Origin of the sequence: Aliiglaciecola lipolytica E3 (genome assembly GCF_000314975.1) — a bacterium.
GTDB classification, from domain to species: domain Bacteria; phylum Pseudomonadota; class Gammaproteobacteria; order Enterobacterales; family Alteromonadaceae; genus Aliiglaciecola; species Aliiglaciecola lipolytica.
Genome location: NZ_BAEN01000041.1, coordinates 115344 through 230686, shown reverse-complemented (window position 1 = coordinate 230686; position 115343 = coordinate 115344). Strand labels below are relative to the sequence as shown.

Here is a 115343-nt window from a genome sequence, read left to right as displayed (position 1 = left end):
CCGCATTTTCAAGCGCAACAGCGACACTTATCTGCGGATCATCAAATGGAGCAAATCCAACATACATTGCATTATCACGGTGTTTTTCAGCCAGCTTTTCTGCATCGTATTTTGCATCCTGAGCGATTGATACAACTTGAGCTGTTCCAGTTTTACCAGCAGGTGAGTACGCCACATCGACAAAAGCAGCTCTGGCCGTGCCATGAGGTTCATGAATTACGCCATACATTGACGACAAGACTAAATTCCAATTCTCAATATTTTTTACTGGGATTGGCTGTAATTCTTTTAATGGATCTAATACCGTTTCCCCATTAATCATTTGTCCTCGTAAGACTTGTGGCACAATTCTTCGTCCTTTATTGATTAATGTATTTATCGATTTGGCTAATTGCAGGGGGGTTGCTGTCCAATAACTTTGGCCTATTCCCACCGATATGGTATCGCCGATATACCAAGGTTCATTGTAACGGGCTTTCTTCCAACCTCGACTGGGCATATTGCCGTCTGATTCTTCGTAAATATCTATACCTGTGTAATCACCGAAGCCGAATTCAGTCATGCTTTCATTGATACGGTCAATTCCGAGGTGGTAGGCAAGATCGTAGAAGAAGAAATCACAAGACACTTCTACTGATTTTTTCACATCAACCCAACCGTGCCCCCAGGGTATCCAATCACGCCAGACGTGGCTTACATTTTTTAGCTGGTAACGCCCATTATCAAATAGGCGCGTTTCGCTATCGATCACGCCTTCCTCTAAACCGGCTAAGGCGAGGTGAGGTTTTACGGTGGAAGCTGGCGGATATTGGCCTTGGGTTGCGCGGTTAATTAGTGGTCTATCAGTGGATTGCAGCAACTTAGAATAGCGTTTACTGCTAATGCCGTGCACAAAATAATTTGGATCGTAGCTAGGATTACTGTACAGAGCTAATACGCCACCTGTTTTTGCATCTAGCGCGACTACTGAACCTCGCGTATCTGCTAATACACTTTGAATCTCTAACTGCATTTTCACATCTAGGTTAAGCACCAGATCTTTACCCGGTTTAGGCGGCTGAAAATTAAGCGTGCGAATTATTCTACCTTTACTATTAATTTCAACTTCTTGATATCCCACTTCACCGTGCAGTAGTTCTTCGTGGTATTTTTCGATTCCAAGCTTGCCTATGTCGTGTGTTGCAGCGTAATTGGCTTCTTGTCCAGCTTCATTTAACTTTTGCAAATCTTTCTTATTAATTCTAGCTACATAACCAAGTGCGTGAGTTAATGCACTACCAAATGGATAGTGGCGTGCTAATCTGGCTTCAATAGAAACGCCGGGGAACTTGTGTTGGCTAGCTGAAAACAAGGCAACATCTGTATTGCTAAGTCGATTCCGAAGCGACACTGGCTTAAAGCGACGCACTCTTTGCATATTGGTTTTGAAGTCAGCTATTTCATCTTCTTCAATATTTAATAAGGTAGTGAGTTCAGCTAATGTGCTATCTAAATCATCGATTTCTTCAGGAATGAGCTCTAACGAAAATACTGGACGATTTTCCGCTAACAATATGCCATTACGATCATAAATTAGACCCCGGTTCGGTGCCACAGGTAAGACTTTAATTCTATTGCCATTAGATCGCGTTTGATAGTCGTCGAATTTTGAGACTTGAAGGTAATATAGATTACTAATAATTAGTATCATCATCACACAAACCAGCAACATGGCAATAAAGCTACGTCTGGCAAATAGATTTGCTTCCGCTGAATGGTCTTTAATGGTGACTCGTTTAATCGCCAAAACTATTCTCGATGATATGGATGATTTGCGTTAACTGACCAAGCTCGATACAGGCTTTCTGCTACGATTATTCTGACCAAAGGGTGAGGGAGCGTCAGCGCAGACAATGACCATTTTTGTTCACTGGCTTGAATGCATTCAGGGGCAAGTCCTTCTGGCCCTCCTATCAATAGACTGATATCTCGCCCATCCATTTGCCATGCGGCTAAGTGTTGGGCTAAATCAGGTGTAGTTAATGCTTTTCCGGTCACTTCAAGGGTCACAATTTTATTACCTTTGGGTACGGCATTTAAGGTAAGTTCCCCTTCTTTTTGCAAAATACGTTTGATATCCGCATTTTTGCCGCGCTTTCCTGCTGGTATTTCAGTTAAAGATAAAACCAAATCACCGCTAAAACGGCGTTCATATTCACGGTAACCTGTTTCAACCCAAGCAGGCATTTTGGTGCCAACCGCAACTAATTGAATACGCATTTTAACTAGTATCCTAAATATCGCTTTGTCGCTATGCCCAAAGTTTTTCTAACTGATAAAAATCGCGAGTTTGATCTTGCATAACGTGAACAACAATCTCACCAAGGTCAACTAGTACCCATTCGCCTTCGGCTTGCCCTTCAACGCTAAGAGGAGGGTGACCAGCTTGTTTGGTTTCGTAAACTACGTTTTGAGCAATTGAAGCTACATGTCTTTTAGAGTTTCCTGAACACACCAGCATGGTGTCGGTAACGGTTGACTTGCCTTTCACATCGATATCTACAATATCACGTGCTTTTAGATCTTCAATTTTGTCGATCACAAACTTTTTAAATTCGTCGCTATCCAATGGTGTTCCTCGTAAATCGTATGGTCGAAATGAATTGTATCAGAAATTGTTGCAAACTAGCATAGGCACGTAATGCAGTAATTTCATGTTGATTATTGGTTATGCGTAACCAAGTTTTGCTATTCTAATGGTATAGGGCTTAAATCAAAGGGTATAAATAGTAAACATAAATGACATAATTCTACATAAGGACGCAGTACATTGGATTGTTTAATACGTTGATCTAAACTTTGCAACTTAACTTGAATATTATCTAGTACGGATTGATTAATTCGTTGTAATGCACTGGTGTAAAAGCGTTGTCGATTTTTCCAAATTCGGTGTTGATTCCAGTTGATAGCTTTTCCCGCAAGGGTATCTGACAATAATAGGCTAAGAATTTGCCACTCCCTTGTCAACGCCCAACAAATTATCGTGGGTTCAACGCCTTCAGCCTCTAGGCGATAAAGCATCTTTATCATTTTAGTCGCGTCACCAGACAGCATAACATCAACTAATTGAAATACGTTAAAACGTGATTGGTCTACAACTGCTTCAATAATTTGTTCGTCAGTCACATTGCCATCAGGATACAACAGCAATAATTTGTCGATTTCTTGTTTTGCGGCTAATAAGTTTCCTTCGCAAAAATCACTTAACAGTTTAATGGATTCAGGCCCGGTTCTTACACCTGTTTCTTGCATGTAACCCGCCACCCATTGTTGCAATTGTGCTCCTTCCAGCGCAAAACAGGGGACATAAACGCCAAGCTTGTCTAAGGCTTTAAACCACTTAGCATTTTGAACATCACGTCCGATTTTTTGTCCATGCAGCAATATAATCGTGTCTGCATGTGCATTGTCAGCTAGTTCACATAATATTTTGCTACCCTCAGTTCCAGGCTTTCCAGTGGGTAATTCCAGTTCTATAAACTGTTTGGAACTAAACAAGGATAAAGTTTGAGTCGCTTCTACTAAGCTGCTCCATTGAAACTGATTATCGACAGTAAGTTGTTGACGTTCGTCAAAGCCTTGTTGCAAAGCTTGCTTACGAATGGATTCAATACTCAACATTTTTTGTAAAGGTTCGTCACCAAATACCAAGTAAAAGCTGTTGGAATGTTGTTTTACATGTTGCGCCAGCCGATTAGGATAAACTTGCATTAAACTTCCCGATCATCCAGGCTAGGTAACATCCTTACTATTCGATCGGCAGCTTGTTTGCGTAGTTCCTTTAACACCAGTTCAAGTTCTCTGGATTTTGCTAGGATTGCATCCGGATCATCTTGATATTCACGTGTCACATCAAACTCTACCATTTGTGCTTCTTTACCCGGAAAAATAACTTGAAAACGAATCGTTAATACTAATTCGTATTCGGCTACCTGACCGGTATTGAACAGAGATAGCAGTCGTCGTTCGAGAGTGTCCGGATACAAAAATATCGCAATTGTACTATCTTTTTGCGCGACTGGAATGTTATCCACATAGGGTATTTGATATATATCAAAATATTCTTTCACTGCGCGCTTAAGTGGCGAATATTGCTGTGCCCCGGATAGATATACCTGTTCTATTCCATTTGGTAGCGGTTGAGCGCTGCGCAATTTAAAGCCACAAGCATTCAACCCTAGCGTTACCATTAATAGAATACAAAGTCGCAATGAAAGTTTAGTCATAGGCTTAGTTTGCTACTATGTTGACAAGTTTACCTGGCACATAAATTACTTTTCGGACGGTTTTACCATCAGTAAATTGAGCCACATTAGGTTGTTCTAGTGCTAAGTGTTTTACCTCACTTTCTGGCAGATCAGCGGCCACCGTCATTTTGGCACGTACCTTTCCGTTTACTTGCACTATGATAAGTTTTTCATCTTCAACTAATGCGGCTTTATCAGCCACTGGCCATTGTTCAAACGCAATGTCACAAGCATGACCAAACTGTTGCCACAACTCATGACAAATATGCGGTGTGATTGGATTCAACATAAGAACCATGGCTTGTAACCCTTCATCGAGAAGTGCACGGTCTTGTTGACTTTGTTGCTCCGCTTTTTGTAAATGGTTGAGAAGCTCCATTATTGCTGCAATAGCAGTGTTGAAGGTTTGTCGACGACCAAGGTCATCACTGACTTTCTCGATGGTTTTATGAATGTGTCGACGTAACGCTTTTTGATCAGCATTTAAACTAGCGACATCTAAGGTTTCCACAGCACCTAAGGTTAAATGATCTTGTACTAACTTCCAAAAGCGACGCAAAAACCGATTGGAACCATCAACACCTGAATCTATCCATTCAAGCGTTTGCTCCGGTGGCGCTGCAAACATGGTGAATAAACGAATTGTATCTGCACCATATATATCGATGACTTGTTGAGGGTCTATTCCATTGTTTTTTGACTTAGACATTTTTGTCATTCCGCCAAATTCAACTTCTTTTCCATCACTTTTTAAGACGGCTTTCACAACCCGTCCTTTATCATCTTTTTCAGTTTCAACATCTGCTGGGGAATACCAGTGTTTTTTACCTTTCTCATCTTCACGATAAAATGAGTCTGCTAGCACCATTCCCTGACAAAGTAATTTTTTATAAGGTTCGCTAGATTCCACCAAGCCTTCATCACGTAAAAGTTTATGAAAGAATCGAGAATAAAGTAAATGTAATATTGCATGTTCAATACCACCAACGTATTGGTCTACAGGTAGCCAATAGTTTGCTTGGGTCGGGTCTAACATAGCAGAATTATCTTGAGCGCTTGTATAACGTGCGTAATACCAAGACGATTCCATAAACGTATCAAAGGTATCAGTCTCACGTAATGCAGGCTGACCTTGGTATTCGGTTTTAGCCCAATCTGGGTCGGCTTTAATTGGAGAAACGACTCCATTCATTACCACATCTTCAGGTAGTACAACTGGCAGACGATCTTCAGGTACTGGTACAGATTCGCCATTTTCAAGGTTAAGCATTGGGATAGGAGAGCCCCAATAGCGTTGTCTTGATACGCCCCAATCGCGCAATCGATAATTAACTTTACGTTTGCCCTTTTGCTGGGTTTCTAGCTCTTGGCTAATTTGTTCAAAGGCCTGTTCCGAGGTTAGTCCGTTAAACTGCCCAGAATTGATTAGAATGCCTTTTTCGGTAAACGCGGCTTCATTTAAGTTACATTCATAACCACTGCCTTCAACAGGTTCAATTACTTGGGTTATATTTAACTTATATTTGCTCGCGAACTCAAAATCTCGCTGGTCGTGACCTGGCACTGCCATTACTGCGCCTGAACCATAATCCATAAGCACAAAGTTAGCTGCCCAAACCGGTATTTTGATACCTGATATTGGATGTACAGCATATAATCCCGTGGCACAGCCCTTTTTCTCCATCGTCGCCATATCAGCTTCAGCCACTTTGGTATTTTTACACTCTTCAATGAATGCAGCTAATTCAGGGTTGCTATGAGCCGCCGCAAGCGCGATAGGGTGAGAAGCTGCCACGCCGACATAAGTGACACCCAACAACGTGTCAGGTCTAGTGGTATAAACTTCAAAATTCTCAATATTATCGATTGGCTGAGCAAGATTGAATTTAATCTCGACACCTTCGGAACGGCCAATCCAGTTCTTTTGCATGGTGCGAACTTGTTCAGGCCAATCATCTAACTGTTCCAAGTCTTGTAATAGCTCTTCAGCATAATCTGTAATTTTTATGAACCATTGGGGGATTTCTTTTTGTTCAACCAATGCACCTGAGCGCCAGCCACGGCCATCAATGACTTGTTCATTTGCTAGTACTGTGTGATCAACAGGATCCCAATTTACGGTTGCATTCTTTTTGTAAACTAAGCCTTTTTCGTACAGTCGTGTAAAGAACCATTGCTCCCAACGATAATAGTCCTGCTTACAGGTCGCTAATTCACGATTCCAATCATAACCAAACCCAAGGGATTTTAATTGCTGTTTCATGTAATCGATATTGGAATATGTCCATTTGGCAGGCGCAGTATTGTTGTTAATCGCGGCATTCTCAGCGGGTAATCCAAATGCATCCCAGCCCATAGGTTGTAACACGTTTTTACCTTGCATACGCTGAAAGCGGCTAACAACATCACCAATAGTATAGTTTCTGACATGACCCATATGTAAACGGCCACTTGGATACGGAAACATCGACAGGCAATAGAACTTTTCTTTATCGGCATCTACCTCGGCGCGGAAAATGTCATTTTGTTCCCAATAAGTTTGTACCTTAGATTCGATTTTTTGCGGGTCGTATTGATTCTCAGCCATTAACAAGATGTTCCAAAAATAGGTTGTTTATTTATTAAAAGAAGCGTAAATCGCTTCAAAAAGTTATTCCTTCAAGAATACCTTAGCTAGCCGTATGCAAACAACCCGAAATACCGTTTTACGCAATTAAAATCGATAAGGGTGACTATAAAATAAGCGAATCGTAAATTCCTAACGTGTTTGTTAGTTGACAGCATTGTCCATAAAGGTTTCACTGTGGCCAAATCAACTTCAAAATAGTCATATGCAGCAACATATATCACTTAATGTCGAACAATTAAAAGCGATTCCAAGCAGACGTTTAATTAACCAAGCCTTGCGCGACGACAATGCTTTGCAAGCCACGTTTATAGGCCAACAGCGCGCAAGAGATGCGTTGTCATTTGGGTTAGGTATACAAGCTAAAGGCTATAATTTGTATGTTATGGGTGAACATGCCACAGGACGCTATACCTTGGTGCATGAATATATCGCCAAATCAGTAGATAAAGTACCTACTCCAGATGAGTGGTGTTATATCAACAATTTTGAAGAAGAAAGAGAACCCTTTGTTTTACGATTGAAGCCCGGGGAGAGCAAACTTTTACATAAAGATATAGAAGGATTAATAGATGAATTGTTGGATACGTTTCCAGCGGCTTATGACAATCCGGGTTATCAACGTAAAAAAGCCGCTATCGCCAGAGAGTTTGATCAACGTTATGATTTAGCTATAGATAAAGTAGAGCAACATGCGCAATCGCAAAATGTTGCTTTGTATGAAGACAACGGAACAATCAGTTTTTCGCCTATTGTAAATGGTAAACCAATTACCGACGCTGACTTTAGTAAATTGGATGATCAACAACGCCAACATTACTATCAATTGATTGATAACCTTGAAGATTATTTAAGTGAAGCTTTATTAGAATTGCCTAAATGGAAGCGTCACTCATCAGAGCAATTACGTAAATTAAAACGTGATACCGCGGAACAGGGCATTAAGCCACTTCTCAAAGATTTAGAGCACAAGTACGCAAACGACCTAGCCATTTTAAAATTTTTCAAGCAACTGAAATCACATTTAGTTGATACGATTGTGGAATTGTTAGCAGGCGATCAAAAAGACGATAAACAAGATGAATACGACAAAAGAGACGTATTAGAAGAACAGTATTTACCAAATATTCTAGTTTCCCATCAAATCAACGCTGGTGCGCCAGTGGTATACGAACCTAATCCTACTCATCAAAATTTATTTGGAAAAATAGAGTACACCAATGTTCAAGGCTCTATGTATACCAGTTACCGAATGATACGCAGTGGAGCTTTACATAAAGCGAATGGCGGTTATTTGTTACTTGATGCTGATAAAATGATTGACCAACCGTTTGTCTGGGAATCATTAAAGTTGGCTCTGAAATTTGGCCAATTAAAAATGGAGTTGCCACAACTTGATGTGGGAATGGTGAATTCCATGACGCTGATCCCCCAACAAATACCGTTAACAGTGAAAGTCGTATTGTTAGGTTCGCGGGATCTCTATTATTTACTTCAAGATTATGACGAAGAGTTCGATGAATTGTTTCGTGTGTTAGTAGATTTCGACCACGAGATTCCACTGAATAAACACACCTTGTATGATTTTGTAGGTCGCGTAAGAAATCATGTGATGTCTCTTGGATTAACTAGTATTTCAGATAAAGCCATGCATCGGCTTGTAGAATATAGTTTGCGTTTAGCTGAACACCAAGAAAACCTATCGGCGCGTTTTTCTGACGTAATTGAACTCATTAATGAAGCTAACTATTTTTGTTGTTTAGAAAATCTGACTGAAATTCAAGTCAGTCACATCGAAACGGCATTAAAAGCTAAGACAGATAGAACGGGCAGGGTAAGTCAGGCTTTACTGGAAGATATTAAGCAAGGTCAAATATTAATTGCCACACAAGGTACTGCAATAGGACAAGTAAATGGACTGACAGTACTCGAAGTGGGAGATAGCGTATTTGGTACCCCCGCGCGGATTACCTCAACTGTGTATGCCGGTGCCAATGGGGTAGTCGATATTGAACGGGAAGTTGAATTAGGGCAGCCTATCCATTCCAAAGGCGTTATGCTGTTAACTGGATATCTAGGTAATAAATATGCGCAATATTTTCCGCTAACCTTGTCGGCAAATATTGCCTTAGAACAATCTTATGGGCATATCGATGGCGATAGCGCTTCATTAGGTGAACTAGTCGCATTAATTTCTGCATTGACAGAAGTTCCCGCCAGACAGGATTTAGCGATTACCGGTTCAATAAATCAATACGGTGAAGTGCAAGCGATTGGTGGAGTAAATGAAAAAATTGAAGGTTTCTTCAAACTCTGTCAACACCGTGGTTTAAACGGGACTCAAGGTGTTATTATTCCACAATCAAATCACATTAATTTGATGCTTAACAGTGAAGTAATAGAAGCAGTTAAAAAAGGTGTTTTTCATATCTATACGGTGGAGAATGTAGACCAAGCATTATCCATTTTAACGGGTAAAGATGCGGGTGAACTAAATTCCAAGGGACGATACCCTAAGGGAACTATGAATTATTTAGCGGTTAATCGTTTATATAACATTGCCTCGATTGTGAATGGCGCAGACGACGATTAATACAGATTAAAAAGAGAAATAACATGACAATTAGTAAAGACAAAGTAGTGCAATTCCATTATCGAATAAATGATCTTGATGGCAACGAATTAGAAAGTAGTTTTGGACAGGATCCTGCTGCTTATCTTCATGGGCATAATAATATGATGGTCGGCATTGAAAAATCCTTGGAAGGGAAAACAACGGGGGACGAATTTAGCATTGAGTTACCTCCTGAAGAGACCTTTGGTGAATTAGTCAAAAATGCAGAACAGCGAGTTTCCGTCAAACATTTACAAGGCGCTAAAAAGTGGAAACCTGGTATGACTGCAGTTGTGCAAACCGAAAAAGGCGCTATGGAAGTGACTATTGTTAAAATGGGCAAGTTTATGGCAACGGTCGATACTAACCACCCATTAGCAGGCAGAACTCTCAAGTTTGATTTGAAAGTTGAAGATGTACGAGATGCAAGCCAAGAGGAATTGTCTCACGGTCATGCTCATGGGGTAGGTGGCCACCATCACTAGCAAATAGACAATCGGCGTTGATTGGCCCAATTAATAAAAAATCGTTTAAATAATTGATGGTTTACGTTTGTATGCGCTATCTTTAATCAAAGCCAATGATTTCAAGTGGTTTAAATATTATTTGAACGGCAATAATCGCATCGCAGTATGAATGCATTTTCTTAATTTAAACTAAGGAAAATTAACATGATACCAGTGGATGGCGATTTCATTTTAAAGATTGCTCCGCGTTTCTCTGGCGACAAAGCCGAAGCTCAAATGCGCATTGTGAGTGATATTTCAGCAATATTTGCTCCTACTTTAGCGAGTTATCAAATCAACACTCCTTTACGCATCGCTCATTTTATGGGGCAAGTTACCCATGAATGTGCGGGTTTTCGTACCACTGAAGAATTTGCTTCTGGCGCTGCCTACGAAGGTCGGGCTGATCTAGGAAACGATCAGCCTGGAGATGGAAAACGCTACAAAGGACGAGGTTTATTGCAATTGACCGGACGAGCTAATTACCGAAAATACGGTAAAATGTTAAATTTACCATTAGAAGATGATCCTCAAATAGCCGCTGATCCCGCCATTTCGTTGAAAATCGCCTGTGAGTACTGGAAATCAAGGGATATTAATGCGGCAGCTGACATGAATGATTTAATTCGTGTGACTAAATTAGTAAACGGTGGTCGCCGCGGTTTAGAAGATAGACGTAAATATTTTCAAAAAGCGAAAATGGCCTTAGCGGGAATTGAAGGTATTCGTATTGCTCTTGAACAAGGTGAACAAACGGTTGTCCTTCGTCGAGGTTCATTTGGCGAAAAGGTAGGGGAATTACAGTCATTGCTGGTTGCAAAAGGTTTTGTGTTATCGATTGATGAAGATTTCGGATCTGCTACTGAGGGCGCTGTCAGCACGTTCCAGAAAAATAATGGTATATCACCTGATGGCATTGTCGGCAATGAAACGTGGAAAAAATTACGCGCATAGTTTCTATCTCAAAATTAAGGTTTATTTTTAAGCTCAGGGTTGGATGAGCAAGGCATAAACTTCGCCTAAAATATATTCTCTTGATGTTGAGTTTATGCTTTGTCGCGGAACAAATATTCATTATCAGAAATTTCTACTCGTTTTCTGATGTTCTTAATAATGTCAAATTAGGTAGGTGTTAAAGACGGTTTCGACGTGTTATATCGATAGACTCTGTTACGCCCATTTTCTTTGGAATCATAAAGAGCGGTATCAGCTCCTGCAAATAATCGTTCTAAACTATAACCGCATAATGACGCATCGGACACACCGAAACTCGCGGTAATTTTAAATTTGTGTTCCGTCTCACCAGTGTCGATTCTTTCAATTGCTACGCGACAAATTTCGGCAACTTTGACCGCTTCATCAACGCTACAGCCCGGAAGGATTATGCCAAATTCCTCGCCCCCCATTCGTCCTATAAGATCGATAGATCGGCATACCGTTTTTGCTTCTAGTACTGATTTTCGCAAAGCCCAATCACCAGTTTGGTGACCGTAGGTATCGTTAACTTTTTTAAAGTGATCTAAATCAAACAGCACAAAACTCACAGGCTGCTTTTGTTGTTGTGCTTGCTCAATGATACGTTGAGCTCTGTCATTAAAGTAATGGCGATTACTAATGCCGGTTAACTCGTCTGTTTCGGCAAGTTTACGTAGTTTCGTTTGGATTTTTCTACTGCGATATAGCCATAAGAAAAGTAAAATAAGCAACGTGATTGCGAGTGTTAAGGCTAGTCTGTTATTTCGCGATTGTTCATCTGCTAATTCCGCTTGGGTGCGCAGAAGTGCATTTTGTTTATCTAAAATAACAATCGTATTATCTTTCTCTATTTTTTCGTATTTCGCTTGTTGAAACGATAAGCTACGGGTTTTTTTATCATCCAGATAGGCTTTCTCTGCCTCATTATATAACTTTAAATAACTGATTGTTTGTGGATAATCACCTTGCGCTTCGGTCGCTTTGTACAGGACTTCAAGTGACTTAACCAATGCGATCGACATACCGAAGTTTTGAATTGTATTGTAGGCCTTGAGTCCATATGATTTGGCTAAATCTGGTTGGTCTAACAATAAATAGTTTTTACCAATAAGTGCATAAAAAACGCCTATGATTGGCGGGTATTGACTGGCGAGGGTATCTTTTTCTGCGTCTTGCAATAAATTAAGAGATTCTGTAATTCGCCCTTCATTCGTTAACGACTCCGCCATCGTCGCAATAATGATACTAGCCACTAATACTTCGTTATGTTTTTTACAAAACTCAATACTTTGTTTTGCATATTGGTAATCTGATAAGATTTTTACCAATTCAAATTCTGCTTCAACTTTGACATGTCGCGCAAAACACTGAGTACGATTCGAAACATCTCTTTCGAGTAGTTGTTTAGCGACATTTAAACCCAGGCTAAATTGTTGAGCCTGATTGTAAAATATAGCGACGACTAAATAACTGCTTTCTAATGCCGTTTCATCTTGAACTTTTTCACGTAAATCAAAAAGGCGATTAATCGCTTTAGCTCCAAGGTAAAAATCGCGTTTAACTGCGTAATTATTTACCAAAGAGCTAAGTGCACGTAACTTAAAAGTATCTGAAGCATTACTATTTTCAATACTTTGATAAAGCGCTATTGCTTCATCTACCTTTCCTGTAAAGGTTAATTGATAACCTTTTAAAAGGTTATAAAGATGCATTTGCTGTGGAGTGAGAGTTTCGTCACTTTGCTCAATTTCAGTGATTAAAGCTTCAAAACCACTAAAATCAGAGCTGCGTATTTTATCCGCTCTATCTAGTAAAGAGGATACGTCTGCTAAAGACGGAAAGGTTAATAGAATACTGGCAACGAAACCAACTACAACGGCAGCAAAACGCATTATCAATTCTCTTTCGGAGCATCTTCCTGTTCTTCAGAATCGTCATCTTCTTCTGGCTCGTCGTCTTTCGCAGGCACTAATGCACACCAAAACTTACCTTGTTTGCTTCGCATCTCTTCAATGTCTTTTTTAGCTTTGAGTGCCAGAGGGTGTTGCTCTTGATCGAGCAATTCTCGTTTAAAATCAGGATTTATTGCTAGTTGTTCTAATAATTGTAATGCGGACATAGTTTTACCTTTTTTATGTTTTAGAGTGCTTGAAACTATTTAATTATTTTAACCGCTCTATTATTAAACACTTGCGCTACCTGTGGAAAGAACAATCCTGTTTTTTTCTTAATTTTATTGCTATTTCTCAAGCTTTTGCATCTTAATGCGCATATTTTGGTCAATAATTTTTGAGCTTGCTGGGGGAATAACTAGAGTTGAAAAGTGTTCAACGTGAATTTCGGATAATTGGTTTAGGGGAAACCATGAAATTCGAGCTGTTTCTGTAGGTAGCATTGGCGACTCATAAATCGCAACTTCATGATTTGAAGGATAATATTCAATGAGTAATTCTTGTAGTAATTTACGGCTTGCCTTGTCTGTAGCATATTTTGACATACTAAGATCACCGACGAAACCAAGCTGCCATAAGATTAGATAGGCAGTATCATCCACGTGTCTTTGATACAACATAAACTGGCTTGCCTCAGTATGAACTGCACCAAACCGACCTGGATCTATACCCATATCAGCGTACAAACAATCTTCTGCTGAAATGCCCGGTTCCATATGGCCGTGATAACCTTTTGATTTGGCAAGTTCTATAACTTTATGTCCAGCCCAAGCAAAAACCCCGGGATGACCGTAAAATGCAGCGACTACTTTTTTACCACTCTCTACTTCGTTTAACATAGCCTCAACCATTTCTTGATAACTGATTCGGCGATCTTTTCCTTCAGCATAAAATTTTTGCAGGCTATGACTATTAGAATTCATAGAGTCAATCCAGGCTTCAGTCATACCGTCAGTAGCACTCATGAAAACAATATCAGCTTGTTCGATAAATTGACGCGACAGAGGTGCTATGTGAGACCCTAAAATCATGCCTAAACCGACACATACTATGCTGCCTTTAGATTGTTGAGTCTTAATTTCCGACAAACTGAAAATCCTTGTTGTGATTGAAAAAATCGGTGCGTGTAATTTCACAGCGTCTTTGTTTAGGTTGCCGTGAGACAGGCTCAATTGAAAAATGCAGTTTTTCAACAATTTTGCCACTCGCAATGTTATCTGCTTGATAAAATGCGTGTACTGACTCTAGCTTTAGCGTTCGGAAGCCATAATTTAGCATCGCAGTGACTGATTCAGTTGCCACTTTTTTGCCAAAAGCTTCGGGCCGCAATAGTATCCCAAATTCTGCGCATTTTTGATTGCGTTGTTTCTTGCTCGCCATAAAACCCTGTATACCCATTGTTTCACCTGAACAAGCGCATTCTATTCGCCAAAATTCACAAGGGCGTGTTTGTTGTTGCTTCAAAATGTCGAACAACAAGTTTTTTGCTTGGGTGTGGTTCAGTTTAGGCATCACTTTTTCCATCACCAAATCACTGCAATAAAGCTCATAAATTAAATTGAGGTCAAATTCACATAAGGTAACAAAGTTAAATCTTTCACTGTGATATTCCGTGTTGCCTGTGTTATCCATTTCTTATTTGTTACCTAAATGACTAAGTTCAAAAATTACAAAATATGTTTGTGCTGCATAAAGTGTTGTTTTAGCGTTTGCTTATCCTGATGTTGTTTATCAGTCATCAAATGCGGACAAAAGTGTTTGTTGGCAAATTCAATTGTGCCTGTCTCACCTGCGCTACGGTTGAAGATCGTAAAATAATTATTTAATAAAGGTAACCCTAAAATGGCCTGATTAGGCCAATCCGGTAAAGAAGTAATTTTAAAAGATATTTGGTTTTTTTTAGGCGCATGGGTTTGCCAGTACGTGCTCGCACTTAACTTGAGTTCAGCGGTATTTCCAAGCTCGTTTTCTAAAACAATAATCAGATCTGGCCAACTATCAAGGTTGACCAAATCAAGTGGAATACCAATTTCTTTGCCGGTAAAAGTTTCGTAGGTTGACAAAAGGTGCTTAAAATCAGTGTTGTGAGTACTAAATTGCGCTAACAACTGATTAAACACTGATTGTGGAAATACCATAGCGGATGCTCCGCTATCTACAATCCCATTAGATATATAACTTTTTACATGTTTAGCTTCTAATTTGGGAAAGGGGATTTGAGTTTGCCCAGAAAGTCCTATGGATAAGACATTAACGTTGTAATATTTATCATGCACAACTTTCACTGTTTGGAAGTCGTTCTTGTGCATATGTGAATGTAATTTTGGGTTTCCCACCACGAGAATACCGGTATTTAATGGGTGATGAGCCAGGGCATTGTCATCCTGCTCAGGATCTCCCCTATAAATACTGGAACGATGTACAACAAATGCGAATTGATTGGCAACTAAATTATGTTTTTCCAACTCATCAAAATAGGGCGTGATATGATGTTTGGGTGAGGTAAATAAGATGTCATCGAGATCGCTAATATTTTTTTCAAATACTGCTGCAGGCCAAGGGTACGTGCTGGCTGGCTGTATATTGAGCTGATTTAAATAATGTTGTATATCGTGAGCTAAATTTAGTTCACTGTAAGCCAATCCTAAAATGCCATCGGCTAACATAAAGGTATTTTTATCTAAGCTTTGTTCTATCGCTAAATGTACTTCTGGTAATCTAACGTTATCGTTTTCGTGACCTAGGATGACAGCATGTTTAACCACTGGCCCAATCCAACTTCCCATACCATACGCCACTCTTTGCGCAATAGTTGTTGGTATGGGTTGAAGGTGTTCGATATGAGCAGCATCAACAACTAAAGTGCTACTGCCAGTATCTAAGATTAAATTGAGTGGACTTGCTACACCTTCTAAGAGAATTTGAGCAGTGAAGTCGCCATTACCATAAAGATTTGAAATAGGTACTAATAACGACCTTGTCATAGGCTATTTTTTGTCGTGGCTTAAATTAAGAAAACTGAGGAAAAACAAGCGAATTATACTTTTGGTATACTTATTTTTTTCTCGTCACTTTGGCGATACATGATTAATGTATGTCCAATGACTTGCAACTTAATGGCTGCAGTTTCACGGATAATCGCATCCATTATGAGTTGTTTTTCTTCACGGTCATCAGAAGGCACTTTGACTTTTATTAATTCGTGAAACGTCAAGGCATTTTCGATTTCTGCTAATACACCTTCGGTTAATCCGTTATTTCCTAACTGAATAACCGGTTTTAAAGGATGGGCGAGGCCTTTCAAGTATTGTTTCTGTTTGTTAGATAACTTCATTTAGATTAATTCTTACAATTTTATTGATATTTAATGGTTGAAAACCGGTATTCTAACGCCATCTTGCTTTTATACCTAATAAGAAACTGCATACATTGCAAAAAATACCGATTTAATAAGTAGAAAAATATGCTGTTAAGGGCATAGTGACTGCTAATGAGAGTACACCAATTAAATGCAAGTGAAGTTGGATATTAGTCTTTAATGTTAGTATTTAAAACCATTTGAGGTTTTTGTGGTCAAAATGTTTCACATTGATAGTTTCGTTAATTTCGTGAAAGTGTTTAAGCAGATATTTAATGTTGCAATAACCAGTAACTAGAATCTAAACAAGCGAGCACTAACGAGGTATATCTGGTAGCAGCGGATTATAAACTGTAGTACCCTTTAGGGACTGCTAACCGGGCAAAATACTTTATTGATTAATTAGCAATCTAATTAAGCATGTGCCTACATACAGAATTTTACTTTTAGAGGTTAAAAGCGTTGAGCGATATGGCAAAAAATTTAATCTTATGGCTGGTCATCGCCGTTGTGCTGATGTCCGTGTTTAACAGTTTCTCGCCGGGTGAAGCAAACAAGGCGAAAATCGATTACACGACGTTTGTACGTAATGTTGATCAGAAATCTGTGCGACAGGCCACGATAGATAGGCAAACAGGTGAAATTACTGGAGTTACTACCAGTGGTGACGCGTTTTCAACCTATATTCCTTACCACGATGACCAGTTGATGTCTGACTTAATCAGTAACGGTGTTGCTGTAGAAGGAAAGCCACCAGAGAAGCCTTCATTCTTATCTCAGATTTTTATCTCTTGGTTCCCAATGTTACTGCTTATTGGTGTGTGGATATTTTTCATGCGTCAAATGCAAGGCGGTGGTGGTCGCGGAGCAATGTCATTTGGAAAAAGTAAAGCGCGTTTATTAGGTGAAGACCAAATTAAAACCACATTTGCAGATGTGGCGGGTTGTGATGAAGCCAAAGAAGACGTTTCTGAGCTAGTCGATTTCCTAAGGGACCCGTCTAAATTCCAAAAATTAGGCGGTAAAATTCCTAAAGGTGTTTTGATGGTTGGTCCTCCTGGAACTGGTAAAACACTTCTGGCCAAGGCGATTGCTGGTGAAGCTAAAGTTCCTTTCTTTACTATATCCGGTTCTGACTTCGTTGAAATGTTTGTAGGTGTCGGTGCGTCTCGCGTACGTGACATGTTTGAACAAGCTAAAAAATCTGCCCCTTGTATCATTTTCATCGATGAAATTGATGCCGTTGGTCGCCAACGTGGTGCTGGTTTAGGTGGCGGTCACGATGAACGCGAACAAACTCTGAATCAAATGTTAGTTGAAATGGACGGTTTTGAAGGCCACGAAGGTATTATCGTGATAGCTGCGACTAACCGACCAGACGTACTGGACCCAGCGTTATTACGTCCTGGACGTTTCGACCGTCAAGTCGTCGTTGGTTTACCAGATATTCGCGGACGTGAGCAAATTCTTAAAGTACATATGCGCAAAGTTCCTATTGGAGACAACGTAGAAGCGTCAGTTATCGCGCGAGGAACGCCTGGATTTTCCGGTGCTGACTTAGCTAATTTGGTGAATGAAGCCGCGTTATTTGCAGCACGCTCAAACAAACGTGTTGTTTCAATGGAAGAGTTTGATAAAGCCAAAGACAAGATCATGATGGGCGCTGAGCGTAAGACCATGGTAATGTCTGAGGAAGAAAAAACCAACACTGCTTACCATGAAGCAGGGCATGCGATTGTGGGACGTGTTGTGCCTGAGCACGACCCAGTCTACAAAGTCTCTATTATCCCTCGTGGTCGCGCGTTGGGTGTGACTATGTATTTGCCCGAACAAGACAAATACAGTCATAGTAAGCAACACCTTGAAAGTATGATTTCCAGCTTGTTCGGTGGACGTATTGCTGAGGCGCTTACTTTGGGTGAAGAAGGGGTAACTACTGGAGCCTCTAATGATATTGAACGTGCGACAGATATCGCTCGTAAGATGGTAACTCAGTGGGGTCTGTCTACTAAGATGGGACCAATGCTTTACTCAGAAGAGGAAGGTGAAGTTTTCTTAGGACGTAGTATGTCCAAAGCAAAACATATGTCTGACGATACTGCGCGTGCCATCGATGCTGAAATTAAATCAATCATTGACCGCAATTATGAAAGAGCAGAAAAAATCTTAAATGAACATATGGATATATTGCATGCTATGAAAGATGCTTTAATGAAATATGAAACCATTGATGCTAAGCAGATCGATGATTTGATGGCTAGACGTCCTGTTAGACCGCCGGCGGACTGGGAAAGTCGAGATCCAGGTTCTGATGACAAGCCAACTGGTGGCGCAACGGTGAGTCCGGATGAGGATAAAAGTACTCCTCCACCAACTGTTGGGAAGCCGGGCGACATAACTAGTTAAGTTGTTTTTAAATCGCATGGGGTCGATTCGGACACGTTCTGAATCGACCTTTTTTCGTATTGTCACATCCATTCTTCAGTTTTATAAAACACCTTATGCAGTTTAAAGATAAATACATTGATTTAAATACACCCAGAGTTATGGGAATTCTAAATGTTACGCCAGATTCATTTTCTGATGGCGGTAGGTTTTTGGGTAGAGAAAATGCTCTGAAACAAGCAGAAGCGATGATCCTTGAAGGTGCTGATTTTATTGATGTGGGTGGTGAGTCTACTCGGCCCGGTGCAGAAGACGTATCATTACAACAAGAATTAGATCGGACTATTCCGGTAATAGAAGCGATTGCTACAAATTTTGATGTGGTTATTTCAATAGATACCAGTAAGCCTGAAGTAATGCAGCAAGCGGTGAGTGCTGGTGCAGGATTAATTAACGACATCCGTGCATTAGGTGAGAGTGGGGCTCTCAGTGCAGCAACATCTTCTGGGGCTGCCGTGTGTTTAATGCATATGCAAGGTCAACCTAAAACGATGCAAGCAGCACCTCAGTATCGAGATGTAGTAAAAGATGTATACACTTTTTTAGATACAAAAACGCAGCAATGCATGCAAGCAGGTATCCCTAAATCTCAAATAATTATTGATCCCGGATTCGGATTCGGAAAAACATTACCGCATAATTATCAATTACTTGATAGACTTGAAGAACTGAACAATTTAGGATTTCCAATGTTGATCGGCGTTTCCCGAAAATCAATGCTGGGACATCTATTAAATCGAGACGTTGACCAACGTTTAGCTGGTAGTATTGCCGCTGCCACAATCGCGTTAACCAAAGGTGCATCTATATTGCGAGTGCACGATGTTAAACAGACAGCTGATGCAGTAAAAGTCGTGTCAGCGCTGAGTGCTTATAAGGATTAAATTAATGGGCTCTAGAAAGTATTTTGGTACAGATGGTATTCGTGGAAAAGTGGGTGAAAGTGTTATTAACCCTGAATTCGTCATGAAATTAGGCTGGGCAGCAGGCAAAGTATTAGCAGGTCAGGGAACTAACAAAGTACTAATAGGAAAAGATACTCGCATTTCTGGCTATATGCTGGAGTCGTGTTTAGAAGCAGGATTGTCAGCAGCGGGTATAAATATTGGTTTGCTCGGTCCCATGCCAACTCCCGCTATTGCGTACTTAACCAAAACCTTTCGCTCTGAAGCGGGCATTGTTATCAGTGCATCGCATAATCCGTTTTACGATAATGGTATCAAGTTTTTCTCATCTAAAGGCTATAAATTGGATGATGAAATAGAACTACAAATCGAAAAGCAAATGGAAAAACCTATGGTGTGTGTTGCATCAGATAAGTTAGGTAAGGCTTATCGAATTGAAGATGCCGCTGGCCGCTATATTGAATTCTGCAAAGGTAACTTCCCATCCGATCTAAATCTTAAAGGCTTAAAAATCGTTGTTGATTGCGCTCATGGTGCGACTTATCACATTGCACCTAATGTCCTTGAAGAACTTGGCGCAGATGTCATTGAAATAGGCACAGCACCTGATGGACTTAACATCAACAAAGGTGTTGGCGCTACTTCCATGAAAGCTATTCAAGAAAGTGTGTTAGAACATAAAGCCGATTTAGGGTTTGCATTAGACGGCGATGGCGACAGAATCATGATGGTGGACCACAAAGGAAACGTGATAGACGGTGATCAACTGATTTATATCATTGCTCGTGATTCGTTGAAGTCAGGTCGTTTAAATGGTGGTGTTGTCGGTACACTAATGAGTAATTTAGGTTTAGAAATTGCGCTTAATAAACTCGGAGTCGCTTTTCTTCGCAGTAACGTGGGCGACCGCTATGTAATGGAGTTATTGCAGGAACGTGGATGGGCAATTGGTGGCGAAAACTCTGGCCATGTATTAAATTTAAACGTTACATCTACTGGCGATGGCATACTAGCTGGCTTACAAGTGATTACAGCTATGTTGAGGTCGCAAATGACCCTGCATGAATTATGTCAAGGTATGGACATGTTCCCTCAAACTTTAGTTAATGTTAGATTTGAGGAAGGTGAAAACCCACTTGAAAATGTCAAAGTAAAAGAAGCGGTTATCGAAGCAGAGACTAAACTAGGTAAAACAGGAAGAGTGCTATTGCGTAAAAGTGGTACTGAGCCACTTATCCGGGTAATGGTTGAAGCTGAAAAACAGGAAGATTCGACTAATTGGGCTGAATTTATCGCTGATGCAGTGCGTAAATTAACCAAATAGTTATTTAGCAACATAAATTAACGTTAGCCCACTTGTATATTTCATTGGGGTTAGTTAATATCTCGCCCGCTTTTTCGCCGGGCTAAGGAAGTTTAAAGTGCAGAATAAACGTCGTCCGCTGGTTGCTGGGAATTGGAAAATGAATGGCAGTGTTGAACTTGCCAAGCAAATGATTGATACCCTCGACAGTAGCAACATACAAAATGTAGATGTTTTGGTTTGTCCTCCTTTTCCATTTTTGAGTGAGTTTAACGGTTTTAGTGGTTCTGTAGGCGCACAAAATCTTAGCGAGTTCAATGCTGGCGCTCATACGGGTGAAGTCTCGGCAACAATGCTCAAATCATTGAAATGTGATTTTGTGTTAGTTGGGCACTCCGAAAGACGCACAGATAACGGCGAAAGTGATGCTTTAGTGGCTAAAAAAGTTAGTGTGGCTTTAGAACAAGGCTTGACGCCCATATTATGTGTAGGTGAGCCGGAAGCAGTACGAGAAAGTGGTGAGTTTTTTAATCACATACAGGCCCAAATCGATGCAGTAGTTGATCAGATTGGGATTGCTAAATTTGATAATATTGTGGTTGCCTATGAACCCGTGTGGGCAATAGGAACCGGAAAAACTGCGAGCCCTCTACAAGCTCAGCAAGTACATGAATTTATTCGCCAGTACTTAGCTGAATTAGATGCAGAAGTCGCTCAAGGTTTACGAATTTTATATGGCGGCAGTGTAAAAGCGGCCAATGCCAATGAATTGTTTTCACAACCCGACGTTGATGGTGGGTTGATAGGTGGTGCCAGCTTGGAACCACAGGAATTTTTAAATATTTGCTTAGCAGCAAAAGGTTAGAGACATAACATGACGTATTTTTACGAGATTTTGATAGTAGTTTATTTGGTAGTTGCTTTGATGTTGATTGGTATGGTGCTAATTCAACAAGGTAAAGGTGCCGATATGGGCGCATCGTTTGGTGGCGGTGGTTCAAATACTGTTTTTGGTTCAACAGGGTCAGGCAATTTTATGACACGTACCACAGCAATATTAGCTACGTTATTCTTCGCAATCAGCTTAATTCTTGGTAATCAAACGGCTGACAAAAGCCAAGCAGTAGATGAGTTTGATAGTTTAGGTGTAGTAGAGCAACCTGTTGATTCTGATATTCCTAACGAAGAAAATAATCAGCAATCTAACGAAATTCCAAACTAGTTAACAAGTTAAATTTTTGCGGATGTGGTGGAATTGGTAGACACGCAGCCTTGAGGGGGCTGTGGCTTCGGCCGTGAGAGTTCGAGTCTCTCCATCCGCACCAATTAGAAAAAGGGCTATCACCTACGGTGACAGCCCTTTTTTATTGGTTTTCACATATCTATCATTCGATAATGATGAAACGTATGAGCTACTGTTAGATATTTTTGTTTACAAAATCTATTGTCGCTTTTAGGGCTTGAAGTCGAGTAGGGCCATGAGACAAATAATGATCTTCTCCACTCAATTCTATTTTTTGAACGTTTTTACCCGCGTCTTTTAAGGCTCTATACATAGTGATTGATTGTATTTACTATTTCCAATATTGTTGTAGACCATGGATGTTGACAGTTCAAAATCACCTCGAAGACCTGGGATGTTTGTATCTGCTGAGACATTTGAAAGCAAATTATCATTGGCAATGAATTTAAATTCGCATGGTTTGAATTTGGAAACGTGGATGGTAACTATTTTTCTTGAATTTACGGGTAAGCCAGTGACGGTAACTGCTTCTAGAACGACCGAGGAATAGGCAATTTTCTCACCGATTAGCGAGTTAGTCATTTTCCGTTTATAAGGATTTATTTATTATCGTTCTATAGTTGTGGTGGCAGTGACAGTAAAGGTGACTAAAAGCAAAGTGAATATACTAAACGTTTTCAATTTATGTCCTTAAAATGGATCCTATTAGAAGTTTTACGCCAACTTAAAATTAACAACTGCTGTAATAATAGGTTATTTGCTCAGTACAGCATTGCCGTAGAATTTAATTTGGTTCAACAATGTTGCGAACAGCAGCTTCTGCGTGTTTGATATTGGTAATTACGACCAAAAAGCTATTGTTTTTGTCAGAGAGTTGAAACGTCATGTCTTTGTACTTCCAAATAGCGTTGCTATCTTGCACACTTGGTTGACCATACTTTTCAGTGAAAATGGTCTTAATTTGATTTATTTCTGCCTTTTTATCTAGTGGCTTTTTACGTAACAAGATGACGCCAACCAACTTATTAGCAGAAATAACAGGCTGCGCATTCACTTTGAAATCACCTAGTGTTCTGACTAATCCACTTTTGATAATTATTGCGTATTCACCAAACGGTGTTCTATCTGCATCCGTCAAAGATAACTTTTCATTAACCAGTTTTTCTGATTCTCCCCAAGTAATGCCTTCCCAGCCGGCGTTAATGTCCTGACCCTTATCATAAGCAGGTACGCAGCCAAAGATTAACGACAAACTCAATAAAACAATTACGCTTTTAAAACTTCTAAAAACCCGCATTTTTCATCCCACTGTTTAAAGCGTATTATATTTAAGCGACATGGTGTGCATAAAAATATAATACGCTGTTTTGTATTTTTTTAGCGTTAAAATTAGACTGTTTTCTACTTGAAGTAAATGATTAAACCTTAGCTAATGCTTGGCTAACGTCTGCAATAATGTCATCAATATGCTCGATTCCCACAGAGATACGTACTAAATCCGTACTTACCCCAGCGGCTTTAAGTTCATCTTCATTCAATTGGCGATGAGTTGTTGAAGCAGGATGACATGCCAACGATTTTGCATCTCCAATATTGACTAAACGAAGTATCATATTTAGTGCATCAATAAACTTGGTGCCTGCTTCAATGCCACCAGTAATGCCAAAACTTAACACACCTGAAGCCTTACCTGAGGTGATATTTTGACAGTTTTGGTGGTGAGGACTGTCTGGCAGTGCAGCATAGTTCACCCATTCTACTTTGTCATGTTGGAGCAAATAAGCAGCAAGCTTTTCAGCATTTTCACAATGCCTGTCCATGCGCAGGCCAAGCGTTTCTAATCCTTGGAGTATTTGAAAAGCATTCATTGGCGAAATGGCTGCACCAGTATTTCTAAGTGGTCCGACGCGACAGCGACCTATATAGGCAGCTTCACCTAACGCTTCAGTATAAATCACCCCATGATAGGAGGGATCAGGCTCATTCAATATGGCAAAACGATGTTTATTTTTGACCCAGTCAAACTTGCCTGAGTCGACAATCACACCACCTACAGAAGTTCCATGTCCACCAATATATTTGGTTAGCGAGTGCACAACAATGTGGGCGCCCAATTCAAATGGCCTGCACAAATAAGGCGTCGCCACTGTGTTATCAACAATTAGGGGAACACCATGTTTGTTTGCTATTTCTGCTAAGCGTTTAATATCAACCACGTTTCCTGCAGGGTTACCGATTGATTCACAGAAAATCGCTTTGGTTTTTACGTCAATTGAGCTCTCGAAAAGATCAAAATCATCGAAAGAGACCATCCGAGTTTCGATACCTTGGCGTGGTAAAGCGTGGGCGAAGAGGTTGTAAGTACCACCGTATAATTGACTGGTACTGACTATGTTATCACCAGACTCACATATGCATTGAATGGCGTAAGTGATAGCAGCCATACCTGATGATACACACACTGCACCAATTCCACCTTCCATTGCAGCCACGCGTTTTTCAAGCACGTCAGTTGTCGGATTCATAATACGCGTGTAGATATTTCCAGCAACCTTTAGGTCAAATAGATCAGCACCATGTTGTGTGTCATCAAATGTGTAAGAGGTTGTTTGATAAATAGGGACTGCCGCTGCTTTTGTTGTCGCTTCTGATTGATATCCTTCGTGTAATGCTATCGACTCTAACTTCATGATTAATCCTTAAAAGAGTAGGGGAGTTGGGTTACAAATATGGAGAAAATTAAGCATAGTGAAGGATTTGAAATCAGTAAAATCGATTTAGTTATTAGTCATTCAATTCTATTAAATGACATGGGTTGACGTCGTATTTTAGTGATTTCAAATTAGGTAATTAGGAAATATTAAAACGATTTTCCGATGAATAGCCTGAACACATTATCTTTAGCGGCGCTCGATACTCCAGCTAAATAGCTAACTGAGTAGGAAAATCCTTCAATTTTTCCTGACATTGATGGACCAATTTGATGGCTTTCTTGGTTTGCGCTTCCAAAATCTCCAATTTTACCTAGCTGATTAAAGGAGTCGAGGCTGAAAGTAAGGTTTTTACTTGATTTATAAGCTAAGCCTGTCCGTGATTCCAAATAGGTACCTGATGCAGGATTGTCTCCACCAATGTCTCTACTGAATGAAAGAACTTGAGTAAGAGACCATTCTGGAGCAAATGACCATCTATTCGTCCACTTAAAGGAAAATCCTTCACTTCGATGTGCTTTGCGTGCCTTTAAATCAAAACGTACAGCACTGTCCCAGATTCCGTCTTCTTTATGTTGAAACTGCCACAACAAATCAGCTGAAATAGAATCAAATTCAAAGCTGCCGGTGGTATCTCTTACTTGTCCAACTACCCGCAGACGGACATCATCACTAACAGATTTTTGAACATTCATTCTAACGACTAGTTGCTCTCTTTCGCCATTATCACTTGGCGTATAAGCAGTACGAAATTGGTACGATTGGTCATTTGGTTTTACGATTGGTCCGGTGACACCGCTCGTGTTGTTCGCATGAGTTTTGGCACTGATGCAAAGTACAGTTAACACTGCAATGACTAACTTTGATTGCTTAATTAATAGCATTGTTACACTTTTGTGACGTTTTTATTACTAAAGTGGAGTGTAATATATATTTCTAATTGCGCCAAAGTTAAATTGAAATTGTGCGTTAAAGTGTCTGCACTTTTCAGTCTGTAATCCATTTACCATTTATTTTCTGCGCAATGGGCTAAGTACTTTATGTTTAGGCAGCGTGAAAAGACTAAAAATATCGGAAAACCGCAATAAACTGTGGATTAAATATAAATTTCACTGTCGGTTTGTTCTTCATCTGGCTATACTATGCGCCGCATTTAAAAGCGATATAGAAAATATTAAAAAGGATAAATAGTGACTCCTATTACGAAAACTTTTCAGTATGGTCAACATACTGTTACTTTAGAAACGGGCGTTATCGCTCGTCAGGCAACTGCCGCTGTTATGGCTAGCATGGACGATACTTCTGTATTGGTAAGTGTAGTTGGTAAAAAAGATGTCAAGGCAGACCAGGATTTCTTTCCATTAACGGTTAATTATCAAGAAAAAGCCTACGCAGCCGGTAAAATACCAGGTGGTTTTTTCAAACGTGAAGGTCGTCCTTCCGAGAGCGAAACTCTTATTGCGCGCTTGATCGACCGTCCAATTCGTCCATTGTTTCCTGATGGATTCATGAATGAAGTTCAAATCATCATTACAGTTGTTTCTGCTAATCCAGAAATTCCTACCGATATCATCTCTTTAATTGGTACCTCTGCGGCGTTGGCTATTTCAGGCATTCCATTTAATGGTCCTGTTGGCGCTGCGCGTGTAGGCTACAAAGAAGGTGAATATATTCTTAATACCCTCACATCTGAACTTGAAACCAGTGAGTTAGATCTTGTTGTTGCTGGTACTGAAAGTGCAGTATTGATGGTTGAATCTGAAGCTAGCATATTATCTGAAGAAGTGATGCTTGGTGCCGTTATGTATGGTCATGAGCAAAGCCAAGCTGTGGTAAATGCAGTGAGAGAATTCGCAGCAGACGTAGCTACTCCTAGTTGGGACTGGCAAGCCGTTGCAGAAAATACTGCGCTTAAAGCAAAAGTGAAAGAGTTAGCCGAAGCTGGCATGACAGAAGCTTATCAGATTTCTGATAAAATGGTTCGTAAAGATGCCGTTGTTGCTGTGACTGAAAAAGCAGTCGCTGCAATATTAGAAGCTGATCCTGAGCAGGACGCAAAAGAAGTATCCGAGATGCTTCACGACTTAGAAAGTGATGTAGTGCGTTCACGTATCTTAGCTGGTGAGCCGCGTATCGATGGTCGCGAACCTGATATGATCCGTGCTTTACACGTAAATACCGGTATTCTACCAAGAACTCACGGTTCTGCTTTGTTTACACGTGGTGAAACACAAGCGTTGGTAGCTGCCACTTTAGGTACCGAGCGTGATGCACAAATGATTGACGAGCTTGGCGGAATGGCAAGCAGCCGTTTCATGTTGCACTACAACTTCCCTCCATATTGTGTTGGTGAAACTGGTTTTGTTGGTTCTCCAAAACGCCGTGAAATCGGCCACGGCCGTTTGGCTAAGCGTGGTATTCAAGCGGTTATGCCTACAGAAGCAGAGTTCCCGTACGTAGTACGTGTTGTTTCAGAGATTACTGAATCAAATGGTTCGTCTTCAATGGCGTCAGTTTGTGGTACTTCTTTGGCATTGATGGACGCGGGTGTACCTATCAAGGCATCAGTTGCAGGTATTGCAATGGGCTTGGTGAAGAGTGACGAGAACTTTGTTGTCCTATCTGACATCTTAGGTGATGAAGATCATCTTGGTGACATGGACTTTAAAGTTGCTGGAACTACACAAGGTATTACTGCACTTCAAATGGATATCAAAATCGAAGGTATCACTAAAGAGATCATGCAAAAAGCCCTTAAGCAAGCGAAAGAAGCACGCTTACATATACTGGGTGTAATGGATGAAGCGCTTGGTGGTCACCGCGATGAAATGTCTGAGTTTGCGCCGCGTATCTACACGTTAAAAATCGATCAGGATAAAATCCGTGACGTAATTGGTAAAGGTGGTGCAATGATCCGCGCTATTACCGAAGAGTCGGATACCAATATCGAAATTGAAGATGACGGTACAATTAAAATATTTGCAACTGAATTAGCAAAAGCTGAAATTGCTATTGCTAAAATAGAGCAGGTGACCGCTGAAGTTGAAGCTGGTAAAACCTACCACGGTAAAGTAACTCGCATCGTTGATTTTGGTGCGTTTGTTGAAGTACTTCCTGGTAAAGAAGGTTTGGTTCATATTTCACAAATCGCGCATGAGCGTGTGAATAAGACTTCTGATTATCTTTCTGAAGGTCAAATGGTAGACGTAAAAGTGATGGAAATTGACCGTCAAAATCGCGTTCGTTTGAGTATCAAAGAGTTATTAGAAAAGCCGGAAGCTGAAGCACCGTCAGAAGAGTAATCTTCATTAAATAGAAAATGTCAAAAAGGGGCTTTTGCTCCTTTTTTGTTTTTTAAACTTTGAATTTTAAGGAATTAACCATGGACCAAAAAACTGAAATAGAAATTCAGGCTGCAACTTTTAGAAGGTTGTTAAAACATTTAGATGATAACAAAGATGTGCAAAATATTGACTTAATGATTTTGGCTGACTTTTGTCGTAATTGTTTAGGAAAATGGTATAAAGCGGCGGCGGAAGAAAAAGGCGTAGAACTTGATTACGAGCAAGCCAGAGAAAAAATTTATGGTATGCCTTATGCGCAGTGGAAAGAAAAGTATCAAGCCAAGGCAACACCTGAACAAATCGCTGCATATGAACAAAGGCAAGCCCAAAAAGGTGGCTGCAACTAATTTAAATAGAGTTAATTGCGGATAACCTTGCTAACAGCTAAAGTTATTACAATTTATCACGTTACGCGTTTTTATTTCACAAAGTGATCAAATAATACGTTAGTACCGAAAAAATATGTTTGATGAAGGTAACTGTGGAGTAGTCATGATCCCTGATAATCAAGTGTTAGACCAGTTGTACAAAAACGCTAGAATTGATCAATTAGACAAACCTCACATTTTTCCGCAAGATGTCACCGACAATATCAATCAGACACTTTCATCAGATTCGCTGCATTTTCGACGCAAAGTTGTCGGGCATTCGTATTTAGGCCAAGAAATTACACAGTTGACTATTGGACATGGTGATCGCGCCATATTATTTTGGTCTCAGATGCATGGTGATGAGCCTACTGCTACAGCTGCGCTTATCGATTTGATACATTTTTTAAAACAAAATATAGCTGAAGCTTGGTTGCAAGATATTTTAAGCAAAGTGACGTTGCATATTGTACCTATGTTAAATCCAGATGGGGCTGCTAAGCAAACCAGAGAAAATGCACAAGGCATAGATATAAATCGTGATGCAGCGGCTTTGCAAACGCCTGAGGGAAGAGTACTCAAATCGTTATTTGACGAACTAAAGCCTGAATTTGCGTTTAATCTGCACGACCAATCTAAGTATTATCGAATTGAACATTCTTTAAAGCCGGTAGAAATGGCGTTTCTTGCTCCCGCCGGTGATTTACATGAAAGTATGCCTCCACACCGTTGCAATGCCATGAAATTAATTGGTGCTGTGTTATCGGATATGGCAGAAGAACTTTTTGGAAAAGTCGCAAAATATAGCGATGGTTATTCTGAACGTGCATTTGGCGATTTAGCCACAAGCCTTGGTATTGCATGTGTTCTGATTGAATCCGGTAGCGCATTTAATGATGAGAACCGTCAGCAAGCAAGGCGCTTCAACTTTTTTTGTTTGCTTCATGGGATGAATCATATTGCGCAAAGTAGTTATTCTGAAGTAGGGGAGTTTGCTTATAATTCATTGCCATTGAATGTTGAAAATGGATTAGCGGATTTATTGATAAAAGGATTGAATGTTGAAACCGCTAACGCAAACTATTGTCTAGATATTGCGATCAATAAACAAACAAACAAAACAGCGTTAATCTCAGAGCTAGGCGATCTTCGTCAATTAGGCGGCTTTGAAGTATTAAATGCCCATAATTATAGTTATTGTCCTGGTAACACATTCGAAGTTGTTGAACCCATTGACTTAAATCAGGAAACGTATATTTCTCTATTAAAAAGCGGATATTGTCGTTTTGGTGGTGATATATCGTTGATAAATCGATTAATAGATTGGCCTGTGATTAAGGGAATAGGAGAGCCTGAACCTGCGAAGTTTAAGCAATTAGGTATATCACCAACTTGGTTAATGTTATTTGATGGAGAAGTTAAAGCTGCGGTTTTAGAAGGAACTTTGATAACTTTAAATTAAACTTGCCGTTTAATGTTCAAACACTACAAATCACAAACTCTTACATCAAATAATCGATTTAGGAGGCATTTGTCTATAAATGCGATAAGCTATCTGAGTTATTCAATAGAGTAGGGATTAAAATGAAAAAGCTAATTGGAATATGTTTGATTTTAACTGGGATGATACCCACTATTGTGAATGCCGATTCTCAGCTAGATGTGTTGGAATCAAAAAACATATTTGATATTGAGTATGCCGCGGATTTAACTATTAACCCTGACGGAGATACAATCTATTTTGTCCGTCATTATATGGATATTCAAACTGACCGGAAGCTTGGAAATATTTGGTCAGTTAATACTAAATCTAAAAACATGCTTCCTGTTACCACCGGAGATCATCTCGACTTTAATCCAATTTTATCTCCTGATGGCAACAAGCTGGCTTTTATTTCCACTCGTACTGGAAAACCACAAATTTATATGACGTGGTTAACTACTGGGAAAACCGCAAAGTTAACTAACCTGACTTCTTCGCCCAGCGGATTGAGCTGGTCTCCAGACGGTAAACACATTGCATTTAGCATGTTTGTCGAAGGAAAGCCCAATAATCCTGTTAGTCTCTCAGGAAAGCCTAGCGGAGCTAAATGGGCAGAGTCTGCGGTGTTTATTGACGATGTGTACTATCGATTCGATGGCGGTGGGTATAGCGTCCCTGGAAGCACTGAGTTGTTTGTTTTATCTGCCGATGGAGGTACACCAAGACAACTTACTAACGACAAATTTGATAATAGTGGTAATTTAAGTTGGAGTAAGCAAAGTGATGTTATCTATTTTGCCGCTAACCGTTCAGAAAACCGTGATTTTGCGCCGCTAAACTCTGATATTTTCGCCATTTCAGTGGCAACTGGAGACATTACCCAAATAACCGATAGGGACGGTCCTGATGCTAGTCCTATTGTATCACCCGATGGTAAGTATATAGCTTATATAGGGTTTGATGATAAACGCAAAAATTACGCAAACGCAAATGTCTATGTAAAACAATTGTCTAATGCTGAAACAGTATTCGTATCAGAAGGGTTAGATCGCAGTATCGACGCAATCGCTTGGGATAAAAATGGCCGGAATCTGTATATTCAATATGATGATATGGGTAAAACAGTACTTGCCCTGCAATCGGCAAGAACGGTTGACAAACGCACGATACTTTCTGATAAATTAGGTGGTCAATCGTATGGCCGCCCGTATACAGGTGCTGAATTTGCTGTCAGTGATAGCGGTAAAGTCGCAATTACTTTTTCTAATCCACAAAGACCCGCAGATGTCGGGTTAGTCGAAAAAAATACAACCACACAGCTAACTTATTTAAATGACGACGCTTTAGGCCACAAATCATTAGCTAATATCGAAGAGATCTGGTTTAAATCCAGTGCTGATGGGCAAGATATTCAGGGGTGGATAGCGTATCCGCCAGGATTTGATAAAAGCAAAAAATACCCACTAGTATTGGAAATTCATGGAGGTCCTGTTACAGCTTATGGCCCACACTTTTCTATGGAGATACAATTGTATGCAGCTGCGGGTAATGTAGTCTTATATGTAAATCCACGTGGAAGTTCAAGTTATGGACAAGAGTTTGCACATAGCATCGATAAAAATTATCCGAGCCAAGATTATGATGATTTAATGTCAGGTGTTGATGCAGTTATTGAAAAGGGATTTGTTGATACCCAGCAATTATTTGTTACTGGTGGCTCAGGCGGTGGGACCTTGGCAGCTTGGATTGTCGGACATACTCAAAGATTTGCAGCAGCTGTTGTCGCTAAGCCTGTCATCAATTGGTACAGTTTTGTGTTGACTGCCGATTTTTACCCGTACTTTTACCAGTATTGGTTCAATGGTAAACCATGGGATAATTTAGAAGAGTATATGCGATATTCTCCGATATCGTATGTCGGTAATGTCACTACACCCACCATGTTACTGACAGGGGAGTCTGATCATAGAACGCCTATATCTGAATCTGAGCAATTTTATCAAGCGTTAAAAATTCAAGGTGTTGAAAGCGCAATGGTCAGAATTCCCGGGGCATCACACAGTATTTATCGTAAGCCAAGTAATTTGATGGCTAAAGTGGATTATATTTTATGGTGGTTTGATCAGCATAAACCGAAAAATGAAGGTGATAATTAAGCGCTATGTTGCTATTGATAATTTACGTTGTTATTGCCCTTGGGTTTTCTTTCCTTTGCTCTGTGGCAGAAGCGGTCATATTAAGTATTTCTTCGGCTTATATTTCTGTGTCGATGAATAAAGGTGAAAAGTCAGGGCTGATTTTGCATGATCTTACGGCCGATATTAACAAACCATTAGCCGCGATATTAACGTTAAATACTATCGCTCATACTATGGGAGCGGCAGGCGCCGGCGCGCAAGCTGCGGTGGTATTTGGGGATGCATATCTAGGTGCGGCTTCAGCAATTTTAACCTTATTAATTTTGGTATTCTCCGAGATCATCCCAAAAACGTTGGGGGCAACCTATTGGCGTCAACTTGCGCCAGTGACTGCGTATTTTTTAAAGTATTTAGTTTGGGTACTTTACCCGTTTGTACAAATGGCAAATGCCTTAACCAGTAAATTTACCGAAGAGAGCCCATTAAAAGGGTTAAGTCGCGGGGAATTACACGCGATGACTGAATTGTCGAAACACGAAGGCTTACTGGAACATCAAGAAGCGAATATTTTACAGAGCTTATTGAGTCTGGATAATCTCAAAGTGAGAGATGCCATGACCCACAGAACGGTGGTTTTTAAAGTATCTGAAAATCTCACGGTCGAAACTTTCTACCATAAATATGCCAGTGAAGTTTATTCACGCATACCGGTTTTTGAAGATGATGAGCCTGAAAAGATAAGTGGTTTTGTGCTTAAGTCCGATTTAATACTTGCGCAAGCACGCGGTAATGGAGATAAGCCATTAGCCGCTTATCGTAAAGACATGGTGACATTACTAAGCAGCACCAATCTATCAGAAACCTTTCCATATTTTTTACAGTCTAGATCACATATGCTGCTGGTAGTGGATGAATACGGCGGAATGGAAGGCATATTAACCTTAGAAGATTTGCTTGAAAGTCTTTTAGGTTTTGAAATAGTCGACGAAAAAGATAAACACGTCAGTATGAAAAAAGTCGCCAGACTCATGTGGAAAAGGCGTGAGCGTGAATTGTTCAACCAACAGCAAGAATAATAAAGTAGAGAATATGTCACAGTTGTTAATCTGTAAAAATGTTAGTAAAACCTATCAAGAAAATGAATCTAAAGTACAAGTGCTTGATAATATTAATTTTACTGTTGGTCGTGCAGAACAAATAGCTATTTTAGGAAGCTCGGGCTCTGGAAAAAGTACGTTATTGCATATATTGGGGGCTTTAGATTCTCCAACGTCAGGTAACGTTTTTTTTAAGCAGCAAGATATATTTGCCTTTAACGAAAAGCAGCAGGCTGATTTTCGAAATAAATGTTTAGGTTTTGTATATCAGTTTCACCATCTGTTGCCCGAGTTCAGTGCGTTAGAAAACGTCGCAATGCCATTACTAATCGGCAAAACTAAATCCGATTTAGCTAAACACCGTGCAGAGGAAATTCTTAAACGTGTGGGATTGTCGCATCGATTGAGTCATAAGCCCGCCAAAATGTCTGGAGGTGAACGCCAACGAGCAGCAATAGCTCGCGCACTGGTCACCCAACCTGATTTAGTCTTAGCCGATGAACCAACCGGTAATTTAGACCATAAAACAGGTCAAAGTATTTATCAGTTATTAAATGAATTGCGAGAGCAAATCTCCACCAGCTTTATTGTGGTTACTCACGACATTGAACTTGCTGCCAAGTTAGATAGAACGCTAAATATTACAGATGGGAAGTTGATCGAGCAGGGCACAGTGCTATGAAATTAGTTGCACAACTTGCTTGGCGGTTTCGTTCAGGAAAACGTCAAAATGGTTTTATTTCCTTTATTTCCGCTTCCTCAACTGTAGGCATTGCACTTGGGTGTACTGTGTTAATTTTGCTGCTATCGGTAATGAATGGCTTTGAACGTGAGCTTAAAAATCAGTTGCTGAGTTTTATTCCCCACGGTGAAATTTATGCTTACGAAGGTTCAGGTTTACAAGATTGGCAAACGCATTTAAAAAGATTATCGACAGATTCACGGATCACATCTGTTGAACCCTATGTTAAAGCTTCGGGGCTTTTACAAAAGGGCAATAAAATGAAGGCGATTCCCGAGTTAGTCGGAATTGACCTTAACTATGTCGCTAAAAACAAATTAATTCAAAAAGTGGGTGCAACTGAATGGCAGACCTTTGCCTCTGATGAAGATGCAATATTGTTGGGTCGTTCTATCATGCAACAGCTCGAATTGTCGGTTGGTGACAAAGTACAGTTATTGTTACCTCAAATATCCGATGATTTATCATTTTCAGCTCCTAAAACAGTTTGGCTGAATGTGGCGGGTGAAATCGCAATAGGTGGTGAACTGGACGCACAGATTGGCTTCATGCATATCGCACTTGCTGCTAACACATTAGGCACACAAACTGGCGCGCAAGGCCTACGATTTCGCTTTGAAGATCCGTTTATTGCAAACAGTGCAATGCGTGAGTTTGGCTTTTCTTTTTCACAGCATGTTTTTATGTCTGATTGGACGCGCACACAGGGGCATTTGTACCAGGATATCCAGCTTGTTAGGGCTGTGGTTTACGTTGCTCTGAGCCTTGTTATTGGTGTAGCGTGTTTTAATATTATTTCAACTTTAGTGATGGCCGTTAGTGAAAAAAGAGCTGAAATAGCAATGTTAAAAACGATGGGGGCTAGAGATCGACTCATCATTCAAGTGTTCATTTTACAAGGTGCTGTAAACGGTATAATTGGTACACTGGTCGGCGTGGTATGCGGCGTTTTGTTAGCAGAGAATTTAACTGTGATAGCCTCTTTTATTGAGACTATTAGTGGTGTTAAATTTCTATCGGGAGATGTCTATTTTATTGATTTTCTTCCTTCACAATTGCGTTGGACTGAAGTGATATTCACCGCAGCTATAGCGATTTGTTTGAGCCTATTGGCTACTATTTATCCTGCATTCAAAGCGACAAAAATAAATCCGGCTGAAGCACTGGGACAACATTAACAAGAGAATTGAAAAACAGACAGTTCGTTTGGGTAAACTAAACTGTCTGTTCTTTTTATCACTGACTGGGTTTATCTGAATCGGTGGATTTGAAGTCTTTTAAATCTACGTTTTCGTATGCATCTCCTGCATTTAAATCATAGTAAACTGACTCGTCTAATTCGTTTTCACTTTTAGCTACAACACATGAAACCATACAGTCACCAGTTATATTTACTGCCGTTCTGGTCATATCTAATAATCGATCTACGCCAAGTATTAACGCTACGCCTTCAACTGGTAATCCGACTTGAACCAGTACCATGGATAACATCAGTGTTCCTACACCTGGTACACCCGCTGTTCCTATCGAAGCCAAAGTTGCTGTTAGCACGACCATCAACATATCGGATGTAGAAAGATCTATACCGTATACCTGAGCAATAAACACAGTAGCGACGCCCTGCATAATTGCCGTTCCGTCCATATTGATAGTTGAGCCTAGCGGTACAACAAAGGAAGCAACACTTTTGCCAACGCCTAATTTTTTAGTCGCCGTTTCAAGGGTAACGGGAAGCGTCGCACTGCTACTCGCGGTGCTAAATGCGAAAATAATCGCTTCGCGCATTTTTAAGAACAAAAATTTGGGATTTAAGCCAGTCAAAAGTTTGAGAATAATTGAATAATTGACTAAGAAGTGGAAAATTAGTACCGCAAAAACCAGTACAAAATAAATGGCTAGAGAGGCGATACGTCCTTCATCAATCGTTGTGAATAACTTAGCTAAAAGCGCAAATACACCATAAGGTGCCAAATTCATCAAGATGGTGACGAGCTTCATTATAACGGCGTTGAGGTCTTCAAAAAGTGCGGCGACACGTTTCCCAGCATCGCCTACCATTGCCATCGCTAAACCAAATAGCACAGCAAAAGCGATGACTTGCAGCATTTTACCTTCAGTAAACGCAAGAAACGGGTTGGAAGGAAATATGTCGATAATAACCGCGGCTAGTGTAGGAGCCTCTTTGGCTGCAAATACCGCGTCAGTAGGAATGGGAATGCCAGATCCGGGTTTTACGATTAAAGCGGCAATCATAGCAATGGTGATCGCGATGGCAGTTGTACTAATGTAAAGTAAAACCGATTTACCACCCAAACGGCCCAGTTTGCTCGGTTCAGATAAATTGGCTACTCCGCACACTAAAGACACAAAGACCAAAGGTACAATTAGCATTTTAAGGCTGTTAATAAATATCTGACCAATTACATTAAATATACCATTGACTAAAACGTCATACGTAGAAACTGTCGTACCGAATACACTAAACGCCAAATCTCCGCTATCATCAAATGACCATTTTAATAAGACACCGGTAATTATCCCGGCAACCATGCCGATAAAGATTTTAGCGGTGAGACCAAGTTTTTTTGGGGACTGAGGCATATTTATCCTAAAATTGTTATTGTTTTTGGATAGCGTAGCAAGTTTAGCTCGCCAGCAAAACTATAAAAGTGATTTAGAACGGGTACTTGAATTGAAAAACTTTAATTGTGGGAAAAAAAGCATGGCTTCGCGCTTGAAGATATTGTTCACGGGTTTAATGATTTTGTTAGTAACTGCATGTGGCGGAGGCGGCTCAGTTGAGCGTGATTCGACTGGCACGGGAACAGGTGGCGGTGGGACAACGGTGACTTATGACGTTGCGTTGTCGATTGCTGATCAAGATGGAAACGCAGTTAATCAGCTAACTGCAACCACTCCTTTGGTTGTGACGGCCACAGTGACTAGCGACGGTGGCACAGTGGCTGATCAATTAATTACCTTCAGTTTTAGTCAGGATGGTCTGGCTACATTTGATAACGATACAGGTACCGCTTTAACCAATGCAGACGGAGTCGCGACCATTGGGCTGCTAGTAGGCAATAGTTCTGGGGATGGAATAGTTTCTGGGGCGTTAGATGGCGGAGAACAAGGACAAGTTGGTTTTAGTTCATCAGGTACATCACAATCCGGAGATACCCCCGCTTCATTAGAGCTTTATACCAGTTCAACCCAATTAGCATCTTCAGGCTCAGATGAAATTGAGCTAATTGCAGTCGTTAAGAATGCACAAAATATTTTATTGTCAGGAGTTGAAGTGTCTTTTTCTGCTAATAACGGGGCTGAACTACAAATCACTCAGGGAACTTCGGCTGATGACGGAACGGCAAGAGCGGTTTTAACGAGCCGCAATAATCCAGAGAATCGGGTTATCACTGCCACGGTATCTTCTGGCTTGTTTAGTCAAACCGTGGATATTCAAATTGTTGGTACAGAAGTTAATGTTGATGGACCTTTGTCCGTGGTATTAGGCGATACAATAGATGTGACCGTCAAAGTTGCCGATTCCGATGGTACAGGTTTAGCCAATAGAGTCGTAGAGTTAACTGCATCACAAGGGGATATTGTTTCATCTACCACAACCGATACGGAAGGTCAGGCTACCATTCAATATGTTGCTACTACATCAGGGCAAAACGTGATTACGGCAAGTGCATTGAACGCGCAAGGCACGTTAACATTTACCGTGCAAGAAGATAGTTTTAGTTTTACAACGGTTCCTTCAGAAGATGTCCCACTAGGTACCGATGCAACATTAGAAATCACCTGGCTTAAAGATAATAGCGCTTATGCAGGTGGCCAGGTTACTTTGAGCAGTTCACGCGGCGTTATAGGTTCGCCCACTGCGACCACAGATGCAAACGGTGTTGCCACCTTTACGATTCAATCAAATAATGCTGGTGTTGCGTCCATAACTGCTATAGGAACTGATGATGATGGGGAAACGGTAAGCGCCAGAACGCAATTTGAATTTATTGCTACTGCTCCAAATAGTATTATTGTTGACGCTTCACCTGACTTAATTGGTCCTGATGGGCAAACTTCTACCATTTCAGCTGTTGTGCGTGATGCTAGTGGTAATTTAGTGAAAGGCAAAGTCATTAATTTTAGATTAGATGATGTAAGTGGAGGCTTAATTTCACCTAATTCTGCAACAACTGATAGCAATGGAATAGCGTCTACCGTTTATACTTCAAACGCCGTAAGCAGTGAAGATGCAGTCATTGTTTATGCGGATGTCTCCGACAATACTAGTGTAACTGACTTTACGACATTAACCGTTGGTGATAGAGCCTTTGATATTTCACTTGGTACAGGTAACTTAATTGAATCACCAGATGATTCTAGTTATTCAAAAGAGTTTTCGATATTTGTCAGTGATTCAGTTGGACGACCAGTCGCAAATGTTGCATTAACCGCATCTTTAACACCTGTTAAATACGTAAATGGTGGTGTTTATAGAAAAGGAACGTGGTTCTTTAATACGGATGTTTGGGTTTCAGTTGTATCAGCAACTTGCCCTAATGAGGATATCAATGGAAACGGTATACTTGATGCGGGAGAAGATACTAACGGAGATGGAAAATTGACTCCTGGTATTATTGGAACAGTTAGTTTTGCTGACGGTAACGACGAAACTGATGCGAATGGACAAGCTAAAATTGACGTGCGTTATCCCAGAGCCTTTGGGGCATGGGCGGATACAGAGGTAGCTGTTTTTGGACAATCTTCTGGTAGTGAAGCTTTTGAAAGTCAGTATTATCCTTTATCAGTGGCCGCTTCTGATTTAGAGAATGAATCTTCACCACCACCTAACAGTCCATTCGGTACAGGTTCATCTTGTACTGATACACTGTAAGACTCAATAAAAAGCCCTTGATAAACAAGGGCTTTTTTATTTTTAGTTAGAAAATAGTTAGTTATCGTTGGAAAGGATAAATCGACCCTAAATTTAATATTTGCGTTAATTCATCTAATGCCGTTCTGGTTTCATCTAATAAAACCGCATCTCGTAAATCATCCACACTTAGCTGATCACGATAATGTTTATTTACCCATTTATTAAGTCGCGCAAATACGGCTTCTGACATCAAGGTATGTTGGTTTACTGCTTCGAGTTCGCTTTCAGTCATGGCAACACGTAAACGCAAACACGCTGGGCCACCGCCATTTCGCATACTCTGTTTTACGTCAAAGTAATGAACTTTTTTAATGGGGGTTCCTTGACTAATCAAATCGTTTAAATAGGTAGAAACGATTTCGCTTTCTTGGCATTCAATCGGGGCAATAATCGCCATTTCACCTTCTTTTAAGGTAATTATTTGGGTATTGAATAGATAGGTCTTTACCGCTTCTTGTACAGGAACAGTTTGTGTATCAACACGAATAAAATGTAATTTATGCTCGCCAAATTTAGTTTGAATCTCAGCTAACGCGCTATCGGTATTTAAAAACGCTTGTTCGTGGTAAAAAAGCACATTTTGATTACCCACAGAAATGACATCATTGTGAAATACGCCTTGGTCAATCAGATCTGGATTTTGTTGCACGAATACAGTGGTATCATCACTTAAACCGTGTAAACGAGCGATAGCTTGGCTTGCTTCAAGGGTTTGCCTGGCGGGGAATTTTTTCGGTGCAGGTTTGCTGCTATCAAACGCATACCTACCATACACAAACATTTCAACACCGGCACGCCCATAATCTGTACAAAGACGAGTATGATTGGCAGCGCCTTCATCGCCAAAGTGTTCATTCTCAGGCAAATGCGCGTGGTGTTGGAAAAATTTATCGTTAGCAAACGTGGATTGCAGAATTCGACCCGTTACTTCAGGCTCTAAAGAGCGGTGAAATTTGTTAGTAAGGTTGGCCGGTGTAAAATGAATTCTGCCATCACTGGTATCGGCACTAGGAGATACTGTGGCGGCATTTGCAGTCCACATGCTGCTAGCGGAGCAACACGCTCTAAAAACCTCAGGAGCGCGTTTAGAGGCTTGTTCAAGAACACTTGCATCACTGCCCACAAAGCCCAGACGTCTGAGTGTATCAATATCAGGTCTTGCTTGTGGTGCTAACACACCTTGGGTCATTCCCATATCGTGTAAGGCTTTCATTTTTTGTAGACCTTGCAGTGCAGCTTGTTTTGGACTGCTAAATGCTTTTGCATTACTTAGCGAAGCGACATTACCGAATGAAAGGCCAGCATAGTTATGGGTAGGTCCTACTAAACCGTCAAAATTTACTTCTACTTGTTTCATTCAATTACCTCATCGCAGTTGTAATACACAAAAATTGATACGCAAAGTCTAACTCGTCGAAAATGAATTTTAGAAAAACCTAGCCGAAACGGGTTAGCACTGTTTACTATTGGCAGCGATTATACGTCTTTTAATGTACTTGCCAATCCACCTGTACAAAATGTGAGCTATTTTAGGGCGAGTTGAAAGAAAGAATTTAGATAAGTATTAAGAAGAACTTGTTTTCTATTCACTTTGCCGATATATGTTAAAAAAGCAATATGGGACAGGAAGTTTAACTAAACTCCTTAAAAATGGCGTGAAACCCATATAAATCAAAGGTTAATGAATAATTTATGGCAAAATCACTGGTTATTGTCGAGTCGCCAGCTAAGGCGAAAACAATAAATAAATATCTCGGCAAAAATTTTATTGTTAAATCTAGTGTTGGGCACGTTAGAGATTTACCAACGAAAGCATTAGGTCAAGTTCCGGCTAAAAAACCAGCAAAAGAGCTGAAAGAGTGGAGCGATAAAAAACGCGAAAACTACTTGCGGGAATTTGAATATCAAAAATTAGTGGATCGTATGGGAATTGATCCGCAAAACGATTGGAAGGCCCACTACGATATACTAACGGGTAAAGAAAAAGTCGTTAACGAGCTTAAAAAGCTAGCAAAAGAAGCGGATACCATCTATCTCGCAACGGATTTGGATAGAGAAGGGGAAGCGATTGCCTGGCATTTACAAGAACTGCTCGGTAGTAAAGGCAAAACTTATCAACGAGTGGTATTTAACGAAATCACCAAAAACGCGATTCAAGAAGCGTTTGCAGATCCCGGCCAACTAAATATAGCTCGCGTAAACGCTCAGCAAGCGCGCCGATTCTTAGATCGGGTTGTAGGTTTCATGGTGTCGCCTTTGCTATGGAAAAAAGTCGCCCGTGGGCTATCAGCCGGGCGTGTACAATCTGTTGCTGTGCGATTGGTTGTGGAGCGCGAACGTGAGATTAAAGCCTTTGTTCCTGAAGAATTCTGGGATATTCATGCCGATTTAAATGCCAATCAAGCAGCGCTTCGAATGTTAGTTGCTAAACATTTAGGTAGTGCGTTTAAACCGGTCAATAAAGCGCAGGCGGACACTGCACTGGAGGCACTGAAAAAAGCCGATTACGAGGTAATTAGCCGAGAATCTAAACCGACTCAAAGTAAACCATCAGCGCCATTTATTACATCGACTTTACAACAAGCCGCCAGTACACGTTTGGGCTTTGGAGTGAAGAAAACAATGATGATGGCTCAGCGTTTGTATGAAGCTGGTCACATCACATACATGCGTACCGACTCAACCAATTTGAGTCAGGATGCTGTCAATGCGTGTCGTAGTTACATTGATGATAATTTTGGTGCGAAATACTTGCCAAATAATCCCATTTCTTATGGTAGTAAAGAAGGAGCTCAAGAAGCGCATGAAGCCATTCGACCTTCAAATGTGGTTGTTAAATCTGAATCCTTGACGGAAGTGGAGCGCGATGCACAGCGCTTATACGAATTAATCTGGCGTCAATTTGTTGCGTGTCAGATGGTACCGGCAAAATACGACGCAAGTACTATCAAAGTGAAAGCGGGTGAATACGAATTAGTGGCAAAAGGCCGAGTATTGAAATTTGATGGTTGGACTCGCGTTCAAACACAGGTGAAAGGAAAAGGTGATAACGACCTTAATTTACCAGATGTTAAAGAAGGTCAGAAACTCGATCTTAAAGCACTGGATCCTAAGCAACATTTTACCAAACCGATTGCGCGCTTTAATGAAGCGTCGTTAGTCAAAGAGTTGGAGAAACGGGGTATAGGTCGTCCTTCTACTTATGCCAGTATTATTTCAACCATTCAAGATCGTGGTTATGTAAAACTAGACAATAAACGTTTCTATGCGGAAAAAATGGGTGAAATAGTCAACGATCGATTGGTTGATAATTTTACTGATTTAATCAATTTTGATTTTACTGCGAATATGGAACAGCAGTTGGATGACGTTGCTAACGGTATCCGTGATTGGAAAGACGTCCTTAATGAGTTTTACGAGGATTTTTACCAACGCTTATTAAAAGCAGAATTACCGCCTGAAGAAGGTGGAATGCGTTTAAATCAAGCTATTGAAACGGATGTGGAATGTCATCTTTGTGGTCGTCCCATGAATGTTAGAACGGCTTCGACAGGTGTGTTTTTAGGCTGTTCTGGTTATAACTTACCGCCCAAAGAACGTTGTACGGGAACGAAAAACCTTACTCCTGGTGACGAAGTTATTAAAGTTGATGATGAGGATGAATTAGAGACCGAAGTGCTCAGATCAAAACGTCGTTGCGATATCTGTGGCACGGCAATGGATAGCTACTTGGTCGATGAAACGCGTAAGTTACATGTTTGTGGTAACGCGCCAACTTGTTCTGGAACTCATGTTGAAAAAGGCACCTTTAAAATTAAAGGCTATGATGGTCCGATTATCGAATGTGATAAATGCGGTTCTAACATGGAGCTTAAAAATGGGCGATTTGGTAAATATTTTGGCTGCACAAACGAAGAGTGTAAAAATACCCGCAAGCTATTGAGAAATGGTGAAGCGGCGCCACCAAAAGAAGATCCGGTTGATTTGCCTGAGTTAGAATGTGAAAAGTCGGATGCACATTTTGTACTTAGAGATGGTGCGTCTGGTATTTTTATGGCGGCACACAATTTCCCTAAATCCCGTGAAACACGCGCGCCCATGGTGCATGAGTTAGCTAGGTTTAGAGATAGAATATCACCTAAGTTTTATTATTTAGCTGATGCTCCTGCTAAAGATCCAGATGGAAACCCAACCATGGTCAGGTTTAGTCGTAAAACTAAACAACAATATGTCACATCCGAGAATAAAGAAGGCAAAGCCACTGGCTGGTCAGCTTGGTATCAGGATGGTAAATGGGTAGTAGACGATAAGCGCAAAAAAGGTAAATAATCTAATTTGCATATTTTGTTTAACGGCAGTGATAAACTGCCGTTTTTATTTCTAAGATGAGTACAGAGTATTTTATTATGGCACTGTCACTGCAAGAGCAATTACTAAAAGCCGGTTTAACCGATAAAAACAAAGTTAAGCAGGCTAAAAAAGAAAAGCATAAACAAGTTAAGCAACAACAAAAACACAAAGTAGTCAGCAAAAATGAATCTAAAATTGCGGCTGAAAAAGCACTACAAGCGAAACAAGAAAAAGATCGAAAGTTAAATCAAGAAGCCAAAGCCTTGGCAGAATCAAAAGCCGTCGTTGCGCAAATTAAACAACTAATTGAGTTGAATAAGCAACCCAAAGATAACGGTGATATTCCGTGCAACTTTACCCATAACAATATTATCAAACGCATATATGTTAATCAGCAAACCCGTAATCGCATCAGTCAGGGAAAACTTGCGATTGTTGTTTTGGATGGCATATATGAGATTGTACCTATGCCAGTTGCGGATAAAATCAGTTTACGTGATAAAGACGCAGTTGTTTATCGAGCAGATGCAGCAGAGCAGGCAGAAGCTAAATCTACCAGCACCGCTGAAGAAGACGAATGGTATGCCGATTATGAAATTCCAGATGATCTAGTATGGTAATTTCAAATCAGTCATAAACATATATTCGCAAGGAGTTTGTTAACTTGAAAATCTGGGTAGATGCGGATGCTTGTCCCAATGTAATCAAAGATATCTTATTTAAAGCTGCACAACGAACTGGGGTGGAAATGACCTTAGTCGCCAATCAATTTGTACGGGTTCCAGCAAATAAAAATATTACATCAATTCAGGTTTCATCCGGTTTTGATGTGGCTGATGATGAAATTGTGTCGCGTTGCAACTCAGGTGATTTAGTGATTACAAGTGACATCCCATTGGCAGCTGAAGTAATTGAAAAAGGCTGTAATGCATTAAGTCCAAGGGGTGAGTTAATGGACAAAGAAAATGTGCGTTCGCGTCTTAATATTCGTGATTTTATGGATACCATGCGAGCTAGTGGTGTGAACACCGGGGGGCCCCCGGCGTTAAACCACACTGACCGCCAAAATTTTGCTAATCACTTAGATCGACTGCTAACACAGTTCCATCGCTCTTAAGTTTTGTATTTTAGTTTGTTGGCGTATTTTGTGACCTAGGTTTACGCGGTTTTTTAGGTTTCTTAGGTCTTGGCGCTTTTTTAGGCGGAGGATTGGCCGATGTTTCAGGTAATTTCTCACTTGGTTCAAAACCACTGACTTCAATTCTCGGGATTTTTTCACCGATAACGCGCTCAATATCTTTTAACAGCTTAATGTCTTCTGCAGTTACCAAAGAAATAGCATGTCCTGTTGCGCCAGCTCTCCCAGTACGTCCTATTCGATGTACGTAGTCTTCAGCGACATGGGGTAAATCGTAATTGATAACAAAGGGAAGTTGGTGGATATCTAAGCCTCTTGCAGCGATGTCGGTTGCCACTAGGACTTGAATAGCTGATGATTTAAATTCGGCTAATGCTTTAGTACGTGCGCCTTGGCTTTTATTGCCATGAATAGCGGCAGATACAATGCCACGCGCAGTTAATTGTTTAGCCAGTCGATTTGCGCCATGTTTAGTGCGACTAAACACCAACACCTGATCCATATTTTGCTGTTTGATGATATGTGTAAGTAGTCCTGACTTCTTACTTTTATCTACTGGATGGATACATTGTTCAACTTTGTCTGCAGTTTTGTTGGCTGGCGCAACAGAAATCTCTACTGGGTTATTGACAATACTTTTAGCCAGTTCTCTTATTTGCGTCGAAAATGTTGCAGAAAATAATAGATTTTGGCGACTGTTAGGTAGTAATTTGATTATACGCTTTATATCGTGAATAAAGCCCATATCCAGCATTCGATCTGCTTCATCCAGCACTAATATTTGTAAGTTATCAAATTTCACTGCTTTTTGATTATATAAATCTAATAAACGTCCCGGTGTGGCCACCAAAATGTCGACGCCTTTTCTAAGTGCCATCATTTGCGGATTTATACTAACGCCGCCGAACACAACTGTGTGCCTAATGTTCAGGTTTTTACTATAGGCTTTTACATTTTCAGAAATTTGCGCTGCTAATTCGCGGGTAGGGGTTAATACTAAGGCATTAACCTGATTCCCTTTAGGGCGAGGGTGGTGACTCAGTTTTTCTAATATGGGTAAAACAAAACCGGCTGTTTTGCCTGTGCCAGTTTGGGCCGCTGCCATAACATCTTGATTATCAAGAATGGCAGGGATCGCCTGAGCTTGTATTGGTGTCGGCTCATTGTAGCCTTTTTCGATAAGGGCATTAGCAATGTTTTGGCCTAAACCAAGGGAATTAAAGGTCATTAATGTTTCTCTTATAATTAAGTACGGATAATATTTTCGTTGTAATCACAAACAATGCTGAAACTGTGAAAATACAAATAATGTGAGCCTATGTTGCGATCTGCTTCAAAACTCTGCGATACAACGGCTAAAAAGGCAGGGAGATGCGCTCATTAAAGAGCGCATCTTGAAGAGATTTTATAGAATATCTACTAAAGCAGTAGCAAGTGCATCAACATTTTTTAAGCTGATTCCAGCAATATTCACACGACTAGAATCCACAAAATATACACTATGTTTATTTCGGATCGCTTGGACCTGTTCTGGGCTGATACAAAGATATGAAAACATACCTTTTTGCTGGGTAATAAAACTAAAATCTTTATTTGCGCCTTTTTCAGCGAGTTTAGCTGCTAGTAGTTGACGCAATGATTGCATGCGCAATCGCATTGCTTCAACTTCATTTTGCCATTCTAGTTTCAATTCTGGATCAGTTAAAACGATATCAACTAACGCACCACCATACGACGGTGGCATTGAATAAATACCTCTGGCAATTGACTGAATCTGACTTTGCATACTTTGTCTAACCGTATTGCTATTAGTCACCGCAACAGCTAAACCTACACGCTCGCGATACAATCCAAAATTCTTAGAACAAGACGCTGCAATAATTACTTCTGGCAGGTTTTCAGTTAATAAACGTACGCCATATGCATCTTCTTCCAGACCATCACCAAAGCCTTGATATGCCACGTCAACAAACGGAAGGAAACCTTGTTGTTGTGCAATTTCTAGTACGGCTTGCCATTGTTGCTTGCTTAAATCACCACCTGTAGGGTTATGACAGCATCCATGTAGCAATACGACATCACCTTTTTTAACTTGCTTAAGACAATCCGCCATTTCATCGAATTTAATACTTGCAGTGGCTTTATCAAAATAAGGATAGGTTTCTATTTTAAGGCCCGCATTACCAATTAAAGGAATATGGTTTGCCCATGTCGGATCACTCACCCAAACAGTGGTATCCGGGTTACAGCGTTTTAATAATTCAGCTAGTACACGCAATGCACCACATCCACCAGGTGCTTGCACTGCTGCCACTCTATCTTCAATTAGGGCAGGGTGACCTTTACCTAATAATAATTGCAACATACCATCGATGTAACCTTGTACACCTTGAGGGGTAATGTAGGTTTTTGATTTTTCTTGAGCCAATAGGATGTTCTGTGCTTTTGCGATAGAACTGAGAATAGGCGTATTACCATCTTCATCTTTATAAACCCCAACACCAAGATCAATTTTATTTGGATTAGGATCTTCACGATATGCGGCAGATAAACCTAAAATCGGATCGGCGGGTAATTTGGGTAACACTTCTAACACAGCAATTCCTCAATTAATAACAGGCAAAAAAGAAGCCGCTATTATGCCAGTAATCAGCGAGATTTCGAGTAATAAATAAGCTTATTAGAGGTAAAAGTTAAAACTACGCTGTTGTCGATTAATTCCTTGATTATCAAACGTATGTTCCAACCAAGTTACATGCTTGTTTTTGTTCACTAATAATAGCGTTGAAGAACGCGTTCCGTAATCCGGGGATTGTATGAAAATAGAAGAAAGCTTACGTTCCCAATCAATTGGCACCCCGGTTTTTGGCAATAATTCGTCACGTGCCTGGGTTTGATCAAGAAGTATTGCGAATAATTTATCGGTATTCAGCGCTTGCGCCTGTTGGCAATGCTCTTTTAACTTATTCACACCTTGATTAATTTTAGGCCACGGACTGTCTAAATCGGCGTTCGACAAGCCATACACCCCAGCGGTTAATTTAGCGAGTTTATCAGTGTGATTATTGTAAACCCAAAGATTGTTCCACTGACCAAACATGAGGTTGTAACCATTATATTGGTGTTTACTTTCTTGAAGTTTGGCTAAATACGATAACTGAGAATCTTGATTTGTTAAGAATTCACTTACCAGATAACCTCTTGAGGTGGCGTTAGTTAATATTTTTTGTGGATCGCGGACATTGGTTAGCGCACACAGACGGCCATTTTTATTCATACCCATCCATGTGCCGCCAGCCTCAAGATCTCTACCAGCAAGCACTTGCTCGTTATCATCCCAAAATTTTGATTGGGCTGTTTCGCGCTGATAGAACTCATCGCGATTGGCAGCAATAATTAAAGGATAATCTGGATGCTGTTCAACGGCGATGAAAAGAATACACATTACCTATTGATTACCTTCTTCAACGTCATGTTTTAAATCTTCGATTAATCCTTCAGAACGTTCAACAAATTTCTCTGTGCTTTCTGGTGAGGTCACTCTAAAAGCAGGTGTCAGTATTTTTGAAGAATAACGTGGAGACTGACTGAATTTTTGCGTGTTGAAGACGTGAGGCGCTAAAATATATATCGCAATTAATGCTGTACCAGCAATGCTGATTGAATTTCTCATACGCTTTGACTGGTGGAATGCAATAAATAAGGTGAACCACAAAAAGGTAAAAAATAATGCACCTTTGATTAATAAAATGAACCAATAAACAAATTGCACAGAACTTAAATTGAACTGCAACATAGCCTGCAAGTAATTTAATAACTCATGACTGATAAGAAACAGCCAAAGTAAATTAAACTGACTCACAATGTGCGCGTCTTTCTTGGCTAAAATAGACAGAAGTGCAAAGGAGAAAGGCCAGATACAAGCCGCTGCCGTGACCCCTAAGCTTACTTTCATGACTTGCGATACATTTACTTCAACGATGCTATTAAAGTAAAAATTAGCTGAAATTAACGCGATAAAGATCATGGCAAAAAGTACACAAAGCCGACGCATTGATAACCATTCCATCTTCTCTTCTAGTTTACTTAGCACTATCGCGGGCGCTACCGCCTGTTTATGTCTGAAAATGCGTAATCGTGTACGACCGATGGTGATAATATCATCGTATCCAATTAACGCATTTGTTCCAGATTTACCATTAACCTTAACCCCATTCAACGACTCTACATCTGCCAAAACCAGCGCTTTTGTATCTTCGTCGGCGCGAATATTAATATGGTGCGGACAAATATAGGGGTCATCTATGCGGATATCATTGTCATAGGCACGTCCAATAGAAATTTGTGCTTTATCAAAAACTTGATGATTTAAGACCTTGCCGTTTCTCGACAGTACTTCAACGACTATTGCCATGACATGGAATCCATAAATTGTTTTGAAAATTGTTTCATCGAATCTGCACTTACACCTGCTAAAGTAAAGTGGCTGATTAAACTTCCATCCGCATAATCATTGCTGGCCGAAATAAATAAAACGTCGTAAAGGTCGTTAAAATCTTTATATGCGCGTGCACATAAAATACTTTTTTGAGTTAACTCTTGTTGATTACTGACAATGTCTTGTTGACAGCGATAATTTGTCACGTCATTTTTGCCAGCTAGATTTCCTGGTCGAGTAAAGGCGATTTTTTGACTAAGAAAGTTGTGAAACTGAAACGTATTTAGTTCTTCACTTGTTAACCATTCAAATTCAATTTCAATTTCGCCAGTTTGAAGTCTGGCATTTAAGAATACAGCTTCACCGATGCGGCATCTATTTGAAACAGACAAAAACTTCACATCTTTTTCACTAGCATTAGAACCACCCCAGCACGAAATAAAGTCGGATATTTTCTCCGGAACACGGGCCTTACCTAGTTGGGAATATGTCCAAGGGGATGAAAGAATCTCAGAGATCATTTTATTTTGGTTTGCTTGCAATTGTTGTTGAATATGTGTTTTGTAATCTTCAACTTTAATTTGTTGTTGAGATTCAAATAACGCTTTAACTTTGGGGAGCGGAATTAGAAATCCGATTTGATTGCCTGCCGTTGCAACGTTAACGCCGACAATTTGCCCAAGTCCGTTAACCGCAGGTCCGCCACTCATGCCTGGGTTAATTGATCCAGTAAAGTGGATTCGTTGGTAAAAGCTATTCTTTTTTAATCCATTATAAGTACCAGGAACCACTATCATGCCTAAATCGTGAGGATTACCCAATGAGTAAATATTTGAACCTTGTAAGGGTAAGCTTTCTGCTAAATTAAACGGTAAACCACTGGTTTGTTCAGGGTCTATTTGCAGTAAAGATAGATCGTTTATAACGTCGAAATTTTTAAGCTTCAAACTTCCTGTGTTTCCACTGGCATCCATATATTGCATCCGGAATTTATCCGGAAAATATACAAAATCTGATATGACATGATAGTTAGAAATAATATCGCCGCTGTCACTCACTCTAAAACCTGAACCGATAGAAGATTTATTTCCTGATTCTTTATCAATCATTTGAATTTGATACAGTGAATTACGATACTGGCTGAAAAGGTTTTGAGCCGTTTGCTGGCTAAACACTTGTTGGCTAATTAACAAGGTTAATAATAAAATAATTCTTGGCACTAAAAATCCCATTTAATTACTGAGGATGGTTATTCGGAATTAGCTTAATTCCAGTTAATAACTTACATCAATTTACGTCATGTTTTTGATATAAAGGATTGGGGCATGAACCCTGTTTTCTCACATGTTCATAATTTTTTAAATTATGTTGGAACTGATTTATAACATGTTTCAGATCGGAATGTATGAGAACGAGCATCTTAACAATTTATCAGTGTATAATAAGGTCATATGACAAAAAATAACATTCTAATTATTTCTTTTACATGCCAGAAACATTAAAAAACCTGAAAATTTCTGCAAATATTCCCAGATTGGGTAATCGTTTTAGCCAATGGCTGGGCAAAACTGTATTAACACTGCTTGGTTGGAAATTTGAAGGCCAATTTCCTAGTCACAGTAAAATGGTGATAACCGTCGCACCGCACACATCAAATTGGGATTTTGTCATCGGTCTAGCGGTTGTTTTCGCATTGAGGTTAAAAATTTCTTTCTTCGGAAAACATAGTATTTTTATTCCACCGTTCAGAGCCTTGTTGGTTAGATGGGGGGGCATTCCTATTGAGCGTTCTCGATCCCATGGTGTGGTAAATCAAATGATTGATAAGATTAAAGATACGGATAAAATGCTTCTGGCTGTAGCTCCAGAAGGAACTCGGAGTAAAATATTTCCATGGAAGAGTGGGTTTTTACATATTGCTCAACAGGCAAATGTACCTGTATTTCTAGTTGGTTTAGACTATCAACAAAAATCCATTGTTTTAGGCCCCGTTTTTCAACCCTCTGAGGATATCTCTTTAGAAATGCTAAAAATCTATAAATTCTATGCTAAAGTGCACGCAAAATTTCCTGCCCAGGTAGCCTTTCCCGCGGAGACTTCGATTGAAAAATAAAGGTTTTACAACACGACTGGTTCACGCTGACCGAAGATTAAATAAGCCTCAAGATGGTGCTGTTCATTTTCCTACGAGTAATTCTGTGCTGTTCGAATACGAAGACGTAAACGATTTGGTAGAGGTATTTCAGGGAAAAAAATTAGGACACGTTTATTCCCGTTCCTCGTCATCGTCTAATGCGGCGCTACAGAATATTTTAGCGGATATTGAAGGCGGTATTGCGGCTGTGACTTTTGCAACAGGAATGGCTGCTATTTCGTCCATGTTACTAGCATTGCTAAAACATAATGACCATATCATTGTCAGTCAGTTTCTGTTTGGCAATACCAGCAGCTTAATGGCAACTTTATCTGATTTGGGAATTCGTGTCAGTTATGTAGATACCACAGATATTAGTGCTGTAGAGCGAGAAGTGAATAACGACACTAAACTCGTATTTACAGAAACCATTGCTAATCCAGTCACACAAGTTGCAGACTTAGCAGCATTGGGTGAGTTGTGTGAAGCAAATAAATTGTTGTTTATTATTGACAACACAATGACTCCCGGTTTTATCTTTGATGCCAAGGCTGTCAAAGCGTCTCTTACGGTGAGTTCATTAACCAAGTACATTGCAGGCCATGGTAGTGTTTTAGGTGGAGCTGTTGTTGATACGGGTTTGTTCGACTGGTCTGAATATGCAAATATTTTTGAACTCTACCGCGTTGGCGATCCGGTTAATTGGGGAATGACGCAAATACGTAAAAAAGGATTGCGTGATCTTGGCGCAACATTATCTCCTGATTCAGCTCATCAAATATCGTTGGGTCTGGAAACCATGGCGTTGCGAATCGAAAAAACGTGCAATAATGCACTCCGATTAGCCACCTATTTACAAGGCCATAGTAAAGTCGAAAACGTATATTATCCTGGCCTTGCAGACCATCCTCAACACTATATAGCAAGAGAACTTTTTGCAGGCAATTATGGTGGCGTTTTCAGTATGGATTTAGCGCCAGGACTAGATGTTCATAAATTTCTTAACTTGCTAGAAACAGTCATAATCGCGACTCACTTGGGTGACACACGAACGCTGTGTTTACCTGTAGCTTCGACTATATTTTACGAAAATGGACCACAGCAACGTGAAAAAATGGGAATCAACGACAATATGATTCGATTCTCGGTAGGAATCGAAGATATTGATGATATTGTTGCCGACTTTGAGCAGGCATTTGCTAAAATTTAAATTTATCTAGATTAATAATCTTTAAATTTCAAATGGTTAGGTTGAGAGGGTAAATTAATTTAAAAAAAGTGAAAAAAGTTGTGAACTAAAGTTTTTTTAAATTGACTAACAAATAGTTGTAAAGATGTTTTATTGCTAAAACAGTAAAACATTTCATTGTGTGTTCCAAGTGATGTGTGTTTATTGCCCCGTTTATCGGGGCTTTTTTTGACTTGCGGAAAGTTTAAGTTAGAGATTGATGGTGCTTTCAACGTCTTTCACGAATGCTTTATCCCTAGGTTTAGTCGATGATTTATACGCTTTAACTACAGCGCCATTCTTATCTACCAAATACTTATAGAAATTCCAACCTGGCTCCATACCACTTTGTTTGGCTAGTTTACGAAAAAGCGGATCGGCATTTTCACCTTTGACGTGAGTAACTTCAAACATTGGAAATTGGACACCATAGGTAAGCTCGCACAATTCAGCTGTTTTACTTTCGTCATCGAATTCCTGTTTAAAATCGTGAGATGGAAAACCCAACACTACCAATCCTTGATCCTTGTATTCGCTATACAGGGTTTCTAATCCTTCAAATTGAGGGGTATAACCACATTTACTGGCGGTGTTTACTATCAATAGCGTTTTACCTTTGTATTCGCTACACATATTCACAGTCTCTTGAGAGTTCAATTTCCGTTTCATAAATTTCAAGATATCTGGACATTCATTTGCTGAAGCAAAGAATGGGGTAAACATCAGTGCACACAATATTATTCGTTTTTTCATGGTTACTCCGAAAATGGGTGGATTAAGTTTGTTGGCAGCTAAACGTTACTATTCCCTAAAAGCAATTTTAGATCATTTGTTTACGTAAATAACGAGTTGCGCTTTAATAGCGCTTTACTTTTATTGGACTAAAACAAAAAAGCAGAGAGTCAAAAATGCAAAAAAGCTTTAAACTGCTCATTATTTCTACTGTTACTTCAGGTTTACTTGCCTGTTCAGGCATTCAAACCTCAGAATCACCCGCTATTTCAAATCAGGTTAATACTAACTCGGTTGCAACACCAGTTTATCAAACAATAAAACAAGCAGATGTATCAGTGAATACGTCTGAACATGCGTTAACACTTGAACAAATTATGGCTGATCCTGACTGGATTGGTAGGCCGCCTCAAGCTCCGTATTGGGCAATGGATGGAAAATCCTTCTTTTATTCACAAAAGAGACAAGGATCTTTTGTTAATGATCTTTTTCAGCAAACATTGAACAGTGATTCAGCCAAACAAGTCGCAATAGAAAATTATCACCAAGTTGCTTATAAAAACAAAGTTTTTAATCAACAAAGAAATATGTCAGCGTGGATTTTTAAACAAAATATATTCTTAAAAAATTTGCAAACAGGTGACATAAAACAACTCACTCGTGACTCGCAATCGGTCAGTCATCTACAGTTTTTAAAAGACGGTCGGCTAAGTTACCGTACTTACAATGCAATATATGCGATAAACACTGCTTCTGGCATGACTGAGCAACTTGTAAAATGGCAGTTTGGAGATGCGCCGAAAGCGAATGAAGAGTCTAAAGACTATATTGCACAACAGCAGTTAAATCTTATCAGTGTATTGCGTGAAAGACGTCAGCGTAATCAAGACAGATTTGATCAAAATGCGGAGGTGGACCAAAAAAATCCTACTACTGCACCACAACCAATCTATTTACCTGCTAAACATAAAACAGTGGATGCCAGCCTTTCTCCAAATGGTCGGTATTTAATTTTAGCTATTGAGAAAGATACGCCTAGCCGTGACGATAGCGATATTATGCCTAATTATGTGGTTGATAATGGACGCATTGAAGCGGAAAAAGTTCGCCGCCGCGTTGCTGACGCTAAACCAGAAAGTCAAACATTGTGGCTCATTGACTTACAACAAAATTCACAACACGAACTGTCTTATAAAACCTTACCTGGTTACAACGAAGATGTTTTAGCAAAGGTCAAAACAGAAAATGCTCAGGCGAAAGGTAAAACATATCAAAGTAACCGACTCCCCAGAGACATAGGTTTGCTTGTTGATTGGGGCTGGAGTCAAAGTGCGATTAGTTGGCAAGCTGACGGCGAACATGTGGCTATTATGTTGGAAGCGTGGGATAACAAAGATCGTTGGCTAACCACTGTCGATCTGGACAAACATACCTTAGTGACTCAAGAGCGACTCCATGATGATGCATGGGTAAACTATAATTTTAATAGCTTTGGTTGGTTAAACAACACGGCAAAATTGTATTACTTATCTGAAAAGAGTGGTTACTCTCATTTATATTTAAAAAGTTTAGATGGGCAAGCGCAGCAACTCACTCGTGGTCAGTTCGAAGTAGATGATTTAACATTAACTGCTGACGATCAATATATTTACTACCAAGCAAATGAAAAACATCCAGGTATTTATGAAATATATAGAGTTGATTTAAGCAGCGGTGACATTGATGCTTTGACCGATCTAAATGGTGTTACAGATTACGTATTAAACGACGCACAAAACACCTTACTGTTAACACACTCTAAACTTACCTCACCTCCAGAGTTGTATATTAAGCCAGCTGGTGCTTCAGAAGTAGCCAAACAAGTTACTTACACTACCAGTGACGAATTTAAAAAAATCAATTGGGTTGCTCCGGAAATCGTACCTGTTAAGTCATCCCACACAGAGCAGCCTATATTTTCTCGCTTATATATGCCGCAGAACGATAGCGGCAATGTAAAAAGACGTGCCGTCATTTTTAATCATGGGGCAGGTTATTTGCAAAACTCGCACCTAGGTTGGTCTGGTTATTTTCGTGAGTTTATGTTTCATAACCTCTTAACCCAAAAAGGTTATGTGGTTTTGGATATGGATTATCGCGCGTCTGCCGGTTATGGAAGAGATTGGCGTACTGCTATTTATCGACATATGGGGAAACCTGAAATTGAAGATTTAGTCGATGGGGTAGACTGGCTGGTTGATAACGTTAATGTGGACCGCGAGAGAATCGGTACTTACGGAGGCTCTTACGGAGGTTTTATGACGTTTATGGCGTTATTTACCCATCCTGATTTATTCCAAGCAGGTGCGGCCTTACGTCCGGTTTCGGATTGGGCCCATTATAATCACGGATATACCTCAAATATTCTTAATACTCCAGATGTAGATCCCATAGCCTATGAGCGTAGCTCTCCAATTTATTTTGCAGAAGGGCTAACAAAACCTTTGCTAATTAATGCCCCTATGGTCGATTCAAATGTATTTTTTGTTGATACTGTTCGATTAGTGCAACGGCTAATTGAGCTAGAAAAAGAAGATTTTGAAACGGCGATTTATCCGGTTGAGTCGCATGGCTTTATAGAGCCAAGCTCTTGGCTCGACGAATATCGTCGCATATTTAAATTATTTGAAGAAAATCTCTAAATTTTAAAAACATCGCATTCGCCTTATCCCTGCTTTAGGCGAATGCGCATTAAGACTAAACTTAAACCTCCCAACGCTCCGTACAGATGAGCATCAACAGCAACATTGGCTGCAATTAAGTCACTTATCATTTGATCCGCCCCGAATAGTTGTTCATATCCAATTTTGACCCAAATACCAACAAACAATAGCCATCCAAATTTAATTTTATGTTGAATATCTTTGCAAGCACCGTATACAAACAAACCATGCAAAACGCCAGACAACCCAGCATACCAAGATAGGGTAGGCGAAAAAATATAGATCCCAAAAGTGACCCAAAAACTTAACACTAAGCTATTGAAAAGATAGTTAGAAATTTTGTAATACTCGCCATGCACAACCCAAAGTAACAATACACCAGCTAAATTCAATAATAAGTGATTTGTATTGGTATGAACGAAGTTAGCCGTTATGAATTGCCACCAATGCGTTCTTGGCAATTCACTTCGCACTAAAGCTAGATATTCAGACGATAAGGGCTCAATAATCCACAACACTATACAAATCACAGCAATACATATTGGTCCTACAAATTGCTGATTTTTAATCGGAAACTTTAACAATTTAGCTACATCATTTTAAATTAAACTGCTCTCACCATAGCTAAAACTAACAATTGGCACAAGAATTCTGTGAGAACCACATTTTGTGTTGCATACCACTTAGCGGCTCGCTATCTTGAAATCATTACGAAGTGAGAAATAGAGAAAAACAGTGAAATCGACATTCATAATGGTCTGCTTTTTTTTAGTTGTTTGCTTAAACCAAGTAAACGCTAAGCAAACAATTAGAGAAGATAGAGAGCCAGAAGCCGCAACCGGCGTTAATCAAAAACAAGCCCGAGTTGCTAAAGATTATATGGTTGTAGCCGCAAACCCATATGCTTCATGGGCGGGTAAAAATATCATTAACAATGGCGGTAGTGCTATTGATGCCGCGATAGCAGTACAGGCGATGCTAACCTTAGTTGAACCTCAATCATCTGGGATTGGCGGCGGTAACTTTATTTTATATTGGGATAATAAAGCCAAAAAACTGCATACATTTGATGGAAGAGAAACGGCACCGTCTTCAGCTAATGCATACTTGTTTATGCAAGACGGAAAGCCTCTTAAGTGGCGTGATGCAGTTGTTGGAGGGCGGTCTGTTGGTGTACCAGGTGCACTAAAAGCGCTTGAGCTTGCCCATCAGCAATTTGGAAAGTTACCTTGGAATACTTTATTTACTGATGCGATTCAAACCGCAGAAGAAGGATTTACGGTATCTCCTAGATTAGAAAAGCTGCTTGCCATGCGGTTTCACCCAGGCTTGGAAGAATTTTTAACGCCAAAAACATATTTTTACCCCAATGGACAAGTGCTTAAGCAAGGCACTAATAAGACCAACATTAAGCTATCTAGGGTCTTTAAACAGATCGCTGAACATGGTGCTGATTATTTATATAAAGGTGACTTGAGTGAAAAGATTGTTAACACGGTACAGTTTTCAACAATTAATCCGGGCACACTAACAAAAACGGATTTAGCAAATTATCAATCGAAGGAGCGTGACCCTATTTGTGGTATGTATCGTAGCTACAGAATTTGTGGCATGGCACCTCCGAGTTCCGGTGGGATTAGTGTTTTACAAATTCTTAAAATGCTCGAAGGTTTCGACATTAGTAAGATGGACGCAGATTCGTTAGAGTTTACTCACTTGTTTACGCAAGCGTCAAAATTAGCCTACGCCGACCGAGACAAGTACATTGCAGACAGTGATTTCGTACAATTGCCTTTTGCAGCGTTAATCAATCAAACTTATCTTTCGGACCGAGCTGATTTGATTAAGCACAATAAAGATATGGGCTTAGCTCGTGCTGGAGAACCCTATATAAATGCCTCATTACTTGGGACTGATACTTCTTTTGAATTGCCTAACACCAGCCATGTATCAATTGTTGATAAAGAAGGTAACGCATTATCAATGACCACGAGTATAGAGTTTGCTTTTGGCTCGGGATTAATGGTCGAAGGCTTTCTGCTAAATAATCAATTAACTGATTTTTCATTACACCCCAGCCCAAATCGACGACCAGCATTAAATCGTGTTGAACCAAATAAGCGCCCACGTAGTGCCATGAGTCCGACTATGGTGTTTGACCAAGAAGGACAGTTGCTATTGGTTGTCGGTTCTCCGGGAGGTAGTCGGATTGTCAGTTACGTTGCGCAAACCATTGTTGGTGTTCTTGATTGGGGAATGGATATTCAACAAGCTATTAATTTACCCAAAATAACCAATCGAAACGACTATACAGCACTTGAGAAAGGAACATCTATTGAAAAGTGGGAAGCTAAACTGACGGAAATGGGGCATACCGTTAAAATAATTGATTTAAACAGTGGATTACACGGTATTCAATTTAAAAATGGGAAAATTATAGGTGGAGCAGATCCAAGAAGGGAAGGGGTCGCAGTAGGCGATTAATTTATCTAAAAGCCTTATTAGTTAGTTGTAGGCAAAATTAACAATGAACTTTTATGAGAATTTTAGCTCTACTTACACTCAATAAAAAGGAATGTTTATGTTTTTGAAATATAAAGTGTTTAGTGTGTTTTTTGTGGTGTTTAGCGTAGCTGGATGTATGAGTATGCCCATATCCACTATGTATAAAATGTCACAATTTTCGCCTTTTGATATGGAACCGAAAGAAGTCAGAGTGGCTGTACGTACAGATGAACAAATTCAGGTTAGAAATGGAGCTGTCAAAATTTCTATGAGCTACCGCTCCGATGGAACTAATACGCTACCTGCTATCCATGAAGAGCATAATTTTAATGTTCAAGTACAGCAAGCGGAAGATGCCGATTTGGTTGAAATTCTGCTAGATGATATTGAAGAAAATGAACGCGTTACCATTCTTAAGTTATCAGAAGGTGATGCGCAAAATATGAAAAATTTACTTCAGTTGGCGAAACAATATAAAGCCGTTGAAGCCAAAGGAACGGGCGAATTTGCAATAACCACTAACAATGATTGTTTTGAAAATATTAATAAGTTTGAGTCACTTGACGTTGATGTGTTTTTTAAAACAAGTGATCAAGAAGGATATATGTTATTCCTCGAAGATGTCGATATTATTGAACAAGCAAAAGATAATGATATCGATCTTAAGCAAACAAATAAGTGCGAATTTAATTAACTGGTAGTCGAATTTTATTCGGACTGGTTTTACCTTATTAGAGGAAAAATAGTATGTTTACAGTAAACGAGTATTTTGACGGTAATGTTACCTCAATGGCTTTTCAAACCGAGACGCTGCCTGCAACAGTTGGCGTGATGGCGCCGGGAGAATATGAATTTGGTACTAGCCAATTCGAAACGATGACAGTGGTTAACGGAGCTTTGACTGTATTGTTACCTGATCAGACAGAGTGGCAAACGTTTAAAACAGGTGAAGTGTTCACAGTAGAAGCAAACGTTAAATTTCAGGTAAAGGTGTCTGTTGATACTGCATATCTTTGTACATACGGGTAAATATCAACAAAGTTAAGTGGCTATGAAATCTACCGTAAAAAAGCTAGACGATAATACTGTAAAAGCACTCACGAAAGTGTGTGAACAAGCTAAATCGACAATTAGTGGTTTCGACTGGCTGACTCATCGTGCTGATTTCAGTAACTTTCCGAATAGTTTGGTGATTACGTGTGTTTTTTTGAACGAGCAGCAAATTGTTGATGCTAAAGCAAATCAGCACGACGCCTATCTACGTAAACTCATACAAAGCCAGTTACTTAAAGTGGGCATAGTGTTGAAGGATGTTAGGCGAAACGTATTTTTTGATAGTGAGGAAGCGTGTCAAATAGGTCATCAGGGAGATTGGGCTCGTCGTCTGTCGAGCTTTCACTAGAAAACTTGTTTACTCAATGATAGTGAGTTTCTCTGGATCAGTGGCAAACGAAAAAGCATCGTGTATATCTCTTATAATGGTTCTGCCTGTGGAAAGAGTTGGGAGTTGATCTAAAGCGAAAAACTCTGCACCACAGGTTTCCATTCCGGGCTTTTGTTCAATCGGCTCTATTGCTTCACATAAAAATATTAATTTGTAAAACTCTCGAATATCCGGATCATAGTCACCTGATGCTTTATGTCGCAATGACACCATGCGCGCACAGCTGACTAGGACATTCGCTTCTTCTTCGATTTCTTTTTTTAAATTTTGTACCGCAGAGAGGCCAACGTCTGCATAGCCGCCCGGCAGCGTCCATTTATGGTCACTTTTTTCTTGTACCAAAAGTATTTTATTATCTTTGAAAACGGCTCCTCGCACTTCTATTTGAGGTGTCACGTAACGTCGATGATAGGGAGTAACTAGGGCAGATATCTGTTCAATTGGAACCGATGCTAAATCACTCATCATTTGTTGTGCAATGTGAGATATTTCTTCAAACCTTTCACGATCAAATTCTTCGGGTGAAAATGCCAGTCCTGACTCAGCGATGGCGTGAAGACGTTTTATGTGATTGAGCCAGATTGCAGAAACAGCTTCGGTCATTTGTCTCGAATCTTTCGTTATAAATATTTGTCAGGCTGAATTCTATCCACTAACCATTCGCCATCCACACGTAACATTTCGATTACGCGTATATCTTCAACGCGTTCATCATGTAACGTACCGGTAAAAAATAAGGTGACAACAGCGGATTCAGCATATTCATTACGACCTACACTATTGCCAGTGTCAGGTTGGATTTCTACTTCATCGTACATGAGGTTAAACACGTGTCTTTGCACATTACGGTTCGTACGATAAGATTTTAGCAGCTTAGCCATTCGCTCTGAGCTCATAGCGATAGCTTTATTAAGATTGTTATCATTATAAACATGTTCGAAAAATGCGACTGCAGCATAATCAGGCGTATTTGTATCCATCATGCCATACTTACCAGCCCCTTTTTTACTCTCTGTATCACAAGCTTGCAAAATTAAGGCGAGGAAAAACAACTGTATTAAGCGTAGATATGGATTTTTATTCATGATCGGTAAACAGGTTTATTGAACACCGACATAGTCTGCGTTTTCTGATATGAAAAGTAAAGAGCAGGCTAAAAAGCCTGCTCTATAAACACACTAAATTGAAGTGAGGCTTATTGAATTTCCTCAAGGTCGGTGAATTCACCGGCAAACATTGCACTACTGAGGTAACGCTCCGTTGAACTTGGGAAAATAACCACAATCATTTTGTCCGCATTTTCTGGCTTTTCAGCTAATCGTTTTGCAGCGACCATTGCAGCACCAGTAGAAATGCCCGCTAGGATGCCTTCTTCTTTTAGGAGGCGATGCGCCATTTCAATTGCTTCATCATTACCCACTTGTTCCACTTCATCGACCATATCAAGATCAAGGTTACCTGGAATAAAACCGGCACCAATACCTTGAATTTTATGTGGACCAGGGGTTAACTCTTCACCCGCTTTGGCTTGCGTAATAACCGGAGAATCAGTAGGTTCAACCGCAACTGTTAATACGTTTTTGCCTTTGGTATTTTTAAGATAACGGCTCACACCTGTGATTGTTCCGCCTGTACCTACACCGGCTACAAAGATATCAATTTTCCCGTCTGTATCTTTCCAGATTTCTGGACCTGTGGTTTTCTCATGAATTTCTGGGTTCGCCGGATTATCGAATTGTTGTAATAAAATGTACTTTCCGGGATCCGAAGCGACTATTTCTTGTGCTTTAGCGACTGCACCCTTCATACCTTTAGGGGCTTCGGTTAATACGACATTCGCTCCCAATGCTTTGAGTAGCTTACGACGCTCTAAGCTCATGCTGCTAGGCATAGTAAGGGTTAATTTATAGCCTCTTGAGGCAGCAACGAATGCCAAAGCGATGCCTGTATTGCCGCTAGTAGGTTCAACCAATTCTTTATCTTTGGTTAAAACGCCGCGTTTTTCAGCATCCCAAATCATGTTTGCGCCAATACGACACTTAACACTAAAACTGGGGTTTCGAGATTCCATTTTAGCAAACACATTACCGCTAGAAACAACGCGATTTAATTTAACTAAAGGGGTATTACCAATAGCGAGAGAATTATCATCATAAACTTGCATACTATATCCTTGCATAGGTTCGGGTAACTTTGAGTGATACTCTTTGATGTATATTTGTTATTTGATTAAGCATATTAGGCTGTTAATGTTGCGTTTAACAAGTACTTGTTGCAAACCAATATGCTAATTTTAATAAATATTCTTAACTGTATTATGATTGTGCTCAATGATTCGTTTTCAAAGTGCTTTTAGCTATATCTTATTTACATTTTTTTATAAAGGGGTAATACATGGCATTTAGTGGTACTGGAAATTATATTGCCAGCAAAGAACTTCAATTGGCAGTGAATGCCGCTATTACGTTACAAAGACCATTGTTGATAAAAGGTGAGCCAGGAACCGGAAAAACGATGCTTGCTGAAGAGCTGGCTAGTAGTTTAGGGACTGAACTTATTCAATGGCATATAAAATCTACGACCAAAGCTCAACAAGGCTTATATGAATATGATGCGGTTTCGCGCTTGCGCGATTCACAATTGGGTGATGAAAAAGTAAAAGACATCAGCAATTACATAATTAAAGGAAAACTTTGGCAGGCATTTGACGCGGAAAAGCCACCGGTATTACTTATTGATGAAATAGATAAAGCCGATATCGAGTTCCCCAACGATTTGTTGTTAGAATTAGACAAAATGGAATTCTTTGTTTATGAAACGAAGCAAACCATAAAAGCTACAAAGCGACCTATAGTCATTATTACCTCCAATAATGAAAAAGAATTACCGGACGCATTTCTACGTCGATGTTTTTTTCACTACATCCAATTTCCTGATCAACAGCAAATGCAAGACATTGTAAATGTACATTTCCCAAATTTAAAAAAAGACTTATTAGCCCAAGCGCTTGAATCCTTTTTCGATTTAAGAGAGGTCCCAGGTTTAAAGAAAAAGCCATCGACTAGTGAGTTGATTGATTGGTTAAAGTTATTGGTCGCTGAAGATATCTCTCCGGAAGTGTTACGAAACAAAGATGGTAAAACCAGTATTCCTCCGCTTTACGGTGCGTTAATTAAAAATGAACAGGATATTCATTTGTTTGAAAAACTGGTTTTTATGGCTAGACGCTAATGTTAGTTGATTTCTTTTTCAAATTAAGAGAATACAAAGTTCCTGCTACATTAAGAGAGTTACTTGATCTGTTAAGTGCTTTAGAACAGCAGGTTATTTTTGCTGATACAGAAGATTTTTATTTTTTATCTCGTTTATGTTTGGTTAAAGATGAAAGTTATTTTGATAAATTTGATCGTGCGTTTGCTGACTATTTTGAAGGTGTGCAATCCATAGATTTATTCGGTAAAGATATCCCGGAAGAATGGTTAAAAAAACAGTTGGAACGTCATTTTACTGATGCTGAGAAAGCTGAAGTTGAGGCGATGGGCGGGTTAGATAAACTAATGGAAACCCTTAAAAAACGCCTAGAAGAACAACAAAAACGTCATCAAGGAGGCAACAAATGGGTGGGAACAGGAGGAACTTCTCCATTTGGTGCGCATGGTTACAATCCAGAAGGTATTCGTATTGGTCAGCAGGGGAATGGACAGTTTTCCGCGGTTAAAGTTTGGGATAAACGCGAATTCAAAAATTTGGCAAGTGATGTAGAACTTGGTACCCGCAATATTAAAATCGCATTACGCAAACTACGTCAATTTGCTCGCACAGGTGCTAGTGAAGAATTAGATCTCCCTACAACCATAGGCAAAACGGCGAAAAATGCTGGTTGGTTAGATATTCATATGGTTCCTGAACGACACAACGCCATTAAAGTGCTGATGTTTTTTGATGTGGGCGGTTCAATGGATGCTCATATCAAATCTTGTGAAGAATTATTCTCCGCGGTGCATACTGAGTTTAAACACCTCGAATATTTTTACTTTCACAATTGCGTATACGAAGGAGTTTGGAAAGACAATCAGCGCAGAAACAGCCAAGTTATTTCTATATTCGATATTATTCATAAGTATGGTAATGACTATAAATTAATATTTGTTGGTGATGCGACCATGGGGCCTTACGAGATTACTTATCCAGGTGGCAGTGTTGAACATTGGAATGAGGAACCCGGTTCTACTTGGTTAAAACGCCTGACCGATCACTTTCCCCACGCAATTTGGTTAAACCCGCAAATGGAAAGATATTGGAATTACTATGCATCTATTCAAATTTTAAAAGACTTAATGCAAGATAAGATGTATGCATTAACCATCGAAGGGCTGACCGAAGGTATTAAGGCGCTCACCAAAAGGTAAATAAATGGACGATAAGGGAACACCGCAGGCGCAATCAACTGCTAATCAGCAGTCACACACAAGCATTCATCAACAACGTCAAGAAACCCGAGATGTCATTACGCCATATGCGTTTGAAGTGTCACCGGATTTGTTTGGCACACCACTGGCTAGTCCCATTCGTCGCGCATTGGCGCTATCTATCGATTTAATCTTGGTGGCAATACTTTCAGGTGTTACAGGTAATGCACTGGCAATTTTTATTGCGATTTTGTTATGGGTTACCAGTCGCCGATTAAAACGTGAAAAACGCCTTCCGTCGGTCATATATTTAGTGCGAATTATTGCTGGCGTTTTAATTGTGGGTGGGTTTTTCGGATTATTTCGAAATGACACGCCAATTTGGATGGCTCAACAAAATGAACAAAGTGTCAGTGCGGGAGATGCAGTAGATGTGGTGGTGTTTACTGGAACTTACGCAGCGTTAATTAGTGTAATAGATAAACAAATTGAAAAAGGTGATTGTGCAGATAAGGAAGCGTGTTGGTCTGAGATTGGAAATGATTTTGTAGAAGACCTTGTGGAGTTACCTTTATCAAAAGATGAAAAGTTGGAAATGTTAGAAGAGTTTTTAAAGCAAAGTTTTGTTGAACTTGGTGACCAGGAACATACGCTGCTTAAAGAATCTTTATTAACAAAATTCGCCACCATGCAGAAAGAATTCGATATTCAGGCTGCAGAACAAGAGCAAGAAATACAATCCACACCTAAACAAAAATCGTTTCATGATTATAGTATTGTGAAGTTTTTTAAAGGTATTGCGGCAGATTTGGGGTTAGGGTTTGGTTGGGCAGCCGTGTATTTCACCGGCACTATGGTGTTACTACATGGACAAACAATTGGCAAAAAAATAGTTCGCATAAAAGTGATTAAACTCGATGGTAGTAGTTTAAATGTGTGGGAATCGTTTGGCCGTTATGGTGGTTATGGAGCTGGATTGGCTACTGGATTATTGGGGTTTATTCAAATTTATTGGGATCCTAATCGGCAAGCAATTCAAGATAAAATCGCTGAAACCTTAGTAATAAGATTAAAAACAAAAATATAAGCGAAGTTAAATGGCAAATACGTTGTCCGCTATTTTAAGTAAATGGTTTGAAAAAAAAGATACCTGTCAGTGGGTGTTGGCAACGATTTTTGAAACCCAAGGTTCTTCATATCGTAAGCCTGGTGCTCACATGTTAATTAATGATTTAGGGGAGTATCACGGATTATTAAGCGGTGGGTGTTTAGAGTCAGACATTATGCTGCAATCTCGCAAATGTTGGGATAATGGCCAAGGTCGTATTGTTGAATACGATATGACAGAAGAAGAAGATTTGGCGTGGAAGTTAGGTATAGGTTGTGGAGGTCTAGTTAAAATTCTCTTGCAACCCATCTCAGCTCAAAATGATTATTTAAATTTAGATAAGGTTTACAGCCGCATCAATCATAATGGCCATTGTCGATATGCTCAGGCAATTTCGAGTGGGATACCTCAAGTTGAGTTTGACGATCTATCTCGTGACGTTACGAAAAAAACACATTTGGTCGATAGAAGCGGACAACTTTATTTAGAGCAAATACTCTGTCCTCCGGTTAATTTATGTGTGTTTGGAGCAGGGGTTGATGCTCGGCCAGTGGTTAATTTTGCAGTTAACTTGGGTTGGCGAGTTACCTTGGTTGATCCTCGAACTAGTCATGGTCGACGACAATATTTTGATGGCGTGCAACAAATTATCAAACAACCGATGAAAAGCTTAGTAGAAAATGCGCATGAATTAACTTGGCTAAAGGAAACAGATGCCATCATCATTATGAGTCATAACCTCAGTATTGATGCACAGGCTGTATTATTATCGGCTAAAAGCAAGGCTAAATATGTTGGCATGTTAGGACCAATACATCGCACCCAAAGGGTATTCGTTCTGGTTGATTTGGATAGGCGTGATTATCCCATTCCGTTTGCCAACCCGATAGGACTGCGCTTAGGTGGCGAATTGCCTGAATCTATTGCGTTATCTATGGTATCGGAAGTTCATTGCTTTTTAGAGCAACAAGACGGCAATTCGATCAGTGGTATTTTATGAATATTACTTCGTTACTGTTAGCCGCAGGTGAAGGGCGTCGTTTTGGTGACGTTAAGCAATTGGCCGATATTGACGGGATGCCAATGTTAAATTATGTGATTAAGCAACATCAATTAGCAGGTATTGAAGACATTATTGTGGTACTAGGTGCTAATGCAAACAAAATAGTTGAGCAGATTGATACGTCCGTTCAAGTAGTCATTGCGAACAACTGGCGACTGGGTATGGGGGAAAGTATTCGAGTTGGTGTCGAAGCGATAAATAGCCGTGAAAAAACAGAAACTAAGCATGTTCTTCTAAGTCTAGCTGATCAAATTGAAGTGAAATCTCCACAAATAGCTAAACTATGTAGTCAGGCAGCACATGCCCCGTCAGCAATTGTGGCTGCAGAATATGCCAATAATATTGGCGTACCTGTTTGTTTTCCAACCTCGATGTTTCCCGATTTACTTAATTTAGATAGCAAGTCTGGTGCGAAGCCTGTCATTCAGGCAAACAAAGGTAAGGTGATTAGAGTTGCAATTCCCGAAGCGCAGTTTGATATAGACACGACGGAAGATTTGCGACGCTGGCAAAGTAAACTCCAAACTAATTCAGGAGAATAATGTGATTGATTTCAGTGTAAACGGCAAGCAACATCAAGTGGATGCGGAGCCAATGATGCCACTTTTATGGGTGCTTAGAGACATGTTAGGTCTTACTGGTAGCAAATATGGGTGTGGTATGGCTCAATGTGGAGCTTGTACCGTGCACATTGATGGACAACCCGTGAGAGCCTGCGTGATGCCAATTTCTGCCGTTGCGGGTAAAAAGGTAACGACCATTGAAGGACTATCAAAAGACGGTAATCATCCTATTCAGAAAGCGTGGATAGAACACAATGTTCCTCAGTGTGGTTATTGTCAATCAGGACAAATTATGAGCGCCGTAGCGTTGCTAGAGCAAAATGCCTCACCAAGCGACGAAGATATTGATAATTATATGCAAGGCAATATTTGCCGATGCGGAACTTATACGCGAATAAAAGCAGCTATAAAAAGTGTTTCTTCAGGGCCTGATCTTGCAAAAAATGTAGGAGATGATGCATGAACCATAAAATTGAAAATGTCAGTCGTCGACACTTTTTAAAAGTCTCTGGTATAGGTGCTGGTAGCTTTGTGCTAGGCAGTGCATTACCTATTGCTAAACCTGTATGGGCTGAGCAATCAAAACTTGCGGTTGAGCTAAACCTGTTTGTCAGCATTAACACGGATAACAGCGTTAATATTGTTTGTCATCGCAGTGAAATGGGACAGGGAGTACGAACTTCAATTCCTCAAGTTGTTGCCGATGAATTATGCGCAAAATGGGATTTGGTGTCGGTCGTGCAAGGGTTAGCCAATGCTGAATATGGAAGCCAAAATACCGATGGTTCTCGTTCAATACGACGTTTTTATACCACATTGAGGCAAATGGGAGCGGCAGCTAGAGCAATGCTCGAACAAGCCGCTGCCGATTTGTGGAAGGTGGATGTAAGTAGCGTTTATGCAGATGAAAGTTATATACATCATAAAAATTCTAATCGAAAAGTGAGCTTTGGCTATATTGCCGAAGCTGCTAGTAAATTAACACCACCAACCAATGAAGAATTAACTTTTAAATCTAAAAAAGATTTCAAATTAATTGGAAAGCCTATTACGGGTATTGATTTACCCAACATTGTTACAGGTAATGCCGATTTTGGCCAAGATATTAAAATGGATTCAATGCTATACGCCAGCATTGAACGCTCTAAAGTGTTAGGCGCTAAAGTTAAGTCGTTTAATGCGGATGCAGCTAAATCGGTTAATGGTGTTGTAGCAACGTTCAAAATGCCTGACCAGCCTACGCCAGTTGTGTTTCATCCTATGAATGGTGTTGCCGTTATTGCTACTAATACATGGTCAGCAATGCAAGGCCGCAAAGTACTTGATATTGAATGGGAGTTAGGCGCAAATGCCGAACATAATTCCGCTGATTATGTGACAGAATTAAAAAGTCGGATTGTCAATAAGGGTAAAGAAATCCGTGCCGAAGGAGATGCTTATGCAGATCTAGAAAAAGCGAAGCAAACCCATAGCGCGACCTATAGCATTCCTTATTTAATTCATGCTCCGATGGAGCCACCTGCAGCCACCGCGGTGTTTAAGGACGGAAAGTGTGAGATTTGGGCATGTACTCAAACTCCGCAATCCACACAAGCAAATGTGGCCAGGGCTTTGGGCATTGAAGCCGATGACGTGATTGTCAATGTGACCTTGTTGGGTGGCGGCTTCGGACGTAAATCAAAACCAGATTTTTCAGTTGAAGCGGCAATTTTGGCGAAAGAAATGCAACGACCCGTTAAGGTGGTTTGGAGTCGCGAAGATGATATTCAACAAGGCTTTTATCACGCAGTTAGTGTTCAGCATTTTGCTGCGGGTATGGACGAAAACAACCTCGTTAGTTCATGGTTACAACGTACTGCTTTTCCAAGTATTAGTTGGACCTTTACCGGCACAGTTGATGAACCGCAAGTGGGGGAATTATCTCTTGGATTCGGTGACGTACCATTTAATATTAAAAACTTGTCCTGTGAAACCCACAAGGCAACAGGGCATATTCGTATAGGTTGGATGCGCTCAGTGAGTAATATTCAACATGCATTTGCTCAAGGAAGCTTTGTGGATGAATTAGCTGCAAAAGCAAATATATCTACATATCAAATGTGGCAGCAATTACTCGGTGAAAATCGATTAGTAAATCCGAAAACGGAGAGCTTTGATTATCAAAACTATGGTGAATCATTGGATGTGTTTCCTATCGATATTAAACGCTTGAAACACGTGCTTAACGATGTCATTGAAAAATCCGGTGCTGATGGTGAGACATCAGCAAATGAAGGGTGGGGGATTAGTGTCCATCGCAGTTTTGTAACCTATTGTGCGGTTGCTACTAAAGTTAAAGTAGAAGAAAACAAAGTCACTGTGCTGGAAATGCATTCCAGTATCGATGCTGGAACTATCGTCAATCCTGACCGTGTGCGTTCTCAGCAAGAAGGTTCGATGATATTCGGTTTGTCATTAGCTTTGCTAGGTGAAATTTCTGTCAAAGATGGTGCGGTTGAGCAATCTAATTATCATGACTATCAAGTTTTGAGAATGTCTCAATGCCCTAAAATTGAAACCTATATCGTTGAATCTGATGCACCTCCTGGAGGAGTCGGCGAACCAGGTACGCCACCTGTTGCGGCGAGTTTAGCTAATGCGATATTTCATGCTAGCGGAAAGCGTATTAGGGATTTACCGATTAAAAATCATATGTCTGTTTAAAAACGGATAATATTATGTGATGGCTATCTTTTGTTTAGGCAATATGTCCATATCTCTAAGAGATGAAAACAAAGCCGTCACTTAAAACTAGCATTGTAATCACCAGTTTCTTTATTGGTTTTTTATGGTGTATCAAGTCCTATGAAATCTTATTTAATGTGGATTTATCCTGGTTAGGGGTATTTCCACATTCCAGTGGAGGATTGCTAGGTATATTTACCGCTCCGTTAGTTCATGGTTCATTAGAGCATTTATTTAACAATACTTTGTCATTGTTAATCTTGGGTTCGTTTCTTATTTATGGGTATCCAAAATCACGATGGCGTGTCATTGCTTTTGTATGGGTATTCTCAGGTTTAGGGGTTTGGCTTTTTGCTCGTGATGCCTTTCATATCGGTGCTAGTGGGTTAAGCCACGGCATATTTTTCTATTTATTCGTAGTGAGTCTATTTAGACGAGATAAAAGCTCAATTGCTATTATGATGGCGGCTTTCTTCATGTATGGCGGCATGACCATGACGATTTTTCCGCGTGAAGAAAGTATATCCTTTGAATATCACTTGTTTGGCGCGCTTGCCGGTATTGTGAGTGCGTTATTTTGGCGCAAACTTGATCCTAAACCCTCACTTAAACGCTATGAATGGGAAGATCAGCAAAACGCCGATGATCCCATAATTGGAGAGCAGTGGTTAGACTCTCACGATATTGAAGAAACCTATGATGACCAACAACGTCCGATACACATAAAAAGAGAGATAGACTAGATGTCAGATTCCATGAAAGTACTTTTCAGAGTTCGTTACGCAGAATGCGACGCACAACAAGTGGTATTCAATAGTCGATACGCGGAGTATGTGGATCTAGGTGCGACGGAGTTTATGCGTGGAGTTTTAGGGGGCTTTAATCATTTAATTGAACAAGGTTTCGACAATCAAGTGGTTAATCTTAATATTAGTTGGCAAGGACCAGCTAAATTTGATGATGTTATTGAAATGGCCATCTGGGTGTCAAAAGTTGGTACTTGTTCATATACATTGAGTTTGGAAATGCGCCATCATCTCACAAAAAAAGCAATCTGCTTAGCAGAGGTTATTTATGTAATGGTTGATGCTAAAACGTATAAAAAAGTTGAAATAAACGAGCAACTAAAACAAAAATTACTTGCAGGCGCGCCAACCCTGACGGTGAATTTAGCGGGAACTGATTGATTCAAAAATGAGTACTGGAACAAAAAACGCCGATGAATATCAATTCATCGGCGTTTATATTTCTACGTTAGAAAGTCTAGTTTAGGCTACAGAACCTGGTTTAGTGGCTGCCGCAGTTGAACTATTTGCTGTATTTGCCATGGATGCAGTTTTACCTGACACCTTTAAGCTAGGACGTTTATCAGCAGACAATGATTTAATTTCTATTTCATTAAAATCACTTTCAATAGATTTTGGTTTTGCCATCGGACTAGAGACTGGCGTTTTAACTACCTTAACTTTCGGCTTTTGCGCAGTTTTTGGTTTTACAGCAGTTTTTTGTTCTGGTGTGGTTTTGCTTTTAGCATCAGCCGTCACCTCAGCTTCTTCCACTTCTTGAACGTTAGCCACCGATTCGACTTCGGATGCTACTGCTTCAACTTTGGGTGCTACTGCTTCAACTTTGGGTGCTGCGCTTTCATTTATTACGTCACTGCTGTGACTATCAGCGTCTAGCTGAATTTCAACCTGTTCTGGTTGCGCAGGAGATACGTTGGCCGTTTTCTTGTCACTCGTATCCGCTTGCTTTTGCTCAACTTCAGAATTAGTTTGTGCGACAGTTGAATCTGTAGCTTCTTTAACTGCATCAGTTTTTTCAACATCTGCATTTGCTGATGATTCGGCTGTTGTCTCTTCAACTTTTTTCGCTCTTTTTCTTGAACGCGGTTTTGCTTTAGGCTTTTCAGCTTTTACCTCGTCAGAGGTATTAGCATCTTGCTTGGGCAATGTTTCCTGAGAATCAAACTTAAGCTCATCCTGAGCAACATCAACAACAGGAGTGTCTGTTGTATCTTGGTTTTCTTCAACAGATTCGCCTTCTTTTTTACGTTTTTGACCCGCTGCGCGAATATGTCTAGGAGAACGTCTGCTTCTGCTTCGCTCTGACTGATTTTCATCTTTATTATCTTTAGATGAATTGTCTTCTACCACTGAGTTATTTACATCAGCTTGAGCTACGTTTACCAAGTCTTCGTTCTTTTCGACGTCAACTTTCGCTTTTGGTTTGCTCGTTTTATTCACGTCTGTAGTCGTTTGTTCAACAGTCTTTTGCGTATCCGTATTTTCGCCGCGCACATTACGACGATTATCACGTCTCTTTCTGCGTTCAGCTACTTGTTCTTTCTTACGCTCTGGTTGACTTTGATTGTCTACGTTTTCTTTCGCTGCATCGTTCGTTTTCGCAGTTTGTGTTTTGTTGCGATTGTCACGACGTTGTTTTGGCTTTTGAGTACGCTTTTCACCTTGATTGTCAGCTTGTGGCTTATCATTGCGATCAGATTTATCTTGACGCTCTTTACGCTCTGTTGACCTAGGCTTACGATTTCCTGAACGATCATTGCGATTACGGCTATTTCGTTGAGGTCGTTTGTTTTGGTTCGTTTTCGGTGCTTTTTCTTTCGATTCATCTTCACTTTCAAACAAACCAGACAACCATTTAGAGAATTTGCCTAATAATGTAGGTTCAGCAGTTTTAGCAGAGGCGGGAGCCTGTTGCGGCGCTGCCATTCCTTGTAATACCGGTTGTTCTTTAGGTTTAATTTCCTGGGTTGGGTTATCTACTTCAGCTGACTGAGTATCCATTAACTCAACATTGTAACTTGCTTCTGTGACAGTATCGTCAGGACGTCTACGTGCAACGTGGTAATGCGGTGTTTGCAGGTTTGGATTAGGTATAACCAATAAAGCAACACCATGACGTTTCTCAATAGATTGAATAGAGCGTCTTTTTTCATTTAGCAAATAAGTAGCAACATTGACTGGCAATTGTGCTTCAATCTGGCCAGTATTGTCTTTAATGCTCTCTTCTTCCATTATTCGCAATACTGATAAAGCCAACGATTCAGTACCACGAATCGTACCGTGACCACTACAACGTGGACACACGATATGAGCTGATTCGCCAAGCGAAGGACGTAGTCTTTGACGCGACATTTCTAATAAGCCGAAACGCGAGATACGGCCAAGCTGTATTCTTGCGCGGTCATGTCTTACTGCTTCTTTTAAACGATTCTCAACTTCTCGTTGATGTCGAACAGGAGTCATATCAATGAAATCGATAACGACTAAACCACCTGCGTCACGCAATCTTAACTGACGTGCAATTTCATCCGCTGCTTCAAGGTTGGTATTGAATGCTGTTTCTTCAATATCGCCACCCTTTGTTGCTCTTGCTGAGTTAATGTCAATGGAGATCATCGCTTCAGTCGGATCAATCACAATAGAGCCGCCAGAAGGTAAACGTACTTCGCGTTGGAATGCAGATTCTATTTGAGTTTCGATCTGATAATGACTGAACAGTGGTACGTCGCCTTTATAAAGTTTAACTCTATTGGCAAAATCAGGTCTGACTAATTGGATATGCTGCAATGCTTTTTCATACACTTCTTGACTATCAATGAGTATCTCACCAACATCACGACGTAAATAATCGCGGATAGCTCTTACAATAACATTACTTTCTTGGTGAATAAGAAAAGGGGCTGCTTTTGTTTCAGACGCTTCTGAAATTGCATTCCAGTGACGGATTAGTACATTTAAATCATGCTCTAATTCTTCATAGGATTTACCAACACCAGCGGTTCTAACAATCAACCCCATTCCGTCAGGTAACTCTAGTTTACTTAAAGACTGTTTTAAATCTGTACGCTCGTCACCTTCGATACGACGTGAAATTCCGCCTGCACGTGGGTTGTTAGGCATTAAAACTAAATAACTTCCAGCTAAACTGATAAACGTAGTTAAGGCTGCGCCTTTTTGACCACGTTCTTCTTTATCAATTTGAATAATGACTTCTTGGCCTTCTTTTATCACATCTTTAATGCTTGGGCGGCCGTCGAACTTGTAACCTTGCGGGAAATAGGTTTTGGCAATCTCTTTTAACGGTAGGAAACCGTGGCGGTCAGCGCCGTAGTCAACAAATGCTGCTTCTAGGCTTGGTTCAACGCGGGTGATTGTTCCTTTATAAATATTGGCTTTCTTTTGTTCGTGGCCAGGGCTTTCGATATCAAGATCATAAAGCTTTTGTCCATCGACCAATGCAACACGCAACTCTTCTTGTTGAGTAGCGTTTATTAACATTCTTTTCATTGTATAAGACTCGGTTTTAGTACCGAATGCGGAATAACATTGAACTGAAAAAACGTGGCTTGCAAGCTGCATCAAGCTGAAATTTGTTTCAGTCTCACGACTGTAAAAACAGATCTTGTGCGCGTTTGGATATGCACGGAGTTAACCATATGCATTTGATTTCATTAAGGAAACTAGAATGTTTACAATCTGTAAACCAGTCTTAGACCCTTGGGTGAAACGCCTCACCCCAAATTTTTTTGTCTATCTTATCAAACTGATGTGGAGATAAATATTGCCCATCAGTTTGTTGCCAAATTCAATTCTTACTATTCTGCGATTGGTACTTTTTTATTGTATATCGCATGATGATTTGCGAATTTGCTTGCTCAACCATTCGAAAAAATACTCACTTCGACAGCAGCAATGCATCTCTATGTGTTACGAAATTTATTTCGTTGATGCCATACAAATTCTATTTTTCATCGCATTATTTACTGCTTTGCATCTGCAAAGCCAGCTAAACGGTTGGATTATCACATTAAAACTGACTGTCTGGCAAGCAATTAAAATATTAAACCTAATTTAAATATTTACGTTAGAATGCACAGCATTATGACTGATACAAATTTTGAAAAAGTACAATTTATCACCATCGATCCTGATCATGAAGGGCAGAGAATTGATAATTTTTTGCGCACCTTATTAAAAGGAGTGCCAAAAAGTCTCATTTATCGCATTTTACGTAAGGGGGAGGTGCGCGTTAATAAAAAACGCGTTAAGCCTGAATATAAACTAATGGGAGGTGACGAAATTCGTCTGCCACCTATTCGTGTGTCTGAAACCACAAATCAGGCGCCATCTACCAAGTTGGATAAAGTCGCCACGCTAGAATCTCACATTTTGTTTGAAGATGATGTGTTGATTGTGGTGAACAAACCTTCTGGAATGGCTGTGCACGGTGGTAGCGGTTTAAGTTTTGGCGTTATTGAGGCATTGCGAGCACTGCGTCCTACGGCAAAGTTTTTAGAGTTGGTGCATCGCCTTGATAGAGATACGTCGGGCTGTTTGTTAATCGCTAAAAAACGCTCAGCGCTAAAACATCTTCATGAGCAATTACGGAACAAAACTGTAGATAAGCGTTATCAAGCTTTGGTTCATGGTCATTGGCCTGAAAACCGCTTTAAAGTGAAAGCGCCGTTATTAAAAAATATAGTAAAGTCGGGCGAACGTATTGTGTCGGTTTCCACTGACGGCAAAGAATCTGAAACTCGTTATCGTATTTTAGAAACGTTTTCACAAGCCACGTTAGTCGAAGCGTCGCCGATTACTGGACGTACGCATCAAATTCGAGTGCATTGTCAACATGCTGGTCATCCGATTGCTTGCGATAGTAAATATAAAGATGATGAGTTTAATCACTACATGGCTGAAATAGGCTTAAATCGATTATTTTTGCATGCACATCGTATTCTCTATGTGCACCCAGTTAGTGGTCAACAAATGAGTCATACGGCTAATTTGGATAATACCTTGACTCAAACGTTGGCTAAGTTGCGCAAAAATGACGCTTAATTGTTTGGGGCTGACAATACACTGATATTAAAATTGTCTAATATGTCGCAAAGAGCAATCAATGGTAATCCTATTAAGGTATTTGGATCTCGGCCATGTAATTGACGGAATAAGGTGATTCCTAGCCCTTCGCACTTGAAGCTTCCTGCACAATCAAACGGCGCTTCTCTTGCGATATAATTGTCAATTTGTAAATCAGTTAATTGTCGGAAACTAACAGTGTATGGTTCTGTAATAGATTCTTGTTGACCGGTAGCGACATTTATAACGCACAGTCCAGTATGAAAAATGACATCTTTACCGCTGCATTGTTGCAATTGTCGCTTAGCATTTATGGCATTTCCCGGTTTGCCTAAAATTGCATTGTCGACACTAGCTGTTTGATCAGAACCAATAATAAGAGCGTCAGGGTAATGCTTAGCCACATCTTGAGCTTTTGCTTTGGCTAATCGCAGCGCCATGTCTTGAGCAGATTCATTTGGCTCACTATGCTCTTCAACATTTGGTTTGTGGCAGATGAAATCTAATTGCAGTTTGCTTAACAGGGATTTACGATATTTTGAGGTTGAAGCAAGTACGATTCTCACAATTATCCGTTTTATTTTCTAAAAGCCTGAATTATTATAAGGGTTATAGGCCTTTTGGCTATATTTTCCTTTGACTAACGAGATGACAATCTATATTATGCGCGCCCTATGCAGAAAGTGAAATTGCCCAAGTTAATTGATCCTGTCAAAAGTGCAACAAAACGCTCTGATTATCAGGGTGTGATGATGACGTCTGACATGCAACGTTTTCTTAGTGCAGTGGCCACCGCTGCTGATACTGTTGAAGCTGAAGTAAGATTCGATAAAGACGCGCAGGGTCTGAATTTTTTTCAAGGACAACTATCAACATCAGTGGAGCTTGTCTGTCAAAGATGTAATGAGCAATTTGCTCATTCAATTCACACATCTTTTTGTTTCAGTCCAATAAAACGGAAAGAGACTGAAGATGAGGTTGAATTGCCGGACATTTACGAACCGGTAGAGGTCAATGACCACGGAGAAATCAATCTACTGCAATTGTTCGAGGATGAACTAATATTGTCTTTGCCAATTGTTGCCCTTCATGCAGAGGAGGATTGCAACATAAAGCGGGATGAAATGCAGTTTGGTAAGATTGAACCGGCCGATGAACGTCCAAACCCTTTCGCGGTTTTGAAAGAACTTAAGCGAGACTAGGAGTAATGTAATGGCTGTACAAAAGAACAAGAAAACTCGTTCAAAGCGTGGCATGCGTCGTGCACACGATGCTTTGACAGGAGCGACTTTGTCTGTAGATTCAACTTCAGGTGAGACTCATTTGCGTCATCACGTGACTGTTGACGGTTACTACAAAGGCAAAAAAGTTATCGCTGACTAGCAGTAATGACTTTTAGCCGTCTAACCATTGCGTTAGATATTATGGGGGGCGACAACGGCCCCCATGTTACCTTACCTGCCGCTTTAAAAGCGCTGCAAGAAAATCCCCAATTATATTTTATTCTATGTGGCGATGAGAAAATCATCTCACAGTTTATGAGTCCCCAAAAATCAGCTATACGCGACCGGATTGAAATTCAACATTGTTCAGATCATGTTGCTATGGATGAGCGCCCAAGTTCAGCACTTCGAAATAAAAAAGATTCCTCAATGCGTCGCGCATTAGAAAGGGTTGAAAATGGTGATGCTGATGCCTGTGTAAGTGCTGGTAATACAGGTGCTTTACTAGCTATCGCTTATCATGTTTTAAAAACATTACCTGGTATCGATCGACCTGCATTGGTATCGGCTTTACCAACAGATGATCATCATAAATTGTTTTTATTGGATTTGGGAGCTAACGTTAATTGTGACTCTGAAACACTTTTCCAATATGCGGTAATGGGATCTGTGTTAGCTGAAGAAGTGGCAGGAATTGAAAATCCACGGGTGGCATTGTTAAACGTGGGTGAAGAACAAATTAAAGGCAATGATCAAGTCAAGTTTACTGCGCAATTACTTCAAGACGCTCCAGGCATTAATTATACTGGGTTTGTTGAAGGGAATGATATTTTTACTAATTGTGCAGACGTTGTAGTCACTGATGGATTTGTCGGTAATATTGCATTAAAAGCTTGTGAGGGATTGGCAACACTTGTTTTAGAAGAGTCTAAACGTGTTTCACAAGAAAATTGGTGGACTAAATTATTAGCAAAAATCGCGCTTCCATTGTTAAGAAAGATTTATCGGAGGGTGAACCCCGACCAGTACAACGGCGCGAGTCTGATAGGATTGCGCGGAATTGTGGTCAAGAGCCATGGAAACGCTTCGTCTGATGCTTTTCTGTTTGCCATTAAAGAGGCTGAGCAAGAAATTCAAAGACAAGTTCCGAAGAAAATAAAAGATAAAATTGAATCCGTGTTAATGGAGCGCTCTTAATATATGTACTCAAGAATAATAGGTACGGGTAGTTATTATCCAGCAGATGTGCGTACAAACGCTGATCTGGAATTGATGGTTGATACAACTGATGAATGGATAACAGATCGAACTGGTATAAAAGAAAGACGCATTATTGGCGCAAATGAAACCGCTGCAACTATGGGCTACGAAGCATCATTAAAAGCGATAGAAGCGGCAGGCATCGATAAGCGTTCCATTGATATGATCGTCTGCGCTACAACTAGTGGACGCTATGCGTTGCCCAGTACAGCCTGTGAAATCCAAAAAGCATTAGAAATTGATGGTATTCCTGCGTTTGATGTAGCTGCCGCGTGTGCAGGGTTTTGTTATGCTTTGAGTGTAGCTGACCAATATATCAAAACTGGAATGGTAAAACGTATATTAGTCGTTGGCACAGATTGTTTATCAAAAATGATCGATCCTGCTGACCGCTCAATGGTCATTCTATTTGGTGATGCAGCAGGTGCAACACTCATCGAGGCAAGTGAAGAGCCCGGAATTTTATCAACTCACATAAATGCGGCAGGTTCATATGGTGATCTTTTACAGATTGGACATATCGAACATGGCAATGAGCAATCAGTGCATGAAAACTGGGGAGTGATGAAAGGAAATGAGGTGTTTAAAGTGGCTGTTACCAAGCTTAGTGAAGTGGTTGAGCAAACTTTAAAAGCAAATAATATGGAAAAATCAGAATTAGATTGGTTAGTACCGCATCAAGCTAATTTTCGTATTATCAAAGCGACAGCTAAAAAATTAGAAATGTCATTAGATCAAGTTGTTCTTACCTTAGAAAACTACGGTAATACTTCTGCAGCAACAGTTCCTACAGCGTTAGATACCGCCATCCGAGATGGTCGAATTAAACGTGGTCAAAATTTATTGCTTGAAGCCTTTGGTGGTGGATTCGCATGGGCTTCAGCGTTAGTTAAATATTAATAAATTAAATAATTATTTAAGCAAGGGTTGATTTATGTCTAAACAAGCTTTTGTGTTTCCTGGCCAAGGCTCCCAATCTGTTGGGATGTTGGCTGATTTGGCGGCACACTTTCCGAAAATTAAAACAACTTTCGACGAAGCGTCAGATGCACTAGGATATGATTTGTGGGAATTGGTGCAACATGATGAAAATCAACAACTCAATCAAACTCATATCACTCAACCAGCGCTATTAACCGCAAGTGTTGCTATATATCGGTTACTTATTGAATCTGGTTATAACAAGCCTGACTTTATGGCTGGGCATAGCTTAGGTGAGTATTCAGCACTGGTTTGTGCAGACGTAATTGGTTTAAAAGAAGCGGTTAAGTTGGTTGAAGCAAGAGGACAGTTTATGCAACAAGCTGTTCCTGCTGGTAAAGGTGCAATGTACGCGATAATAGGATTAGCCGATAAGCTTATCTTAGAAGCGTGTGAAAAAGCGCAGGTACAAACTTCTGAAATTGTGTCGGCAGTAAATTTTAACTCACCCGGACAAGTGGTTATTGCAGGGACTACCAGTGCAGCCGAAGTCGCAGCAGAATTGTGTAAAGAAGCCGGTGCAAAACGTGCATTACCGCTAGCTGTAAGCGTCCCATCGCATTGTGCGTTGATGAAACCCGCTGCAGAGCAATTATCAAAACTGATTGACTCAATCACATTCTCAGAACCTAAAGTTGCCATTATCAATAATGTAGATGTTGCATCGCCGAGTGATGCGACTAGTATTAAAGATGCATTAATTAGACAGCTTTATTGTCCCGTTCGTTGGACTGAAACTATCGAGTATATGGCAACTCAAAATGTTGAACGTATATACGAAGTAGGGCCAGGTAAGGTACTTACAGGTCTAATTAAACGCATTGAAAAGTCAATTGCGACAGATGCGTTAAATACAGTTGAATCAGTCGAAAAACTACTGCAATAGGATTATTAAATGAGTGAACTAAACGGAAAAGTTGCGTTAGTGACTGGCGCCAGCCGAGGTATTGGTAGAGCTGTTGCGGAATCTTTGGCACAACAAGGTGCTGTCGTAATCGGTACGGCTACATCTGACAGCGGTGCAGAAGCAATTACATCTTACCTTGCAGAATATGGCGGTAAAGGGTTAACGTTAAACGTAACTGATCAGGATTCGCTTGAATCCGTATTGGCACAGATAAAGGAAAATCACGGCGAAATCGAAATTTTAGTTAATAATGCGGGCGTGACTCGTGATAACTTATTGATGCGCATGAAAGATCAAGAGTGGGATGATATTTTAAATACAAATTTAACGCCCATTTTTAAACTGACTAAAGCCGTATTACGTGGCATGATGAAAAAACGTTACGGTAGAATCGTAAATATCGGTTCGGTTGTTGGTAGCACTGGAAATCCAGGACAAGCTAACTATGCAGCAGCCAAAGCGGGTGTTATTGGTTTTAGCAAATCAACAGCCCGTGAAGTAGCCTCTCGTGGCATTACGGTTAACGTAGTTGCACCAGGTTTTATTGATACTGATATGACTAAGTCATTGACAGATGAGCAAAAAGAAGCGATTTTTAAAGATATTCCAGCTAACAGATTAGGCTTACCAAAAGAGATTGCCGCAGCTGTTAGTTTTTTAGTAAGTGACAATGCTGCTTACATTACGGGTGAAACAATCCATGTAAACGGTGGTATGTATATGGGATAATAAACGTATTGGATCGTCATGCTTTTAGAGCTTGATTGTTAAAATATTGTTTATTAGACTTATTTGATTCGGTGGTTTGACCAGAGAAAAAGTTAATTGTCTTGCTTGCAAGCGAGAGGCTAGCTGAATAAACTACCGGAAATTTAAACTCTAGCTACTTATAGGGAAAACTAGAATCATGAGTAACATCGAAGAGCGCGTTAAAAAAATCATCGTCGAGCAATTGGGCGTAAAAGAAGAAGAAGTAAAAGCTGAAGCGTCATTTGTGGATGATTTAGGTGCAGATTCATTAGACACTGTGGAATTGGTAATGGCTTTGGAAGAAGAGTTTGATACTGAAATTCCAGATGAAGAAGCAGAAAAAATTACTACTGTTCAATCTGCTATCGACTACGTTAACGCGAATAAAGACGCGTAAGACATTCCAAAAGACGGCTCTATTCGAGCCGTTTCTTCTTTATATTTAAAATAAGAATTTTATGCGGAGGCCTAAGTGTCAAAACGTCGCGTTGTAGTAACCGGTCTTGGCATGCTGACACCCTTGGGTGGAGACACCAACAGTACATGGGAAGGCATTATACAGGGTAAAAGTGGAATAGGTCCCATCACGTCATTTGATACCACTGATTTTACCACGCGTTTTGCGGGTGAAATTCCAAATTTTGATGTGGAAAGTTATATCCCCAAAAAAGAAACTAAAAAAATGGACCGCTTTATCCAACTAGGTATAGCAGCGGGAAAACAAGCTCTGGCCGATTCAAAATTAGAAATTACCCCTCAAAATGCAAGTCGAGTGGGTGTTGCTATTGGATCAGGTATCGGTGGTTTGGGATTAATTGAAGAAAATCATAAAAAAATGTTAGCTGGCGGGCCTCGTAAGCTTACGCCGTTTTTTGTGCCAGCAACAATTACCAATATGATTTCAGGTTTTCTATCTATTTTTGAAGGATTGAAAGGCCCCAATTTAAATATTGTGACTGCTTGTACAACAGGTGTACACAATATCGGTATTGCTGCTCGCACCATCGCATATGGCGATGCAGACGCAATGCTTGCAGGCGGTGCAGAATCATCGATCTCACCTTTAGGGGTAGGCGGTTTTGCTGCAGCAAGAGCTTTATCAACACGCAATGAACAACCTACCAAGGCAAGTCGTCCTTGGGATAAAGACCGTGATGGTTTCGTCATGGGCGAGGGCGCTGGCGTTGTGATGCTCGAGGAATATGAACAAGCCGTTGCCAGAGGTGCGACTATATATGCTGAATTAGTTGGCTTTGGTATGAGCGGTGACGCGTATCACATGACATCTCCTCCAGCAGACGGAGAGGGAGCAGCCGCCGCTATGGAAAATGCATTGAATGATGCCAAGGTTCCAGCAAGTGAAATTGGCTATATCAATGCTCACGGTACTTCAACCCCAGCGGGTGATGTTGCAGAAGTCGCGGCAGTCAAACGTATATTTGGCGCTGATGCAGAAAAAGTCTTAGTAAGTTCAACTAAATCAATGACTGGACACCTCCTTGGTGCTGCCGGAGCAGTTGAAGGCATTTTTACTTTATTAGCATTGCGTGATCAAATTGCTCCACCAACCATAAATCTAGATAATCCAGGCGAAGGGTGTGATTTAGATTTTGTGGCAAATGAAGCAAGAAAAGTTAGTATGGAATACGCGCTATGCAATTCATTTGGTTTCGGTGGGACTAATGGCTCTTTATTATTTAAGAGAATATAGCCCTATTCGGAATTGAATTATTGCTTAGCACATTCAATCGGTTAAGATTAGGCCCAGTACTTACTGGGCTTTTTTATTGATAATTAATGATTATAGAACTTTCACAAAATGACCAAATTTTAAGTAGTGATAGAATTTCTGCATATGGTGATGGTTGCTTTACGACTATGCTAGTGAGCAATACCAAGATTGAATTGCTCGAGCGTCACATAACGCGTTTACAAGATGGCTGTAATCGTTTAAAAATTCTTTTTGAAGAATGGGACAATCTACGAGTCAAACTTAATGAACTCGCAACTTTACATGCTAATAAAGTGATTAAAGCGATTATATCTCGCGGTTATGGCGGTAGAGGATATGGCACAAAAGAAGTTAAATCCCCACATTGTTATATCACTATTTCTGACGCTCCAACGCATTATTCATCACTTCAACATACAGGATTAATCCTAGGAGCGAGTTCAATTCATTTAGGTAAGCAACCTCTGCTCGCCGGAATTAAGCATCTGAATCGTTTAGAGCAAGTATTAATAAAACATGAAATGCAGGATTTATCAGTAGATGAAGTCATTGTCTGTGATACAGATTCTAAAATTATTGAGTGTTGTTCAGCTAACTTGTTTTGGCGAAAAGGAAATACGTGGTTTACCCCAAAGCTCGATGAATGTGGGGTTTCCGGAGTTATGCGTAACTATATTATTGATATTATGGTTAATAATAAGTTGAGTTTGGTCGAAACTAAACAAACAATGCAACATCTTCTCAACTGTGATGAAGCCTTTGTAAGTAACAGTCTAATGAAATTAATAAACGTTAAAGAATTTAAAATTGCAGAGCAAACAATCACTTTAAATAGCTCTGAAAATAAATTTATAAAGTGGTTTAAAGAGAATCAACAAGAGGTATCAATAAATGAGTAAGTGGTTAAAGCTATTTATTGTATCGGCTGTTTTCTCATTTACGATTCTCATTGTTTTAATTTACCAAATTAATTCTGCGTTTAATAACCCCTTAAATATTGTTGGCAGTCAGATTTTAGTAGTCGATAAAGGGCAATATGCTCATTCTGTTATTAATAAAATTCATCAACGCGGAATTCTAAAGCACCCATTGTTAGTTAAAGCCGCTTTAAAATTAGAGCCGGAGCTCAGTCACATTAAAACTGGAACTTATGAACTTACATTAGGAATGAGTGCACGAGATATGTTTAACGTGCTGTCAAAAGGGTTAGAAAAGACCTATCAAATTACCTTAATTGAAGGGTTGCGTTGGCAGGATTGGTTAATTCAATTAAATAATCACCCACAGTTAAATAAATCTGAAAAAACTTTCGAGCAGTGGATAACGACGTTTGATCCCGATTTACCCGGCGCATCCTTGGAAGGTTGGTTATTGGCGGATACATATCATTTTACAAATGGTACTGATGTAGAAGAAATCGTAAAGCGGGCTCATCAGGCGTTAAAAGATTACCTAACAAGTGCTTGGGAAACGCGGCAAGTAGATTTACCTTATGATAATCCCTATCAAGCGCTAATAATGGCTTCTATCGTTGAAAAGGAAACGGGCGTACCGATAGAAAGACCACGCATCGCAGCCGTGTTTGTTAATCGTCTAAGAGAAGGCATGCGTTTACAAACAGATCCTACTGTTATTTATGGAATGGGCGATTCTTTTGATGGTAACATTCGCCGTAAAGACTTAAGACAAGCAACACCCTATAATACCTACGTAATTAAGGGATTGCCGCCCACACCGATTGCTATGCCAAGTAGATTGAGTATTGATGCGGTGCTACATCCAATACAGTCCGAAGAATTTTATTTTGTTTCGAAAGGTGATGGTACTCATTATTTTTCTACTACATTAGACGAACATAATCGTGCCGTTAGGCAATACCAACTCAAAAAAACTAAAAGTAACTAAAAAAATGTCCGGTAAATTTATCGTTATTGAAGGCTTAGAAGGCGCAGGTAAAAGCAGTGCTATAGCTACTGTAAAAAAACAATTAGAAGCAGCCAATATAAAAGTCATTTGCACTCGAGAGCCTGGTGGTACACCCATGGCGGAATCAATTCGAGATTGTGTCAAACACGCTTGGCAAGAAAAAGTCACGATTGAAGCTGAACTATTATTGATGTACGCCGCTCGCGTACAATTACTAGAAAATGTGATTAAACCTAATCTCGCGGAAGGTACCTGGGTAATCGGTGATCGACATGATTTATCATCACAAGCATATCAAGGCGGTGGAAGAGGGATTTCAGCCGACAAAATGACAACGCTGAGTAATTTAGCGTTAAACGGTTTTAAACCTGACTTTACTCTATATTTAGATGTTGAACCTGAAGAAGGTCTAAAGCGTGCAAGAGGTAGAGGTGAATTGGATAGAATTGAATTGGAAAACCTATCTTTTTTCGAAAGAACTCGTGCACGTTATTTAGCGCTATGTAATTCGGATAATGACATTACATTGATCAATACCATGCAATCTATCGATGAAGTGCATAATGACATTAAAATTGCTTTGTCAGGTTTCTTGAAGGACACATTGTGTATCCCTGGTTAAACGGCACTTTTAGGCAGTTAGCACAACGTGCTCAAAGAAACAGTTTACATCACGCTTTATTAGTTCAAGGTCCGTCAGGAATTGGTAAAACATTTTTTTGTGATGCGTTAACAAAATCGCTTTTGTGCAAAAAACAAGAAAATGAACCCTGCGGTACCTGTCAATCCTGTCAGTTATTTAACGCACAATCACATCCTGATCTACATCGGATCGCTTCTGATAAACAGTTAGGCGTCGATTTAGTGCGTGAGGCCATTCAAAAATTGACGAGCACAGCTCATCTTTCTGGTAATAAAGTGCTTATTATTGAGCGAGCCGATAGCATGACAGAGTCAGCTGCTAATGCGCTGTTAAAGACCTTGGAGGAACCGACAGGTGACACTTATCTATTTTTGATTAGTGCCCATCCGGAAAGATTGTTACCAACGATTATTAGTCGGTGTGAAAAAGTAAATATAAGCGCTCCTAGTTTTGATGAGTGCAAACAATGGTTGAGCTCACAGAATATTGCCGGAGTCACAGATGATATTATTCGAATATATGGCCATTGTCCGCTGACTATTATTTCTCAATTAGAAAATCAGCAGAGTACAAACTACGCAGATTTTTGTCATTCAATGGAAGAAATGAAGCGTGGTAAAATGTCGGCTCTGGTACTGGCCGAAAAGTGGCAGAAAGAGTCAGATCAGATAGTTTTGTGGTTACAATATGAGCTACGCCAGATAGCGGCTGCTAACATCCATAATAGTTTATTTTGGCAAATAGAAAATAAATTGAAGCTAGCTACAGTATCGCTGCAAAATCCAGGAGTAAACAGAATACTTGTATTAACTGGATTACTATTAGATTACCAAAAATTGTAGAAATAGGAGATATTTTGTTCGTAGATTCGCATTGTCATTTAGACAGACTTGATAAAACAGATTCAGAACTTAAAGACGTTATCGCATTCGCAAAGCAGCGCGGCGTAGACCATTTTTTATGTGTAGCTGTTTCGGTTAAGGACTTTCCCGAAATGTTAGCTAAAGTAAATGACTTTCAAGATGTGTCTGTTTCATGTGGGGTCCATCCATTGCATCAAGAAGACGCATGTAGTTTCGACGAACTATTAGAAATGGCTTCTAAACCCGAAGTTGTCGCAGTAGGGGAGACAGGACTAGATTATTTCTACAGCGCAGATACCAAAGATGTGCAGCGACAATCATTTATTGATCATATTAAAGTGGCTAATCAACTATCCAAACCATTAATTATCCATACCCGTGATGCTCGTGAAGATACGCTTGCGCTATTAAATGAATATAAAGACAGTGAAACCAAAGGGGTATTGCATTGCTTTACGGAATCTTTAGAAATGGCCGAAGCGGCAATTGAATTAGGGTTGTATATATCCATTTCAGGGATAGTTACGTTCAACTCTGCAAAAGAACTGCAAAATGTCGTTAAAGCGCTACCTTTAGAAAAATTATTAATTGAAACTGATTCTCCCTGGTTAGCACCAATACCATATCGCGGTAAGCAAAACCAACCAGCTTATGTCGTTGAAGTTGCAGAATTTATTGCGCAATTAAAAGGTGTCAGCGTTAAACAATTAGCTGAAATTACAACTAATAACTTTTACACGTTATTTGATGCGATTAAACGAAAGTAAACTTTTATTCTAAATTCAAAATTCCAAGCTATAGTGTATAAACACACGCATAGTCAAGGAAGCCAAAATGAATAGAACAGTTGCAATGTTAACACTTAATTTAATGTTACCTTCGGCATTAGTTGCTGCTGTCGAATGTGAGTTTACTCACTGGCAAAATTATAAAAATGAAAAACTACTTATAAACGAGAGTAAATCTGCGTTTATATTTGCTACACAACATAAGGCTATCGATGCTGATGGTGCGCCCAATGCGTATCACCCGGAAAATATAGGGCTTGATAACTACTTAAATGCAGGATATCCAGACAGCGATTGGTGGCCGTCAGTTTTAGTCGAAGATCCAAATCATCCGAACAAGCCATACGTGCAACCAGATGGAGAATTTAAGGGATATTTCATCTCAAAAACATCCCTATTTGATAAGCAAAAATCTAAACTCGATCCGAGCCGCTACGTCGATGCCACACATTTTCCTTACCTTGTTTACCCCGGTAAATTTTATAGTAAAAAGGGTACTGGTCGTCTAGGTGATATTGGTATTGCTATCAATCTTGAAACCAACGACATTCAAAGTTTTGTAGTGGCTGATGTAGGCCCGTCTAATGCGAGTTTGGGGGAAATGTCTATGGCATTAGCAGAAGGATTGGGAGGTAAAAACGTAAATCCTCGCAATGGCGCTGGCGCACCACGAGGGAAAATACTTTACGTTCTATTTCCGTATTCTTCTAAGCAACACCCTTGGCCTTTAACGACTGAACAAATAGAACAAATAGGTGACGAACTATTAGAAAGCATTGGCGGACAAGAGCAGACGTTATCTTGTTCTACTTTATTAGAAAAGTAATGCGGATGTTGATTTTATCTAATTAGAAAGCGGATTACCTTTAGTGGTTTCTAAACGATATGAAAACAAAAACAAAAAAGTCAGATACAACATTTTTTATATTTTTTCCCACTACCACAAAGGCATTGGTCATTTCGGTTTAATTTAACCTGGCCAGTGTCTGCTAAAAGCTCTCCCTCTTTATACATCCAATGTTGATTTTCTAAGGTAAAAATTGATATCTCATGTAATAAGTTAAATTGATTTTGAAATTTAGAATAGGCTTTGAACTCTACTGTGTGATCATCAGGACAATTGACGATTTGTAACCTTAACCACGTTGTTTCTTTATCGCTTTGTTGTAGCTCTTTTACCGATAATGTATCACGTTGACTTTGCGCATAGGTGTCTAAAATATATTGATATTGCTGTGTGGCGTAGGCTGAAAAGCGAGAACGCATTAATTGTTCTGCTGTTTGTGGCCATTGTTTTTGCTGTAAGTAGGGTTCACAACAGTGTTGAAATTGAATATTACTGCCGCATAGGCACGTGTTTGTCGGCAATTGCAAAATAATTGGGTTACTTATGGTTACGAATATTGAGGAAATTTAATGTATTATGCCATTGGAAACAATCATTTCATTTCTAAAATTACTAATAAACTTTAAGGGAGAAATATGTCTGGAGAAAAAAATTTAGACAAACTGATTGCTTCAATGTCACCTGAACTCCTCGAAGACAAATACATATTTCATTCTGTAGCTGATATAGATTGGGCCAGTATCGCCAAATTAATCCCCAAGGGGGTATTTCAGGAAAAAGAGGGAATGACACTGATTATTAATGAGCAAACGGCAATAGACAGTGGGATCCACTATGACCAGTTGTATCGGTGTATTACCTTAAATGTTCATTCTAGTCTTGAAGCGGTAGGTTTAACTGCGGCATTTTCTAACGTGCTTACCAAACATAATATTAGTGCCAATGTGGTAGCGGGTTACTATCATGATCACATATTTGTTGCAGACAAAGACGCACAACGCGCATTAACTGCGCTAACCTCTTTATCACTGGAAATGGCAGCAGACACTAAACTTTAATGCCATGGACCAACAATTAAGTTTTCGGGTAATGCTGAATCTAAAGTCAAATTAATTAAGGTGACATCCTGTTGCTCACACAATGCCTTAATACGTTGTGTACGCAAGTCATCAAGTTGTAAGTTTTCCACGAATAAAACGGAGCAATTGCCAGCTAATATAATTTTCTCCATCCAACAAAACAGCCTATCGATGGTTGGTTTAGTTAATCGTATGGCTTTTTCATACTTACCAGAAAAACGGATATTGTCAGCTATCAAATACATCCATTTTGAATCAGTCAAACCATTGAGGCCGAAATGGGCCATATAGTTTTGATAGTGCAATTGATTATTGACCGGCAAAAACGGGAGTTCGGAAGAATGTACTTGTGCCATGAATCACCTCAATAGTGTATTTGTATACAGTGTTGATATATACAGTAGTACTGTATAAATAATCATGCAAGTCTTTTTTTATATTTTTTAACCAATTGTCTAAATTTTTCTTTTCTAAAGAACAATAAGAAGAGTAACAGCCCCCAATAAACAGCAGGTTGAAGTATGTCTGATTTAACTGACCAAATATAATGCAGCGCAATTAATACACCGGCGAGATACACGAAGTTATGTAATGTTTGCCATTTTCTTCCCAATTTTCTTTGCGCCCACATCGTAGATGTACAAGCAAGTAGCGTTAATATTAGAAAAGCGCTAAACCCAACTGTGATATAAGGCCGTTTTATAATCTCGGAAATGAGCAGTTGCCAAGCAAGTTGTAGTTCAAACAATATATAACTGAGAAAATGTGCTAACGCATATACGAATGCGTAAAGCCCAAGTAATCTGCGCACTTTTATCAAAATCGATTGTTTAAAATGTTTAGCGACAGGCGAGACTAATAAAGAAAGTAATAGTAAATTAAACGCACTTATGCCAGTAAAGTGTAAAATTTCTTTGACTGGATCAGCGCCTAACTGGTCATTAAAACCCAGATAAAAAAACCAGACTAAAGGCACAAGTGCAGATAGGTGAATAATGATCTTTAAATAAAAGATATGCTGTTGGATTAATCTAAACTTCACTTTAAAAGTATCGCCTTAAATCCATATTTTTATACAGGTCACTTACTTCTTCATAGCCATTAAAAGGTAATGTGGGAATACGATTTTGGTTGAAAAGACCACCACTGGTTATACGTCGTTCACTTGCTTGACTCCAACGAGGATGAGAAACGTCAGGATTAACATTCGCATAAAACCCGTATTCGTTAGAAGCAAGTCGATTCCATGTGGTGGGTGGTTGTTTATCTGTTAATTTTATCTTAACGATGGATTTGATACTTTTAAATCCATATTTCCACGGTACAACGAGTCGAATTGGCGCGCCGTTTTGTGGTGGTAGGGTTTCACCATATAGTCCGACAGCCATCATTGATAAAGGGTGCAAGGCTTCGTCGATACGCAAACTTTCCACATAGGGATAATCAATACCACCACCGACAAAACGACTTTTCTGTCCCGGCATTTGTTTTGGATCATATAAGGTTTCAAATGCCACATATTTAGCTGAGCTTAGTGGTTTAGCGCGTTTGATTAAAGCGGCTAGTGAAAATCCAATCCAAGGAATTACCATTGACCATGCTTCTACGCAGCGTAATCGATATATGCGTTCTTCGAGCGTAAAGAGCTTGCTTAAATCGTCGTAATCTAAGGTTAATGGTTTTTCGACAAGTCCTTCAACGGAAAGAGTCCATGGGTTAACGTTAAAGCTTTGTGCGTTTTCTTTAGGATCAGATTTTGCCGTTCCGAATTCGTAAAAATTATTATGCGAGGTGATCTTGTCTTGCGGAGTTAATGTTTCATCCGTTGTGCAGTCAGACGCTTTAGAAAATGACAAGGGACTTGTTTTGAACGGTTTTTCATCATCTGAAAACCAATTTAAAGCCTGCGCAGAAGGGCTGGATAGTAACGCTCCAGTCCCTAAAAAACCTAACGTTTTCAATAATTTTCTACGTTGAAGATACACATCTTTAGGTGTTACTAGATTTTCTGATAGGTCACTTTTTTTGGGTACTTTTAACAGCATACAATATCCAATTAATTAACGAATTCTACTCTATATACGATTAGAAAGTGGTTTTGGATAAAAAATTACAACGCAGTCATTTATTGTTCGTTTACTTAGGCTGTAAACTGATCATTTATATTGCCTGATTTAGGTAAAAATAAACTGCTATATAGTTTAGATGCAAATCCATCTGTCATGCCTGAAATGTAATCCGCAATGACGCGATTTCCGTTATTTTCCAATTCAGCAATACGCCACCTTTGACAGGTATTTTCTGGTAATAAACGTTCAGGATCAGATTGAATAGCTTCAAACAACTCCATAACAATTTGTTGGCCTTTATATTCGATAATTTGAATATCAGGTTTGCGAATTACGCGATTAAGTACGAACGCTTTAAAGAGACCAAGAGCGTGGTGGCAAGAAGTCGGGAACGTTGCATCGTAACGTAATAGTGGCTCGTCAAAATGTTCCGCTTTTTTGCTTATTTCTATCGACGTTATAAAACTATTAACCAATGCGCCTATGGCATCTTTGCGTTGATGATGAAATTCACTAAATAATTTCTCTGTTAACGAATCTATCTGATCGGAAAGGGAAAAATCAGAGATATCTTTGATTTTATTGGCGACTTCTTGTTGAAACTGCTCTCTATGAATGATTCCCATCACAATTGCATCTTCTAAATCGTGGATGCCATAAGCAATGTCATCGGCTAATTCCATGATTGAACAATCGAACGTTTTAAAACGTGTTTTGCTATGTTTGTCAGGAAACTGATTAAACCCCATAAAATGTTTTTTGTCGTTTTCAGACAAAGGTTCAAGCAACCAATGAAACATTGCCGAATCACACTGATACAACCCCTTAGGAGGATGCCACAAGTTGGCTTTTACTTGTCGATGAGGAACGTTTTGCGCCTCGATATCAAGATTGGTTAAGGTGTCGATAAAATTAGGGTATTTTACTAAACCTAACATAGTGCGTCGACTTAAATTCATTCCATGTTCTAAGGTATAGGGTTCTAATTTGCCGACGATTCTAAATGTTTGACCGTTTCCTTCAAAACCACCATGTCGATACATTTTATAGTGAAGCGCAATTTCGCCACCATGACCAAAAGGAGGGTGTCCGATATCGTGAGCGAGGCAAAGCGCCTCGATGAGTTGTTCATTAACATCTAATTGCTCGGTGAGATCAGGATATTTGCTGCGTAATTGTGCGGTAATACCCTGGCCAATTTGAGATGCTTCAAGTGAATGAGTTAATCGCGTACGATAAAAGTCACTCATACCCACGCCTAATACTTGAGTTTTAGCTTGCAGACGCCTGAATGCTGCTGAGTGAAGAATTCTTGCTTTGTCGCGTTGATAAGGATTTCGATGATCGCCGCTACGAATAGATTGATTCGATTCTCTTCTTTGAGTCCACATCGATTAGTTCCTTGTTACAAAAGGGCAGTAGTTAACTTTCTTCCTGACTTATTTCATCAAGACTTAATGAAAAGCTAGGTACAAACGCGTCTAAAAAGTAATTTACTTCATCCGAACGATAATCTTTGAGTATTTTATCTAACCTTTTTTTCGCTATTTCAAATTCTCTATTACCGGCAGATAATTCTTCTAAGGTTTTTAAATATGCACAAATGACATCCGCAGCTTTAATAATAAAGGCTTCATCTTTGCTGTGACGGTTATGGTCTATCAAATCAGCATAGTCTTCTTTAAATTCAACGGGGGCCATATCAATTAGCTTTTGTTCGGCGATTTTTTCAATCTTTTTGTATTCATCTTTTATGGCCGGATTAAAATATTTTACCGGTGTTGGCAGATCACCAGTGAGAACTTCTGAAACGTCATGAAATAACGCAATCGTGGCGATTTTGAATGGATCTAACTGTCCTTGGAAATGTTTGTTCTTAATCATCGCCAGTGCATGGGCAACCATGGCCACTTGCAAACTATGTTCTTGCACATTTTCCGTATTGATATTACGCATTAGTGGCCAGCGATTAATCAACTTCATGCGTGCAAGGTGAGCAAAAAAGTGGCTTCTATTTGGAGTAAGTGACATGCTTTTTTACCTTACTTGCTTGTAATACGAAAAGAAATTTCCAATTCGTTTTATGGCCATTTCAAGCTCATCTTTGTGCGGTAAAAATACCAATCTGAAATAACAACCTTCGGTAAAGTTGAATGCTTTCCCGTGAACTAACAGGATTTTTTCTTTGGTTAATAAATCCAAGATCATTTGTTCATCATTGGTGATATTAAATTTTTCTGCGTCGACTTTGACAAAACAATACATTGCACCTTTAGGCACAACGCAGCTAATACCATCAATATCGTTTAACATTTTTGATGCAATATCGCGTTGGATTTTTAATCGTCCGCCGTCAACGATTAGGTCGTTGATACTTTGGTATCCGCCCAATGCCGTTTGAATTGCATGTTGGCAGGGCACATTTGCGCACATACGCATTGATGCCAACATGTTTAATCCATCTATGTAATTTCTAGCGATTAATTTGTTCCCGCTAACTAGTAACCAGCCCGCTCTAAAGCCGGCAATTCTGTAGTTTTTCGACAGTCCACTTAGGGTAATAAAAAACAAATCATCTGCCATCGATGCGATACAGGTATGTTTTGCCCCATCGTATAAAATTTTGTCGTATATTTCATCGCTGAACACCACAAGGTTAAATTCTCGGGCAAGTTCAATTATTTGTTGCAGCAATTCTCTGCTATATACGGCACCAGTTGGATTATTCGGATTGATTAAAACAATGGCTTTGGTATTACTACTTACTTTACTGCGTATATCATCTATGTCTGGAAACCAGTCTGACTGTTCGTCACATTTATAATGCACCGGTGTACCTGAAGATAAACTAACTGCCGCTGTCCAAAGAGGATAGTCTGGACTAGGTATCAACACTTCGTCGCCATTATTTAGCAACGCTTGCATCGCCATCACGATGAGTTCGCTCACCCCATTGCCGATAAACACATCATCTACAGAAATATTCTTAATATTCTGCTGTTGATAATATTGCATAACAGCCACCCGTGCGGCGTATATTCCCGAAGCATCTGAATATCCCTGCGCTGTGGGCAAATTATGAATTACATCTTTTAATATATCTTCAGGTGCTGCAAATCCAAAAGGGGCAGGGTTACCTATATTAAGTTTGAGGATACGATGCCCTTCATCTTCCATTTTCCTAGCCGCATCAAGAATCGGCCCTCTTATGTCGTAACAAACGCCTTCTAATTTATTGGATTTACTAATTAATTTCATGCATATACACCTTAAACTGATGATACAGAGTAATACAGCACAGGGGCTGGTGTTAAGAGGGATTTAATAAATATTTTTATATATCTTTCAATTTTATTGCATAACATCTGTTTACAAACTAATCCTTGTTAATTTTTACCACTTCTTGCAATCTGAATTTGTTTACTTAACTGGGAAATATCATGCCTGTACCTTTAATATGGATAGGCGCTGGATTAGCTGCAATTTATGCAGGTGATAAAGTTCGCCAAGCAAATAAAGTCAATCGTCAATTTGTTCAGCATTATCCTGGCGAGGTTAAGTCCATCGTAAGTCCTAAAGATGGTGCAATTGTGTGTTGCGGTATATATGGTGTGTTTGAACATACTGGTATTTGGGTTGACGGTAATATCATTGAATTGAAGGGCAATGGACTTATTCGTGGTATATCCCCACAACGATTTTTAACCGGCAGAAGCGGAAATCAAATTTTTGTTTTATGTGATACTTATGCAGATCCCTTAATAGCACCGAAAGCTGTTGAATCATCTGTTGCGCGACTGTTCGAATATACGCGATACGATTTAATTAGAAATAATTGTCATCGATTTGTTAGTCAATGTGTGGCGCAAACAAATCAACCAGTAACTAGCTTTTCTGATCTGAATAGAGTTTTACACGCTTACTTTAAAACCGCACTTTGTTGGTATCCGACCAACATATCTTAACCACTTCTATATACTATTTTATTAATGTTTTGTTTTTATCTTGTTGCTATTGTGTTAATTATATTCATAGTAGTTTGCTCCTGATAAAAATTTATATAATTTAACTGCTTAAAATTTGATCTGGGGCAATGGCAAAGTGAAAATGCTTGCTTATACTTATCCATATATATGATTTCAATAATAATTGTGTTTTAAACCCCAATACATTTTTTAATCTGGAGTTGAGTATGTCCCAACATTTTGAGGAAGAACCGCATAACGCAATCACCGACAGTGGCATAGCCCGAGTCATTCCTTGCAAGAAACTAGAAGCAGGTGACCCGTTAAAATGGCTTGCTTTGGGATTTAGAGATCTGCTCAAAGCGCCTATTTTAACCGTGTTTTTCGGCGTGTTTTTCGCTTTAATTCCATGGTTAATTACTTACGCAGTGGCGTTGACCGGATGGCATTTAGTGATATTACCAGCCATGGTATGTTTTATGTTGATTGGCCCGTTTTTAGCTGCCGGACTATATGACATTAGTTGGGAACTAGAAAAAGGACACACTCCAAGCTTATGGCATGCTGTCAAAGCAGTAAAACGTAATGCGGTAAACGAATGGGGCTTTGGCATATTATTAACAGTGTTGATGATATTCTGGTTAAGAGTCGCTTCGATGATACATGCACTATATCCTGCCTATTTGGGAGATAATTTAGAAGAATTATTGCCATTTCTAGCATTGGGTAGTGTAGTGGGTGCTGCCTTCACTGCAATCGTATTTTTCCTTAGTGCCTTTACGCAACCCATTTTAATAGAGAGAAAGGTCGATCTTGCTACTGCGGTGCTAACCAGTGTTAATGCAGTTTGGTTGAATAAAGGCCCTATGTTTATTTGGGCAATGATTATATTCACCGCGGTAGTGATAGGTTTCCTCACCGGTTTCATTGGTTTTATCTTGTTGATGCCGTTGATAGGCTACGCTACTTGGCACGGATATATTGATACCATTGAAGTTAAAAGAGCGCGTAAATACGAATAAAAGTATATAAGAATTTGAAGGGCCTAATAATCTAGGCCCTTTTTGTTGGTTTTTTGAAATTTATAGACTAACAAAAATGACTTTTCGCACAAATAGGATAGTTATCCTAATTAACACCATCATCTTAGATTACTTGTCTCACTAGTTTTCACTGCGCTATTCAAAATCGCAACACATCTATCCTACTTGTGAACTAAAATTAACATATTACTAACAGGTTATTTAACTTTGAAATAGGTTTTTAAATGAAAGACAGAAATCATCTTTCTGATATTGGAATAGCACATGATGTCAAAATGATATCAAACGGTTTAGTTGATATTCCAATGTTGCAATTATTATCCCCTGATGGTGTTGCGCACGATAGCGATGGCTATGCAGAGTTAGACCAAGATAAGTCAGAAAAAATCTTGCAAACGATGCATTATATTCGAATTTTAGATGAGCGAATGATAGCTGCTCAGCGTCAAGGTAGAATTAGTTTTTATTTAGCTTGTACAGGTGAAGAGGCGGCTACAATTGGTAGTGCGGCAGCGTTAGAACCTGAAGATATGATTATGTCTCAATATCGTGAACAGGGTACTTTGGCATATCGTGGCTATACAACAAAACAATTTATGGATCAGATGTTTAGTAACCAAAAGGATCCTAATAAAGGTCGTCAAATGCCGATTCATTATGGTGATAAAGCATTGAACTTTATGACAATTTCATCGCCTTTAGGAACACAAATACCACAAGCATCTGGTTATGCCTATGGACAAAAAATGGCGGGGGTTGACGCATTAACTATCTGTTATTTTGGTGAAGGTGCAGCTTCGGAAGGAGACTTTCATGCCGGATTAAACATGGCCGCCGTGCTAAATTGTCCAGTGATTTTCTTTTGTCGCAATAATGGTTACGCAATCTCAACACCAGCAGAAGAACAGTTTGCAGGAGACGGCATAGCATCTCGTGGGATCGGCTATGGGATAAAAACCATTAGGGTTGACGGTAACGATGTTTTGGCTGTCTTTGCGGCGACCAAAAAAGCCAGAGAAATTGCGCTCAAAGAACAGTGCCCTGTGTTGATCGAAGCAATGACCTATCGTTTAGCTGCGCATTCTACTTCGGATGATCCAACTGGCTACCGTTCTAAAGAAGAAGAAGCTAAATGGCGTGAAAAAGATCCTATCTTACGTTTTGAGAAATGGTTAAAGAGCAAAAATTGGTTTAATGAAGAAGCCATTAAGCAGTTTGCCGTTGAGTCGCGCCAAGAAGTATTACAAACCTTAAAACAAGTTGAAAAAGAGCCAGTTAATCATATCGACGATATTATTGAAGATGTATACGACACACCGCCTTGGCATCTGAAAGAGCAACTTCAATCTCTAAAACAGCATATTCGCCAGTACCCAGAAGCGTACCCGAAGACTTCAGGGAGAATCAAAAATGACTAAAATGAACATGTTACAAGCGGTTAATAACGCATTAATCACCGCAATGGAACAAGATAAAAGCGCCATGGTATTTGGTGAAGATGTTGGCCATTTTGGCGGCGTGTTTAGGGCTACAAGTAATTTACAAGAAAAGTTTGGTAAAGCTCGTTGTTTCAATACACCACTAACTGAGCAAGGTATTATTGGTTTTGCTAATGGTCTTGCCTCTCAAGGTTCAACAGCCATCGCTGAAATTCAGTTTGCAGATTACATTTTTCCTGCTTTTGATCAAATTGTGAATGAAACAGCTAAATTTAGATATCGTTCTGGCGGACAATTTACCTGCGGTAGTTTAACTATCAGAACGCCCTACGGCGGCGGTATTGCTGGGGGACTTTATCACTCACAATCACCTGAAGCCTTTTTTGCACATATCCCAGGCATGAAAATTGTGGTGCCACGCAATCCATATCAGGCTAAAGGTTTGTTATTAGCATCCATTCGAGATGACAACCCTGTGTTATTTATGGAGCCAAAACGCTTATATAGAGCGTCGGTGGGCGAAGTACCTGAAGAAGACTATGAACTCACTTTGGGAAAGGCCGATGTGATTAAAGAGGGCAGTGATATCACGTTACTCGCGTGGGGAGCACAAGTAGAAATTTTAGAAAAAGCGGCTGATATGGCGGATGCTGATGGGATTTCTTGTGAAATTATTGATTTGCGCAGTATTTTACCTTGGGATGTTGAAACTGTGTGTGAATCCGTAGCAAAAACAGGACGTTTATTAATTAACCATGAAGCACCACAAACGGGTGGTTTTGCCAGCGAAATTGCTGCCACTGTACAAGATAAATGCTTTTTGAATCTCGAGTCGCCTATTGCCAGAGTGTGTGGGCTAGATACGCCATATCCACTAGCCCATGAAAAAGAATACATGCCAGACCATTTAAAAACCTACGAAGCGATAAAACGCTCAGTCAATTATTAATCAGGAGAACAACATGAGTGACTTTATATTGCCTGATATTGGCGAGGGAATTGTGGAATGTGAATTACTTGAGTGGCTAGTACAAGAAGGTGATGTCATTGAAGAAGACCAACCTGTAGCCGAAGTAATGACCGATAAAGCAACGGTTCAAATACCCGCAATGCATGCTGGTGTAATCACTAAGCTGTATTATAAAACCGGAGATATAGCTAAAGTACATGCTCCACTATTTGCTATGGATAATGAGTCAGACGAAAATCAAAACGCGTCGTCAACTGACTCACAAGAGCTAGAAAAAGAACAGCTTTCAGAATTATCACAAGCCTCTTCTAAAGAAAGTATTGAAGGTTCGTCAAACCAATCCTCCATTGACTTTATTTTGCCTGATATCGGTGAGGGTATAGTCGAGTGTGAAATTGTAAAATGGTTAGTGGAGCAAGGGCAGGAAGTAACAGAAGACCAACCTGTTGTTGAAGTGATGACAGATAAAGCGCTAGTGGAAATCCCTGCTAAATATTCAGGGACCATAATGCAGCTTTATTACCAGCAAGGCGAAATTGCAAAAGTGCATAGTCCTTTGTATGCATTATCTACTGAAGAATCAGAAAGTACGGGTAATTCACAGAAGCAATCATCACCGTTGAAAACTGAAAACTTAGCTGAGAATTCTCAGCCTTCAGCGGCTCAATCAGTGCAAAAAAATAACAAGCGAAAAGCTTTGGCAAGTCCCGCTGTACGCCGTTTAGCTAGAGAGAATAATCTGGATATAACGAGTGTCTCTGGGAGTGGTAAAAAAGGGCGTGTTTTAAAACAGGATATCGCTTCTCACCTTGACAACAAAGGTGAATCGAAAAGCAATACCCAAACAAACGCTAATGGCATAAAAGAATCAAGTGAAAATATTCAGCCAAATCGAGTTGAAGCCATTCGCGGAATTAAAGCAGTTATGGCAAAACAGATGACTGGTTCAGTTTTTACGATTCCACATTTCAGTGTCAGTGATGAAGTTGAAATGGATACGTTATTAACGCTGAAAACGCAGCTAAAAGCTGATTTCGAAGCAAGCGGCGCTAAACTTAGTTTAATGCCCTTTTTCATAAAAGCTTTGTCGTTGGCATTAAAACAGTTTCCAATTATTAATAGCCAGGTAAATGACGAATGCACCGAGATTACCTACTTTAATGAACACAATATTGGTATTGCGGTTGATTCTAAAATAGGACTACTGGTTCCAAACATTAAAAATGTACAAAATTTATCTTTGTTTGAAATCGCCTTAGAAATGGATCGTTTAGTCAATTTAGCAAGGGAAGGAAAGCTTGCTAGTAACGATTTAAAAGGCGGTACCATTAGTATCTCTAATATTGGTGTAATAGGTGGCACAACTGCAACTCCTGTAATTAATAAGCCAGAAAGCGCGATTGTCGCATTGGGTAAAATTCAACGGTTACCTCGCTTTGATGCGCAAGACAATGTGATACCGGTAAATTTAATGCATATAAGTTGGTCTGGAGATCATCGAATAATTGATGGCGCAACAATGGTGAAATTTAGTAATCTTTGGAAATCTTATCTAGAAAATCCAATGAGTATGCTAAGTCATCTGCGATAATCATCCACGGCGAAGAAACACTAAGTGGGGAATTACTGGTGACTTTGCCGTATTTGGGTATGATTAGCTAAAAGGCAGTTTATAGAGTAAAAATTGAAATGCTAAGCTATCGTCATAGTTTTCACGCAGGCAATCATGCCGATGTGCTAAAACATATCACCCAGATGTTAATCATCAATAAATTAAAACTTAAAGAAAAACCTGCGATTTACATTGATACTCACAGTGGCGCAGGTTTGTATGATTTACAAAGTGCTGAAGCGCAAAAAACCAAAGAATATTTGTCAGGCGTCGAATGCTTACAAGTTGCGCATTCACAACACGAAGATATAAGAAAATATCAGCAATTAATCAGTGAGTTTCTAACACAGGATCAATATCCAGGTTCTCCGCTGATTGCGGCTCGTACATTACGCGAACAAGATAGACTTATTTGCATGGAATTGCATAATACTGAGATTGATAATTTAAGACAGAATTTGTCAACAACAGAATGTGCTGCCTCTTTGGCAATTCATCATCGAGATGGTTACGAAGGCTTACTCGCTTTTTTACCACCTAACCCCGCCCGTGGTTTGGTTCTAATCGATCCATCATACGAAGTGTCAGACGAATATCAGCAAGTAACAAATACGTTAGAAAAAGCCTTAAATAAATGGCCAATAGGTATATATGCTATCTGGTATCCATTGCTATCTTCTCGTGCCGCTAAAAAAGCTGGATTAAGTGAAAACATGTTAAAGAAAATCAGTGCACTAGATTGTAAAAGTGTTTTAAATGTTGCTTTGCATGTCACCGAAAATGATGGCGAAACCGGAATGTATGGTTCGGGTATGGTTATAATAAACGCGCCATGGCAACTTGACGTAGAATTGGAAAGTGTCGTACCTGCGCTTTTTTCTCAATTAGTGAAGGCAGATTTAAGTGGTAAAGCAGTTGTAGAATGGTTAAAGCAGGCTGATTAGTCAAATGTCATTGGCAAATCTAAAACACTTTTATATTCCTGATGAACAATCTATTTATCTTTTATCGCATAAAGATGCACAAAAATTAAAAGACTGGATCAACCTATGTAAAGAGCAGCTCGAACTGCTTGGTTACAGTAACATTGAACTAATTGGTAAAGGAGCTTTTGGTTTCGCTTTTGCTGGCATTGATCCACAGCATAAACATTTGGTGTTTAAATTCTCTAGAGTTAACTTGCCACAGCATGTACAAGACCAACTCGAAGACGAAGCCTTTATGTTGAGTCAAGTTGATCATCCATTTGTGCCTTCATTAATCGAGTTTCAGCGGGTTAAAAAACAAGCCATTTTGGTAATGGAAAGGGCGACTGGCGTAGATTTAGAAGTGTATTCGCTTCAGCAAGGGCCATTGTCCGCAAGACTTATCACTAAAATAGCCGCTCAGCTTTCCGAAATTTTATTGTTCTTACGTAATCACCAACATCAGGGGAAACCTAAACCGATTGTGCATGGTGATATCAAGCCATCAAATATTGTTTTTGATGAAAAAACTGAAACAATAGGTTTGATTGATTGGGGCTCAAGTGTGTTTGCGCAAATGGACCATCAAGGGCAATACATCGCCAATAATGTAATGGACTTGATGTCCAGTGATCTGCAACAGACAAATGCACGTTTAGGGGATGTATATTTTATTGGAGATGAACAGTTAAATGGTGAACTATCAAGTCCTCGATTCGATGAACAAGGGCTTGCAAGTACGCTGTACGCATTAGCCTCAGGGCAGTCCAGCCGTTTTGGTAGACATATCATTCAACCTAATTCACTTGGCTTACCTAAAGAGTTGGCTGAGGTATTAACAGCAATGTTAAGTGAAGACCCTAAGCAGAGAAAACTAGGTGGTGATTATTTTATTAAAAACATGAAGTTTATGAAAAATGTCGTGTTTGCAAAACAAGAACAAAATGAACATGTGGCGCTAATTCCTACTTGGACGTTCTCAAAGAAAAAGGAAATAGATACTGTTGTTTACAGCTCTCGCAGATCATTTCTAAAATTAGAAAATACCGACGTAAAAAATGATCTTCACTACATAAATGATGCTCAATTTGAACGTTACTATAAAAACTATATGCAAGGTATGGGAGAAACAGAAAAAGCATTTATTTCAGCGGTGGGCAGGTTGGGTAAATATCCTGTGGTAGGAGGCTTAGTTGTAAGATGGCAACCTGAAGGGGTTTACATAGATTCAAGCCTTAATTTGTTCAATCCTAGTTTAAAAAGATCGTTTGACGTTTCCGTTAACAATGTTGTCACGCTGGCAAGAGCCATTCACAGGGTTGGCGTGTTTAAAAGTTGTATGTTTAACGCCAGAGATACACTGCATATCGAAAGAGATGACGAATCGGTACCCTTTATCCCCAATACAGATATGCAGATCCCGTACGAATTGAGTCAAACATCGATTACAGAAGACCAAAGTAGGAATCACTCGTATTTTGAAGATGGAGAAGATCCTGACGAATTACTCGCTTTGCCTGAAGATATGATGATTATCATTCGTCAACTGAACAGTATTCATCACACTGGATGCATTATTTTTGAAGCTTTACCAACGCATTTAAAAATTCACAGCTATTACACGTTACTTGATCACAATATGGAACTTGAATTTAAGAGCTTACTAAAGGAAATTATTGATTTATTGCCCAAAATAAATGGATTAGGAATTTCTGGTTTCATGAAATTACCGTATAAAGATACTCGTTATTTTGAGCATGCTGCAGGATTACCTGAAAAGTTTTATCCAAAAAAGCTAAAATAACTAAAATAGCTAAATATTATATTTGATGGGAGAGGTTCATGGCAGAAGTGACGTTGAAGTCATTATTGCAGTTAGAAAGGATTGAAAATTCACTTTACAGAGGACAAAGTTGGGATTTGGGTTTTCGAGCGTTATTTGGTGGACAAGTTATGGGGCAGGCCTTGGCTGCAGCTCAAAATACCTTACCTGAGGGCAGAATTACGCATTCTTTTCATTCCTATTTTTTACTGCCCGGAGATGCCAACTATCCCGTACTATACGATGTTGAAAATGTTAGGGATGGTCGAAGTTTTTCTACTCGTCGAGTAAAAGCGATTCAAAACGGTAAAAATATTTTTTATTTAACTGCATCTTTTCAAACACCTGAAAAAGGTCTTGAGCACCAATATGCAGAAATTCCTGACGTTCCACCACCAGAAGAGGTTGGTTCTGATTTAGCGTTTTTCGAAAGTACACTTGACCAAATATCAGAACGAATGCAAGAAGCTCTCAGCTATCACAAACCGATTGATAGCAGAACAGTACAAACAATTGATCCATTTAAGCCGGTTAAATCAGAGCCTAAACGTTTTATTTGGATGCGTGCCCAAGAAGTGATTAACGATGGCTTAAATTTAAACCATGCCATGTTAGCTTATGCTTCTGACTATCATTTTTTGGGTACTTCATTGCAGCCTCATGGAATATCTGTCAGAAATAAACAATTAAGAATGGCTACGATTGATCACGCGATGTGGTTCCATCATCCATTTAAATTTGATGAATGGCTGCTATATGTGGCTGAAAGTCCATTCACGGGGGGCGCAAGAGGTTTAGTTCGTGGTCAATTTTTCAACCAAAAAGGCGTGCTGGTAGCATCTACTATGCAAGAGGGCCTTATGCGAAAGGTGGACGAGTAAGATGATTTATTCCATTGGAGATCGTAAAACGAGTATTGCAGATAACGTGTTTATCGCACCGGGTAGCCACGTGATAGGCTCAGTTAATTTGGCTGAGAACAGCAGTGTCTGGTTCAATGTAGTGATCCGCGGTGACTGCGATGAGATTACAATTGGTGCGGATACGAATATTCAAGATGGTTCTGTTTTGCACACAGATGAAAATGTACCGTTAATTATCGGGCAGGGCGTTACCGTAGGACACAAAGTAATGTTACACGGGTGTCAAATTGGGGATTACAGTTTGATTGGCATCAATGCCGTGGTTCTCAATGGCGCGAAAATTGGACGTTACTGCCTGATTGGAGCCAACAGCTTAGTGACGGAGAATATGCAGATACCTGATGGCTCAGTGGTGATGGGTAGCCCTGCAAAAATCGTCAAAACATTAAGCGACGAACAACAAGCATTGTTAAAGGGCTCGGCAGAACATTACGTAGACAATGCTAAGCACTATATGGCAAACCTTGTCCCCGAATAACACATTGATATTCAAGATATAAAAAGGCCCGGCACTATTTCTAGTTCCGGGCTTAGGGGAATGGCCCATTCTCAGAGCCTTGCGCTAACTTAACTTCTTCAGGGAGAAGTCTTCAAAAATCAAAAAATTGATTTGAACATTTAGTTTAGAACAACAATGCATAAATTTTAAACAAATTTCTTAATTTTTTTAAAACTGTATTTAAATCAATAATATGAAAAGTATTTGTAGCTTTGTGGTTGGGACTTATCTACATCTACAACACAATTTATGCAGTGCTTTTTAACAGGTTATCCACAGCATTACCGTAAAATCTTCTCAAAAAACAAAAAAAGTAATGATGAAATACCTCAATCACATTCTTTTGATGAATGTTGGTTATGACTATCTTGTCGTTAGGTCTAGTAACTGTAACACTGAGTTGGTATTAACGTTTTGAGAGTGTATTTATGAATTCATTTGCTACATCATTTATTCCTACTATCCGTACGCTTATGGGGCCAGGTCCTTCTGACGTAGATCCACGCATCTTGACGGCGTTATCGCGACCCACTATAGGGCATTTGGATCCGCAATTTATCCAATTAATGGATGAAATAAAATCGCTTCTGCAGTATGCGTTCCAAACAAAAAACCAACTTACTATGCCAGTGTCTGCCCCCGGTTCCGCAGGCATGGAGGCTTGTTTTGCGAATTTGGTTGAACCCGGGGATAAAGTCATTGTATGTCAAAACGGTGTTTTTGGTGGCCGGATGAAAGAAAATGTCCTTCGCTGTGGTGGTATCCCAATCATGGTTGAAGATCAATGGGGTAAACCAACCGATTTAAACAAATTAGAACACACATTAAATAATCACAGTGACGCTAAAATTGTCGCTTTTGTCCATGCGGAAACATCAACAGGTGTTAAAAATGACGCTCAGGCCATTTGTCATTTAGCCAAAAAATTTAATTGCCTGACTTTAGTTGACGCTGTTACATCATTGGGAGGTTGTGAGTTAAGCGTTGATGAATGGCAAATTGATGCTATTTATTCAGGTACCCAAAAGTGTCTTTCGTGTGTGCCAGGTTTATCACCTGTTTCATTTAGTCAACTGGCTATCGATGCAATTACATCGAGAAAGACCCCGGTTCAAAGTTGGTTTTTAGACATGGAGTTGGTGATGGGGTATTGGGGCAAAGGAGCAAAACGAGCATATCACCACACTGCACCAGTAAATAGTTTATACGCCCTGCATGAAGCATTAATAATACTGCAAAATGAAGGACTTGAGACCGCTTGGCAACGTCACCAACAGATGCATGTAAAATTGCGAGAAGGATTACAGGCATTAGGGTTAGAATTTGTAGTTGAAGAAAAATACAGATTGCCGCAATTAAATATGGTGCGTATTCCCGAGGGTATTGATGATGCGCAAGTTAGACAAACTTTGCTATCTGAATTTAATTTAGAGATAGGAGCTGGTTTAGGTGAACTAGCAGGAAAAGTTTGGCGGATAGGGCTTATGGGGTATGGTTGCAATAGCAAAAACGTTAATTATTGCATTAGTGCAATTAAGTCGGTGTTATCCTAATCTAAACGCTGTGAAGGTCCTGTTTTTCATTTTTGTGGAACAGGATCTAACAACACTTCATAAATTTTATGCTAGTTTATCCACTTTATATATTTAGATAAGCAAATATGCTGCATAGAATCTGGCTGACTTTTATTTTGTCAGCATTTGTTGCCACACTTTGGCAAGTTATCTTCAATCAACAGTTAGATAGTTTCAAAGACGTTATGGATGCAATTTATGCCATGGCGAAATTGAGTGTTGATATTTCTATAGGATTAATTGGCGTTTTAGCTTTTTGGTTAGGTATTTTTCAAATTGCCGAAAAGTCTGGTTTAGTCTCTAAATTGTCGATTTTGTTAGAACCTTTGTTGTGTCGCCTCATGCCCGAAATCCCCAAAGGACATCCGGCAATTGGGAGCATAACCATGAATGTTTCCGCCAATGTACTTGGCTTAGACAATGCCGCTACGCCGTTTGGTATCAAAGCGATGCAAGATATGCAGGGTTTAAACTCGGATAAGACAAGTTTAAGCAATGCACAGATTTTGTTTCTGGTAATCAATACATCTTCAGTAACTTTGTTTCCGATCGCGGTTTTTTTATATCGTGCAGAACAAGGCGCGCAAAATCCTACAGATGTCTTTATTCCAATCTTATTGGCAACCTTTGCGTCAACAATTGCAGGACTTTTAGTCACATGTTGGGTACAAAAAATAAACTTATTTAACCGAGTCGTCTTTTTGTATGCTGCGGCAATATTCGCGCTGATAACATCAGTCATCTTATATTTTTCAAATCTTGCAGCTCATCAGATGGCGTCTCAGTCATCCATTGTTGCAAACGGTCTGCTGCTAACTTTCGTGATAATCGTACTCAGTGTTGGGGCCATCAAAAAGCTAAATTGTTATGAATTATTCGTTGATGGCGCAAAAATGGGCTTTGAACTAGCAATATCGCTTATTCCCTATTTAATCGCTATGTTGTTCGCAATTGGTATGCTCAGAGCAAGTGGCTTACTTGACATGGTCATGGGATTGGTAGGTCATGGTGTCAACTTAATTGGGCTTGATAATCGTTTTGTTGATGCAATTCCGAATGCATTAATGAAACCTTTAAGCGGTTCTGGTGCCAGAGCATTAATGATTGAAACAATGCAACATCATGGCGCAGATTCTTTCGCAGGAAGGTTAGCGTCTGTGTTGCAAGGCTCAACAGAAACCACATTTTATATATTAGCTGTGTATTTAGGCGCGGTAGGAATCAAGCATAGCCGCCATGCTGTTGCTTGCTGTTTATTCGCTGATTTGGCTGGAATTGTTACAGCAATTTTAGTCGCTTATTGGTTTTTTGGTTAAACTTAACGAAAAATGTTAGTTATTTTAGGATAAGGAATTGTGACGATGAATAGGTTTATTGCCTCATCTTTTTTAGTGCTTAGCTGTCTTTTTTTAACCGCTTGCTCCAAAGTTACTTTGGCTAACTACGAGAGGGTCGAAATGGGGATGATAAAGTCAGATGTAGAGATGATTTTAGGGAAATCTGAAGACTGTAAAGTTGTTATAGGCACCTATACTTGCATTTGGGGAAATGAAGAAGACAAATATATAAAAGTGAGCTTTATTATGGATAGAGCTGCGGTGATTACACACAAAGGGTTAAAGTAATATGCGTATTTTTTGGATTTGTATTTTATGTCTAAATAGTTTCAATTTAATAGCACATGAATCTCGCAGTAATATTATAACTGTTCAAGGTCAAGGTAGTATTTTTCAAGCGCCTGATATCTTGAAGTTTACCATTGCTGTAGAAGAGAAAGGCGAAAACTCAACGGTTTTAAATGACCAAGTAAATGCTAAAACACAAAAAATATTAACCGTGTTGTCCAAACACAATATTGAACAAAAAGATATTCAGGCGATGTCATTGAGCCTTTATCCTTGGTATGAAAGAGAGCGACAATCAAATATACAGAAGGGTTATGTTTTTAATCGTAATATTAACGTCACTTTACGAGATTTTGAAAATTACCCTGCCATCCTAAGTGATTTATTTGCACTAAAAGTCAGTCGTATTGATGGTTTCCGTTACGAAGTAGAAGATCAACAACAAGCCTATCTAAATGCTCTAAAAGCGGCGATTAGTGATGGTCATGAAAGAGCTAAGCATTTAGCTAAGAATTTGCAGATTGAGCTAGGAGACGTGATAAATGTTGAAGAAACGTCTAATTATCAACCGGCACCACAACCTTCTGCTCGTTCTTTGTCGGTGTTTAACGATGCTGCACAATATTTACCAGGATTAAATGAAATTAATGCCAGTGTAACTTTGTCATTTAGCATTAAAAAATAAGGTTTTCGCATCTTAGTAGACTCGAATTTACTGGGTGATAATTATTCATTTATACTAGGATTTTTATTAAATAAATCGAAAAGTATGATTTTGCATATCACAAAGGATAAAAAAATCGCTGAAATTCTGGTGATTGAAGGTTAAAATCTGAAAATTGATCGACAAGTTAAAAACACACGACAACTGCCTGAAGGTGAAAATGTCCATAGATAACGAAAAAACCGATTTTTATCATAGTCTTACTAAGCAGGCTCAAGCATTAATCGGTGACGAGCGAAACCTAGTAGCTAATCTTGCCAACCTAAGCGCACTCTTATTTATGAGTTTAGACGACGTAAATTGGGTTGGATTTTATCTTGTCGATGAAAATGAATTGGTATTAGGACCGTTCCAAGGTAAACCCGCTTGCATACGTATTCCAATAGGAAAAGGCGTTTGTGGCACAGCTGCATTAAACAGAACAACGCAAATAGTCGCTGACGTTCATCAATTTGAAGGGCATATTGCATGTGATGCAGCTAGCCAATCTGAAATAGTCATACCGATTTTGTCGGGCAGACGCTTAATTGGGGTATTAGATATTGATAGCCCAATAGTTGAACGTTTTGATTCAGTAGACGGTTTAGGGCTGCAACAAATAGTTGATGTTTTACAAGAGACTATCTGTTGAAGAGTTTGATTGACGTTCATGTTGTATTGGCGACGCCAGCAGACTTGGAAAATTGGGATGAACTAGCTGAAGAAGCTGCCGAACGTTTAAATACCATTTTACATTTGGCTTATGATTTGGCGGATGAAGATATTGAGTCCAGCCGTTTAGAAAAAATATTACATCACATATGGGAAAACTGGCATGAAGACAGTTATCTCTTGGAAATCGACGACGCAGATTTGCATGACTGGGTTGACCATCTATTGGCAACTTGGGATGATGCAGAACACGATGAAGATTATGAACAAAATTATTAATTAGTAGATTGAATGGAAAACCAACAAAAATTTTCAAATAGCAAAGAAGTTATCGCTTTTTTGGCACAAACCTTCCCAAAATGTTTTTCCTTAGAAGGTGAAGCGAAGCCCCTTAAAATTGGAATTTTTCAAGAGCTTTCTGAGCGATTGAAAGAAGATGAGCGTATAAGCAAAACCTTGTTACGTGCTTCTCTTAGACATTACACTAATAGTTGGCGATATTTACATAGCGTCAAACAAGGTAGTTTTCGAATTGATTTAGATGGAAATCAAGGTGATGCTATCGAACAAGAACATGCTGACCATGCTTTAAAGCAATTAAATGAAAGCAAAGCTAAAGTAGCTGAGAAGCGAAAACAAGCAAATGCAACCAAGCCGGCTGAAAAGAAAAGTTACAAAGTAAAAGCAGAAAAGTCTAGTCAAACACAATTTAAGGGAACTAAAGTTGCTAAACATAAACAAACTAAGCAACCCCCTCCAGAAAAATTGACTGAGTCAAACTTAGTGGTTGGGACCGAAGTGACCGTTAAAGTTGGAAAAAGTCCGCTTCCTGCGACTATTACCGATATTTCTAAAGATGAAGTTCACGTCCAACTTCAAACGGGTATGATAGTGAAAGTGCAAGCTGATAATTTGCGCCTAGCTCGACCAAAGAGGTAGTAATATGAATAAATTTGTTCGCGCTTCAGTAAGTAGCGCATTATTTTGTTTAAGTGCAACAGCCATTGCTGTTAATTCTACTAGCGTAGAAATAGATCTTCCCAGCTTAGAGCAAGAGTCTCAACATTCAGCCTCTGCAAAACGTATAAGTTCACATTTATTGCGCTCTCATTATAAGCCAATAAAAATAGATGATAATTTGTCTGCCAAGACGTTTGAACGCTACATTAGAACGTTAGATTATAATCGAAACTTCTTCCTGAAGTCTGATATAGAAGCGATGGAGAAGTATCGATTAAATTTTGATGAAGCCATTGCGCAGGGTAACCTTAACGATGCTTATAAGGTTTATGCCACTAATTTAAAACGCCGTTTAGAGCGTTTTAATTATGCGATTACCTTGCTAGACACGCCATTTGATTTCGAAAAAAAGGGCGATACGTTAGAATTTGATAGAGAAGAAGCGCCCTGGGCGGAATCTACAGCAGAATTAAATGAGTTGTGGAGACAACGAGTCAAATACGATGCATTGAATTTGAAACTTGCAGGAAAGACGCAAGAAGAGATAAAAGATCTTTTAACTAAGCGTTATCAACGCGCAATTAAACGACTGTCTCAAACTAAAAGTGAAGATGTATTTCAAACTGTCATGCACTCATTTGCACGCAGTGTAGACGCTCATACCAGCTACTTATCTCCCCAAGGTACAGAACGTTTCGATATGGAAATGAATCTGTCTTTTGAAGGTATAGGCGCAGTTCTACAAAGCGAAGATGACTTTACAGTCATTCGAAGTGTGGTACCAGGCGGGCCTGCTGAACTATCTAAAAAAATTAAACCCGAAGACAAAATTGTTGGTGTTGCCCAAGATGATGAAGACTTTGTTGACATTATCGGATGGCGATTGGACGAGGTCGTTGAGTTAATTAAAGGTCCAAAAGGTAGTGTGGTAAAACTGCAAGTGTTGAAAGGTGCTTCTGAATCGAATGTGCCAGAAGTCGTTAGTATTACTCGCGACAAAATAAAACTTGAAGATCGCGCTGCTAAATCAGAAGTTTACACACCTGAAACAGGTCCTCATGCTGGTGAAAAGTTAGGGGTGATAACGATTCCTTCTTTTTACAACAATTTACATACGGATGTAAAAAAAGAGCTAGTTAAACTGAAAGAGCAGGGCGTACAGGGCATTGTTGTAGACTTGCGTGGTAATGGTGGAGGTTCATTAACCGAAGCAACTTTACTATCTGGTCTGTTTTTCGATCAAGGTCCAGTTGTGCAAATTCATGACGCTTCTGGGCGAACTAGAACGGAAAAGGATACTGATGGGGTCACTTATTACGAAGGACCGATGACAGTGTTAGTTGATCGCTATAGTGCTTCTGCATCAGAAATATTTGCTGCAGCTATGCAAGATTACGGTCGTGCTGTCGTACTTGGTGAGCAAACTTTCGGGAAAGGCACTGTACAACGCCACCGTCCGCTTGGACGTATTTATGATCTGTATAGTAATCCTCTAGGCAGTATTCAGTACACAATAGCGAAATTTTATCGTATTAACGGTGGCAGTACCCAGCATATGGGCGTTGTCCCGGATATTAAATTTCCATCTGCAATCAACCCTGAAGACTGGGGTGAAAGCCAAGAAGAAAATGCGCTTCCATGGGATAGTATTGACCGCGTTAACTACTCAACTGTGGGGAATACGTCTAGCGCTCTTACGTTGATGGAACAAAATCATTTAAAACGTATCAACGATAATCCTGAATTCGCATATATTTTTGAAGATATTCAGCGTTATCAAAAGGAAAAGGATAAAAAGACGATTTCTTTAGTTGAGTCAGAACGTATTAAAGATAAAGAAGAGCAAGAAGCAACGCGTCTTAAACGGGCAAATGAACGATTAGTTAGAGCAGGTCATGAGAAAGTAGAAAAACTTGATGACTTGCCTGAAGACCTAGAAGAACTAGATCCGTTCTTAGACGAAGCTGCAAATATTACTTTTGACCTCGTCTCCACAGGTATGTACGCCTCACATAGTGCTAAAAAGTAATAAATGTTTGGTTATAAAAGGGCTATTTTTAATAGCCCTTTTTTATAGAATAAAAAAAAGCTGCTGTGTTACTTTTTATTTAAGACAAATTGCGTAATGCAATCAGCGAAATTAAAAAATACCAGACAGCCAATATCTTGAGTGTCTACAAAGCATTACGCTTTATGGTTTATTTTTAGGCAATCAAAGCGAGTATTTTGTGGTATTAACAGTATAGTGTAGTATTCCCAAAAAAAGACTAAGCAGACATTGGTCAGATAAACACAATAATAATAAAAGGGTATTAAATGAACGCACGTGGAGAGTTTTCTTCTCGCCTTGGTTTTATTCTGGCCGCAGCGGGTTCAGCGGTTGGTTTAGGAAATATTTGGGGCTTTCCAACTCAGGTTGCCAGTAATGGCGGAGCTGCATTTGTATTAGTCTATATCGTATTGGCCTTTTTACTGGCCTATCCAGTTCTAATGGCAGAGTTAATAATCGGACGAGCAACTCGTGCAAATATGGTTGATGCTCTAGGTCAAATTTCTGGTAGTAAAGTTGGTAGAGCCACGGGTGTTTGGGGCTTTGTCACTGTTTCCCTTATCTTAGCATTCTATTCCATTGTAGCAGGATGGATGATTGCTTTTTTCCTACAAACGATAACTCAATTTTTCGGTGCTGAGTCTCTATCAACATGGTTAACCAGCCACTCTATCATCCGCAATGTCGTGTTTTGTGGCGCATTTTTGGCCATTACCGCCGGAATTGTTACCGGTGGAGTAAGTCAGGGAATTGAACGCTGGTCTGTGCGCTTGATGCCCACTTTAATGATTATAATTGTATTACTGATCATATATGTATCAACACAAGCAGGTGCAATTGAAGGTTGGAAAGCGTATTTAGTGCCTGATTTTAGCCGCATTATGGATCCCGCGTTGCTTATCAATGCGATGGGGCAAGCGTTTTTCTCTATGTCACTTGGCGTAGGCACAATGTTAGTTTATGGATCTTATGTAAGTAAAAATGAGCGTTTACCTAGTTTAGGAGCGTCCGTAGCACTCGTCGATATCGGCGTTGCTGTGCTGGCTGGTATGCTAATTATCCCTGCTATGTATGTTGCCTTGCATAATGGTGTGCAAATTTTCTCTGAAAGTGGTGCTTTGATTGAGGGTGACAGTCTCATCTTTACGGTTTTACCAGCACTATTTAATACGATGGGATCAGTGGGAATTTTCGTTGCCTTCGCATTTTTTGCACTCATGGTCATTGCAGCTTTAACGTCTTCGATATCAATGCTTGAAGTGCCAGTAGCCTATGTGGTTGAAAGTAAGGGAGTTGGAAGAACAAAAGCAGTTTGGATGCTAACTGTGTGTGTATTTATCGCCAGTTCCTTCATCATATTCAATTTCGAAAGTTTATTTGGATTAGTGATAAGTTTAACCACTAAATATAGTCAACCGTTGTTAGGGTTAGCATTATGTGTGTTCGCTGGCTGGGTATGGCGTAGAGACAGTATTCTGGCCGAGTTAAAGTTAGGCTATGAAGGGGCAGAGCATTCCTTGTTTTGGAAAATCTGGCCTTGGTACGTTAAGTTCGTGTGCCCTGTGGTTATTTTTATTATGTTTTATCGTTCAGTAACTGCATAGGGAATACGTATCAATGGAAAATGAAATTAAAAAGCCGGCAGTTAAAGAGGCGTCGATTCTTGACGCGTTAATTCCAATTGTAATCCTTGTTTGTTTGCTGTTTTCTTCGGTTTATTGGTTTGGTAGTGATTCTTCATTTGGACCTAATCAAATAGCGTTGATTTTTGCTATGTTTATAGCTTCAGGGATTGGCATTAAAAACGGATATACTTGGAAGGAAATTGAAGCAGGCATAGTAAAAGGAATTTCACTGTCTTTAGGGGCCATATTAATCTTATTGGCCGTCGGTGCACTTATAGGTTCTTGGATGTTATCAGGAACAGTTCCAACTCTGATTTATTATGGTCTCGAGTTACTTAACCCTTCTTTATTTTATGCTGCGACCTGTTTGATTTGTTCCGTGGTAGCCATGAGCATAGGCAGCAGTTGGACCACAGCGGCAACTGTTGGTGTTGCGTTAATGGGTGTAGCCAATGGAATGGGGATGTCTGAGGCGATTACCGCCGGTGCAGTGGTGTCAGGTGCTTATTTTGGTGACAAAATTTCTCCTCTGTCGGAAACAACTAATTTAGCGCCAGCGATTGCTGGAACAAACTTATTCGAACATATTCAATACATGTTATGGACGGTTGTTCCAAGCATTATTATTACCCTGATTATTTTCACTGTTTTAGGCTTCAATAGTACCCAAGACGCGTCAGCGCAAAGCATTATTGATATGCAGAATCTCTTAAAATCCGAATTTAACCTTGGGATACATCTATTAATTCCGTTAGTTGTGTTGTTGATCTTGGCATTAAAAAAAGTGCCTGCTTTTCCCGCTGTTTCAGTTGGTGCAATTTTAGGGGGTATTTGGGCAGCTGTCTTTCAGCCCGAAGTTGTGCAAAGTTTCGCGACTAATCAGCGTGAAGGGTTAGTTGCCAGCATCACTGTGGTCTGGACTGCGCTATACGACGGTGTAAGTTTTAGTACTGACAGTGAGGTGCTTAACGATTTATTGAGTCGCGGTGGTATGTCGAGCATGCTAAACACTATTTGGTTGATCATGTGTGCCTTGACCTTTGGTGCTGTGCTCGAGAAAGTTGGCTTGTTAAAACGTATTGTCAGTGCAATATTAGTAGGCGCTAAAACTGCTGGTGATATGATCTCTAGAACAATATTAACTTGTTTTGCAACTAACATAATCTCAGCTGATCAATATATGGCTATTGTTATGCCAGGAAGAATGTACAAAAATGAATATGAAAAGCGCGGTCTACACCAGTTAAACCTTTCTCGTAGTTTAGAGGATGGTGGTACACTTACATCACCACTAATTCCTTGGAACACATGTGGCGCTTATATGGGAGGCGTACTAGGTGTCGGTGCGTTAGATTATGCGTTTTATGCCTTTTTCAATCTTATAAACCCGATCCTAGCAATAATTTATGCTTTCTTAGGGATTAAAATACTTCGCGTTCCCATACCTTCGTATGCAGAAACTGCGGAAGACAAATCGTAAGTAGCAAAGCATTTAAGTCTTCTTATATTTTTCAATGGTCTTATTTTAGGTTTTAGTATGTCCGATAATAGTGTGATTCAAGCAAAACGCCGTTTAGATTATCAACCCCCGCATTTTTTCATATCCACGGTTGATTTATCGGTCAAACTTGAGGATCCAAAGACCCAAGTTAAGAGCCAATTAAAAGTTATCCGAAATGGAGAGCATCGACATCCTTTAGTGTTAGATGGCGAAGAATTACCCCTTATAGATATTAAAATAAATGCTAATAGTGTTACTCGGTATGAGCAAACACCAACATCATTGACCCTTGAAAATGTGCCTGATGAATTTTATTTAGAAATTTATACCGAAATAGATCCTGCATCTAATAGCTCATTAGAAGGATTATATAAAACCGAAAATGCGTATTGCACCCAATGTGAGGCTGAAGGTTTCCGTAAGATAACCTATTTTATTGACCGACCTGATGTCTTATCCGAGTATTCTGTCACTATTTATGCCGATCAAAAAGCCTATCCTTATTTACTGTCTAACGGCAACAAAGTTGATAGTGGCAAATTAGAAGACGGTAGGCATTGGGTAAAATGGCACGATCCCTTTAAAAAGCCGTGTTATTTATTTGCGTTAGTGGCAGGGGACTTTGATTTACTTGAAGATCATTTTAAAACCGTTTCTGGCAGAAAAATACTATTGCAATTGTTTGTCGATAAAGGCAAAGCAAAACGCGGCAAACATGCTTTAACCTCTCTTAAAAAGTCCATGCAATGGGACGAAGAAGTTTTCGATTTAGAATACGACCTAGACATTTACATGGTAGTCGCGGTCGACTTTTTCAACATGGGGGCGATGGAAAACAAAGGCCTTAATGTCTTTAATAGTAAGTT

General features: G+C 39.7%; 108 protein-coding genes and 1 tRNA gene (2 of these 109 cut by a window edge). 72 read left to right on the top strand and 37 right to left on the bottom strand.

Annotated elements, in window-relative coordinates:
• The 6 genes from mrdA to leuS form a co-directional block, all read right to left on the bottom strand.
• Positions 1–1786 carry the 5' portion of a penicillin-binding protein 2 gene (gene mrdA / locus GLIP_RS11145; protein ID WP_008844739.1) on the bottom strand. 122 nt of this gene lie to the left of the window's left edge, so the window shows 1786 of its 1908 coding nt (coding positions 1–1786); the start codon lies at positions 1784–1786; its stop codon lies beyond the left edge, outside the window.
• A gap of 2 nt (positions 1787–1788) precedes the next feature.
• Complete coding sequence (gene rlmH, locus GLIP_RS11140) at positions 1789–2259, bottom strand: 23S rRNA (pseudouridine(1915)-N(3))-methyltransferase RlmH (RefSeq protein ID WP_008844738.1); 471 nt, start codon at positions 2257–2259, stop codon at positions 1789–1791.
• A gap of 31 nt (positions 2260–2290) precedes the next feature.
• Complete coding sequence (gene rsfS / locus GLIP_RS11135) at positions 2291–2608, bottom strand: ribosome silencing factor (protein WP_008844737.1); 318 nt, start codon at positions 2606–2608, stop codon at positions 2291–2293.
• A 119-nt stretch (positions 2609–2727) separates the two neighbouring features.
• On the bottom strand, positions 2728–3750 hold the full coding sequence (gene holA / locus GLIP_RS11130) for a DNA polymerase III subunit delta (RefSeq protein ID WP_008844736.1): 1023 nt from the start codon (positions 3748–3750) through the stop codon (positions 2728–2730).
• Positions 3750–4265, bottom strand: a complete 516-nt coding sequence (locus GLIP_RS11125; RefSeq protein ID WP_008844735.1) for an LPS-assembly lipoprotein LptE — start codon at positions 4263–4265, stop codon at positions 3750–3752. Before GLIP_RS11125 ends, holA begins: the two co-directional genes overlap by 1 nt.
• Positions 4266–4269: 4 nt before the next feature.
• Positions 4270–6873 carry a leucine--tRNA ligase gene (gene leuS, locus GLIP_RS11120; RefSeq protein WP_008844734.1) on the bottom strand — a complete coding sequence of 868 codons (2604 nt, stop codon included), beginning with the start codon at positions 6871–6873 and terminating at the stop codon, positions 4270–4272.
• A gap of 244 nt (positions 6874–7117) precedes the next feature.
• Between leuS and GLIP_RS11115 the strand changes: the two genes are divergently transcribed.
• From GLIP_RS11115 to GLIP_RS11105, 3 genes are all read left to right on the top strand, one after another.
• Entirely contained in the window at positions 7118–9505 is a 2388-nt protein-coding gene (locus tag GLIP_RS11115; RefSeq protein ID WP_008844733.1) for a Lon protease family protein, read from the top strand.
• Between the two features lie 23 nt (positions 9506–9528).
• Positions 9529–10011, top strand: a complete 483-nt coding sequence (locus GLIP_RS11110; RefSeq protein WP_008844732.1) for an FKBP-type peptidyl-prolyl cis-trans isomerase — start codon at positions 9529–9531, stop codon at positions 10009–10011.
• Between the two features lie 186 nt (positions 10012–10197).
• The gene (locus GLIP_RS11105; protein WP_008844731.1) at positions 10198–10986 is read left to right on the top strand and encodes a peptidoglycan-binding protein; all 789 of its coding nucleotides are present in this window, start codon (positions 10198–10200) and stop codon (positions 10984–10986) included.
• A gap of 167 nt (positions 10987–11153) precedes the next feature.
• Here the strand turns inward: GLIP_RS11105 and GLIP_RS11100 are convergent, their stop codons facing one another.
• The 6 genes from GLIP_RS11100 to yhbY form a co-directional block, all read right to left on the bottom strand.
• Positions 11154–12899, bottom strand: coding sequence for a GGDEF domain-containing protein (locus tag GLIP_RS11100; protein ID WP_008844730.1), 1746 nt, complete (start codon positions 12897–12899; stop codon positions 11154–11156).
• Positions 12900–12901: 2 nt separating this feature from the next.
• Positions 12902–13126: a hypothetical protein gene (locus GLIP_RS11095; RefSeq protein ID WP_008844729.1), complete on the bottom strand. Its 225-nt coding sequence runs from the start codon at positions 13124–13126 to the stop codon at positions 12902–12904.
• Between the two features lie 120 nt (positions 13127–13246).
• A complete protein-coding gene (locus GLIP_RS11090; protein WP_008844728.1) occupies positions 13247–14047 on the bottom strand; it encodes an SAM-dependent methyltransferase in 801 nt (266 codons plus the stop codon).
• Positions 14034–14591 (bottom strand): GNAT family N-acetyltransferase, encoded by a 558-nt coding sequence (locus GLIP_RS11085; RefSeq protein WP_008844727.1) that lies wholly within the window; start codon positions 14589–14591, stop codon positions 14034–14036. Before GLIP_RS11085 ends, GLIP_RS11090 begins: the two co-directional genes overlap by 14 nt.
• Before the next feature lie 35 nt (positions 14592–14626).
• Positions 14627–15943, bottom strand: coding sequence for a pepsin-like aspartyl protease (locus GLIP_RS11080; RefSeq protein WP_008844726.1), 1317 nt, complete (start codon positions 15941–15943; stop codon positions 14627–14629).
• Positions 15944–15996: 53 nt separating this feature from the next.
• Positions 15997–16293 (bottom strand): ribosome assembly RNA-binding protein YhbY, encoded by a 297-nt coding sequence (gene yhbY / locus GLIP_RS11075; RefSeq protein ID WP_008844725.1) that lies wholly within the window; start codon positions 16291–16293, stop codon positions 15997–15999.
• A 486-nt stretch (positions 16294–16779) separates the two neighbouring features.
• Between yhbY and ftsH the strand changes: the two genes are divergently transcribed.
• The 6 genes from ftsH to GLIP_RS11045 all read left to right on the top strand — a co-directional run bounded on the left by ftsH (position 16780) and on the right by GLIP_RS11045 (position 22295).
• A complete protein-coding gene (gene ftsH, locus GLIP_RS11070) occupies positions 16780–18723 on the top strand; it encodes an ATP-dependent zinc metalloprotease FtsH (RefSeq protein WP_008844724.1) in 1944 nt (647 codons plus the stop codon).
• A 95-nt stretch (positions 18724–18818) separates the two neighbouring features.
• On the top strand, positions 18819–19646 hold the full coding sequence (folP, locus tag GLIP_RS11065) for a dihydropteroate synthase (RefSeq protein WP_008844723.1): 828 nt from the start codon (positions 18819–18821) through the stop codon (positions 19644–19646).
• 4 nt (positions 19647–19650) lie between these two features.
• On the top strand, positions 19651–20991 hold the full coding sequence (gene glmM, locus GLIP_RS11060; RefSeq protein ID WP_008844722.1) for a phosphoglucosamine mutase: 1341 nt from the start codon (positions 19651–19653) through the stop codon (positions 20989–20991).
• A gap of 97 nt (positions 20992–21088) precedes the next feature.
• Positions 21089–21835, top strand: a complete 747-nt coding sequence (tpiA, locus tag GLIP_RS11055; protein ID WP_008844721.1) for a triose-phosphate isomerase — start codon at positions 21089–21091, stop codon at positions 21833–21835.
• Between the two features lie 9 nt (positions 21836–21844).
• Entirely contained in the window at positions 21845–22192 is a 348-nt protein-coding gene (secG, locus tag GLIP_RS11050; protein ID WP_040522648.1) for a preprotein translocase subunit SecG, read from the top strand.
• A gap of 18 nt (positions 22193–22210) precedes the next feature.
• Positions 22211–22295: transfer RNA gene (locus tag GLIP_RS11045), tRNA-Leu, on the top strand.
• A gap of 215 nt (positions 22296–22510) precedes the next feature.
• Here the strand turns inward: GLIP_RS11045 and GLIP_RS22050 are convergent.
• The 4 genes from GLIP_RS22050 to GLIP_RS11030 form a co-directional block, all read right to left on the bottom strand.
• On the bottom strand, positions 22511–22795 hold the full coding sequence (locus tag GLIP_RS22050; protein ID WP_161602051.1) for a hypothetical protein: 285 nt from the start codon (positions 22793–22795) through the stop codon (positions 22511–22513).
• A 202-nt stretch (positions 22796–22997) separates the two neighbouring features.
• The gene (locus GLIP_RS11040; RefSeq protein ID WP_008844717.1) at positions 22998–23510 is read right to left on the bottom strand and encodes a hypothetical protein; all 513 of its coding nucleotides are present in this window, start codon (positions 23508–23510) and stop codon (positions 22998–23000) included.
• A 121-nt stretch (positions 23511–23631) separates the two neighbouring features.
• Entirely contained in the window at positions 23632–24903 is a 1272-nt protein-coding gene (locus GLIP_RS11035) for an O-acetylhomoserine aminocarboxypropyltransferase/cysteine synthase family protein (RefSeq protein WP_008844716.1), read from the bottom strand.
• 170 nt (positions 24904–25073) lie between these two features.
• Complete coding sequence (locus GLIP_RS11030) at positions 25074–25808, bottom strand: hypothetical protein (RefSeq protein ID WP_008844715.1); 735 nt, start codon at positions 25806–25808, stop codon at positions 25074–25076.
• A 306-nt stretch (positions 25809–26114) separates the two neighbouring features.
• Between GLIP_RS11030 and pnp the strand changes: the two genes are divergently transcribed.
• The 7 genes from pnp to GLIP_RS10995 all read left to right on the top strand — a co-directional run bounded on the left by pnp (position 26115) and on the right by GLIP_RS10995 (position 35274).
• Positions 26115–28226 carry a polyribonucleotide nucleotidyltransferase gene (gene pnp / locus GLIP_RS11025; RefSeq protein ID WP_008844713.1) on the top strand — a complete coding sequence of 704 codons (2112 nt, stop codon included), beginning with the start codon at positions 26115–26117 and terminating at the stop codon, positions 28224–28226.
• Positions 28227–28306: 80 nt separating this feature from the next.
• Positions 28307–28615 carry a DUF1244 domain-containing protein gene (locus GLIP_RS11020; protein WP_008844712.1) on the top strand — a complete coding sequence of 103 codons (309 nt, stop codon included), beginning with the start codon at positions 28307–28309 and terminating at the stop codon, positions 28613–28615.
• A 145-nt stretch (positions 28616–28760) separates the two neighbouring features.
• Positions 28761–30098: a M14 family zinc carboxypeptidase gene (locus GLIP_RS11015; protein ID WP_008844711.1), complete on the top strand. Its 1338-nt coding sequence runs from the start codon at positions 28761–28763 to the stop codon at positions 30096–30098.
• A gap of 122 nt (positions 30099–30220) precedes the next feature.
• The gene (locus GLIP_RS11010; RefSeq protein ID WP_008844710.1) at positions 30221–32275 is read left to right on the top strand and encodes a S9 family peptidase; all 2055 of its coding nucleotides are present in this window, start codon (positions 30221–30223) and stop codon (positions 32273–32275) included.
• Positions 32276–32280: 5 nt separating this feature from the next.
• Positions 32281–33333, top strand: coding sequence for a CNNM domain-containing protein (locus GLIP_RS11005; protein WP_008844709.1), 1053 nt, complete (start codon positions 32281–32283; stop codon positions 33331–33333).
• Between the two features lie 13 nt (positions 33334–33346).
• Entirely contained in the window at positions 33347–34036 is a 690-nt protein-coding gene (gene lolD / locus GLIP_RS11000; RefSeq protein WP_008844708.1) for a lipoprotein-releasing ABC transporter ATP-binding protein LolD, read from the top strand.
• Positions 34033–35274, top strand: a complete 1242-nt coding sequence (locus GLIP_RS10995; protein ID WP_008844707.1) for a lipoprotein-releasing ABC transporter permease subunit — start codon at positions 34033–34035, stop codon at positions 35272–35274. The genes lolD and GLIP_RS10995 overlap by 4 nt, the downstream gene beginning before the upstream one ends.
• 58 nt (positions 35275–35332) lie before the next feature.
• On the opposite strand, the gene GLIP_RS10990 is transcribed toward GLIP_RS10995, so the two are convergent.
• A complete protein-coding gene (locus tag GLIP_RS10990) occupies positions 35333–36697 on the bottom strand; it encodes a dicarboxylate/amino acid:cation symporter (protein WP_008844706.1) in 1365 nt (454 codons plus the stop codon).
• Positions 36698–36818: 121 nt separating this feature from the next.
• On the opposite strand from GLIP_RS10990, the gene GLIP_RS10985 reads away from it, so the two are divergent.
• Positions 36819–38993 carry a beta strand repeat-containing protein gene (locus GLIP_RS10985; RefSeq protein WP_040522692.1) on the top strand — a complete coding sequence of 725 codons (2175 nt, stop codon included), beginning with the start codon at positions 36819–36821 and terminating at the stop codon, positions 38991–38993.
• 61 nt (positions 38994–39054) lie between these two features.
• Here GLIP_RS10985 and astB read toward each other — a convergent pair whose 3' ends face one another.
• On the bottom strand, positions 39055–40392 hold the full coding sequence (gene astB, locus GLIP_RS10980) for an N-succinylarginine dihydrolase (RefSeq protein ID WP_008844704.1): 1338 nt from the start codon (positions 40390–40392) through the stop codon (positions 39055–39057).
• Positions 40393–40727: 335 nt separating this feature from the next.
• Between astB and topA the strand changes: the two genes are divergently transcribed.
• From topA to GLIP_RS10965, 3 genes are all read left to right on the top strand, one after another.
• On the top strand, positions 40728–43364 hold the full coding sequence (gene topA / locus GLIP_RS10975; protein WP_008844703.1) for a type I DNA topoisomerase: 2637 nt from the start codon (positions 40728–40730) through the stop codon (positions 43362–43364).
• Between the two features lie 77 nt (positions 43365–43441).
• Positions 43442–44005, top strand: a complete 564-nt coding sequence (locus tag GLIP_RS10970; RefSeq protein ID WP_008844702.1) for a DUF2058 domain-containing protein — start codon at positions 43442–43444, stop codon at positions 44003–44005.
• 44 nt (positions 44006–44049) lie between these two features.
• Positions 44050–44502, top strand: a complete 453-nt coding sequence (locus tag GLIP_RS10965; RefSeq protein ID WP_008844701.1) for a YaiI/YqxD family protein — start codon at positions 44050–44052, stop codon at positions 44500–44502.
• A gap of 10 nt (positions 44503–44512) precedes the next feature.
• Here GLIP_RS10965 and GLIP_RS10960 read toward each other — a convergent pair whose 3' ends face one another.
• The 5 genes from GLIP_RS10960 to GLIP_RS10940 form a co-directional block, all read right to left on the bottom strand.
• Positions 44513–45751 (bottom strand): DEAD/DEAH box helicase, encoded by a 1239-nt coding sequence (locus GLIP_RS10960; protein ID WP_008844700.1) that lies wholly within the window; start codon positions 45749–45751, stop codon positions 44513–44515.
• A gap of 177 nt (positions 45752–45928) precedes the next feature.
• Positions 45929–47119: an amino acid aminotransferase gene (locus GLIP_RS10955; RefSeq protein WP_008844699.1), complete on the bottom strand. Its 1191-nt coding sequence runs from the start codon at positions 47117–47119 to the stop codon at positions 45929–45931.
• An 84-nt stretch (positions 47120–47203) separates the two neighbouring features.
• Positions 47204–47968, bottom strand: a complete 765-nt coding sequence (locus tag GLIP_RS10950; RefSeq protein ID WP_008844698.1) for an NRDE family protein — start codon at positions 47966–47968, stop codon at positions 47204–47206.
• A 3-nt stretch (positions 47969–47971) separates the two neighbouring features.
• Entirely contained in the window at positions 47972–48937 is a 966-nt protein-coding gene (locus GLIP_RS10945) for an FHA domain-containing protein (protein WP_008844697.1), read from the bottom strand.
• Positions 48928–50181 carry a S1 family peptidase gene (locus GLIP_RS10940; protein WP_226992211.1) on the bottom strand — a complete coding sequence of 418 codons (1254 nt, stop codon included), beginning with the start codon at positions 50179–50181 and terminating at the stop codon, positions 48928–48930. Before GLIP_RS10940 ends, GLIP_RS10945 begins: the two co-directional genes overlap by 10 nt.
• Positions 50182–50447: 266 nt before the next feature.
• Here GLIP_RS10940 and GLIP_RS10935 point away from each other — a divergent pair, with 266 nt between their 5' ends.
• On the top strand, positions 50448–51074 hold the full coding sequence (locus GLIP_RS10935) for a lysophospholipid acyltransferase family protein (protein ID WP_008844695.1): 627 nt from the start codon (positions 50448–50450) through the stop codon (positions 51072–51074).
• Positions 51064–52305, top strand: coding sequence for a cystathionine gamma-synthase family protein (locus tag GLIP_RS10930; RefSeq protein WP_008844694.1), 1242 nt, complete (start codon positions 51064–51066; stop codon positions 52303–52305). The genes GLIP_RS10935 and GLIP_RS10930 overlap by 11 nt, the downstream gene beginning before the upstream one ends.
• A 228-nt stretch (positions 52306–52533) precedes the next feature.
• Here the strand turns inward: GLIP_RS10930 and GLIP_RS10925 are convergent, their stop codons facing one another.
• Positions 52534–53076: a glutathione peroxidase gene (locus GLIP_RS10925; RefSeq protein ID WP_008844693.1), complete on the bottom strand. Its 543-nt coding sequence runs from the start codon at positions 53074–53076 to the stop codon at positions 52534–52536.
• Between the two features lie 155 nt (positions 53077–53231).
• On the opposite strand from GLIP_RS10925, the gene GLIP_RS10920 reads away from it, so the two are divergent.
• On the top strand, positions 53232–55736 hold the full coding sequence (locus GLIP_RS10920; protein ID WP_008844692.1) for a S9 family peptidase: 2505 nt from the start codon (positions 53232–53234) through the stop codon (positions 55734–55736).
• A 23-nt stretch (positions 55737–55759) separates the two neighbouring features.
• On the opposite strand, the gene rrtA is transcribed toward GLIP_RS10920, so the two are convergent.
• On the bottom strand, positions 55760–56341 hold the full coding sequence (gene rrtA / locus GLIP_RS10915; RefSeq protein WP_008844691.1) for a rhombosortase: 582 nt from the start codon (positions 56339–56341) through the stop codon (positions 55760–55762).
• Positions 56342–56510: 169 nt separating this feature from the next.
• Here rrtA and ggt point away from each other — a divergent pair, with 169 nt between their 5' ends.
• The 4 genes from ggt (at position 56511) to GLIP_RS10895 (ending at position 59664) form a co-directional block, all read left to right on the top strand.
• Complete coding sequence (ggt, locus tag GLIP_RS10910; protein ID WP_008844690.1) at positions 56511–58241, top strand: gamma-glutamyltransferase; 1731 nt, start codon at positions 56511–56513, stop codon at positions 58239–58241.
• A gap of 97 nt (positions 58242–58338) precedes the next feature.
• On the top strand, positions 58339–58956 hold the full coding sequence (locus tag GLIP_RS10905) for a hypothetical protein (RefSeq protein WP_008844689.1): 618 nt from the start codon (positions 58339–58341) through the stop codon (positions 58954–58956).
• Between the two features lie 53 nt (positions 58957–59009).
• Complete coding sequence (gene ppnP, locus GLIP_RS10900; RefSeq protein WP_008844688.1) at positions 59010–59291, top strand: pyrimidine/purine nucleoside phosphorylase; 282 nt, start codon at positions 59010–59012, stop codon at positions 59289–59291.
• A 22-nt stretch (positions 59292–59313) separates the two neighbouring features.
• On the top strand, positions 59314–59664 hold the full coding sequence (locus tag GLIP_RS10895; protein ID WP_008844687.1) for a hypothetical protein: 351 nt from the start codon (positions 59314–59316) through the stop codon (positions 59662–59664).
• A 9-nt stretch (positions 59665–59673) separates the two neighbouring features.
• Here GLIP_RS10895 and GLIP_RS10890 read toward each other — a convergent pair whose 3' ends face one another.
• The 3 genes from GLIP_RS10890 to cysK form a co-directional block, all read right to left on the bottom strand.
• Positions 59674–60309, bottom strand: a complete 636-nt coding sequence (locus tag GLIP_RS10890) for an NUDIX hydrolase (RefSeq protein ID WP_008844686.1) — start codon at positions 60307–60309, stop codon at positions 59674–59676.
• A gap of 17 nt (positions 60310–60326) precedes the next feature.
• Positions 60327–60791 (bottom strand): hypothetical protein, encoded by a 465-nt coding sequence (locus GLIP_RS10885; RefSeq protein WP_008844685.1) that lies wholly within the window; start codon positions 60789–60791, stop codon positions 60327–60329.
• A gap of 110 nt (positions 60792–60901) precedes the next feature.
• Entirely contained in the window at positions 60902–61870 is a 969-nt protein-coding gene (cysK, locus tag GLIP_RS10880) for a cysteine synthase A (protein ID WP_008844684.1), read from the bottom strand.
• Between the two features lie 230 nt (positions 61871–62100).
• Between cysK and GLIP_RS10875 the strand changes: the two genes are divergently transcribed.
• The 9 genes from GLIP_RS10875 (at position 62101) to GLIP_RS10835 (ending at position 70760) form a co-directional block, all read left to right on the top strand.
• Positions 62101–62937 (top strand): AAA family ATPase, encoded by an 837-nt coding sequence (locus GLIP_RS10875; protein ID WP_008844683.1) that lies wholly within the window; start codon positions 62101–62103, stop codon positions 62935–62937.
• A complete protein-coding gene (locus tag GLIP_RS10870; protein ID WP_008844682.1) occupies positions 62937–64115 on the top strand; it encodes a vWA domain-containing protein in 1179 nt (392 codons plus the stop codon). The genes GLIP_RS10875 and GLIP_RS10870 overlap by 1 nt, the downstream gene beginning before the upstream one ends.
• Before the next feature lie 4 nt (positions 64116–64119).
• Complete coding sequence (locus GLIP_RS22325) at positions 64120–65202, top strand: RDD family protein (protein WP_008844681.1); 1083 nt, start codon at positions 64120–64122, stop codon at positions 65200–65202.
• Positions 65203–65212: 10 nt separating this feature from the next.
• Positions 65213–66223 (top strand): XdhC family protein, encoded by a 1011-nt coding sequence (locus GLIP_RS10860; RefSeq protein WP_008844680.1) that lies wholly within the window; start codon positions 65213–65215, stop codon positions 66221–66223.
• A complete protein-coding gene (locus GLIP_RS10855) occupies positions 66220–66828 on the top strand; it encodes a nucleotidyltransferase family protein (RefSeq protein WP_008844679.1) in 609 nt (202 codons plus the stop codon). The genes GLIP_RS10860 and GLIP_RS10855 overlap by 4 nt, the downstream gene beginning before the upstream one ends.
• 1 nt (position 66829) lies before the next feature.
• Entirely contained in the window at positions 66830–67312 is a 483-nt protein-coding gene (locus GLIP_RS10850; protein ID WP_008844678.1) for a (2Fe-2S)-binding protein, read from the top strand.
• Complete coding sequence (locus GLIP_RS10845) at positions 67309–69552, top strand: xanthine dehydrogenase family protein molybdopterin-binding subunit (RefSeq protein ID WP_008844677.1); 2244 nt, start codon at positions 67309–67311, stop codon at positions 69550–69552. The genes GLIP_RS10850 and GLIP_RS10845 overlap by 4 nt, the downstream gene beginning before the upstream one ends.
• Before the next feature lie 62 nt (positions 69553–69614).
• Positions 69615–70316: a rhomboid family intramembrane serine protease gene (locus tag GLIP_RS10840; RefSeq protein ID WP_008844676.1), complete on the top strand. Its 702-nt coding sequence runs from the start codon at positions 69615–69617 to the stop codon at positions 70314–70316.
• On the top strand, positions 70317–70760 hold the full coding sequence (locus tag GLIP_RS10835) for an acyl-CoA thioesterase (RefSeq protein WP_008844675.1): 444 nt from the start codon (positions 70317–70319) through the stop codon (positions 70758–70760).
• Positions 70761–70841: 81 nt separating this feature from the next.
• On the opposite strand, the gene rne is transcribed toward GLIP_RS10835, so the two are convergent.
• Positions 70842–73886 carry a ribonuclease E gene (gene rne, locus GLIP_RS10830; RefSeq protein WP_226992210.1) on the bottom strand — a complete coding sequence of 1015 codons (3045 nt, stop codon included), beginning with the start codon at positions 73884–73886 and terminating at the stop codon, positions 70842–70844.
• A 594-nt stretch (positions 73887–74480) separates the two neighbouring features.
• On the opposite strand from rne, the gene rluC reads away from it, so the two are divergent.
• Positions 74481–75440 (top strand): 23S rRNA pseudouridine(955/2504/2580) synthase RluC, encoded by a 960-nt coding sequence (gene rluC / locus GLIP_RS10825; protein WP_008844671.1) that lies wholly within the window; start codon positions 74481–74483, stop codon positions 75438–75440.
• On the opposite strand, the gene GLIP_RS10820 is transcribed toward rluC, so the two are convergent.
• Positions 75437–76027, bottom strand: a complete 591-nt coding sequence (locus GLIP_RS10820; protein ID WP_008844670.1) for a Maf family protein — start codon at positions 76025–76027, stop codon at positions 75437–75439. The genes rluC and GLIP_RS10820 overlap by 4 nt on opposite strands.
• Before the next feature lie 108 nt (positions 76028–76135).
• Here GLIP_RS10820 and yceD point away from each other — a divergent pair, with 108 nt between their 5' ends.
• From yceD to GLIP_RS10750, 14 genes are all read left to right on the top strand, one after another.
• A complete protein-coding gene (gene yceD / locus GLIP_RS10815) occupies positions 76136–76663 on the top strand; it encodes a 23S rRNA accumulation protein YceD (RefSeq protein WP_008844669.1) in 528 nt (175 codons plus the stop codon).
• 10 nt (positions 76664–76673) lie between these two features.
• Positions 76674–76844, top strand: coding sequence for a 50S ribosomal protein L32 (gene rpmF, locus GLIP_RS10810; RefSeq protein ID WP_008844668.1), 171 nt, complete (start codon positions 76674–76676; stop codon positions 76842–76844).
• Between the two features lie 5 nt (positions 76845–76849).
• Positions 76850–77881, top strand: a complete 1032-nt coding sequence (gene plsX, locus GLIP_RS10805; protein WP_008844667.1) for a phosphate acyltransferase PlsX — start codon at positions 76850–76852, stop codon at positions 77879–77881.
• Between the two features lie 3 nt (positions 77882–77884).
• Positions 77885–78844, top strand: coding sequence for a beta-ketoacyl-ACP synthase III (locus tag GLIP_RS10800; RefSeq protein WP_008844666.1), 960 nt, complete (start codon positions 77885–77887; stop codon positions 78842–78844).
• A gap of 34 nt (positions 78845–78878) precedes the next feature.
• A complete protein-coding gene (gene fabD / locus GLIP_RS10795; protein WP_008844665.1) occupies positions 78879–79811 on the top strand; it encodes an ACP S-malonyltransferase in 933 nt (310 codons plus the stop codon).
• A gap of 9 nt (positions 79812–79820) precedes the next feature.
• Positions 79821–80561, top strand: a complete 741-nt coding sequence (gene fabG / locus GLIP_RS10790; RefSeq protein WP_008844664.1) for a 3-oxoacyl-ACP reductase FabG — start codon at positions 79821–79823, stop codon at positions 80559–80561.
• Positions 80562–80739: 178 nt separating this feature from the next.
• A complete protein-coding gene (gene acpP, locus GLIP_RS10785; RefSeq protein ID WP_008844663.1) occupies positions 80740–80979 on the top strand; it encodes an acyl carrier protein in 240 nt (79 codons plus the stop codon).
• 75 nt (positions 80980–81054) lie between these two features.
• Positions 81055–82293 carry a beta-ketoacyl-ACP synthase II gene (fabF, locus tag GLIP_RS10780; RefSeq protein WP_008844662.1) on the top strand — a complete coding sequence of 413 codons (1239 nt, stop codon included), beginning with the start codon at positions 81055–81057 and terminating at the stop codon, positions 82291–82293.
• A gap of 86 nt (positions 82294–82379) precedes the next feature.
• Positions 82380–83213, top strand: a complete 834-nt coding sequence (gene pabC / locus GLIP_RS10775; RefSeq protein WP_008844661.1) for an aminodeoxychorismate lyase — start codon at positions 82380–82382, stop codon at positions 83211–83213.
• Positions 83206–84219, top strand: a complete 1014-nt coding sequence (gene mltG, locus GLIP_RS10770) for an endolytic transglycosylase MltG (RefSeq protein WP_008844660.1) — start codon at positions 83206–83208, stop codon at positions 84217–84219. Before pabC ends, mltG begins: the two co-directional genes overlap by 8 nt.
• Before the next feature lie 4 nt (positions 84220–84223).
• On the top strand, positions 84224–84862 hold the full coding sequence (gene tmk / locus GLIP_RS10765; RefSeq protein WP_008844659.1) for a dTMP kinase: 639 nt from the start codon (positions 84224–84226) through the stop codon (positions 84860–84862).
• On the top strand, positions 84847–85725 hold the full coding sequence (gene holB / locus GLIP_RS10760; RefSeq protein WP_008844658.1) for a DNA polymerase III subunit delta': 879 nt from the start codon (positions 84847–84849) through the stop codon (positions 85723–85725). Before tmk ends, holB begins: the two co-directional genes overlap by 16 nt.
• Before the next feature lie 14 nt (positions 85726–85739).
• Positions 85740–86513 carry a TatD family hydrolase gene (locus tag GLIP_RS10755; RefSeq protein WP_008844657.1) on the top strand — a complete coding sequence of 258 codons (774 nt, stop codon included), beginning with the start codon at positions 85740–85742 and terminating at the stop codon, positions 86511–86513.
• A gap of 67 nt (positions 86514–86580) precedes the next feature.
• Entirely contained in the window at positions 86581–87360 is a 780-nt protein-coding gene (locus GLIP_RS10750; RefSeq protein WP_008844656.1) for a glycoside hydrolase family 75 protein, read from the top strand.
• An 80-nt stretch (positions 87361–87440) separates the two neighbouring features.
• Here the strand turns inward: GLIP_RS10750 and GLIP_RS10745 are convergent, their stop codons facing one another.
• Entirely contained in the window at positions 87441–87902 is a 462-nt protein-coding gene (locus GLIP_RS10745) for a YchJ family protein (RefSeq protein ID WP_153886323.1), read from the bottom strand.
• 114 nt (positions 87903–88016) lie between these two features.
• Between GLIP_RS10745 and GLIP_RS10740 the strand changes: the two genes are divergently transcribed.
• Positions 88017–88439, top strand: coding sequence for an ACT domain-containing protein (locus tag GLIP_RS10740; RefSeq protein ID WP_008844654.1), 423 nt, complete (start codon positions 88017–88019; stop codon positions 88437–88439).
• Here GLIP_RS10740 and GLIP_RS21450 read toward each other — a convergent pair.
• From GLIP_RS21450 to GLIP_RS10710, 6 genes are all read right to left on the bottom strand, one after another.
• The gene (locus tag GLIP_RS21450) at positions 88436–88816 is read right to left on the bottom strand and encodes a hypothetical protein (RefSeq protein WP_008844653.1); all 381 of its coding nucleotides are present in this window, start codon (positions 88814–88816) and stop codon (positions 88436–88438) included. The two genes, GLIP_RS10740 and GLIP_RS21450, sit on opposite strands and share 4 nt — an antisense overlap.
• 62 nt (positions 88817–88878) lie before the next feature.
• Complete coding sequence (gene msrQ, locus GLIP_RS10730) at positions 88879–89502, bottom strand: protein-methionine-sulfoxide reductase heme-binding subunit MsrQ (protein ID WP_008844652.1); 624 nt, start codon at positions 89500–89502, stop codon at positions 88879–88881.
• A gap of 1 nt (position 89503) precedes the next feature.
• Positions 89504–90505: a protein-methionine-sulfoxide reductase catalytic subunit MsrP gene (gene msrP, locus GLIP_RS10725; protein WP_008844651.1), complete on the bottom strand. Its 1002-nt coding sequence runs from the start codon at positions 90503–90505 to the stop codon at positions 89504–89506.
• A 95-nt stretch (positions 90506–90600) separates the two neighbouring features.
• Entirely contained in the window at positions 90601–91920 is a 1320-nt protein-coding gene (locus tag GLIP_RS10720) for an anti-phage deoxyguanosine triphosphatase (RefSeq protein WP_008844650.1), read from the bottom strand.
• A 31-nt stretch (positions 91921–91951) separates the two neighbouring features.
• Complete coding sequence (gene yfbR, locus GLIP_RS10715; protein WP_008844649.1) at positions 91952–92560, bottom strand: 5'-deoxynucleotidase; 609 nt, start codon at positions 92558–92560, stop codon at positions 91952–91954.
• A 6-nt stretch (positions 92561–92566) separates the two neighbouring features.
• Positions 92567–93787, bottom strand: coding sequence for a pyridoxal phosphate-dependent aminotransferase (locus tag GLIP_RS10710; protein ID WP_008844648.1), 1221 nt, complete (start codon positions 93785–93787; stop codon positions 92567–92569).
• Between the two features lie 182 nt (positions 93788–93969).
• Between GLIP_RS10710 and GLIP_RS10705 the strand changes: the two genes are divergently transcribed.
• From GLIP_RS10705 to pepN, 20 genes are all read left to right on the top strand, one after another.
• Complete coding sequence (locus GLIP_RS10705; RefSeq protein ID WP_008844647.1) at positions 93970–94494, top strand: hypothetical protein; 525 nt, start codon at positions 93970–93972, stop codon at positions 94492–94494.
• A gap of 227 nt (positions 94495–94721) precedes the next feature.
• Complete coding sequence (locus GLIP_RS10700) at positions 94722–95516, top strand: DUF2189 domain-containing protein (protein ID WP_008844646.1); 795 nt, start codon at positions 94722–94724, stop codon at positions 95514–95516.
• A gap of 245 nt (positions 95517–95761) precedes the next feature.
• A complete protein-coding gene (locus GLIP_RS10695; RefSeq protein ID WP_008844645.1) occupies positions 95762–96955 on the top strand; it encodes a thiamine pyrophosphate-dependent dehydrogenase E1 component subunit alpha in 1194 nt (397 codons plus the stop codon).
• Positions 96948–97925: an alpha-ketoacid dehydrogenase subunit beta gene (locus GLIP_RS10690; RefSeq protein ID WP_008844644.1), complete on the top strand. Its 978-nt coding sequence runs from the start codon at positions 96948–96950 to the stop codon at positions 97923–97925. The genes GLIP_RS10695 and GLIP_RS10690 overlap by 8 nt, the downstream gene beginning before the upstream one ends.
• A gap of 13 nt (positions 97926–97938) precedes the next feature.
• The gene (locus GLIP_RS10685; protein ID WP_008844643.1) at positions 97939–99537 is read left to right on the top strand and encodes a dihydrolipoyllysine-residue acetyltransferase; all 1599 of its coding nucleotides are present in this window, start codon (positions 97939–97941) and stop codon (positions 99535–99537) included.
• A 98-nt stretch (positions 99538–99635) separates the two neighbouring features.
• The gene (locus GLIP_RS10680; RefSeq protein WP_008844642.1) at positions 99636–100502 is read left to right on the top strand and encodes a 23S rRNA (adenine(2030)-N(6))-methyltransferase RlmJ; all 867 of its coding nucleotides are present in this window, start codon (positions 99636–99638) and stop codon (positions 100500–100502) included.
• 4 nt (positions 100503–100506) lie between these two features.
• Positions 100507–102327 carry a protein kinase domain-containing protein gene (locus GLIP_RS10675; RefSeq protein WP_008844641.1) on the top strand — a complete coding sequence of 607 codons (1821 nt, stop codon included), beginning with the start codon at positions 100507–100509 and terminating at the stop codon, positions 102325–102327.
• A gap of 38 nt (positions 102328–102365) precedes the next feature.
• Positions 102366–103226: an acyl-CoA thioesterase gene (locus GLIP_RS10670; RefSeq protein WP_008844640.1), complete on the top strand. Its 861-nt coding sequence runs from the start codon at positions 102366–102368 to the stop codon at positions 103224–103226.
• 1 nt (position 103227) lies between these two features.
• Positions 103228–103746, top strand: a complete 519-nt coding sequence (locus GLIP_RS10665) for a gamma carbonic anhydrase family protein (protein WP_008844639.1) — start codon at positions 103228–103230, stop codon at positions 103744–103746.
• 449 nt (positions 103747–104195) lie between these two features.
• Positions 104196–105320, top strand: coding sequence for a pyridoxal-phosphate-dependent aminotransferase family protein (locus GLIP_RS10660; protein WP_008844638.1), 1125 nt, complete (start codon positions 104196–104198; stop codon positions 105318–105320).
• A gap of 107 nt (positions 105321–105427) precedes the next feature.
• The gene (locus GLIP_RS10655; protein ID WP_008844637.1) at positions 105428–106657 is read left to right on the top strand and encodes a nucleoside recognition domain-containing protein; all 1230 of its coding nucleotides are present in this window, start codon (positions 105428–105430) and stop codon (positions 106655–106657) included.
• Between the two features lie 45 nt (positions 106658–106702).
• Complete coding sequence (locus GLIP_RS10650; protein WP_040522643.1) at positions 106703–106966, top strand: hypothetical protein; 264 nt, start codon at positions 106703–106705, stop codon at positions 106964–106966.
• A 1-nt stretch (position 106967) separates the two neighbouring features.
• Positions 106968–107651: an SIMPL domain-containing protein gene (locus GLIP_RS10645; protein WP_008844635.1), complete on the top strand. Its 684-nt coding sequence runs from the start codon at positions 106968–106970 to the stop codon at positions 107649–107651.
• Positions 107652–107850: 199 nt separating this feature from the next.
• Positions 107851–108321 (top strand): GAF domain-containing protein, encoded by a 471-nt coding sequence (locus GLIP_RS10640; RefSeq protein ID WP_008844634.1) that lies wholly within the window; start codon positions 107851–107853, stop codon positions 108319–108321.
• A complete protein-coding gene (locus GLIP_RS10635) occupies positions 108318–108620 on the top strand; it encodes a hypothetical protein (RefSeq protein ID WP_008844633.1) in 303 nt (100 codons plus the stop codon). Before GLIP_RS10640 ends, GLIP_RS10635 begins: the two co-directional genes overlap by 4 nt.
• Before the next feature lie 12 nt (positions 108621–108632).
• Positions 108633–109280: an RNA chaperone ProQ gene (gene proQ / locus GLIP_RS10630; protein WP_008844632.1), complete on the top strand. Its 648-nt coding sequence runs from the start codon at positions 108633–108635 to the stop codon at positions 109278–109280.
• A 4-nt stretch (positions 109281–109284) separates the two neighbouring features.
• The gene (prc, locus tag GLIP_RS10625; RefSeq protein ID WP_008844631.1) at positions 109285–111330 is read left to right on the top strand and encodes a carboxy terminal-processing peptidase; all 2046 of its coding nucleotides are present in this window, start codon (positions 109285–109287) and stop codon (positions 111328–111330) included.
• A gap of 287 nt (positions 111331–111617) precedes the next feature.
• On the top strand, positions 111618–112955 hold the full coding sequence (locus GLIP_RS10620; protein WP_008844630.1) for a sodium-dependent transporter: 1338 nt from the start codon (positions 111618–111620) through the stop codon (positions 112953–112955).
• A gap of 13 nt (positions 112956–112968) precedes the next feature.
• The gene (gene nhaC, locus GLIP_RS10615) at positions 112969–114456 is read left to right on the top strand and encodes a Na+/H+ antiporter NhaC (RefSeq protein ID WP_008844629.1); all 1488 of its coding nucleotides are present in this window, start codon (positions 112969–112971) and stop codon (positions 114454–114456) included.
• 57 nt (positions 114457–114513) lie between these two features.
• A protein-coding gene (gene pepN, locus GLIP_RS10610; RefSeq protein WP_008844628.1) for an aminopeptidase N crosses the window boundary here: on the top strand, positions 114514–115343 show its beginning. It continues 1762 nt past the right edge of the window; the window shows 830 of its 2592 coding nt (coding positions 1–830); its start codon is at positions 114514–114516; its stop codon lies beyond the right edge, outside the window.

Excerpts from the sequence above, each read along its gene's own strand:
- tmk (WP_008844659.1), top strand. The coding sequence starts at position 84,224 with ATGTCCGGTAAATTTATCGTTATTGAAGGCTTAGAAGGCGCAGGTAAA.
- yceD (WP_008844669.1), top strand. The coding sequence starts at position 76,136 with ATGCAGAAAGTGAAATTGCCCAAGTTAATTGATCCTGTCAAAAGTGCA.
- GLIP_RS10750 (WP_008844656.1), top strand. The coding sequence starts at position 86,581 with ATGAATAGAACAGTTGCAATGTTAACACTTAATTTAATGTTACCTTCG.
- prc (WP_008844631.1), top strand. The coding sequence starts at position 109,285 with ATGAATAAATTTGTTCGCGCTTCAGTAAGTAGCGCATTATTTTGTTTA.
- GLIP_RS11040 (WP_008844717.1), bottom strand. The coding sequence starts at position 23,510 with ATGCGGGTTTTTAGAAGTTTTAAAAGCGTAATTGTTTTATTGAGTTTG.
- rpmF (WP_008844668.1), top strand. The coding sequence starts at position 76,674 with ATGGCTGTACAAAAGAACAAGAAAACTCGTTCAAAGCGTGGCATGCGT.
- GLIP_RS11095 (WP_008844729.1), bottom strand. The coding sequence starts at position 13,126 with ATGTCCGCATTACAATTATTAGAACAACTAGCAATAAATCCTGATTTT.
- GLIP_RS10935 (WP_008844695.1), top strand. The coding sequence starts at position 50,448 with ATGCCAGAAACATTAAAAAACCTGAAAATTTCTGCAAATATTCCCAGA.
- GLIP_RS11105 (WP_008844731.1), top strand. The coding sequence starts at position 10,198 with ATGATACCAGTGGATGGCGATTTCATTTTAAAGATTGCTCCGCGTTTC.
- yhbY (WP_008844725.1), bottom strand. The coding sequence starts at position 16,293 with ATGAAGTTATCTAACAAACAGAAACAATACTTGAAAGGCCTCGCCCAT.
- GLIP_RS10700 (WP_008844646.1), top strand. The coding sequence starts at position 94,722 with ATGTCCCAACATTTTGAGGAAGAACCGCATAACGCAATCACCGACAGT.
- GLIP_RS10740 (WP_008844654.1), top strand. The coding sequence starts at position 88,017 with ATGTCTGGAGAAAAAAATTTAGACAAACTGATTGCTTCAATGTCACCT.
- GLIP_RS10885 (WP_008844685.1), bottom strand. The coding sequence starts at position 60,791 with ATGAATAAAAATCCATATCTACGCTTAATACAGTTGTTTTTCCTCGCC.
- GLIP_RS10645 (WP_008844635.1), top strand. The coding sequence starts at position 106,968 with ATGCGTATTTTTTGGATTTGTATTTTATGTCTAAATAGTTTCAATTTA.
- GLIP_RS10650 (WP_040522643.1), top strand. The coding sequence starts at position 106,703 with ATGAATAGGTTTATTGCCTCATCTTTTTTAGTGCTTAGCTGTCTTTTT.
- GLIP_RS10640 (WP_008844634.1), top strand. The coding sequence starts at position 107,851 with ATGTCCATAGATAACGAAAAAACCGATTTTTATCATAGTCTTACTAAG.
- nhaC (WP_008844629.1), top strand. The coding sequence starts at position 112,969 with ATGGAAAATGAAATTAAAAAGCCGGCAGTTAAAGAGGCGTCGATTCTT.
- GLIP_RS11085 (WP_008844727.1), bottom strand. The coding sequence starts at position 14,591 with ATGGATAACACAGGCAACACGGAATATCACAGTGAAAGATTTAACTTT.
- astB (WP_008844704.1), bottom strand. The coding sequence starts at position 40,392 with ATGAAACAAGTAGAAGTAAATTTTGACGGTTTAGTAGGACCTACCCAT.
- GLIP_RS10685 (WP_008844643.1), top strand. The coding sequence starts at position 97,939 with ATGAGTGACTTTATATTGCCTGATATTGGCGAGGGAATTGTGGAATGT.
- GLIP_RS11015 (WP_008844711.1), top strand. The coding sequence starts at position 28,761 with ATGATCCCTGATAATCAAGTGTTAGACCAGTTGTACAAAAACGCTAGA.
- rluC (WP_008844671.1), top strand. The coding sequence starts at position 74,481 with ATGACTGATACAAATTTTGAAAAAGTACAATTTATCACCATCGATCCT.
- GLIP_RS10905 (WP_008844689.1), top strand. The coding sequence starts at position 58,339 with ATGTTTTTGAAATATAAAGTGTTTAGTGTGTTTTTTGTGGTGTTTAGC.
- holA (WP_008844736.1), bottom strand. The coding sequence starts at position 3,750 with ATGCAAGTTTATCCTAATCGGCTGGCGCAACATGTAAAACAACATTCC.
- cysK (WP_008844684.1), bottom strand. The coding sequence starts at position 61,870 with ATGCAAGTTTATGATGATAATTCTCTCGCTATTGGTAATACCCCTTTA.
- GLIP_RS11080 (WP_008844726.1), bottom strand. The coding sequence starts at position 15,943 with ATGACAAGGTCGTTATTAGTACCTATTTCAAATCTTTATGGTAATGGC.
- plsX (WP_008844667.1), top strand. The coding sequence starts at position 76,850 with ATGACTTTTAGCCGTCTAACCATTGCGTTAGATATTATGGGGGGCGAC.
- ppnP (WP_008844688.1), top strand. The coding sequence starts at position 59,010 with ATGTTTACAGTAAACGAGTATTTTGACGGTAATGTTACCTCAATGGCT.
- GLIP_RS10680 (WP_008844642.1), top strand. The coding sequence starts at position 99,636 with ATGCTAAGCTATCGTCATAGTTTTCACGCAGGCAATCATGCCGATGTG.
- GLIP_RS10960 (WP_008844700.1), bottom strand. The coding sequence starts at position 45,751 with ATGACCTTTAATTCCCTTGGTTTAGGCCAAAACATTGCTAATGCCCTT.
- GLIP_RS11115 (WP_008844733.1), top strand. The coding sequence starts at position 7,118 with ATGCAGCAACATATATCACTTAATGTCGAACAATTAAAAGCGATTCCA.
- GLIP_RS10875 (WP_008844683.1), top strand. The coding sequence starts at position 62,101 with ATGGCATTTAGTGGTACTGGAAATTATATTGCCAGCAAAGAACTTCAA.
- GLIP_RS10870 (WP_008844682.1), top strand. The coding sequence starts at position 62,937 with ATGTTAGTTGATTTCTTTTTCAAATTAAGAGAATACAAAGTTCCTGCT.
- proQ (WP_008844632.1), top strand. The coding sequence starts at position 108,633 with ATGGAAAACCAACAAAAATTTTCAAATAGCAAAGAAGTTATCGCTTTT.
- GLIP_RS11110 (WP_008844732.1), top strand. The coding sequence starts at position 9,529 with ATGACAATTAGTAAAGACAAAGTAGTGCAATTCCATTATCGAATAAAT.
- GLIP_RS10710 (WP_008844648.1), bottom strand. The coding sequence starts at position 93,787 with ATGAAATTAATTAGTAAATCCAATAAATTAGAAGGCGTTTGTTACGAC.
- GLIP_RS10670 (WP_008844640.1), top strand. The coding sequence starts at position 102,366 with ATGGCAGAAGTGACGTTGAAGTCATTATTGCAGTTAGAAAGGATTGAA.
- GLIP_RS10800 (WP_008844666.1), top strand. The coding sequence starts at position 77,885 with ATGTACTCAAGAATAATAGGTACGGGTAGTTATTATCCAGCAGATGTG.
- GLIP_RS11035 (WP_008844716.1), bottom strand. The coding sequence starts at position 24,903 with ATGAAGTTAGAGTCGATAGCATTACACGAAGGATATCAATCAGAAGCG.
- GLIP_RS10660 (WP_008844638.1), top strand. The coding sequence starts at position 104,196 with ATGAATTCATTTGCTACATCATTTATTCCTACTATCCGTACGCTTATG.
- GLIP_RS10970 (WP_008844702.1), top strand. The coding sequence starts at position 43,442 with ATGGCACTGTCACTGCAAGAGCAATTACTAAAAGCCGGTTTAACCGAT.
- GLIP_RS22050 (WP_161602051.1), bottom strand. The coding sequence starts at position 22,795 with ATGACTAACTCGCTAATCGGTGAGAAAATTGCCTATTCCTCGGTCGTT.
- fabD (WP_008844665.1), top strand. The coding sequence starts at position 78,879 with ATGTCTAAACAAGCTTTTGTGTTTCCTGGCCAAGGCTCCCAATCTGTT.
- rne (WP_226992210.1), bottom strand. The coding sequence starts at position 73,886 with ATGAAAAGAATGTTAATAAACGCTACTCAACAAGAAGAGTTGCGTGTT.
- GLIP_RS10835 (WP_008844675.1), top strand. The coding sequence starts at position 70,317 with ATGTCAGATTCCATGAAAGTACTTTTCAGAGTTCGTTACGCAGAATGC.
- fabG (WP_008844664.1), top strand. The coding sequence starts at position 79,821 with ATGAGTGAACTAAACGGAAAAGTTGCGTTAGTGACTGGCGCCAGCCGA.
- GLIP_RS10665 (WP_008844639.1), top strand. The coding sequence starts at position 103,228 with ATGATTTATTCCATTGGAGATCGTAAAACGAGTATTGCAGATAACGTG.
- GLIP_RS10720 (WP_008844650.1), bottom strand. The coding sequence starts at position 91,920 with ATGTGGACTCAAAGAAGAGAATCGAATCAATCTATTCGTAGCGGCGAT.
- GLIP_RS10675 (WP_008844641.1), top strand. The coding sequence starts at position 100,507 with ATGTCATTGGCAAATCTAAAACACTTTTATATTCCTGATGAACAATCT.
- GLIP_RS10655 (WP_008844637.1), top strand. The coding sequence starts at position 105,428 with ATGCTGCATAGAATCTGGCTGACTTTTATTTTGTCAGCATTTGTTGCC.
- GLIP_RS11005 (WP_008844709.1), top strand. The coding sequence starts at position 32,281 with ATGTTGCTATTGATAATTTACGTTGTTATTGCCCTTGGGTTTTCTTTC.
- GLIP_RS11020 (WP_008844712.1), top strand. The coding sequence starts at position 28,307 with ATGGACCAAAAAACTGAAATAGAAATTCAGGCTGCAACTTTTAGAAGG.
- leuS (WP_008844734.1), bottom strand. The coding sequence starts at position 6,873 with ATGGCTGAGAATCAATACGACCCGCAAAAAATCGAATCTAAGGTACAA.
- GLIP_RS10920 (WP_008844692.1), top strand. The coding sequence starts at position 53,232 with ATGCAAAAAAGCTTTAAACTGCTCATTATTTCTACTGTTACTTCAGGT.
- secG (WP_040522648.1), top strand. The coding sequence starts at position 21,845 with ATGACGTATTTTTACGAGATTTTGATAGTAGTTTATTTGGTAGTTGCT.
- GLIP_RS10990 (WP_008844706.1), bottom strand. The coding sequence starts at position 36,697 with ATGCCTCAGTCCCCAAAAAAACTTGGTCTCACCGCTAAAATCTTTATC.
- rlmH (WP_008844738.1), bottom strand. The coding sequence starts at position 2,259 with ATGCGTATTCAATTAGTTGCGGTTGGCACCAAAATGCCTGCTTGGGTT.
- topA (WP_008844703.1), top strand. The coding sequence starts at position 40,728 with ATGGCAAAATCACTGGTTATTGTCGAGTCGCCAGCTAAGGCGAAAACA.
- ggt (WP_008844690.1), top strand. The coding sequence starts at position 56,511 with ATGGTCTGCTTTTTTTTAGTTGTTTGCTTAAACCAAGTAAACGCTAAG.
- GLIP_RS10945 (WP_008844697.1), bottom strand. The coding sequence starts at position 48,937 with ATGGCAATAGTCGTTGAAGTACTGTCGAGAAACGGCAAGGTCTTAAAT.
- GLIP_RS10695 (WP_008844645.1), top strand. The coding sequence starts at position 95,762 with ATGAAAGACAGAAATCATCTTTCTGATATTGGAATAGCACATGATGTC.
- yfbR (WP_008844649.1), bottom strand. The coding sequence starts at position 92,560 with ATGTCACTTACTCCAAATAGAAGCCACTTTTTTGCTCACCTTGCACGC.
- GLIP_RS22325 (WP_008844681.1), top strand. The coding sequence starts at position 64,120 with ATGGACGATAAGGGAACACCGCAGGCGCAATCAACTGCTAATCAGCAG.
- GLIP_RS10620 (WP_008844630.1), top strand. The coding sequence starts at position 111,618 with ATGAACGCACGTGGAGAGTTTTCTTCTCGCCTTGGTTTTATTCTGGCC.
- mltG (WP_008844660.1), top strand. The coding sequence starts at position 83,206 with ATGAGTAAGTGGTTAAAGCTATTTATTGTATCGGCTGTTTTCTCATTT.
- GLIP_RS10995 (WP_008844707.1), top strand. The coding sequence starts at position 34,033 with ATGAAATTAGTTGCACAACTTGCTTGGCGGTTTCGTTCAGGAAAACGT.
- GLIP_RS10895 (WP_008844687.1), top strand. The coding sequence starts at position 59,314 with ATGAAATCTACCGTAAAAAAGCTAGACGATAATACTGTAAAAGCACTC.
- GLIP_RS11030 (WP_008844715.1), bottom strand. The coding sequence starts at position 25,808 with ATGCTATTAATTAAGCAATCAAAGTTAGTCATTGCAGTGTTAACTGTA.
- GLIP_RS10855 (WP_008844679.1), top strand. The coding sequence starts at position 66,220 with ATGAATATTACTTCGTTACTGTTAGCCGCAGGTGAAGGGCGTCGTTTT.
- GLIP_RS10925 (WP_008844693.1), bottom strand. The coding sequence starts at position 53,076 with ATGAAAAAACGAATAATATTGTGTGCACTGATGTTTACCCCATTCTTT.
- GLIP_RS10985 (WP_040522692.1), top strand. The coding sequence starts at position 36,819 with ATGGCTTCGCGCTTGAAGATATTGTTCACGGGTTTAATGATTTTGTTA.
- acpP (WP_008844663.1), top strand. The coding sequence starts at position 80,740 with ATGAGTAACATCGAAGAGCGCGTTAAAAAAATCATCGTCGAGCAATTG.
- GLIP_RS21450 (WP_008844653.1), bottom strand. The coding sequence starts at position 88,816 with ATGGCACAAGTACATTCTTCCGAACTCCCGTTTTTGCCGGTCAATAAT.
- GLIP_RS11100 (WP_008844730.1), bottom strand. The coding sequence starts at position 12,899 with ATGCGTTTTGCTGCCGTTGTAGTTGGTTTCGTTGCCAGTATTCTATTA.
- folP (WP_008844723.1), top strand. The coding sequence starts at position 18,819 with ATGCAGTTTAAAGATAAATACATTGATTTAAATACACCCAGAGTTATG.
- GLIP_RS10845 (WP_008844677.1), top strand. The coding sequence starts at position 67,309 with ATGAACCATAAAATTGAAAATGTCAGTCGTCGACACTTTTTAAAAGTC.
- GLIP_RS10950 (WP_008844698.1), bottom strand. The coding sequence starts at position 47,968 with ATGTGTATTCTTTTCATCGCCGTTGAACAGCATCCAGATTATCCTTTA.
- glmM (WP_008844722.1), top strand. The coding sequence starts at position 19,651 with ATGGGCTCTAGAAAGTATTTTGGTACAGATGGTATTCGTGGAAAAGTG.
- GLIP_RS10860 (WP_008844680.1), top strand. The coding sequence starts at position 65,213 with ATGGCAAATACGTTGTCCGCTATTTTAAGTAAATGGTTTGAAAAAAAA.
- GLIP_RS10840 (WP_008844676.1), top strand. The coding sequence starts at position 69,615 with ATGAAAACAAAGCCGTCACTTAAAACTAGCATTGTAATCACCAGTTTC.
- lolD (WP_008844708.1), top strand. The coding sequence starts at position 33,347 with ATGTCACAGTTGTTAATCTGTAAAAATGTTAGTAAAACCTATCAAGAA.
- GLIP_RS10705 (WP_008844647.1), top strand. The coding sequence starts at position 93,970 with ATGCCTGTACCTTTAATATGGATAGGCGCTGGATTAGCTGCAATTTAT.
- pabC (WP_008844661.1), top strand. The coding sequence starts at position 82,380 with ATGATTATAGAACTTTCACAAAATGACCAAATTTTAAGTAGTGATAGA.
- GLIP_RS10690 (WP_008844644.1), top strand. The coding sequence starts at position 96,948 with ATGACTAAAATGAACATGTTACAAGCGGTTAATAACGCATTAATCACC.
- GLIP_RS11125 (WP_008844735.1), bottom strand. The coding sequence starts at position 4,265 with ATGACTAAACTTTCATTGCGACTTTGTATTCTATTAATGGTAACGCTA.
- msrP (WP_008844651.1), bottom strand. The coding sequence starts at position 90,505 with ATGCTGTTAAAAGTACCCAAAAAAAGTGACCTATCAGAAAATCTAGTA.
- GLIP_RS11010 (WP_008844710.1), top strand. The coding sequence starts at position 30,221 with ATGAAAAAGCTAATTGGAATATGTTTGATTTTAACTGGGATGATACCC.
- GLIP_RS10890 (WP_008844686.1), bottom strand. The coding sequence starts at position 60,309 with ATGACCGAAGCTGTTTCTGCAATCTGGCTCAATCACATAAAACGTCTT.